101 protein-coding genes (2 of these 101 cut by a window edge) are annotated in these 115,343 nt (G+C 41.2%); 36 read left to right on the top strand and 65 right to left on the bottom strand.

Features of this window, described 5'->3' with window-relative positions; genetic code table 11:
• The 8 genes from B2746_RS02640 to B2746_RS02670 all read left to right on the top strand — a co-directional run.
• On the top strand, window positions 1-1,187 hold the 3' portion of the coding sequence (locus B2746_RS02640; protein WP_349680598.1) for a sigma-54 dependent transcriptional regulator. 127 nt of this gene lie to the left of the window's left edge; only the last 1,187 of its 1,314 coding nucleotides appear in the window; the start codon falls outside the window, past its left edge; it ends in the stop codon at window positions 1,185-1,187.
• 160 nt (window positions 1,188-1,347) lie between these two features.
• Complete coding sequence (kdpF, locus tag B2746_RS22790) at window positions 1,348-1,425, top strand: K(+)-transporting ATPase subunit F (protein ID WP_414655276.1); 78 nt, start codon at window positions 1,348-1,350, stop codon at window positions 1,423-1,425.
• 12 nt (window positions 1,426-1,437) lie between these two features.
• Window positions 1,438-3,150, top strand: a complete 1,713-nt coding sequence (gene kdpA / locus B2746_RS02645) for a potassium-transporting ATPase subunit KdpA (RefSeq protein ID WP_290790731.1) — start codon at window positions 1,438-1,440, stop codon at window positions 3,148-3,150.
• 20 nt (window positions 3,151-3,170) lie between these two features.
• The gene (gene kdpB / locus B2746_RS02650; RefSeq protein ID WP_290790733.1) at window positions 3,171-5,228 is read left to right on the top strand and encodes a potassium-transporting ATPase subunit KdpB; all 2,058 of its coding nucleotides are present in this window, start codon (window positions 3,171-3,173) and stop codon (window positions 5,226-5,228) included.
• Window positions 5,229-5,245: 17 nt separating this feature from the next.
• The gene (locus B2746_RS02655; RefSeq protein ID WP_290790734.1) at window positions 5,246-5,800 is read left to right on the top strand and encodes a potassium-transporting ATPase subunit C; all 555 of its coding nucleotides are present in this window, start codon (window positions 5,246-5,248) and stop codon (window positions 5,798-5,800) included.
• A gap of 11 nt (window positions 5,801-5,811) precedes the next feature.
• Window positions 5,812-6,900 (top strand): porin, encoded by a 1,089-nt coding sequence (locus B2746_RS02660; RefSeq protein WP_290790736.1) that lies wholly within the window; start codon window positions 5,812-5,814, stop codon window positions 6,898-6,900.
• A 12-nt stretch (window positions 6,901-6,912) separates the two neighbouring features.
• Window positions 6,913-8,046, top strand: coding sequence for a sensor protein KdpD (locus B2746_RS02665; protein WP_290790738.1), 1,134 nt, complete (start codon window positions 6,913-6,915; stop codon window positions 8,044-8,046).
• Window positions 8,046-9,740 carry an ATP-binding protein gene (locus tag B2746_RS02670; protein ID WP_290790740.1) on the top strand — a complete coding sequence of 565 codons (1,695 nt, stop codon included), beginning with the start codon at window positions 8,046-8,048 and terminating at the stop codon, window positions 9,738-9,740. Before B2746_RS02665 ends, B2746_RS02670 begins: the two co-directional genes overlap by 1 nt.
• A 427-nt stretch (window positions 9,741-10,167) precedes the next feature.
• Here the strand turns inward: B2746_RS02670 and B2746_RS02675 are convergent, their stop codons facing one another.
• From B2746_RS02675 to B2746_RS02685, 3 genes are all read right to left on the bottom strand, one after another.
• Window positions 10,168-11,061, bottom strand: coding sequence for an NAD(P)/FAD-dependent oxidoreductase (locus tag B2746_RS02675; protein WP_290790742.1), 894 nt, complete (start codon window positions 11,059-11,061; stop codon window positions 10,168-10,170).
• Window positions 11,062-11,122: 61 nt separating this feature from the next.
• Window positions 11,123-11,686, bottom strand: coding sequence for a GTP-binding protein (locus B2746_RS02680; RefSeq protein ID WP_349680602.1), 564 nt, complete (start codon window positions 11,684-11,686; stop codon window positions 11,123-11,125).
• Window positions 11,687-12,083: 397 nt separating this feature from the next.
• On the bottom strand, window positions 12,084-12,377 hold the full coding sequence (locus B2746_RS02685) for a hypothetical protein (protein WP_290790744.1): 294 nt from the start codon (window positions 12,375-12,377) through the stop codon (window positions 12,084-12,086).
• An 88-nt stretch (window positions 12,378-12,465) separates the two neighbouring features.
• Here B2746_RS02685 and B2746_RS02690 point away from each other — a divergent pair, with 88 nt between their 5' ends.
• From B2746_RS02690 to B2746_RS02700, 3 genes are read left to right on the top strand one after another with little or no spacing between them, the layout of a single operon-like run.
• A complete protein-coding gene (locus tag B2746_RS02690; RefSeq protein WP_290790746.1) occupies window positions 12,466-13,647 on the top strand; it encodes an MFS transporter in 1,182 nt (393 codons plus the stop codon).
• 44 nt (window positions 13,648-13,691) lie between these two features.
• The gene (locus B2746_RS02695; protein WP_290790748.1) at window positions 13,692-13,853 is read left to right on the top strand and encodes a hypothetical protein; all 162 of its coding nucleotides are present in this window, start codon (window positions 13,692-13,694) and stop codon (window positions 13,851-13,853) included.
• A gap of 38 nt (window positions 13,854-13,891) precedes the next feature.
• A complete protein-coding gene (locus tag B2746_RS02700; RefSeq protein WP_290790750.1) occupies window positions 13,892-14,089 on the top strand; it encodes an HAD hydrolase-like protein in 198 nt (65 codons plus the stop codon).
• A 6-nt stretch (window positions 14,090-14,095) separates the two neighbouring features.
• Here the strand turns inward: B2746_RS02700 and B2746_RS02705 are convergent, their stop codons facing one another.
• Window positions 14,096-15,118 (bottom strand): LacI family DNA-binding transcriptional regulator, encoded by a 1,023-nt coding sequence (locus B2746_RS02705; RefSeq protein WP_290790752.1) that lies wholly within the window; start codon window positions 15,116-15,118, stop codon window positions 14,096-14,098.
• Between the two features lie 79 nt (window positions 15,119-15,197).
• Between B2746_RS02705 and B2746_RS02710 the strand changes: the two genes are divergently transcribed.
• Window positions 15,198-16,064, top strand: coding sequence for an alpha/beta fold hydrolase (locus B2746_RS02710; RefSeq protein WP_290790754.1), 867 nt, complete (start codon window positions 15,198-15,200; stop codon window positions 16,062-16,064).
• Here B2746_RS02710 and B2746_RS02715 read toward each other — a convergent pair.
• From B2746_RS02715 to B2746_RS02725, 3 genes are read right to left on the bottom strand one after another with little or no spacing between them, the layout of a single operon-like run.
• Complete coding sequence (locus tag B2746_RS02715; protein WP_290790756.1) at window positions 16,033-16,653, bottom strand: response regulator; 621 nt, start codon at window positions 16,651-16,653, stop codon at window positions 16,033-16,035. The genes B2746_RS02710 and B2746_RS02715 overlap by 32 nt on opposite strands.
• The gene (locus B2746_RS02720) at window positions 16,650-18,671 is read right to left on the bottom strand and encodes a tetratricopeptide repeat-containing sensor histidine kinase (RefSeq protein WP_290790758.1); all 2,022 of its coding nucleotides are present in this window, start codon (window positions 18,669-18,671) and stop codon (window positions 16,650-16,652) included. The genes B2746_RS02715 and B2746_RS02720 overlap by 4 nt, the downstream gene beginning before the upstream one ends.
• 46 nt (window positions 18,672-18,717) lie before the next feature.
• The gene (locus B2746_RS02725; RefSeq protein ID WP_290790760.1) at window positions 18,718-20,331 is read right to left on the bottom strand and encodes a Na+/H+ antiporter; all 1,614 of its coding nucleotides are present in this window, start codon (window positions 20,329-20,331) and stop codon (window positions 18,718-18,720) included.
• 162 nt (window positions 20,332-20,493) lie between these two features.
• On the opposite strand from B2746_RS02725, the gene B2746_RS02730 reads away from it, so the two are divergent.
• Window positions 20,494-20,910, top strand: coding sequence for a hypothetical protein (locus tag B2746_RS02730; RefSeq protein WP_290790762.1), 417 nt, complete (start codon window positions 20,494-20,496; stop codon window positions 20,908-20,910).
• A 28-nt stretch (window positions 20,911-20,938) separates the two neighbouring features.
• Window positions 20,939-21,946 carry a bestrophin family protein gene (locus tag B2746_RS02735; protein ID WP_290790764.1) on the top strand — a complete coding sequence of 336 codons (1,008 nt, stop codon included), beginning with the start codon at window positions 20,939-20,941 and terminating at the stop codon, window positions 21,944-21,946.
• A gap of 110 nt (window positions 21,947-22,056) precedes the next feature.
• Here B2746_RS02735 and B2746_RS02740 read toward each other — a convergent pair whose 3' ends face one another.
• The 8 genes from B2746_RS02740 to B2746_RS02775 form a co-directional block, all read right to left on the bottom strand.
• A complete protein-coding gene (locus tag B2746_RS02740; RefSeq protein WP_290790766.1) occupies window positions 22,057-23,145 on the bottom strand; it encodes an MBL fold metallo-hydrolase in 1,089 nt (362 codons plus the stop codon).
• 91 nt (window positions 23,146-23,236) lie between these two features.
• Window positions 23,237-23,794: a TetR/AcrR family transcriptional regulator gene (locus B2746_RS02745; RefSeq protein ID WP_290790768.1), complete on the bottom strand. Its 558-nt coding sequence runs from the start codon at window positions 23,792-23,794 to the stop codon at window positions 23,237-23,239.
• Between the two features lie 37 nt (window positions 23,795-23,831).
• Window positions 23,832-25,454 carry a glycoside hydrolase family 16 protein gene (locus tag B2746_RS02750; protein ID WP_290790770.1) on the bottom strand — a complete coding sequence of 541 codons (1,623 nt, stop codon included), beginning with the start codon at window positions 25,452-25,454 and terminating at the stop codon, window positions 23,832-23,834.
• 92 nt (window positions 25,455-25,546) lie between these two features.
• Window positions 25,547-26,782 (bottom strand): hypothetical protein, encoded by a 1,236-nt coding sequence (locus B2746_RS02755; RefSeq protein ID WP_290790772.1) that lies wholly within the window; start codon window positions 26,780-26,782, stop codon window positions 25,547-25,549.
• A gap of 141 nt (window positions 26,783-26,923) precedes the next feature.
• On the bottom strand, window positions 26,924-28,483 hold the full coding sequence (locus tag B2746_RS02760) for a SusD/RagB family nutrient-binding outer membrane lipoprotein (RefSeq protein WP_290790774.1): 1,560 nt from the start codon (window positions 28,481-28,483) through the stop codon (window positions 26,924-26,926).
• 21 nt (window positions 28,484-28,504) lie between these two features.
• On the bottom strand, window positions 28,505-31,873 hold the full coding sequence (locus B2746_RS02765) for a SusC/RagA family TonB-linked outer membrane protein (protein WP_290790776.1): 3,369 nt from the start codon (window positions 31,871-31,873) through the stop codon (window positions 28,505-28,507).
• 117 nt (window positions 31,874-31,990) lie between these two features.
• Window positions 31,991-33,136, bottom strand: coding sequence for a FecR family protein (locus B2746_RS02770; RefSeq protein WP_290790778.1), 1,146 nt, complete (start codon window positions 33,134-33,136; stop codon window positions 31,991-31,993).
• 62 nt (window positions 33,137-33,198) lie between these two features.
• Entirely contained in the window at window positions 33,199-33,759 is a 561-nt protein-coding gene (locus B2746_RS02775) for an RNA polymerase sigma factor (protein WP_290790780.1), read from the bottom strand.
• Window positions 33,760-33,932: 173 nt separating this feature from the next.
• Here B2746_RS02775 and B2746_RS02780 point away from each other — a divergent pair, with 173 nt between their 5' ends.
• Entirely contained in the window at window positions 33,933-34,436 is a 504-nt protein-coding gene (locus B2746_RS02780) for a hypothetical protein (protein WP_290790782.1), read from the top strand.
• On the opposite strand, the gene B2746_RS02785 is transcribed toward B2746_RS02780, so the two are convergent.
• Window positions 34,380-34,883 carry a hypothetical protein gene (locus B2746_RS02785; protein ID WP_290790784.1) on the bottom strand — a complete coding sequence of 168 codons (504 nt, stop codon included), beginning with the start codon at window positions 34,881-34,883 and terminating at the stop codon, window positions 34,380-34,382. The two genes, B2746_RS02780 and B2746_RS02785, sit on opposite strands and share 57 nt — an antisense overlap.
• Before the next feature lie 24 nt (window positions 34,884-34,907).
• Window positions 34,908-35,582 (bottom strand): cupin domain-containing protein, encoded by a 675-nt coding sequence (locus B2746_RS02790; RefSeq protein WP_290790786.1) that lies wholly within the window; start codon window positions 35,580-35,582, stop codon window positions 34,908-34,910.
• A 214-nt stretch (window positions 35,583-35,796) separates the two neighbouring features.
• Here B2746_RS02790 and B2746_RS02795 point away from each other — a divergent pair, with 214 nt between their 5' ends.
• Genes B2746_RS02795 through B2746_RS02805 form a run of 3 tightly spaced genes read left to right on the top strand, consistent with a single transcriptional unit; the run spans window position 35,797 to window position 38,403 of the window.
• On the top strand, window positions 35,797-36,561 hold the full coding sequence (locus B2746_RS02795; RefSeq protein WP_290790788.1) for a carboxypeptidase-like regulatory domain-containing protein: 765 nt from the start codon (window positions 35,797-35,799) through the stop codon (window positions 36,559-36,561).
• 38 nt (window positions 36,562-36,599) lie between these two features.
• Entirely contained in the window at window positions 36,600-37,628 is a 1,029-nt protein-coding gene (locus B2746_RS02800; RefSeq protein WP_290790790.1) for a sensor histidine kinase, read from the top strand.
• Window positions 37,629-37,638: 10 nt separating this feature from the next.
• Complete coding sequence (locus tag B2746_RS02805) at window positions 37,639-38,403, top strand: LytR/AlgR family response regulator transcription factor (RefSeq protein ID WP_290790792.1); 765 nt, start codon at window positions 37,639-37,641, stop codon at window positions 38,401-38,403.
• A gap of 1 nt (window position 38,404) precedes the next feature.
• On the opposite strand, the gene B2746_RS02810 is transcribed toward B2746_RS02805, so the two are convergent.
• Window positions 38,405-39,922 carry a S41 family peptidase gene (locus B2746_RS02810; protein ID WP_290790794.1) on the bottom strand — a complete coding sequence of 506 codons (1,518 nt, stop codon included), beginning with the start codon at window positions 39,920-39,922 and terminating at the stop codon, window positions 38,405-38,407.
• A gap of 65 nt (window positions 39,923-39,987) precedes the next feature.
• Between B2746_RS02810 and B2746_RS02815 the strand changes: the two genes are divergently transcribed.
• On the top strand, window positions 39,988-40,446 hold the full coding sequence (locus tag B2746_RS02815; RefSeq protein ID WP_290790795.1) for a GNAT family N-acetyltransferase: 459 nt from the start codon (window positions 39,988-39,990) through the stop codon (window positions 40,444-40,446).
• Window positions 40,447-40,459: 13 nt separating this feature from the next.
• Here the strand turns inward: B2746_RS02815 and B2746_RS02820 are convergent, their stop codons facing one another.
• Genes B2746_RS02820 through B2746_RS02845 form a run of 6 tightly spaced genes read right to left on the bottom strand, consistent with a single transcriptional unit; the run spans window position 40,460 to window position 50,829 of the window.
• The gene (locus B2746_RS02820) at window positions 40,460-41,239 is read right to left on the bottom strand and encodes a Ku protein (protein ID WP_290790796.1); all 780 of its coding nucleotides are present in this window, start codon (window positions 41,237-41,239) and stop codon (window positions 40,460-40,462) included.
• Between the two features lie 17 nt (window positions 41,240-41,256).
• Entirely contained in the window at window positions 41,257-43,671 is a 2,415-nt protein-coding gene (gene ligD, locus B2746_RS02825) for a DNA ligase D (protein WP_290790797.1), read from the bottom strand.
• Window positions 43,672-43,682: 11 nt separating this feature from the next.
• Entirely contained in the window at window positions 43,683-44,963 is a 1,281-nt protein-coding gene (locus tag B2746_RS02830; protein ID WP_290790799.1) for a PQQ-dependent sugar dehydrogenase, read from the bottom strand.
• Between the two features lie 25 nt (window positions 44,964-44,988).
• Entirely contained in the window at window positions 44,989-46,215 is a 1,227-nt protein-coding gene (locus B2746_RS02835; protein ID WP_290790801.1) for an alkaline phosphatase family protein, read from the bottom strand.
• Window position 46,216: 1 nt separating this feature from the next.
• Window positions 46,217-47,698: a SusD/RagB family nutrient-binding outer membrane lipoprotein gene (locus B2746_RS02840; protein ID WP_290790803.1), complete on the bottom strand. Its 1,482-nt coding sequence runs from the start codon at window positions 47,696-47,698 to the stop codon at window positions 46,217-46,219.
• Window positions 47,699-47,727: 29 nt separating this feature from the next.
• Window positions 47,728-50,829: a SusC/RagA family TonB-linked outer membrane protein gene (locus B2746_RS02845; RefSeq protein ID WP_290790805.1), complete on the bottom strand. Its 3,102-nt coding sequence runs from the start codon at window positions 50,827-50,829 to the stop codon at window positions 47,728-47,730.
• A gap of 225 nt (window positions 50,830-51,054) precedes the next feature.
• Between B2746_RS02845 and B2746_RS02850 the strand changes: the two genes are divergently transcribed.
• A complete protein-coding gene (locus B2746_RS02850) occupies window positions 51,055-51,666 on the top strand; it encodes a TetR family transcriptional regulator C-terminal domain-containing protein (RefSeq protein WP_290790807.1) in 612 nt (203 codons plus the stop codon).
• Here the strand turns inward: B2746_RS02850 and B2746_RS02855 are convergent.
• From B2746_RS02855 to B2746_RS02875, 5 genes are read right to left on the bottom strand one after another with little or no spacing between them, the layout of a single operon-like run.
• Window positions 51,638-51,904, bottom strand: coding sequence for a CBU_0592 family membrane protein (locus B2746_RS02855; protein ID WP_290790809.1), 267 nt, complete (start codon window positions 51,902-51,904; stop codon window positions 51,638-51,640). The two genes, B2746_RS02850 and B2746_RS02855, sit on opposite strands and share 29 nt — an antisense overlap.
• A 42-nt stretch (window positions 51,905-51,946) precedes the next feature.
• Complete coding sequence (locus B2746_RS02860; protein WP_290790811.1) at window positions 51,947-52,570, bottom strand: hypothetical protein; 624 nt, start codon at window positions 52,568-52,570, stop codon at window positions 51,947-51,949.
• Window positions 52,571-52,579: 9 nt separating this feature from the next.
• The gene (locus B2746_RS02865) at window positions 52,580-53,365 is read right to left on the bottom strand and encodes a hypothetical protein (RefSeq protein ID WP_290790813.1); all 786 of its coding nucleotides are present in this window, start codon (window positions 53,363-53,365) and stop codon (window positions 52,580-52,582) included.
• A 10-nt stretch (window positions 53,366-53,375) separates the two neighbouring features.
• Window positions 53,376-54,155 carry a hypothetical protein gene (locus B2746_RS02870; RefSeq protein WP_290790815.1) on the bottom strand — a complete coding sequence of 260 codons (780 nt, stop codon included), beginning with the start codon at window positions 54,153-54,155 and terminating at the stop codon, window positions 53,376-53,378.
• Window positions 54,156-54,166: 11 nt separating this feature from the next.
• The gene (locus B2746_RS02875; protein WP_290790816.1) at window positions 54,167-55,387 is read right to left on the bottom strand and encodes a hypothetical protein; all 1,221 of its coding nucleotides are present in this window, start codon (window positions 55,385-55,387) and stop codon (window positions 54,167-54,169) included.
• Window positions 55,388-55,573: 186 nt separating this feature from the next.
• On the opposite strand from B2746_RS02875, the gene B2746_RS02880 reads away from it, so the two are divergent.
• The 3 genes from B2746_RS02880 to B2746_RS02890 all read left to right on the top strand — a co-directional run bounded on the left by B2746_RS02880 (window position 55,574) and on the right by B2746_RS02890 (window position 58,035).
• Complete coding sequence (locus B2746_RS02880; protein ID WP_290790818.1) at window positions 55,574-56,626, top strand: sensor histidine kinase; 1,053 nt, start codon at window positions 55,574-55,576, stop codon at window positions 56,624-56,626.
• Entirely contained in the window at window positions 56,613-57,335 is a 723-nt protein-coding gene (locus tag B2746_RS02885) for a LytR/AlgR family response regulator transcription factor (protein WP_290790820.1), read from the top strand. Before B2746_RS02880 ends, B2746_RS02885 begins: the two co-directional genes overlap by 14 nt.
• Window positions 57,336-57,423: 88 nt before the next feature.
• Window positions 57,424-58,035, top strand: coding sequence for a DUF7151 family protein (locus B2746_RS02890; RefSeq protein WP_290790824.1), 612 nt, complete (start codon window positions 57,424-57,426; stop codon window positions 58,033-58,035).
• Window positions 58,036-58,067: 32 nt separating this feature from the next.
• Here B2746_RS02890 and B2746_RS02895 read toward each other — a convergent pair whose 3' ends face one another.
• Window positions 58,068-58,646: a hypothetical protein gene (locus B2746_RS02895; RefSeq protein ID WP_290790826.1), complete on the bottom strand. Its 579-nt coding sequence runs from the start codon at window positions 58,644-58,646 to the stop codon at window positions 58,068-58,070.
• Window positions 58,647-58,789: 143 nt separating this feature from the next.
• Between B2746_RS02895 and B2746_RS02900 the strand changes: the two genes are divergently transcribed.
• The 8 genes from B2746_RS02900 to B2746_RS22795 all read left to right on the top strand — a co-directional run bounded on the left by B2746_RS02900 (window position 58,790) and on the right by B2746_RS22795 (window position 62,400).
• Window positions 58,790-58,948, top strand: coding sequence for a hypothetical protein (locus B2746_RS02900; RefSeq protein ID WP_290791053.1), 159 nt, complete (start codon window positions 58,790-58,792; stop codon window positions 58,946-58,948).
• Complete coding sequence (locus B2746_RS02905) at window positions 58,915-59,208, top strand: class I SAM-dependent methyltransferase (protein ID WP_290791047.1); 294 nt, start codon at window positions 58,915-58,917, stop codon at window positions 59,206-59,208. Before B2746_RS02900 ends, B2746_RS02905 begins: the two co-directional genes overlap by 34 nt.
• A 28-nt stretch (window positions 59,209-59,236) precedes the next feature.
• Entirely contained in the window at window positions 59,237-59,386 is a 150-nt protein-coding gene (locus B2746_RS02910; protein WP_290790828.1) for a hypothetical protein, read from the top strand.
• A gap of 122 nt (window positions 59,387-59,508) precedes the next feature.
• Window positions 59,509-60,075 carry a Crp/Fnr family transcriptional regulator gene (locus B2746_RS02915; protein WP_290790830.1) on the top strand — a complete coding sequence of 189 codons (567 nt, stop codon included), beginning with the start codon at window positions 59,509-59,511 and terminating at the stop codon, window positions 60,073-60,075.
• A 60-nt stretch (window positions 60,076-60,135) separates the two neighbouring features.
• Window positions 60,136-61,275 (top strand): glycosyltransferase, encoded by a 1,140-nt coding sequence (locus B2746_RS02920; RefSeq protein ID WP_290790832.1) that lies wholly within the window; start codon window positions 60,136-60,138, stop codon window positions 61,273-61,275.
• 64 nt (window positions 61,276-61,339) lie between these two features.
• Complete coding sequence (locus B2746_RS02925; RefSeq protein WP_290790834.1) at window positions 61,340-61,591, top strand: ATP-binding protein; 252 nt, start codon at window positions 61,340-61,342, stop codon at window positions 61,589-61,591.
• Window positions 61,592-61,805: 214 nt separating this feature from the next.
• A complete protein-coding gene (locus B2746_RS02930) occupies window positions 61,806-62,153 on the top strand; it encodes a hypothetical protein (RefSeq protein ID WP_290790836.1) in 348 nt (115 codons plus the stop codon).
• A gap of 94 nt (window positions 62,154-62,247) precedes the next feature.
• Window positions 62,248-62,400, top strand: coding sequence for a helix-turn-helix domain-containing protein (locus B2746_RS22795; protein WP_414655277.1), 153 nt, complete (start codon window positions 62,248-62,250; stop codon window positions 62,398-62,400).
• A gap of 111 nt (window positions 62,401-62,511) precedes the next feature.
• Here the strand turns inward: B2746_RS22795 and B2746_RS02935 are convergent, their stop codons facing one another.
• From B2746_RS02935 to B2746_RS02975, 9 genes are all read right to left on the bottom strand, one after another.
• On the bottom strand, window positions 62,512-62,871 hold the full coding sequence (locus B2746_RS02935; RefSeq protein WP_290790838.1) for a nuclear transport factor 2 family protein: 360 nt from the start codon (window positions 62,869-62,871) through the stop codon (window positions 62,512-62,514).
• A gap of 40 nt (window positions 62,872-62,911) precedes the next feature.
• Window positions 62,912-63,589 (bottom strand): hypothetical protein, encoded by a 678-nt coding sequence (locus B2746_RS02940; protein WP_290790840.1) that lies wholly within the window; start codon window positions 63,587-63,589, stop codon window positions 62,912-62,914.
• A 49-nt stretch (window positions 63,590-63,638) separates the two neighbouring features.
• The gene (locus B2746_RS02945) at window positions 63,639-64,550 is read right to left on the bottom strand and encodes an alpha/beta fold hydrolase (protein ID WP_290790842.1); all 912 of its coding nucleotides are present in this window, start codon (window positions 64,548-64,550) and stop codon (window positions 63,639-63,641) included.
• A gap of 66 nt (window positions 64,551-64,616) precedes the next feature.
• Window positions 64,617-65,069: a YybH family protein gene (locus tag B2746_RS02950; protein ID WP_290790844.1), complete on the bottom strand. Its 453-nt coding sequence runs from the start codon at window positions 65,067-65,069 to the stop codon at window positions 64,617-64,619.
• Between the two features lie 72 nt (window positions 65,070-65,141).
• Window positions 65,142-65,789, bottom strand: a complete 648-nt coding sequence (locus B2746_RS02955; RefSeq protein WP_290790846.1) for an NADPH-dependent F420 reductase — start codon at window positions 65,787-65,789, stop codon at window positions 65,142-65,144.
• 104 nt (window positions 65,790-65,893) lie between these two features.
• The gene (locus B2746_RS02960; RefSeq protein ID WP_290790848.1) at window positions 65,894-66,532 is read right to left on the bottom strand and encodes a Crp/Fnr family transcriptional regulator; all 639 of its coding nucleotides are present in this window, start codon (window positions 66,530-66,532) and stop codon (window positions 65,894-65,896) included.
• Between the two features lie 258 nt (window positions 66,533-66,790).
• Window positions 66,791-67,708 carry a helix-turn-helix domain-containing protein gene (locus B2746_RS02965; RefSeq protein WP_290790850.1) on the bottom strand — a complete coding sequence of 306 codons (918 nt, stop codon included), beginning with the start codon at window positions 67,706-67,708 and terminating at the stop codon, window positions 66,791-66,793.
• A gap of 21 nt (window positions 67,709-67,729) precedes the next feature.
• Window positions 67,730-68,494, bottom strand: a complete 765-nt coding sequence (locus B2746_RS02970; RefSeq protein ID WP_290790852.1) for an SDR family NAD(P)-dependent oxidoreductase — start codon at window positions 68,492-68,494, stop codon at window positions 67,730-67,732.
• 112 nt (window positions 68,495-68,606) lie between these two features.
• On the bottom strand, window positions 68,607-69,140 hold the full coding sequence (locus B2746_RS02975; RefSeq protein WP_290790854.1) for a hypothetical protein: 534 nt from the start codon (window positions 69,138-69,140) through the stop codon (window positions 68,607-68,609).
• Between the two features lie 143 nt (window positions 69,141-69,283).
• Between B2746_RS02975 and B2746_RS02980 the strand changes: the two genes are divergently transcribed.
• The gene (locus tag B2746_RS02980) at window positions 69,284-71,653 is read left to right on the top strand and encodes a TonB-dependent receptor (protein ID WP_290790856.1); all 2,370 of its coding nucleotides are present in this window, start codon (window positions 69,284-69,286) and stop codon (window positions 71,651-71,653) included.
• Window positions 71,654-71,673: 20 nt separating this feature from the next.
• A complete protein-coding gene (locus B2746_RS02985; RefSeq protein WP_290790858.1) occupies window positions 71,674-72,789 on the top strand; it encodes a PepSY-associated TM helix domain-containing protein in 1,116 nt (371 codons plus the stop codon).
• Window positions 72,790-72,811: 22 nt separating this feature from the next.
• Here B2746_RS02985 and B2746_RS02990 read toward each other — a convergent pair whose 3' ends face one another.
• From B2746_RS02990 to B2746_RS03095, 22 genes are all read right to left on the bottom strand, one after another.
• The gene (locus tag B2746_RS02990; RefSeq protein ID WP_290790860.1) at window positions 72,812-74,851 is read right to left on the bottom strand and encodes a copper-translocating P-type ATPase; all 2,040 of its coding nucleotides are present in this window, start codon (window positions 74,849-74,851) and stop codon (window positions 72,812-72,814) included.
• 6 nt (window positions 74,852-74,857) lie between these two features.
• Complete coding sequence (locus B2746_RS02995; protein WP_290790862.1) at window positions 74,858-75,424, bottom strand: DUF2911 domain-containing protein; 567 nt, start codon at window positions 75,422-75,424, stop codon at window positions 74,858-74,860.
• Between the two features lie 6 nt (window positions 75,425-75,430).
• Window positions 75,431-75,970: a DUF3347 domain-containing protein gene (locus B2746_RS03000; RefSeq protein WP_290790864.1), complete on the bottom strand. Its 540-nt coding sequence runs from the start codon at window positions 75,968-75,970 to the stop codon at window positions 75,431-75,433.
• An 8-nt stretch (window positions 75,971-75,978) separates the two neighbouring features.
• Complete coding sequence (locus tag B2746_RS03005; protein ID WP_290790866.1) at window positions 75,979-77,184, bottom strand: efflux RND transporter periplasmic adaptor subunit; 1,206 nt, start codon at window positions 77,182-77,184, stop codon at window positions 75,979-75,981.
• Window positions 77,184-78,395, bottom strand: a complete 1,212-nt coding sequence (locus tag B2746_RS03010) for an efflux RND transporter periplasmic adaptor subunit (RefSeq protein WP_290790867.1) — start codon at window positions 78,393-78,395, stop codon at window positions 77,184-77,186. Before B2746_RS03010 ends, B2746_RS03005 begins: the two co-directional genes overlap by 1 nt.
• The gene (locus tag B2746_RS03015) at window positions 78,373-79,629 is read right to left on the bottom strand and encodes a TolC family protein (RefSeq protein WP_290790868.1); all 1,257 of its coding nucleotides are present in this window, start codon (window positions 79,627-79,629) and stop codon (window positions 78,373-78,375) included. The genes B2746_RS03010 and B2746_RS03015 overlap by 23 nt, the downstream gene beginning before the upstream one ends.
• On the bottom strand, window positions 79,613-81,547 hold the full coding sequence (locus B2746_RS03020) for an efflux RND transporter permease subunit (protein ID WP_290790870.1): 1,935 nt from the start codon (window positions 81,545-81,547) through the stop codon (window positions 79,613-79,615). The genes B2746_RS03015 and B2746_RS03020 overlap by 17 nt, the downstream gene beginning before the upstream one ends.
• Window positions 81,544-82,839: an efflux RND transporter permease subunit gene (locus B2746_RS03025; protein ID WP_290790872.1), complete on the bottom strand. Its 1,296-nt coding sequence runs from the start codon at window positions 82,837-82,839 to the stop codon at window positions 81,544-81,546. The genes B2746_RS03020 and B2746_RS03025 overlap by 4 nt, the downstream gene beginning before the upstream one ends.
• Window positions 82,840-82,846: 7 nt before the next feature.
• A complete protein-coding gene (locus B2746_RS03030; RefSeq protein WP_290790874.1) occupies window positions 82,847-83,419 on the bottom strand; it encodes a DUF3347 domain-containing protein in 573 nt (190 codons plus the stop codon).
• Between the two features lie 96 nt (window positions 83,420-83,515).
• The gene (locus tag B2746_RS03035; protein ID WP_290790876.1) at window positions 83,516-83,917 is read right to left on the bottom strand and encodes an HYC_CC_PP family protein; all 402 of its coding nucleotides are present in this window, start codon (window positions 83,915-83,917) and stop codon (window positions 83,516-83,518) included.
• A 90-nt stretch (window positions 83,918-84,007) separates the two neighbouring features.
• Window positions 84,008-85,423, bottom strand: coding sequence for an MFS transporter (locus B2746_RS03040; RefSeq protein WP_290790878.1), 1,416 nt, complete (start codon window positions 85,421-85,423; stop codon window positions 84,008-84,010).
• Window positions 85,424-85,450: 27 nt separating this feature from the next.
• Entirely contained in the window at window positions 85,451-86,698 is a 1,248-nt protein-coding gene (locus B2746_RS03045; protein WP_290790880.1) for a TolC family protein, read from the bottom strand.
• Between the two features lie 94 nt (window positions 86,699-86,792).
• Window positions 86,793-89,903 (bottom strand): efflux RND transporter permease subunit, encoded by a 3,111-nt coding sequence (locus B2746_RS03050; protein WP_290790882.1) that lies wholly within the window; start codon window positions 89,901-89,903, stop codon window positions 86,793-86,795.
• A 22-nt stretch (window positions 89,904-89,925) separates the two neighbouring features.
• Window positions 89,926-90,987: an efflux RND transporter periplasmic adaptor subunit gene (locus tag B2746_RS03055; RefSeq protein WP_290790884.1), complete on the bottom strand. Its 1,062-nt coding sequence runs from the start codon at window positions 90,985-90,987 to the stop codon at window positions 89,926-89,928.
• 189 nt (window positions 90,988-91,176) lie between these two features.
• Window positions 91,177-91,740: a helix-turn-helix domain-containing protein gene (locus B2746_RS03060; protein WP_290790886.1), complete on the bottom strand. Its 564-nt coding sequence runs from the start codon at window positions 91,738-91,740 to the stop codon at window positions 91,177-91,179.
• 408 nt (window positions 91,741-92,148) lie between these two features.
• The gene (locus tag B2746_RS03065) at window positions 92,149-93,270 is read right to left on the bottom strand and encodes a glycoside hydrolase family protein (RefSeq protein WP_290790888.1); all 1,122 of its coding nucleotides are present in this window, start codon (window positions 93,268-93,270) and stop codon (window positions 92,149-92,151) included.
• A gap of 23 nt (window positions 93,271-93,293) precedes the next feature.
• The gene (locus B2746_RS03070; RefSeq protein ID WP_290790890.1) at window positions 93,294-95,237 is read right to left on the bottom strand and encodes a cellulase N-terminal Ig-like domain-containing protein; all 1,944 of its coding nucleotides are present in this window, start codon (window positions 95,235-95,237) and stop codon (window positions 93,294-93,296) included.
• Window positions 95,238-95,257: 20 nt separating this feature from the next.
• Window positions 95,258-99,100, bottom strand: a complete 3,843-nt coding sequence (locus B2746_RS03075; protein ID WP_290790892.1) for a sodium:solute symporter family transporter — start codon at window positions 99,098-99,100, stop codon at window positions 95,258-95,260.
• Between the two features lie 22 nt (window positions 99,101-99,122).
• Window positions 99,123-101,405, bottom strand: coding sequence for an FAD-dependent oxidoreductase (locus B2746_RS03080; RefSeq protein WP_290790894.1), 2,283 nt, complete (start codon window positions 101,403-101,405; stop codon window positions 99,123-99,125).
• A gap of 52 nt (window positions 101,406-101,457) precedes the next feature.
• A complete protein-coding gene (locus tag B2746_RS03085) occupies window positions 101,458-102,978 on the bottom strand; it encodes a RagB/SusD family nutrient uptake outer membrane protein (protein WP_290790896.1) in 1,521 nt (506 codons plus the stop codon).
• 47 nt (window positions 102,979-103,025) lie between these two features.
• Window positions 103,026-106,094: a SusC/RagA family TonB-linked outer membrane protein gene (locus B2746_RS03090; protein ID WP_290790898.1), complete on the bottom strand. Its 3,069-nt coding sequence runs from the start codon at window positions 106,092-106,094 to the stop codon at window positions 103,026-103,028.
• A gap of 183 nt (window positions 106,095-106,277) precedes the next feature.
• The gene (locus B2746_RS03095; RefSeq protein WP_349680603.1) at window positions 106,278-107,333 is read right to left on the bottom strand and encodes a LacI family DNA-binding transcriptional regulator; all 1,056 of its coding nucleotides are present in this window, start codon (window positions 107,331-107,333) and stop codon (window positions 106,278-106,280) included.
• Window positions 107,334-107,459: 126 nt separating this feature from the next.
• On the opposite strand from B2746_RS03095, the gene B2746_RS03100 reads away from it, so the two are divergent.
• A complete protein-coding gene (locus tag B2746_RS03100) occupies window positions 107,460-108,371 on the top strand; it encodes a GNAT family N-acetyltransferase (protein WP_290790899.1) in 912 nt (303 codons plus the stop codon).
• Window positions 108,372-108,638: 267 nt separating this feature from the next.
• Window positions 108,639-109,010 (top strand): hypothetical protein, encoded by a 372-nt coding sequence (locus B2746_RS03105; RefSeq protein WP_290790901.1) that lies wholly within the window; start codon window positions 108,639-108,641, stop codon window positions 109,008-109,010.
• A gap of 113 nt (window positions 109,011-109,123) precedes the next feature.
• Here B2746_RS03105 and B2746_RS03110 read toward each other — a convergent pair whose 3' ends face one another.
• The 4 genes from B2746_RS03110 to B2746_RS03125 form a co-directional block, all read right to left on the bottom strand.
• Window positions 109,124-112,342, bottom strand: a complete 3,219-nt coding sequence (locus B2746_RS03110; RefSeq protein WP_290790903.1) for a M1 family aminopeptidase — start codon at window positions 112,340-112,342, stop codon at window positions 109,124-109,126.
• Window positions 112,343-112,344: 2 nt separating this feature from the next.
• The gene (locus B2746_RS03115; protein ID WP_290790904.1) at window positions 112,345-113,220 is read right to left on the bottom strand and encodes an ABC transporter ATP-binding protein; all 876 of its coding nucleotides are present in this window, start codon (window positions 113,218-113,220) and stop codon (window positions 112,345-112,347) included.
• A gap of 280 nt (window positions 113,221-113,500) precedes the next feature.
• Complete coding sequence (locus tag B2746_RS03120) at window positions 113,501-113,941, bottom strand: hypothetical protein (RefSeq protein WP_290790906.1); 441 nt, start codon at window positions 113,939-113,941, stop codon at window positions 113,501-113,503.
• Window positions 113,916-114,086: a hypothetical protein gene (locus B2746_RS03125; RefSeq protein ID WP_290790908.1), complete on the bottom strand. Its 171-nt coding sequence runs from the start codon at window positions 114,084-114,086 to the stop codon at window positions 113,916-113,918. The genes B2746_RS03120 and B2746_RS03125 overlap by 26 nt, the downstream gene beginning before the upstream one ends.
• Before the next feature lie 144 nt (window positions 114,087-114,230).
• On the opposite strand from B2746_RS03125, the gene B2746_RS03130 reads away from it, so the two are divergent.
• On the top strand, window positions 114,231-115,343 hold the 5' portion of the coding sequence (locus B2746_RS03130) for a Fic family protein (protein WP_290790910.1). 351 nt of this gene lie beyond the right edge of the window; only the first 1,113 of its 1,464 coding nucleotides appear in the window; its start codon is at window positions 114,231-114,233; its stop codon lies off the right edge, out of view.

A 115,343-nucleotide genomic window follows, 5' to 3' on the forward strand; every position in this document is an offset into this window, starting at 1 on the left:
AAGAAAGCTTTGGTGTTATTTTATGTGATGTTAAGTTGCCGGACGGAAATGGAGTAGAATTTACTGCCTGGTTGAAAAAGCAATTTCCAGTAACAGAAATAATTGTTCTAACCGCCTATGGAAATATTACAGATGGTATACAGGCCATGAAAAACGGCGCCTTTGATTATATAACAAAAGGCGAGGATAATAATAAAATAATTCCTCTTTTACAAAGGGCATTTGAAAAAAACAACCTGCAGACCAAAGTCAATGAATTACTTGCAAAAGTTAACAAGCAATATTCCTTTGAATCCATTCTTGGTTCATCTCAACGTATCAAATTTGCTATAGCAGCAGCCCGACGGGTAGCTCCAACTGATACCACCGTTTTGCTAACCGGTGAAACCGGTACCGGCAAAGAAGTATTTGCTCAGGCCATTCATGCTGATAGTCCCAGAAAGCAAAAACCCTTTGTTGCCATCAACTGTTCTGCCTTTTCAAAAGATTTATTGGAAAATGAATTATTCGGACATAAAGCCGGGGCCTTTACAGGAGCATTAAAAGATGGCAAAGGCTTATTGGAAGAAGCTGACAAAGGTACCTTGTTCCTGGATGAAATGGGTGAAATGCCCATTGATTTACAGGCCAAGCTACTGCGGGTATTGGAAACCGGAGAATTCTACCGGCTGGGCGATAATCAGGTTCGAAAAGTTACTATCCGGCTGATTGCTGCCACCAATAGGGATCTTCAAAAGGAAATGGAAGCCGGACGATTCAGAGAAGATCTGTATTACCGCTTATCTGTCTTTCAAATTGAATTACCTCCTTTGAGAGAACGTGCAGAGGACATACCTGCTCTCGCAAAGCATTTCATGTTGCAGTTTGCTGCTAAAACAAATACAAAAATCAGTGCCCTATCCGAAGCTTATCTCCAACAATTAAGCCGGATGAAATGGAAGGGAAATATCCGGGAATTAAAAAACTGCATAGAACGAAGTGTCATCCTTACAGACGGTACAGAATTGGAACCATCTACCCTTCCCATTTTTTCTGAGACAGCAGGATTCGACCTCGCCAGTGTGGAAAAAGCACATATACTGAAAGTACTTCAACTCACCGGACAGAATAAAGCAGAAGCATCGAGACTGCTGGGTATTGGCTTAACTACACTTTATAGAAAGCTCGAAGAATACGGTATTCATTAAATGTTTTTCAAAATGAAAAGTCATTTTTCATTTTGAAATAGTCCTGCACCAAAAAACTTTCCACAACATCTTATAAGATACTGATTTTCAGCACGATACCACCTAAGCAGCGAACCGGCATTCATTTGGCAACAGGATAAACAAATTCATTTGAGATATGATGACTGCACTATTCTCTCTTTCCGTCCTGGTGTTTATCTACCTCTGTTATGTATTGATAAAACCTGAAAAATTTTAAAGTCCCTCCGTCATGAACAAAGAAATTTTAGGTGTTCTTCTAACTTTTGGGTTTTCCCTGCTCATTGCTATTCCATTGGGAAAGACCATTGCGCGCTGGCTGAATGGTGAAAAAACCATTTGGAATTTTATGGCCCCCCTGGAGCGTTTCATTTATAAAGTCTGCGGTATCAATCCGGCTGAGGAAATGACCTGGCAGCAGCATATGAAAGCCCTGTTAACCATTAACCTTATTTGGTTTGTGTATGCTTTTGTGCTACTGATTTCGCAGGGCTCTTTGTTATTAAACCCGGATGGGAACCCCTCGCAATCCCCTGACCTGGCATTTAATACGGCTATTTCATTTCTGGTGAATTGTAACCTGCAACATTATAGTGGCGAGAGCGGTCTTACTTATCTTACCCAGGTATTTGTTATAGCTTTCCTGCAATTTGTTTCCGCTGCAACAGGCATTGCGGCTGTATTTGTATTATTCAAGGCACTTCGAGATAAAGTAACAGATCATCTGGGTAATTATTGGGTATTCTTCACACAATCCATCACCCGTATTCTCTTACCCATTAGTTTGGTTATTGCAACCCTGCTCGCGTTCAATGGAACGCCCACATCATTTGAAGGAAAGGACAGTTATCTGTCTTTACAGGGTGATACGGTGCAGGTAGCAAGAGGTCCGGCAGCAGGAATGATTGCCATTAAACACCTCGGCACAAATGGAGGTGGTTGGTTTGGTGTAAACTCTGCTCATCCATTGGAAAACCCCAATTACTTTACCAATACCGTTGAATTGATTGCACAGGTTATAGTACCAATTGCTTTGGTATTTGCGTTTGGTTTTTATCTGAAACGCAGAAAACTCTCCACCGTAATTTTTGCGGTAATGACGCTGGGTTTTTTAAGTCTGTTGTTACCAGCCATGGTTTCAGAACTTGGTGGCAACCCGGCTATTGAAAAATTGGGAATTGCCCAGACAACGGGAGCAATGGAAGGGAAAGAACAACGTTTCGGTCCGGCAATTTCGTCTTACTGGAGTATTGTAACAACAATAATTTCTACCGGATCCGTAAACAGTATGCACGACAGCTCCATGCCGCTTTCCGGAGCTATGCTGCTATTAGGAATGATGACCAATGCATTTTATGGTGGATGTGGGGTAGGCATTCTCAACTTTTTCATCTACCTTATTATTGCTGTATTTATATCCGGACTAATGGTGGGCAGAACGCCGGAGTTTCTGGGCAGAAAGATCGAAGCAAGAGAAATGAAAATCGCGTCCATGATTGCTATACTTCATCCCTTACTTATTCTTGCCGGAACAGCCCTTTCCTCCTGGGTGCTGGTCCATCATCCGGAAGCTGATTGGGCCGTAAAACCAGGCAACTGGCTCAACAACCCCGGCGCGCATGGCTTTAGTGAAATGCTGTATGAATACACATCCGCTGCAGCTAATAATGGAAGCGGATTTGAAGGATTGGGCGACAACAATCTCTTCTGGAATATAAGTACCGGATTTGTATTGATTCTGAGCAGATTCCTGCCCATCATCGGACCAATTGCAATAGCCGGACTTCTCGCCAAAAAGAAATACATTCCTGAATCTGCCGGTACACTGAGAAGTGACAGTTACACTTTTGGACTTATGATATTTGCCGTCATTGTCATCCTTGCTGCCCTTGCATTTTTCCCCGCATTAACACTGGGACCGCTTGCTGAATACTTTTCCATTTAATAAAAAGAGAAACCATCTTTATGTCAAAACATAGAAAAAAATCATATAGCCTGTTTGATCCTGCACTGGTTAACACCGCACTCAGACAATCCTTTGTAAAACTGAATCCGCAACTGATGGTCAAAAATCCCGTCATGTTTACTGTAGAAATCGGATGTTTTGTAATGTTGCTGGTAGTGCTTTATACAGCATTTACAGGAGATCGGTCACAGGGTTCACTCGGATACAACCTGGCCGTTTTTATCATACTATTGCTCACCTTATTATTTGCCAATTTTGCCGAAGCAATTGCAGAAGCAAGAGGAAAAGCGCAGGCGGATAGCTTGCGGAAAACAAGGCAGGATACACCGGCAAAATTATTGACAATGTTAGATGGAAGAATAGAGAATCAGATAGAACTGGTCTCTTCTTCCCGGCTTCAACTGAACGATCGTTTTGTTTGTGAGGCTGGTGATACCATCCCGATGGACGGTGAAATTATGGAAGGTATAGCCACGATAGACGAAAGTGCTATTACTGGAGAATCTGCCCCCGTAATTCGTGAAGCAGGAGGCGATAAGTCATCCGTTACCGGTGGTACCAAAGTATTATCGGACCGAATAATAGTTCGGGTTACAACGCAACCCGGTGAAACCTTTCTTGACAAAATGATTTCCCTGGTAGAAGGAGCCAATCGGCAGAAAACACCCAATGAAATTGCACTGACCATTTTACTGGCATCTTTTACCATTGTATTTATCATTGTTTGCGTAACACTTAAACCTTTTGCTGATTATGCACAAACGCCTGTCACAATAGCTGCTTTCATATCACTTTTTGTTTGCCTGATACCAACAACCATTGGAGGATTATTATCCGCTATTGGAATTGCTGGCATGGATCGGGCACTGAGGGCAAACGTGATTGCAAAAAGCGGGAAAGCGGTGGAAACAGCTGGCGATGTAGATACCCTGCTGTTGGATAAAACCGGCACCATAACCATCGGCAACAGAAAAGCTACCAATTTTTATGCGATGGATGGAGTGGATGAAAAAACATTCATCAAAATTGCTGCGCTCAGTTCATTGGCAGATGATACTCCTGAAGGTAAATCTATAATCGAACTGGCCGGACAGATAGGTGTGAACATGCGCCGTGAAGCAGAGATGGAGTTTATAGGTTTTACAGCGGAAACAAGAAGCAGTGGAGTTAATTTATCAGATGGCACCCAAATCCGCAAAGGCGCAGAGGACAGCATCCGTTCCAAAGTGGAGAGAGCAGGAAATCAGTTTCCGAAAAGCGTACAGAATAGAGTAAAATCCATTGCGGAAAACGGAGGCACCCCACTGGTTGTAGCAGCAAACAATACAATTAAGGGTGTTATTGAACTGCAGGATATCATCAAGCCAGGCATGCAGGATCGATTCGAACGCCTTCGGAAAATGGGCGTGAAAACAGTGATGGTTACAGGTGATAATCCTTTAACTGCCAAATACATTGCAAACAAAGCCGGTGTGGATGATTTCATTGCTGAAGCGAAGCCGGAAGATAAGATGAATTATATCAGACAGGAACAGAACAAAGGGAAACTGGTTGCTATGATGGGCGATGGCACCAACGATGCACCAGCCCTCGCACAGGCGGATGTTGGTGTTGCAATGAACAGCGGCACCCAGGCTGCTAAAGAAGCAGGCAATATGGTTGATCTGGACAATGATCCAACCAAGCTGATTGAAGTGGTGGAAATTGGGAAACAGTTACTAATTACAAGAGGAACTCTGACGACTTTCTCCATTGCCAACGATGTGGCCAAATATTTTGCTATTGTTCCGGCCTTATTCATAGCCTCCATTCCCTCGTTGCAGGGTTTAAATATTATGAATCTGAAAAGTCCGGAGAGTGCCATACTTTCAGCCATCATCTTTAATGCGATCATCATCCCGATATTAATTCCTTTGGCCCTGCGCGGAGTTGCCTATAAACCCATCGGTGCATCGGCATTGCTTCGCAGGAATTTATTGATTTATGGCATGGGAGGTATTATTGTTCCTTTTATAGGAATCAAACTGATTGATTTGCTAATAGGACTATTTATTTAAAACATGAATTTTTTGCAATGAAAAAATATATTCAACCTTCTATAAAACTATCTCTGGTAATGCTCATTTTATGTTGTGTTATTTATTTCGGGCTTGTTGCCCTGATTGGCAAAGCAAGCAGGGGTGGTGGCAATGGTGAAACCATTCTAGTCAATAACAAAGTGGTTGGGTACGAACGTATCGGTCAGAAATTTACTGAAGATCGCTATTTCTGGAGCCGGCCATCTGCAGTGGATTACAATGCGGCTGGTTCAGCAGGCAGTAATAAAGGCCCTTCCAATCCCGATTATTTAAAAATTGTACAGGAACGTATAGATACTTTTCTTGTGCATCATCCAGGTGTTGGTAAAGAACAAATTCCGGCTGATATGGTTACGGCATCCGCAAGTGGACTCGATCCAAACATTTCGCCTGCCGCCGCTCGCTTACAGGTAGGAAGAGTTGCCAAATTCAGAGGACTGGAAGAGGCATCCGTAAATGCACTGGTTGAACAGCATATAGAAAAAAATCCGATCGGCCCTGATGTGGTACATGTTTTAAAACTGAATATCGCGCTTGACGCGTTGAAATAATTACAATCAATATGAAAATATCATTTTTAGCTGCAGCCATTTTTATGACATTTGCTGCAACTGCACAGGACTCCGTACAAACAATCAACTCAACAAACCCACTTACTATCAGTGGATATGTGGAAGGCTATTACAGTTATGATTTCAATCAACCCTCAAATAATAACCGTCCGGATTTTTTATACAATTTCAACCGGCACAATGAGTTTACCATTAATCTGGGATTTATTAAGGCTGCCTATGTAACAGAGCGAACCAGGGCTAATCTGGCAGCGGGTGTTGGCACCTACATGAATGCTAATTATGCTGCTGAACCGGGGGTATTAAAATATATTCTTGAAGCGAATGCCGGTTACAAGCTTAGTTCAAAAAACAATCTCTGGTTTGACATTGGTATCCTGCCTTCGCATATTGGTTTTGAATCCGCCATCGGCAAAGATAACTGGACCCTTACCCGGAGCCTTGTAGCAGAAAATACGCCGTATTTTGAAAGTGGTGCAAAACTGACCTACACAACAAAAGATGGGAAATTATTGGTATCAGCAATGGCATTAAATGGCTGGCAGCGCATTTCCAGGGTGGATGGCAATTCGCTTATGAGCTGGGGTACACAGGTAACCTACAAACCAACTGACAAATTCACCTTCAATTACAGTACATTTATTGGAACAGATAAGCCGGATACTGCGCGATTGTGGAGGTATCACAACAACCTGTACGGGATCTTCCAAATAACAGACAAAGTTGGATTGATTGCCAATCTGGATTATGGCCTGGAACAAAATTCGCCGAACAGCAACAAACTGAATCAGTGGTACACCCCTGTGGCAATCCTGCGTATAACACCCAATTCAAACTGGGCAATTGCCATACGAGGAGAATATTTCAGTGATCAAAACGGAGTAATAATTGGGACCGGTACAGCAAACGGATTCAAAACCTTTAGTGGTTCAGTAAACCTGGATTACCGGCCTCTGCCAGCCATTTTACTTCGCATTGAAGGACGGCACATGAACAGCAAAGATGCGATCTTTACAAAAGAAAATATGGCAAGGAATAATAATTCAGCAATCAGTTTTTCAACATCCATCGCATTCTAATGAATCATCTATATGAACGACAATCAGCATACTCCTGAAGAATGGCTGCAAAAAATAGGTGGCCAAAAAAGCGAAAAAGGTAAGCTGAAAATTTATATTGGCATGAGTGCCGGGGTAGGCAAAACCTATCGGATGCTGCAGGAAGCCCATCAGCTTAAGAAAGATGGAGTAGATGTACGAATCGGATATATAGAAACACATAATCGTAAAGAAACAGCCGCCTTAGCAGAGCATCTGCCCATCATACCGCGCAGGGTAGTTTTTTACAAAGGCAAACGGCTGGAAGAACTTGACGTGTCTGCCATTTTGTTAATCCATCCGGATATGGTGTTGATTGATGAACTGGCGCATACCAATATTCCTGGAAGTAAAAATGAAAAACGTTGGCAGGATGTGCTGGATGTTTTAAATGCCGGTATCAACGTAATTTCAGCGTTGAATATCCAGCACATTGAAAGCATCAACGAAGATGTAAAAGGAATTACAGGGATAGAAGTGAAGGAACGGGTACCCGACAAAATATTGCAGATAGCCGATGAGGTGGTAAACATTGACCTGCCGGCAGATGAACTGATTCGCCGGTTGAGGGAAGGAAAAATTTATGAGCAGAGTAAGGTACAGCAGGCGCTTACCAATTTCTTTCAGCCGGATAAAATTTTGCAACTGAGGGAGCTTGCACTTAAGGAGGTAGCCGGACAGGTTGAGCGGAAAGTGGATTACTCCATTGAATACAAGAAAAATCCCTTTCGACATGAGCGTTTTTTAGCCTGCGTGTCGAGCAATCATCAGATTGCTCAAAGGATCATTCGGAAAACGGCCAGGCTTGCCTCCTACTATAACAGTCAATGGTATGTAGTGTACGTTCAAACGTCCAGGGAAGCACCTGATAAAATACCACTGGACAAGCAAAGACACCTGATCAATAATTTTAAAAATGCCACGGAATTGGGAGGAGAGATTTTTCAGATAAATGAAGAGAATATTTCCCGGGCGATTATACAAATTATTGAAGAAAGGAAAATAACAACCGTATGCATAGGCAAACCACACCTGAACCTGTGGCAGATTATTCTGAAAACCAATGTTTTTAATCAGCTTTTGAAAACAATTTCTAAAAATGATGTTGACATCGTTATTTTATCCTAATGGCTACCAGCGTAAAAAATAAAATCCGGTGGGGAACTGTCTTTCTCTTTTTTCTGGTGATGAGTTCCGGAGGCGTGGGTATTTATTACCTCGTGAAACTTCGGCTTCAGACCAAAAATATCCTCACCGCGAATTATGAATCTCTGCAATACGCACACGGAATGCAGATTGCCTTAGACAGCGTACTAAGCGGCGAGGAGCATTTTATTGATACCATCGGACATTACCTCAAATTGCAGGAATCCAACATAACGGAAAAAGGAGAAGCGGAAGCTACCAAAAATTTAGGTATTGCATTAGTGGAATTTAAAAAAGGAGATAGTAAACAGGAAGGCAACCTGCGGAAGCAGCTTCAAACCATCCTTTTCCTGAATATGCAGGCTATTCAAACCAAGTCGGAAAACTCGGAAGCTGCATCGGAACAGGCTGTCACCATTATCATCACCAGTGTTGCCATCATTCTCCTGATTGGCTTTACGTTTGCGGTCAATTTTCCTTCCATCTTAACTGATCCAATTAATAAATTGACCGAAGCAATCAGGGAAATTAGTCAGAAGAACTATCACCATCGTATTCATATTCAATCAAAAGATGAATTTGGACAATTGGCTAAGTCGTTTAATGAAATGGCAGAGCGATTGGAATATTTTGAAAACAGTAATCTGGCCAAACTGATTTTTGAAAAATCAAGAGCAGAAGCAGTTATTAATAGTCTGAAAGATGCAAGTATAGGTATTGATAAAACAGATACGGTCTTGTTTGCCAATGAGCAGGCATTGCAACTATTAGGATTATCAGTGAAAGATATTGTTGGCGAAAAAGTGGAGCTTGTAGCAAAACGCAATGATTTATTCCGGTTTTTACTGGAAGAAAAAACTACGAACCCGTTTAAAGTGGTAGTGGAGAATCGGGAAAACTACTTTATCAAAGAAGTGATGGGAATGGGGCAGGGCAGTACAAATGGAAAGGTTTTAGTGCTTAAAAATATTACATCGTTTAAAGAACTGGATGTGGCAAAAACAAATTTTATTGCTACCATTTCCCACGAATTGAAAACACCTTTGGCATCCTCTGATTTTAGTATAAAACTCCTTAAAGATGAACGCATTGGAACCCTTACAGATGAGCAAAAGGAATTGGTAAACAGCATCAACGCAGATAATCAGCGGATGCTTCTCATTTTGAGTGAACTACTGAATCTTTCACAAGTAGAAGCCGGTAAAATTCAGTTGAATATCCAACCCGTTAATATTTACCGGGTAGTAGAAAATTCCGTTCAAACCGTTGCTGCACCGGCAAAAGAGAAAGCCATAAGAATTGAAGAGCAATTGGAAGCCGGACTTCCAGAAATACAGGGTGATCCGGATAAAATTGGATGGGTTCTCAATAATTTCCTTACAAATGCCATTAAAAATGCTCCTGATAAAAGCCATGTAGTGGTTGAAGTAACTCAAACAGCAACAGCAGTCAACTTCTCGGTAAAAGATCAGGGACAGGGAATTGAAGCAGTCTATTTAACCAGGATTTTTGAGCGATACTACCAGATACCGGGAAGATCAGACATAAAGGGTTCAGGAATCGGCTTAGCCATCTGCAAAGAAATGGTGGAAGCCATGGGAGGAACAATTTGGGTTAAAAGCAACATCGGGCAGGGAAGCACATTCGGATTTACCTTTAGTCAGTTTCCAAAATGAAAATAAATCTTTCCATTTTGAAAAGGATTTGTCGCCAACAAATCAGTTTTAAATTTCATGATTTAAGATCAACCTGCGCTATATCAATTAGTTAGACAAACCAAGATCAGTTCATACCATCCGGTATTGCTTTTGGTATTTATTACCAAATAAATACATCATGAAACCAGGTTTTCGCCTGATGAAACGAAGGCTGCGGCCCATTCATCTATTGTATGCATTATATACACTACTTATCCTGTTAACCCTTCTGATAAGATCTATCTTAAACTGATTCCAATGAAAAAGCAGTATAACAAATATAAACCTCCAACACTTAAAGATTTTCTTTGGGTAATACTTGTATTTGGTCTGATTATCGCAATTTCCTGGCTTGCCTATTTCAAATTTGGTTGGCATTGAACATTCACTATTCACTATTCAACATTCACCACTCCAACAGAAATGAATTGATTGCCGCACCTGCCATAGTCCCCTGCGCAACTGCCGTTGAAATGGTTCTCATAGGGGTGGTACAATCACCTGCTGCAAAAACTCCTGGCACGGAGCTTTCCTGAAAGGCATTAACCGCAATAAATCCCTGTTCACTGACCTGTAGTCCCAGTTGGATAACAAGCGGGCTCTGATGCATGGGTGCTCGTGCAAAAACAGCTTTAAGAGAAATCAGCGAATTATCTACCAACTGAATATGCTGCAGATATCCCTCCTGATGAAGGATGGATTGGATGGGAGTTGATACAATCGGAATACCGGCTTTTTTCAGGATTTCAAGTTGTTCTTCTTTCAAAGCTGGTTCGCCATTGGTTAATAATTGAACATTAGGCGTCCATTGTCGGATCAGTTTAACAAATTCAAATCCTATTTCTCCATTCGCCAATACAGCCAGATTTTCATTCCGTACTTCATAACCATGGCAATAAGGACAATGTAAAACAGATTTGCCCCAGCATTCAGCAAATCCGAAAATAGGCAACATTTCATCCACCACCCCTGTTGCCAACAATACTTTCTTTGCCTCAATTTGGAAACCTCCCGTCGTATGGAGACTAAATCCCGATTCATTCAGCTTCACCTCATTCACGGTATCCTGCATCCATTTTATAGTTGGATAGGCCAGAACCTGTTCTTTGGCAACAGTGGATAAAAATTCGGGGGTTACGCCATCCCTTGAGAGAAAGTTGTGGGAATGAGGTGTCTGGCGATTACAGGGCCGTCCATTATCAATCACCAAAACTTTGCGCAATGCCCTACCCAATGCCATTGCTGCAGATAATCCTGCATTACTGCCCCCAATGATCACAACCTCAAATTTTGAATTCATTTGGTAGCTGTTTTTTTCAGTTAAAAAGGCAAAGATAGTATTTTTTGCATCTTTGTTGCATTTATAGTGGAAAACGATCTTTAAATCGCTGACCATTTTGCATGGCGGTTATTTCATATAGGGTACAGAGACAGCTCATCAATTGAGCTTCCACTTCTTGCTGGTTCAGGTGCTGCCCGATCAATACCAGCTCATTAAACCGATCACCAAAAGCCTTATCCCACCGCTTTTCAATTTCAGCCTGATTATCCACAAAAGCAGCATACCGGATACGCTCTCCATAGGGCAGGGAACACCACCAGACGCCTGCTTTATCCACCCGTAAACTGCCACCTGCCTGGTTCCAGTTAATCACATCATCAGGGCGACTGGCAATCCAGCATACACCTTTGCTGCGGATGATATTAATTGGCCACTGATCATTTAGAAAAGTCCAGAAGCGCTCGGGATGAAAGGGTTGTTTAGCCCTGAATACGAAGGAGGAAATACCATATTCTTTAGTTTCAGGTGTATGGATAGTTTCTCTTTCTAGTTTCCAGGTTTCTGTCTGACTGGACTTTTCAAAATCAAATAAACCGGTATTTAATATTTCCGAGGGTGATACATTCCCAAAACTGGATTCAATTACCCTGGCAGCCGGATTAAGCTGCTTAAGAACAGATCGAAGAGTGCAGAGAAGAAGTCGTTTGAATCCAGTTTATTTTGTTCAGCTTATTTAAAAAGCAGTGTTCATCTGTATAGTCTGCGTATTGATGATCGCAAATAAAGCATGTATCTGATGATCCTGAAAATTCTCCGGAATTCAGTAACAATTCATTGTTTCCTTCAGCACTGCAATGTGTATGATTTGCATGTGTATGCCAAACCTGAATTGGTAGCATTAGAAAAAAATAGAGCACCAAAAGTATGGAGGAAATAATGGCATTCATTTTTTGCAACATTATTGCAAATATAGAATATGACTCCATACGGGCAAATCTTTTTTCACAATTTCAAACCATGTATTCCAATCCTGATTTTGATTAAAGTACGCGTACCGGCTTTCCAGATTGTAATGCGCGTCCAATTACCGGTTGTTCATCTCCCATTGGCGGGACAATAACCACCAGTCCAATTTCAGGGTCCTCCAGTAAACTATTTAGATCATACACCAGTTCAGCTTCCGGAAATGCCTGACGGATACTTTCAGCGAGTTTAGGTTCGCCTGTCCAGATTTTGCGTATGCTGTACTCATTATTCTGTTGTAAATCAAGCTTCCAGCTCGTGCCGGCAGGTGATTCACTGATTATTATTCCACCGATTAACAAATTTTTCATAACCTAATGTGTACTTTATACACTAAGTTATGTAATTTTGTTGAAACGTTTCAACTTTAATAGCTTTGCAGCTGCAATTGGAGAAAAAATGAACAAATATATATTTCCGTTAACACTGGGTGGATTGGGAATTGGCACAACCGAATTCGTGATTATGGGGCTGCTGCCTGATGTGGCAGCTTCCTTTGCTGTAAGCATTCCAAAAGCAGGATATCTGATCTCTGCTTATGCATTGGGTGTTGTGGTAGGTGCGCCTTTACTGGTTGGGATCTCTACCAAATACAATCCAAAAAAAACACTGCTGGCATTGATGGCCATCTTTACCTTGTTTAATGCGCTATCCGGACTGGCACCTAATTTTAATTCATTGATGGTATTGCGTTTTCTGTCTGGATTACCCCATGGAGCATTTTTTGGAATAGGGGCTGTGGTGGCTTCACAGCTTGCCAGAGAAGGTAAACAGGCACAATCCATTTCCATGATGTTTCTTGGATTAACTGTAGCCAATCTGGCCATGGTTCCGCTCGTAACATTAATTGGCCAGGCCATGAGCTGGAGGTTCGCATTTGGTATTGTTGGAATAATTGGTGCTATTACCATGTTCTTTATTCATAAATGGTTGCCTGATCAGCAGGTAAGTGAAAACAGTTCCGTAAAAGAAGAGTTGCAATTTTTTAAAAGCGGAAAAGCCTGGTTGATTCTCCTGATTACGGCTGTTGGATTTGGCGGACTCTTTGCCTGGTTCAGTTATGTTGCACCATTATCCATTCATGTTTCGCGCTTCTCTCCTTCTTTTGTACCCTATATTATGTTATTGGCCGGATTTGGAATGGTGGTTGGTAATATACTGGGAGGGATCATGGCAGATAAAATACGGCCCGATAAAGCGGCTATTTTATTGTTCCTATTGCAGGTAATTATTTTATTGGCTGTATTCTTCTTCTCCGATAACCAGTATTTTTCATTGGTATTAACCTTCTTATGCGGATTATTGGCGATGGCCGTCTCCTCTCCCATCAATATGCTGATGATCAGCACAGCAAAAGACTCCGCGCGAATGGGTGCAGCATTTATGCAGGCAGCCTTTAACGTTGCTAATTCACTGGGTGCATATTTTGGCGGATTACCACTGGCGCATGGATTAGGATTTAATTATCCATCACTTGCAGGCGCCCTGATGGCATTGGGTGGATTAGGATTAAGTGTATTTTTTATGCTGAAATATAAATCAGCAGATGAGGCATCACCCGTGCGAATGGTCCTACATTAAACAATTATTTAAAGAACCCGAATAAGCAGCCTATACCAGGTGCATTGGATTTCATTGATTTCCTGAAAGCAGAAGGTATCCCCTTTTTCTTTTTAACAAATAACAGTCAGCGTACCAACCGCGATGTATGTTATAAACTACAACGCATTGGATTTGATGTGCAGGATGATGATATTTTTACCTGCGCGGTGGCAAGAAAAAACTAGACCTGTCTACCGATGAAACCATCATGATCGGAGATACCATGTCAACTGATATATTAGGAGCAGACACCATGGGCTTTACCACGGTACTCACTTTATCAGTTATAACCAAACGGGTAGACCTAGAACAATTCAGTTATGCTCCGGATTTTGTAATTGATTCAATTAAAGATTTGCTGGAACCGGGTTTCTTTCAGGATGTAATCCGTAAGAAAAATAGGTATAACAGTTTTGAATAACCGATCTTATATATGCCGGACAGGATGTTTCAATATCAATTCAGCCTGCAGTTCAAGAAATGCCGTCTTTGAGATTCCGTTCAGTTTAGCCAATAATTGCTGAATGGCAAGTGATCCCATTTCACGGATTGGCTGGCGTATATAAGCATAGGGAGAATCAAAAAGTTCAAAATCATCCATGCTGTCGAAACCAACCAGAGCAATGGTTTCCGGTACTTTTAGCTGCATGGCATGAATAAATTGAAGGCTGTAACCAGACATAAGGTTGGAGGCACAGAAAACACTGTCAATCGGTTTGGGCAATTTCAACAATTCTTCCAAGGCGGCTTTGATTTCCGCATAACTTACCGTGGTTCCCAATTCTTTCAACCAGGTTTTATCCGGACGGATACCGGCATTTTTAAGTGCGTCCTGATAAGCTCTGGTTCTCTCCTGCAGGGTATGAAGCGGAGTACTGAATCCAATCATACCAATTCGTTTCTTTTGCTGGGATAACAAATGGTTTACGGCAGTATATGCAGCATCGTAATTGTTGAGACCAACATAATCAGATTTGACGGAGGGGAAATAGCGGTCAATTAAAATAAAAGGAACCCTGGTTTTCTTCAATGATCGTATAGCTGACTCACTACCGGCCGGTGCAGCTATCAGGAGTCCGTCTACCTGACGGGTAGCCATAAAATCCAGCATTCGTTTGAATTTAGCAGGGTCTTCATCCGAACTGGCGAAAATAAGTGCATATCCCTGACGATCTGCTTCATCTTCAATACACCTGGCGAGTTGCGAAAAAAAAGGATTGGCAATATCCGAAACGATTAAACCAATACTTTGGGTTTTGCTGGTTTTTAAACTACGAGCTACAATGTTCTTCTGGTAATTCAGCGACTTAGCAACTTTTCGGATTTTATCCGCTGTTTCCTTCTTAATCCGGTTTTCGTGTTGATTATTCAATACATAAGAAACCAGAGTAACAGAAACTCCGGCTTTTTCAGCAATATCCTTTAGCGAAGCAGTTGGCATAGTAATCATGTAATTCGTTCAATATAATAAAATTCACTCTTTTACGGTAGATAATTTCTGCTTGTCGATGGTAGTTTCAATCCCCAATATGCAACAGTATACTATTATTACAGAAGATGGTCTGCAGCTTTCGGCACTTTATGGATGTCCGATTGATGGCGCCATTGGAACAGTACTGCTCAGTGCTGCAACCGGCATTAAAAAAGAATACTATCTGCCCTTCTCATATTACCTCATTCAACAGGGATATAATGTTCTGTTGTATGATTACAGGGGAATAGGTGGCTCTGCCGACCCGGATCTTCGTCACTCAAAAGCCAGGTTGCATGAATGGGGTGTCTACGATATGAATGCCGCATTAAATTTTCTGGTAAAGGAAAAAGGTCTTACTGAAATCACCTGGCTGGGCCATAGCATGGGAGCTCAGCTGGTAGGATTTATTCACGAACCGCATCATTTAAAGAAAGTTATTGCCTTAAATGCCGCACTTGGATATTATGGATATTTCCCAATGAAAAAAAGAATGAAAATCTGGTTCTTATGGTATGTAGTGGCTCCCATCCTTACAACAATGTATGGATATGCACCCATGAAAAAAATAGGATGGGGAGAGAATTTACCAACCGGAATTCTGATGGAATGGAGGAGCTGGTGTACCAATAAATATTATTTCCGTATTTTACTCAGAAAAAGATTGCAAACGGATTCATTTGAAAATTTTAAAGTGCCGATCAATGTTGTTTATTGTGCGGATGATTATATTGCCAATGATTTTACTGCCACGGCTTTTATGCAGTTTTATCCGGCTGCTCCAAAACTCATTCAAAAATTGATGACAAGGGAATTTACGCAGGAAGAAGTTGGACATACTGGTATTTTCCGGAAGAAATTCAGTCATTGTTTATGGGATATTTTATTGAATATTATAGAAGCCCCAGTTCCATCGCACGTCTGATGAGTTGCGCGGTATTACTTACCTGTAATTTTGCATAGAGATTCTTTCGGTGTGTATCCACCGTATCAATACTTATATAAAATTGTACTGCAGTTTGTGCGTTGGTATTACCCTCACTGATACTTTTTAAAATGTCCTTTTCTCTTCGGGTCAGAATCGGAAACTGCTGTCCCTGCCGGGTAGCAGCTTTCATTAACTGAGCAACTTCAAAGCTGAGATAAGTCATCCCATTTGCCACTTCCCGTATGGCAGCAACTATTTCAGCTTTACCGGAATTTTTCAAAAGGTATCCGCTTGCCCCGGTTTCCATCATTTTTTTTACATAGGTAGTTTGTCCATATGTTGTGAGTGCAAGAATTTTAAGTTCCGGTTGTGACGTCAGCAATTGTTGGCATAAATCAAGTCCGTTGATATCTGGAAGATTGATATCAAGTAAAACAATATCTGCTTTTTCTGAAGAAAAATAATGCAAACAATTGTAACCTGTGCTGGCATAACCAACCACATCAATATCAGGTTCCTGTTGAAGCAGTGCGTAAATGCCTTCCACCAAAACGGCATGGTCATCAACAATAAATACTTTTATCATACTGGCAATTCAAATTCAAGTGTTACGGAAGTCCCCTCCCCTGCACCAGTTATAATATCACATTTTCCACCCAGCAATTCTGTCCTGTATCGGATATTATTTAAACCATTCCCCTCTATTTTTTCCATCTTTTCCAGCTCATATCCTATGCCATCATCTTCAACGTTTATCGACAACCAATTTTCAACAACCGTCATTTGCACCATAAGATTTTCTGCTTTTGCATGTTTTATCACATTATTTACCAGCTCCTGGATGATTCGGTACAGATAAACAGATTCGGTATCTTTCCATTTTCGGACTTCCCCTGTATATTGAAAACGAACCCTGAGATTAGTGGAGGTCTGTATCTGATCACATAAATCTTCCACAGCTTCCGTTAATCCGAATTTCAACAATGCATCCGGCATCAGGTTGTAAGCAATCCGACGAAGGTCAAAAATTGAGTTATCCAGCATACTCAGACTGCGGTCAAACTGAACAGTCTGTTCGGTTGGAATACTAAGTTTTTCCTTAATATTGGCGAAGGACATTTTAATACCGGAAAGAAGGCTTCCGATCCCATCATGCAGATCTCTCGCAATTCTGGATCGTTCTTCTTCCTGTCCGCGTAACATGGCAGTCATATGCAACAATTGATTATCTTTCTCGAGATCAATAATTTTTTGCCGTTGGATTTCAACCTGTTGTTGCTGATTTTTCTGTTTGGCAACATAATACCTGTAAATAAGGAAAAGGAATAAAGCGAGCAGGAAGATGGATGCGATATATACCTTGTTTTTAAACGCTTGTCGTTCCAATGCAAGTACCCGTACTTCATTTTCTTTTTCCAATACCTGAATAGTATGTTCTTTCTGGGCGGACTCATATAAAACCGATAAGTTGTTCAGCGTTGTCTGGTTGTTTTGAAGGGAGAACTGGTCTTTCAATGCGGTGCTTTTTTTCAGGAACTCATAGGCTTTTGCCGGATTTTCGGTGGCCGCTTCATAATCAGCCAGATTAGCATAGGCATTGATCAGATGAATGGTTTTGCCCGTTTTTTTGGCTTCTTCCAAACCCTGCAAAACATAGTTCCGGCTCTCTTTCAATTTCCCAAGTTTAAGACTATTCTTAAAAAGATAATTCAATGCACCATAAGTATTGATTTTATGATTTCCCGAGCTTGCTATCTGGTAGCCTTTTTCATAATAATGAAAAGATGAATCGAATTGCTGCTTTTTGAAAAAGTAATGGCCCATATCGAGAAAATGATTGGAACTTAATGCCTGTTCCAGGGTATCGGGCATAAAGGGAGCAACACGTTGCAAATAGGGATAAGCCTGATCGGATTTTTCCTGTTTTAGTAAGACGGATGCCAGTGTTGCATAAGCCTGTAACTGTAGTATTTTTGGCATTGGTCGGGTATCTGCCAGGAGGGCACCTTTCTCCGCATAAAGCGCTGCCTGATCCTGGTTATTCAGTTGCAGGTAAGAGCTGCTGATATTCTGCAGCAAATACATAATTTGTATATCCTGCACGGTATCATAGTACCGGAGCGATTCAAAATAATGTTTTAAAGCTGCATGATAATTTTCCTGTTCCTGATACTGCAGGCCTTTCATACGATGAGCGTTTGCCCAGTTGGATCGCAAATCAGGAAATGACTGGCTGGCCTTAATGGAGGAATCCATATAATGATGAAAGCCATCCAGGTTTTTATCGCCCCGGTAGTAATAGGCCTTCCATAAATATGCTGAGGCCAGGCCTTTCGGATAATTAAGTTGTTTGCTGAGTTGCAGACATTCCTCCCAATAGGCTATCAAATCGCGCCTTTGTTTATGAAAATAGGCCGTATTGATCAGTTTGATAAGCCGGTTAATTCGGGCGGTATCTTTTGCTTGATAAACATCCAGTGAGTCAATAGCAGCTGCTTTTCGTTTTTCAAATCCTTCCGTCCATTCATTGATATTACTGCCTGGAACCTGGGCCTGGCAAAAGCATGTCAGTAGTACTAAACCAGGGATCCAGGAGCTGCGCATGAATTGATTATATTAAGCGAAGCTAGGCACTTGTTTTTGAATCTTCCTACCGTAAAAGGGTGAGACCGTTTTCCCTGATCCGGTATTCTTCGAGGTCCAGTAAGGTAAAATATTTCCGGATAAGTTCTTCATCAAATTCCTGTTTCCGGTTCATATGGGTAAGGAGATTTCGTTGCGTTTCCAACAGGTCCAATTGTATATGATAAAATCTAATCAGGGTATCGGATTGAAATTCCGGGTTTCCGTTTGGATGATGGCCAAAGATATGGAGATCGGTTTCCAGTCGGTTCAGCAGATTGGAAACATAGGAGTTCTCTGTTGTCTCTTTTTCGTAACGGGTGTTAAGATGTTCTTTGCTTATGAGAGCCAGTTTCTTTCGGATAAAGCGGTGTTGTTCTTCTTCATCAATGGTGCTGTACTTATCGGTGATGTTGATTTTTTTGATCAGCCAGGGAAGGGTAAGTCCCTGGAAAACCAGGGTCATCAGGATGACAACAAATGTGATGAAAAGGATAAGGTTTCTCAGAGGGAATGATTCTCCACCGGGAAGTGCAATCGGTATTGAAAGTGCTGCTGCCAGAGAAACCACACCACGCATTCCGGCCCATCCGGCGATCAGGGGCATTTTCCAACCGGGATTGGGATCGGCAACTGTAATAAATCGGCTGACGATTTTTGTGAATCCGGCAGCGCCGAAGGAGGAAGCAAGTCGGGTTAAAATAAGTACTGCTGAAATAGCGATTCCATATCCGATTGCGGATTTCAGGCTGATGGTGCCAAGATCAGTTGTAATAGCGGGCAGTTGTAATCCGATTAAAAGAAAGATGAAACCATTAAAAACGAAGACCAGGTTTCCCCAGACATTTACTCCCTGCAGGCGGCTTTGGTAACTAAGCATTTTTTGGCGCTGACTGGATAGCAACAAGCCTCCGCTCACTACTGCCAGGACGCCTGAATAATGATAATGTTCTGCTGCGTAATACATAGCGTAGGGGGTGATCAGGGTGAGTACTGTTTCTATACTTGGTGTAAGGGGTAAAAAACGATGCAGCAGGTAGATGAGTAGCCCGATTAATAATCCGATCAGCAGGCCCATTAGGATAACGAGTACAAAACTCAGGGTTGCTTCTTTTAGGTCAAATTGTCCGGTTAATACGGCGGCTAATGCGAAGCGGAAAACAATGAGGGAGGAGGCATCGTTCAGCAGGCTTTCGCCTTCGATGATACTAACCAGATATTTGGGTGCATTGACCTGGCGCATGATGGTGGTAGCTGAAACGGCGTCGGGGGGAGAGATGATTCCGCCGAGTAAAAAACCGAGTGCAAGTGTAAATCCGGGTATATAGGAACTGGAGAAAATAGCGATGATGATGGATGTGATGATGACAACCGGGAAGGCAAAACTGGTGATAACTCGGCGCCATTTCCAGAATTCTTTCCAGGAGGTTTGCCAGGCTGCTTCGTAGAGCAGGGGTGGTAGGAAAATAAGAAATACGATTTCGGGGTTGATACCTACATGGGAGAATTCTGCGAGGAAGCTAAGCAGCAAGCCTCCAATTACGAGGATAATTGGATAGGCGATTTTTACCTTATTGGCGAGCACTACGAGTGCCAGGATTATCAATACCATGTACAGGTATTCAATCAGAATAGGTTGCATAGGGTAAAGTTAGGAGATAGGTGTCAGACAGGTGTTAGAACGCTGTTAGAGAGGTGTCAGATACATGTTAGAACTATCTTAGACATGTATCTGACACCCGACTGCAACGGAAACTAATTTTTGGCTGTCAAAAAAGTATTACCTGTCATTAAAATCTTGCATATGAGAAGAGTCGTTCCATTTTTGAGTGCTTTATTTTTCCTGTTAAGTGCGTGTCAGAAAGTGAATAATCAACAGGAAGAACTTACCGGTGAAGCCATTGTAACTGTGAAGTTAATAGATGCCATGTGTTCTTCCGTCATTCTACAAATACAGGAGGATTCTCTTAAAAAATTCGGAGAGCAGCAATTTCATTACAAAGGAAAGACCTATGATGGTATCTTTTCCTCCAGCATGAACTGCCCCATATATAGTCAGCCAGCCGTTCTGGCAGTCAGCGGTAGTATAAACGAAGCAACTTCTTTTAAGGTCCTCATTTCCAAAACAGCACCAGCTTCTTCGAGCTGTGAAATGGTAACCTGCCAGGCTGTACTAAGTAATATGCCTGGTACTTTTTACCATGTATACCCAATACGTTAGGTGGGAAGGGAAACTGTATTTTTGCAGCATGCATACCGGAACTCGATATACTCCGCTGGAGTTTTATAAATGGACAAGAAGGGATACCTATTGGATGATTTTGTTAGCCGCCATTCCTACCCTATCTTATGCTTTCGGTGGGCGGTTTATAGCGTTGCCCTGGCAACCCATCGCAATTCTTGGAACTGCGGTAGCATTTATAGTGGGATTTAAAAACAATGCCAGTTATAACCGAATCTGGGAAGCTCGTCAGATTTATGGTGCCATCATTAATGATAGTAGGAGTTTTGCCTATACCCTAAGGGATGCACTTGGGGGAAAGTCTTCTCCATTAGTTCAACGCATGTTTTATCGGCATTTCGCCTGGCTAACAGCCCTCCGTTATCAGCTAAGAGAACCTCGACCATGGGAAAATATGCAGCGGGAAAATAACCGTGAATTTCAGGGAGATCATTATCAGATTCCGGAAAAACAGCAATCCCTGGAGCAATCATTGCAACCCTTTCTGAATGAATCGGAATGGAACTATATTCTTTCCAAGAAAAACAAAGCGACTCAATTGAGTGCTATGCAATCCGAGGAATTGGCGCAATTACGGACTACCAATTCCATCAATGATTTTCAATGGACCCAATTGCAACAGCGCCTAACTTTATTAACCGACCATCAGGGCAAGGCGGAGCGAATAAAAAATTTTCCTTATCCAAGGAATTTCGCCTCCATTGCCACATATTTACTGATGATTTTTGTGGTCCTGGTTCCATTTGGGGCGCTTCGTGATTTTGATTCACTTGGCAAAGGTACCATTCTGGAAGGGTATACGATCTGGCTGAATATCCCTTTTTCTGTTTTAGTAACTTGGGCATTCCATACGCTCGATACTGTCGGAGAAAGTTCAGTTAATCCATTCGAAGGAAGTGCCAATGATGTTCCGATTACCCAAATCAGCCGTGTCATCGAAATCGATATGAGAGATATGCTGGATGAAACCAATTTGCCCGATCCCATCCAGCCTCAAAACAATATTCTTCTTTAGGTGTCAGACAGGTGTTAGAACGCTGTTAGAGAGGTGTCAGATATATGTTAGAACGCTCTCAGACATGTGTCTGATACCTGTCTCACTGGTGTCTGACACCTTTCCGTTGTTCACTTCCACCATTCAGCGTAAAGCTGGTCCTCGCGATTGATATACACCAGTTCGCCGATTTTCGGTGTCAGCAAACTAATGCCGTAGTTTTCATTCAGGCGACTGATCTCTTTCAGCGGCTCATCCCAACTGTGTGGCGCCAGGGAAAACTTGGCAGAGTGGACTGGAATTACCTGCTTTGCATTTAAATCTTTTGCCGCTTTCAACACCTCCTCCGGCAAACAATGGATCGCCTGCCAGGCAAGGTTATACTGACCATTTTCAAGTATCGCCAGATCTATCGAACCAAATCGTTTCCCGATTTCAGCAAAATGAGTATCATACCCGCTGTCGCCGCCGAGGAAAATCTTCTTCGATCCGGTTTCAAGCAAAAAGGATAACCAGAGTGTTGTATTGCGACTAAAGGTTCGTCCACTGAAATGCCTTGCAGGAAGCGCATGCAACCGAAGACCTTTCTCCAACTCAATCGATTCTTCCCAATCCAGTTCAATCAATTGATTCGGATCATAACCCCAATGCTCAAAATGTGCACCAACCCCCAAACCCATTACCGCTTTTTTCACTTTAGCTTGCAAGGATTTAATCGTGCTAAAATCCAGGTGATCGTAATGATCGTGACTGATCAATAAATAATCCAACTCCGGAATATCACCCACCTGATACCCATTCGAACCTGCAAAAGCTTTGGTTGTACCCGGAATCGGAGATGCATTTCCACTGAATACCGGATCCACTAATATCTTCAATCCATCTACCTGGAGATAATAAGAAGAATGTCCAAACCAAACCAATAAATTGCTGTCAGCCGGCAACGTATGTAAATCCGTTTTGACCGATGGCATGGTAAGTGTCGGAATCTTATTCGGAACTTTTTTAAACACAAAATCATATAATACTCCACTCATTGAATAGCCTTCCGTTAATGTAGGAGTGAAACTGAGGTTCTGAAATTTACCATCCCGGTAATTTCTGGACGACTTCATTCTTTCCAGCCGTTTACCATTGGGAGATTTCCCAAAAACAGGCTGCTGCAGATAGATCAACGTAATCACCACCAACACAGCCATAACTGAAAATAATAGTATCATGGTTCTTTTTAATATACGCAATAGTTTACTAATAAAAGATCGTCAAAGCGGATTGGACTGAATATTCATTCCAATTTTTTATTAAATTTTTTTATTCCTTGATGGCATCCCAAACCATGCGTAATTGAAGTTTCATCAAATCTTCCCGCTTGTTCTTCGGCTGGGATTGCAGCCATCGCACATAAGTTGTAATAGTTCCAGATAAAAACTGCAACAGTGATTCCAATTCCATTTCTTTAATAATTCCGTCTTTCTGTCCCTGCATCAGTAAATTTATCACCGGAAGAAAATTAGCCTTACCCATCTCCCGGGTTTCCTCTGTTATGATTGGTGAACTATGGAATTGATCCATAAATGCGAAGCTGTAAGGATATTTCAGATAAAAATCAACAAAAACAGCATAGAACTGAAAAAACCGGCTCTTAAGCGATTTGCTTTCATCTGGCGCAGTACCAAGTAAATGAAATTCAGATCCCTTTATGTGCAAATAAATCGCATTGATCAAGGCTTCTTTTGTTGGAAAATAATTGTAGATCGTACCCATGCCCGTGTTGGCCGCTTTGGCAATAGCCGACATCGGCGTAGCCTGCACCCCCTTTTCAGTGAGCAGTTTCATTGCGGCAAGTATGATCTGTTCTTTTTTATCCACGAAGCAAAAATAAAGAAATTGGAATAATCATTCCAATTTAATTTTCCCGCTTTATTGTTAAATCATCCAGATAAACTGGCTCAGCTCCGGTATTGGCCAATTTCACTTGTACTATTTTTGTGTTGATCCCTTGATCAGGTCCGGTTTTAAATCGCAAACCACCCTGTTTGAACACAATTGAATTTACCACCCCGGTTTCCAAAAACTGATCCCCCACTTCACCAACCACCGGTTTTCTAGTCGAAATTTCAAGTTCCAGCTTCCCCTTTCCTTTTGCCCAATACCCAAACTCATATGCAGTTGAATGCAACAGATAGATATACTGATACATTTCCTGTCCAGGCTCCAGTACAAATCCATTTTTACCCGATCTGCCATTCTTCCTAGCAACACCGGCAGTTCCTTCCCAGGGTAATAATTGCTCACTGTACTCTCCTCCTCCATTTGGTAATTCATTACCAACTTCCAACGGCCATCCATAGGCCCGGATATAATCCACTTCCATCGATACCGATCCACCTCCACCATAACTCCCCAATAAAACATTCATGAAATGATTGGGTGCATAATTCTTAGCAGTGTCATCATAGGTTTTGATCAACTGCCCATTTATATAATGTTTCAATGAAGTGGGGGTCCACAACATACCATGCACGACCCATTGATCCACATGCTGAAACCCCTTTGCTATATGTGTAGCCAGATTATGTTGAAATTTTCCTGCCGCATCTACTTTACCATGTAAGACAAACTGCGCATTCAAATATTCAAACACATCAATTTTAAATACCTGTCCAGCCGGACGTATACCCTGTACACCATGCATCGCCGTTCCCTGCTCCAGATAATACCGAAGATCAGGTCCGGGTGAATCAAACCAGAATGCCGTATTCAATCCCCTTGGCTTACCGGTACTGCTTCTTTTTACCCGAACTTCAAAATACCCGCCTCTGCTATTGTCCAGCAGGTTTTCACCGGTAACCCAATCATAGGTTTGAATGGAAGAGATTTTTTTATCATTTTTTCGGTCATAGGTTGCTGCCGGTAAAGAATCATTGGTGAATAAAGTAATGGTTGAACCATTCAACTTATATGCCGGTTGAGCCAAGGTGTTGCTTTTTAATTCAGCAAGATTCACCTGATACAAATAATCAATTGTTGAGTAATAATTGGTTGACCATTTGTTCCTGTTCAGTAACGCATCATTAAACTCATCCTGCCAGAAGATTTTCATTCCAGGCGGAACGGCAGTAGAACTTAACACATCATTTGAAGAAGTTTCCCTGGTATCCAATCGCCATTTCAAATCCGTTTTAATATTCCCTTTAAGAACTTCCGGCTGTCCACTCCCTCTTTTACTTTCCAACCAAATAAAATAATTAGCAGAAGGCTTAACTCCCTCAATATAGAATCGTTTTTTAGAACTGCTCACTTTTGCCTGCGGCTGAGCGGGTTGTACCCCATCTGCTGACCAATAAATTTTCAGTTCTATATCATTTTCAAAGCAATTTCCCCATTCAACTCTGATCCAGCTTCGGGTTCCTAATAAATCCAGTTCACAGGAAATTGAATTTGCATCAACTGTCTTCGCAAAAACCGAATCCACAAAAAACAATGCAACACAAAAAATTATTAATTTATAAATGCAGGCAAAATTCATTCAAAATCGATTAATCTGTAAGCAGATAAATTCTTCTTCATGGAAATGTACCAAAGAATTCATCCTTCCCTTAGATCAATCGATTGTGTGTTTTAAAAGAAAATCGGAAACAGAAATGTCACAATAATTGTCCAGATAAAATAAACCGGTAAATAAAGTGCGATGGCATTACTTACACTGGTAAAATCTGCTTTTTTCCGAACAACCCCAAAGAGCTGGATCGTAACAATTACCAGATTCAGCAGGATCAACATATTACCTCCCAGTACAGCCGCACGATTCGGTGTTATTCCCCATTCTGCAATCCGAAAAAGAATTGCCGATAACGCAATACCATTAACAATAACAGTGATGGCTGCCAACAAAAACAACATCCATGTTTCAATCACCGATTTTTTGGACCTGGAATTTTCCGCAACAGAAAAAAACAGAATAGCCATCACGCCTATCAGCAATCCATTAAACATCAGCAGGAATTCCCGATCATTATAAGGATCCTTTCCAGAATATAAAATCGCACCCAGGTAAATTATCAGCATCACCAATACCAATGGACTAAATAAACGCGCAATAACGGGAGATACCCTGCCCACCAATTGCGGATTGGTTTGTATCAGCCAGGTCGCCAGTATAGGAGCAGCCGGAAGACAACTCACCACAATATGCTTAAAATAAAATTCTTCAATATTAAATCCGATCAGCGAAAACAAGCCGATTGTTACACCAGTAAGTATCCCACCCGCTATGAGAATAAGTGTAGTCATTACAACCAGATCGCCATTGTAGCGAAGGAATTCCAGCCGGTTTTCTGCAGGTCCCATTTTCCCGCCAATAAACGTAAATCCGAGCAGGGACCAGAGAAACAAAATCATATGTATGGAAGACAATACCACTGTATCTGTGGAACTGTTGCCCGGCAACCAATTAATAAATACAAGTGACGTAATTATTGAAATGGATAATCCAGCAATGGAACGTATCGATAACTGCCTCTTCCAGCCGAAAAACAAGATCAGTGCCGGAAAGAGTATAAACCCCAGATTGCGGGAATAATAAAACTCTTCTTCTATTGAAAAGATATCCGGAATCCTTGCCAGCAATCCGGCCAATACAGCCAGCAACAGGATCCGGATCAAGTCCTTACTATTCACCCAATCCCCCTCTTCTTTATTAAACGATAAACGGGCATTCCAGAATGAAGCCAGGTTTCGGTCCATCTGGTTCAAATCCAGCTCGCCAAAAGCTTTCCTAAAGCCGGATTTATTATTCCGGTACATTTTCTCCAGTTGTTCAGGCTGATTGATATTAGCCAGGATCTCAGTTTTCATATAAAATACTGTTTTAAAAGCACTTTGTAATTCAAAGTTAACTTAAGAATTTGATATTTGCAAGTCCCTCCAAAAAAAAAGCCTGCAAACCGGAATTGGCCGGTTTGCAGGCAGCTGTTTTAATCAATTCAATCGGTTGAATCAGTCTTTAAGAATCCACATTACCTCATTCACATTATCATTTCCACCATACTGAGACTGGATAGCCGCATCCAGGTTCTTATTATTGTAACTCAACTCATTGGATGGATACAGCCAACGAACCGGGAATTTATCTGAAGGAATATTCAGGTTAGTACCGGGATTCAGCACAAAATCAGGATAGCCTGTTCTACGGTGTTCATACCAGGCCAGATTATTGGAACCCTGTAAAAAGCCGGCGATGTATTTCTGCAAAATAATCTGCTTCAATTGCTCTTCCATAGTACCTTCCAAGGCAACTCCTGCACTTGTTGGATATGCCGTAATATAGGCATCATCCATCTTCATATTGTGATGATAATCTGCAATATCAGGGGTGAAATTGGCCGTAAACTTCATCGCATCCTTAATACCTGCAGCATAGTATTCCTGTGCAGTACCGGTATTGATCCACCCTCTCAAACTTGCCTCCGCCAGTATGAATTGCAATTCTGCAAAACTGAACATACTAACCGGCTCAGCATTTACCAGATTGGTATAACGGTTATTGAAATCAGAATAATCTTTGGAATTCCGCATAATCTGCAAGGAAGAAAAGGTATTAGAAGGTTCTGCACCGATATAAGCATCCCAATCGCTTGCCGTTTTACCTGCTGTCAATTGAACTGGTGATGGTTTGGCATAATAGAACAGGCGACGATCACCCAGTGCCTTCAATGGATTCAGCAGCGTGGCGCTCAACATGGTATAATTGGAACGAACATTGGGATTAGACCCCGCAGGCACATCTGACCAGGGATAATTTTGTCCGGCTGTTGCATTATAAGCCAGGGCAAAATTATCGGAGAAACTACGCATTAAGGGACGGTTCTGCACAATGTCTTTAAAGCGATTAATAACATTCAATTCAGCATCAGCAGTTTTACGATGTAACTGCATCAGCACATGTAACTGAAAACTATTTACCAGCCTTCTCCAGTTATCCGTTTTACCGGCATAAATCGGATCTCCGGAAAAATTGGTACCCTGAGCCAATAACTGATCCGCCTGATCCAATTCATTCAGGATACCGATAAACACTTCCCGCTGCGAATCATACGCAGGCTGAATAATACTTTCCGATTCACCCTTGATGGCCTGCAGGTATGGAATATCACCAACCTGCATGGTTGTGTAGAAAAATTGCCAGGCCCGAATAAAATACCCCAGTCCTTCATAGGATTTACGCACTGCTTCATCCGGAGCAGCAGTTACCATCGGAGTAACATTCCGAAGCAGTGGCAGTCTGTTAAAATTGGTGCGCCCAAATTTATTAAACTGATTGTTCTCCTGTCCCTCGCCCCAGGTCAGGTATTTTCCCAATAGATAAGGCTGCATGAATGCCTTGGTTGTATTGATATCCACTCTTGTAATATTCAGGATCATATTGGTTGCCAGCATGGCTGAACTTACCTGCGTTGCCTGATTGGGATTCGTATTTATTTCATCAAATTTGGAGCAGCCTGCCAAACTGAATGCAGCTGCCAGATATACCATGGATTTTTTTATAGTAGTTGTCATACCGGTAAATTTTTGTGATGATCAGAATCCGAATTTGAAATTGATACCGATCATTCTTTGTGATGGAGAGTTCAGGTTTTCTGTATCCACATCGGGATCAGAAAATTTGAAATTGGAAAACAGGAATACGTTCTGTGCAGTTATGGCAACAGAAGCTGATTTAATTCCGGATTTTCCCAATACTCTTGATGGAATCCGATATCCTGCAGAAATCTCCCTTAGTTTAACAAATGATTTTTTCTGAATACCAAAATCTCCACCTCTGAACTGTTGCGCATATGCCTGATACGAAACTTCTTTATCATTTGGACCATATTTCCTGCTATCACTGATAATATTGCCAAAATTATCATACACCACTTCACCACTAATTACCTGTACGCCCTGGCCAACATAATTGGTTAGTCCATTCACCACTTCATCATAACGGTATTGATTATCCGATTCCGGATTGGTACCGGTATCCCACATTTTATCATATACATAATTATACATGAGTCCGCCAATTCTTCCATCCACATTCAAACCAAATTGAAAATTCTTCCAACGCACGGTATTGATCCAGCCGAAGCTGAAAGCCGGATCAGAAAACCCGTATTTCTTCACATAATCACTTTCTCTGGGGTATCCATTGTTGTGAATTACATTACCTGCATTATCGCGGAGCCAGTAATAATCGAGATAGGTATCCAGGCGTTCTCCCTTTTTAACCCAGGGATTTTTGGAGGAATAAACAGAATCCAGGTTTACATAAAAACGATGCTGGTTCGACCAGTTAATGGTGGTATTCCATTCCAGGTCCTTTGTCTTAACCACACTTGCACCAACAGTAATTTCCAAACCTTTCCGAACATAGGTTTCATCGGTATTAACCAGCGTTGTATTAAAGCCGGATGAACCGGGAATATTTACCGATACCTGCCGGTTATAATAATACTTGTTGAAATAGGCAACATCTATATGCAAACGCTTTCCAAACAGATAAGCTGCTGTACCAATTTCCCAGGTTCTGTGCGAGCTTGGCATCAAATCCGGACTACCCAATAAATTACCGGGATAAGATCCGGAGTTCATGGTATTCCAGGCAGAATTGGTGGTGCTGTACAACCGATTGATGGCATACACATCTGCAGGCGTTTTAAAGGTAGCCCAGGATGCCCGCAGTTTCAGCATATTGATCTGACGTGGCATCTGAATTAACTCAGACAATACCACACTGGATCCGATTGAAGGATAAAAATAGTCGCGGTTTGATTTTGGCTGAGCAGAATTCCAGTCATTTCTTCCGGTAAAATCCAGGAAAACCGCATCCTTCCAGCCAACAGATGCTTTCCCATACAAACTATTCACCTGACGGCGAAAGAATCGTGGACTAATAGTTGGAGGCTCCACTGATCCGTTCAGAGAAAAATACGTGGGGGATGTCAATCCGTTTCTTGTGCTTGCATCCAGACTTTCATCTTCCCAATAATAGATGGTTCCGCCAGCGAGCAGATCAATATTCCATTTGCCTTTCTTTTTTGTGTAACTCAGCATCAGGTCATCGTTGGTACTCCAGCCCCAGTCTTTACTGATGCTATAGCGGCCACGTGCATTCCATCCACCTCTGGTTGAATAAATATTGGCAGTAGGATTGGTCCAGGTTTCTTTGTTGCTAAACACATCATAGCCCACGCGAAGAATCAGTTTGAGATCATTCGTGATTTTATAATTTGCTGTCAGACTACCATTGATGGTATTCTGCAGAATACCCTGGAGTTTTTCATTCGCAATCAAATATGGATTATCATACCAGGCAGTGTACATCCAGTTCTGGGTTTGATTGGGTGTTTTCCAATAATCCTTATACTCACGGATATCATACTCGGGTCCGGTCCACATCATCAACTGATAGAGATACCCCTGGTTGCCATAACCACTTCCCCAGATCTGTGGAGAATTTCTGCGACTGATACCCATATGGCTTTCAAGCGTAAAGCGTTCTCCTGCTTTTACTTCTCCACCAAGGGTAATATTGAACATATTGGTTTTGGCATTCGGGAATTGACCTTTGTTATAAATATGATTGATGGATGCCCGGAAGCTGCCATTCTCCCCTCTCTGTGAAATGCTCAGGTTATTATTGGTAATCAAACCAAGCTGCATGAAATTTTTCAGATTGTCCTTGCCTTTTGAAAGCAGCGGACGATCATCCTCAAACTGTTTGGTTACCGGATTCCAGTCGCGGGCCGTATTACCGGCATTCAGACGAGGTCCCCATACATAATCATTTCCCAAACTGCCATTGTCTCCACGTCCATAATTGCCCTGAACTTCCGGAATGGCAAGGAAACCGGTTTGCAACATGGTATTGCTATTGATATCTACCGAAAGTCCTTTATTGGCGGCACCTTTTTTGGTGGTAATCAGTAAAACACCACCAGAGGCTCTAGAACCATAAAGAGCAGAGGCGGTAGGTCCCTTCAATACATCCAGGCTTTCAATATCATCGGTTGGGATATCGCGCAGATTAAGATTACCATATGGAACCCCATCAATAACAAGCAGGGCTTCTTCCCCGCGAAGTTCAATAGTTGGACGCGCAAAAAATTCAGTGGAGTTTTTGATAACAAGGCCGGCTACCTGACCGGTAAGGGAGGTTGCTACATCCACCCCTTTTACAGTCTGCACTTTTTCTCCAGAAACCCGTTGCACCGCATAACCCAGTGCTTTTTCAGAACGTTTGATACCAAGAGCAGTAACCACTACTTCGTTGATTTGGGTTTCAGCCAATTGAAGTGCTATATTGAGGGTTTCAGCCTGACTCACTCTCAGTTCTCTCGTTTGAAAACCAATATAACTAATCAGTAAAACACCTCCACCTTCCGGCATTTGGAGCGAAAAATTTCCATCCGCATCCGTGCTGGTTCCGGCAGTAGAGCCTTTAAGTTTAATGGAAGCACCTGAAAGTGGCGTTCCGTTTTCATCTGTTACTTTCCCCTTTACCTCAATCAAAACCAGCTCTTCTTCCTTTTTTTCAGGAAGGGGTGTGAATTTTTTTGCGGTAACGGTTATGGATTTGTTCCGAACGGTGAAATTCAATGGCTTTTCATTAAAGCAGATTGCCAGCACTTTTTCAAGTGGCGCATCTTTCACTTCAACGTTCACATTTCCATAGCGATCGAGCAGTTCGGTCTCATAAAAAAACTGGTACCCTGTTTGTTTGTGGATCAGTTTAAAGATCCGCTGAAGGGAAGCGTTTTTTTCGGAAAGAGTGATCTTTTGCGCCAGTCCCCTGGCACTCACCTGAAGGCAGGCGGCTAATAATAAGATCGTAGTCAATTTCATCAACAGGAATTTTGTTCTCCATTCGTTGCAATGGCGTTGTTTTGGCAGTGCCCTAAAATGCATACTTTTGATTTTTGGGTTAAGAATATCAGTCTGTCGTTGGATTCTATTCACCAGCCCAAAATTTCGCCGCTCTGATTCGCCGTCGGAGCGGTTTTCTTTTAGCCGGGAAGAAGGTTTTTATTGCATAACATGAATTTTTTTGCCTGAAATCCTGAATTTAATACCGGCCATCTCCATCAGTTTTACCACTTCGGAAAGTTGATTATTCCGGTCAACCATACCGGTGAAATTTTTGGTGCTTTTGGCGCCTTCGTAGGTCACTTCCACATCGTACCATTTTTCCAGCTGGCGCATGATTTCGGGTAAGCTTAGGCGGTTGAAATAAAACCAGCCATTTTTCCAGGCCATTACTTCATCCATATCTACCGATTTGACCAGTTTAATGCCAGCGCTTGACGCTACCACAGCCTGTTGTCCGGGCTTAATCAGCAGTTTCTCATTTGCTGCACGATTAACTTCCACCGAACCTTCCAGCAGGGTTATTTTGCTGGACGTTTCATCTTCGTAGGCATTTACATTGAAATGCGTACCCAATACCCGGATACTCATCTCTCCCTTTTGAACAATAAAGGGACGAGCTGCATTGGAGGCTATTTCGAAATAGGCTTCACCTGTCATTTTTACTTCTCTGGTATTGCCAACAAAATGAGAGGGATAGGTAATGGAAGAGCCAACATTCAGCCAAACCAGGCTGCCATCGGCCAGTTGTAACTGAACCGGTTTGCTGCCTTTTGGAACGCGAAGGGTATTAAAAGAAGGGATGCCGGTTTCATTTTCTAAAGGTGTATAGGCAATTTTATCGTCCGACAGTTTGGTAATTACCGCCTGTCCCTGGGTAGCAAGAGATCCGGAACCTGCGCTGTCGAGTATTATAATTCGTCCGTCTGCCAGTTCCAGAATGGCCCTGCTATCTGTTGGAGGGGCCACATCGTTCTTAGGCGCTGCTGCATGAACAAGGGATTGTGTTGAAGGAGGATTCTTTTGTTGAAAAAGAAACCAGAAGGTACCCAGACAGATAATCAGTGCCGCTGCAATAGAGTAACGAAACAAGGTTTTTTTATAAAGTGAAATGGGCTGGGACGTCTGGCTAAGCTGGTTCCAGGTGCGCAGGTAGAGTTCTTCTTTTATTTGATCAATAGATTCAATTTCTTCTGATTTTTCCTCGATGGAATCATACCATTTATCCACCTGGATTTGCTCCTCAGGAGAAGGTTTACCAGTGAGGTATTTTTTAAGCAGATTAAGTCCTTTTTTTGGTTTCATGCAGCTTTGCTTAAAACCATAATACCCGGGAAGGAGGAAGTATACCGGTCAGAATTAAAAAATCAGAGAAAAAAAGAGGCGGCGGAGAAATCGGACAATTTTTCACGCAGTCGTTTTACCGCGATGGAAAGGGTATTGCGTACGGTTTGTTCGGAGAGATTAAGGCGGGTGGCAATTTCGGCAACCTGGAGATGATCCATCCGGTTGAGACGGTAAATCTGTTGCATCCGGTCGGGCAAGGTGGCAATTTCTTTGGAGAGGGCCCCCTGCAGCTCACGGTAGTGGAGGATATCTTCTTCCGTTATACCGGTATGCTCCAGTTCGGATATCGATAGAGCTACGGTAACTCCTTTTTTAGCTTCCCGATACACTTTCTTGATGATCGCATATTTAACGGCGGTAAGAAGGTAGGGGGCCAGGGTAGGTTCCGGGTTAATACTCTGTCGGTTTCGCCATACTGTTATAAAGATTTCCTGCGTGATATCTTCTGCATCGGACCTATTGCCCAGGCGGCTATAGGCTTTACGATAAAGCAGTTCCCAGTACCGGTTATAGAGTACGCGGAAGGCGGATTCTTCTTTATCCGATAATAATAAATCCTTATCCGACAGGCATGACAACATTCCTAAGCAGCAGTTTGGTGATCGGGCATGAAAGTATAGATTTCATGGTAAATAAAAAAGTTCATTATCCGCCCGCCTTTTCACGCTTATTAATTGGGTGCTAAAACCCATTTATCCAAACCGATTTTTCTTCTTCTTTGCTGTAGATTTTTTAACCGCAAAAAAGCAGAGATATGAAGAGTGAACAGGACAGTATAAAGCGCTTTTCCAAATCGCACCCCATTTTACGCAGAATATCCAATAAACGAAACAAAAACCTGAGGCTTTTATTCCGCGAATTTCAGCCGGATGATTTTCAGAAAGAACTGAACCGATGGCTCACCTATGCGCTGAGCAATAACCAAAGCGCCTACGACGATGGCTGCTTAAGGGAAGAACTCATCGAGTTCGTAATTGACCTCGGAAGGTTAATGGAAGCCTATAGCCTCCAGCTGAATAGCTTTCACCCACCTGCTTCCAGCAGGTTAACCGATATGGAAAATCTATTTCCTGAATTGGTGATTTCCGAATTCCGAACTTCTTATAGTGCTGCTTATGCGCAATCCGAATTGTTTGATTTATTGGATGCCGTCATTACCTATGATGGCATTCAAAAAGTCTACAAAGGAAATCTGGTTATCTTATACCATCACTTCCTGTTTATGCTGCAGCTTACTTACCGATCCGGACCTGGTTAAACCAAGAAAGGCAGTAATTGCCAACAATACCAACACCGCTAATCGTACCAAACTCAGGGTTTCCCATGTTTTTGCACTGGATGTTAATAGTGCATCTGCTGTTTCATTATACGGAGTACCAGTAATGGCAATCAGGGTGGGAACAAAATATAAAAACGTAATAATAAGTATCAATACATAACCTGCTATTGTAAAGAGCAAATAATTACGCCTTTCCGTTTTCCAAAACAATGCCAGACTAATCACCAGCAATAACAAGGTTACAGGATGAATATTCTTCCAAAAAGGGGCAGGATTCAAGCCATAAGGACCCTGAAACATACTAAGCGATACCGGCGGAGCAGCTGTCCATCGCGGCACAACCGCAATATGTTCATAAACAGCCCCGCCAATTACAATGGAGAAAGCTAAACAGGCAAATGCGTACAAAACATTTCTAATTTCCATAATGATTTGATTTATTGATTGATTTTATTTGTTTGTATCAAAGGGATCATTCTGTGAATAATACGTTTTGTATCCCGCCAGTCGTAATGCAGGCGTAAGCAAAAAAGCCATCAATTTCTGGATTCCAACAGGTGGACCGTCCACCATATACGCATCAAATCCACTCTGCTGAAAAAGGAACATCTGAAAAACGAGATCAGCCGATGGCGACAAATCTGGCCGTTTATCCATATCCGCATATACCTGTACCAGATTGAAGGCAAATTTTTCAGGAAAAGCAATCGCTCCTTTGATCCGGATCGTATCCACTGTTTCATTATAAGGTTTATGCGGTGTTCCTTTTGGAATAGTTAACAACTCGCCGGCACGAATCTTTTTAATAGTACCATCTACCCATACCGATAATTCCCCATTCTCCACCTGGAAAACCTCATCAAATTCAGTATGCACATGCTTTGGAGGTCCTCCTGCAAAGGGCTCTATCTCTGTGTGGCAAAACACATAGCCCCGCTCCTGTTTCAAAACGGTCTGACGAAATCCCTCCGCTTTACTGTAGAATTCCTGTCCGGGTTTAAACCAGTCTGCGACTGCCGGTTTTTTCTCCGGGAAAATGACCAAATGAAAGAAATAGCCGATTGCCAGATAGCCGCCTATGAGACTAACCAGTACCATAGCTGTTCTTTTAATTATTGTGCTCATATAAAATGTTCAAAAAAGAGTTGATTAAAATTTCACTGCAAATTAATCTGGTGAATGCCCGAAGACAATTGCAGATGTAATCAAACGGAGAAAATCGGGTACGAAATGGCAGGCCAATAATTCATACATCATTTCCTCCGTTTCATGACATACCAGCTTCCCACCGCTCTGCCCTTGCTTGATATTTGCTCTTCAATTAAACCATTCTATATAAATGAAAGCAGTTAAGATCAAAAAAGCGCTGGCAATCATATTAATTGCGCAAACAATATGGGCAGGCGCCTGCACCAAAACGGAGGAGCAGGAACCTGCACCCGGCATTCCACCCAACGCTTCCGTAGAAAAAGGGATCATGAAAGGGCGGGTAACCGATGCCAATGGCAATGCCATCCCCAACGTTAATCTGGTGGCAGAGCATACGGTATATTTTGGCACCTATATTTTTGCCACATCCAACCAGCAGGGTTATTACAAAACCACTGTGCCCAATGGCGGCTGGCAGGTAACTTCTCAGATTGAACGCAGCCTGGCCGGACAAACCTATAGATTTGACCTGCATCCCGATAATGAAACCCCATTTACTGGCGCTACAGGGGCTATAAGAAATTTCACCTGGAAACTGAGTGGCGCCAAACCCGGTGGCGGATTCTATGGCAGCAGTGTAGCTGTTTATCCCGAACCTGGTTCACCGATACAATTGGAAAATATCGAACTTATAATAAAGCCAGATGGTCAATTGACAGATGGCAGTACAGGATCCATCATCACCAAGTCATTGACCGATATCGGAGGTGGAGAGGATGGAATCAATGATATTCCCATTGGGAAATATACCATCAAAGCAAGAAACAAAATAAACAGCGAGGCGCTGCAGCTTCGGATACGGAATACCGGTTCCTATTCAGATTCCGTTACCGGAATATTTAAAGCAGGATATACTGGAAGTACGCAGTATCAGATTATTGTTCAGGTGAAATAATCACTGCAAAAAATGTATTTTTCGCTAACATTCAAAAAATGAGAAAAAATGCACCGGATAAAACAGACTTTCTGCTTATGGCAGTATTGCTTCCTATAACGCTGGTTGTTCTGAATTTTTCCATGTTAGGTGAAATTTATTTTTCAAATCTGGTGAATTTTTCAAAGGCTAGCAGCCTTACTTTATTGATCCTTTTCGGAATCTGGATAGCGCAGGGAATACTGGCAAAAAAACTAATGGATATCTATCCATCACACCGAGATACACTTAAGAGGGTTTTATCTTTCACCAGTATCAACGTTCTGATAGTTGCTTTCACAGTTACCATCTGCTGCTGGATCTTTGATTGGCTCAGTATCCTGGATTATTCGTTAAGTTATCAGAGCTGGTCGCGCTGCCTCATTGCCTCCCTGATTTGTACCATTGTAAACCAGGCAGTATATGAGACGCAAGCCTCTTTCAGAAGAATCCGGGATTCTCAACTGGAAGCCGAACAACTCAAGAAAGCGCAACTGCAAACACAGTTTGATTCATTAAAAGAGCAGGTGAACCCGCATTTTTTATTCAACAGCCTGAATTCCTTATCCTCCCTGATTGCAACCGATCCGGAAAAAGCAGAAGAGTTTGTGGAAGAGATGAGCAGGGTGTATCGTTACCTGCTGCGTAGCAATGAAGATCATCTTACTACTTTACAAAAAGAAGTCGAATTCATAGAATCCTATAACCTGCTGTTGAAAACCCGATTTGGAGACGGGTTTCAACCCGAAATAACTATTGATCCGGTAAAAAAGGATCACCTGCTGCCACCAATGACGCTGCAATTACTTATAGAAAATGCGGTAAAACATAATATTGTGGATCCGGATAGGCCCCTGTATCTAAAACTATATACAGAAGCAGATAAGCTGGTTGTGAGCAATAACCTGCAAAAGAAAAACAAATCGTTGGCATCCAATAAAATCGGTCTTAGTAATATTTTCTCAAAATACAACCTGCTGAATTTTCCAGATGTGGAAATAATTGAAACAGCAGATGAATTTATTGTGCGACTACCACTTATAAAATAGTTATCAAATTATGGAAGTACTGATTATAGAAGATGAACAACTGGGTGCCGAAAAACTTGGAAGACTGCTTCAGTCTATCGATCCGGCTATAGAAATAGTTGGTAATACCCGAAGTATTCAATCATCGGTTGAATGGTTGTTGCAAAACAAACATCCAGATATAATTCTGATGGATATTGAACTCACAGACGGACAAAGTTTCGAAATCTTCAATCTGGTTTCCATCAAAAGCATGGTGATCTTCACCACCTCCTATGATGAATATGCGTTGCAGGCGTTTAAGGTAAACAGTGTAGACTATCTGCTAAAACCCATCAAAAAGGAGGAACTTAAAAATGCCCTTGATAAATACCAGGGATGGCGCGATAAATTCTCCTTTTCTTCCCTGAATATTGAGCAACTCATCAATGGACTGAAACAACAGCAGCCGAAATCATGGCGGGCTCGATTTCTGGTGAAGCAGGGCCAAAAACTGGTGAGTGTTGAAACCAGTGAGATCGCTTATCTCTATGCCGAAGGTCGCCTTAGTTATTTTATTACCTGGGATAAACAGAAATATGTATTGGATTATACCATTGAAGAATTGGAACAGATGCTCGACCCCCGGCAGTTTTACCGGGCCAATCGAGCTTTTATCATCCAAATCAAATCTGTTTCGCAAATCCATTCTTATTTCAATGGTAAACTCAAATTAGACCTACAGCCTGCAATTGACAAAGAGGTTTTAATCAGCCGTGAAAAAGCAGGAGAATTTAAAGACTGGATGGGAAAATGAACTAATTCTTTTCTATGAGTTGAAGTACCTGTTCCAATTGGGTATCGCGCTGCTTCAAAAAATCATCCAGCCTTGGCCATACTTCAATATGTGGAAGCACACCTCTTCCCTTCGGCTGATCCGGTAATTTAGGAGCATCCTGAACTACATATACAACTGAAAATTTAGTTTTAATGCCAGAATTGGGCAATTCATATACCATTGAAATATGACCATTGTGAACATAGTACCCTCCTACTGTCTCCACTCCCACAATCGTAAGATTTTTGGCATATGCTTTCACCAGGGAAGCAAAATGGGAAGCCGCAGAAGCCACATTCTCATTAATGAGCAGGTATAATGTTCCCTTAAAGGAAGGTGATTTTGGATGATAAACGGGATTGTATTTTTCGTTCTGACGACTACTACCGTTCTTAAATTCAATAAAATAATCTTTAATGAATTCTTTTCCGGCAGCCATGGCAGCACTGTCCATTCGTTCCGCTGTAGTAACTCCCCAAAAATAATTTTCAAAGGGAATATTGGCCGGGTCAAAAATGATTTTCGTTTCAATATTCTCTTTAAAGGTTTTATCTGTCAGGTACATAACCGGCTGTTCGAAAACAGGATCACTTCCACCGGGGTTATTTCGCACATCAATAATCAGGTTAGGAATTTTCTTTTGATCCAGCAGGTTAAACACACTGTCAATAAAATTGACATAGGGCTTGAAAGCAGGATCACCCGAACCACCTGCAAAGCCAAACCACCTCAGATTCAGCAAGCCTGCATCCGGACGAATCATTTCAAAGCTATAAGGAGGCTGTAGTTTATAATTCAATTTATCCGCTACAGGGGCACTGTACCTGTTCTTTTTATTCGCTTCCTGTTCGGCAAAATCAACCGCAGGAATTTTGATCGTTCTTTGCTTATCTGATTGTGGTGAGAGGTATTCAACATGATATTGCTTTGTACTTCCGAACTCCATAAAATACCTCCAGCCTGTCAAATGCTCAACACTTGCTGATAATTTTTCTGTAGTGGTAAAACCATCTGCCGGAAAATATTTATACAGTGCATGCATCAGCTCTTTGTCTTTTACACCATTCATGCTTAAAATTTTCGAACCTGCAGGAATCTCCGAATGGAATCCATCAAAGATGATGCTCCCATTCAGATAAGTTAATGGATAAGGAAAAAATGTTTTTTGCTCTTTCAGGAAGCTCATAAATTCTGATGACGGCTCGGTATAATTATGCACACTTCCCTCAAAGTCGGTTAATTGCAGAATGATTTTAAAGAATTCAGTGATCGGCATGGGTTTACTCACAGCCTTATTTGCCCAACTATAAATGCTATCAATTTGCTCTTTTGTACGGTATGTATACAAACCTGAATTTACTTCCTTCCGTATTTTATAAAATACCTCCAGATCTTCCTTCATGTCCTGTGGTGAAATTAATTTGGATTGGGCAAAAGATGTACATACCAACATCAAATGCAGCAAACAGGTAATTTTAGTGATTTTGATGACTTTCATACGAATGGTTTATCAGGCTAAAAAAAAGCAATTTTAAGGTTTAACTTTGAAAATAAAACCATTCTATGCACTTAAACCCTTCTATTCGAAAACTTGAAGCTGGGGAACTGGAAGAATTTATTCAACTGATCCGTCTGTTTGAGGAAGTGTTCGGAATGAAAAACTTTTCTCTTCCTTCGATTCATCATCTGCAGGATTTGCTAAAAAAAGATGGATTTTATGCTTTCGTTGCATTTGATGAAAAGGGTCAGGTAATCGGCGGATTAACAGCCTATCAACTATTGCAGTATTATTCCACAAAGCCGCTGATCTATATTTATGATTTAGCTGTAAAAGATACGCTACAAAGACAAGGTATTGGGTCTGCACTGATACAGACCATAAATTCCTATTGTAAATCAATCGGTGCTGAAGAAGTATTTGTTCAGGCAGACCGGGTTGATGATTATGCACTGAAGTTTTACCGAAAAACCGGTGGAACTGAAGAGGATGTGGTTCATTTCTATTACCCTTTACAGAACTAAATAAATCTGCCGTTTATTTTTTCCGTGCACTCTTCTTTGCAGGCTTTGCTAAACTCTGTTGCAATTGCTCAATCAAATCATTGGCAGGTTTAGTGGAAATAGCTTTTGGTGCAGGCAATTTTTTTCCGGTTGCTTTTGACCGGATCAATTTCATCAACTTAGCTGTATACGTATCCTTATAGTCAGCAATATTGAATTTGCCACTCATGCTTTTGATCAGGCTGTTGGCCATGGAAAGCTCATTTCTTTTGGGGGCTATTTTCTTAACGGAAAATTCGGATGGATCCCGGATCTCATTTAAAAAACGAAGTGTGTGCAAAATCAGAATGCCCTTTGCAGAACGAAGCAGTACCGGCTTCTCCTTATTCCTTAAAACAAAACTACCAACCCCTGCCTTACCACTTTTATCAAGCGCCGTTTCCAGTAAACTAAACGCCCTTTCTCCCCCTTTGGCAGGTGCCAGATAATAGGCACTGTCAAACAAAATCACATCCACTTCAGAAGCATTCACAAATGCTTCCATATTGATTGTTTTTGTTTTCTCCGGACTTGCAGTTTCAAAATCCTCATCGGTAAGTACCACATATTTCCCATTCAGATCATAGCCTTTAACAATATTCTCCCAAACCACTTCCTTACCGGTTCGTTCACTAACCCGTTTGAATTTAATGGCACTGTGGTCTTTTTTATCCAGCATATCAAAATCCAGCGTTCGTTCATTAACAGCTGAGAAAACCTTTACCGGAATATTTACCAGTCCGAATGCAATACTGCCTGTCCAGATTGATCTCATAATTAGAATGTTTAAAATTAAAGTTGCTGCAACCGTTTAAGCGCCGCTTTCATATCAATCCCTTTGCCTAATACCGGTCTAAACAAATCACCCCGCTCTTCCAATAAAGCAGGAACATTTTTCAACGTAAAATCCTTCATTTTTAATCCCTGTTTAAGTTCTTCCCAGTGCAGTGGCATTGAAACCGTTGCACCTGGTTTGGGTCGTACGGAATAAGGTGCAGCAAGTGTTGCCTGCGGCCGGTTCTGCAAAAAATCCAAATACAATTTGCCATTTCTCGCATTAACGGTTCGCTCTATTGTTGTATATCGGATGGCATCCCGCTGTACCATCGTTACCAATACTCTGGCAAATTCCTTTGATTGTTCATACGTATATTTTTTTCCAAGCGGAATATAAATATGTATACCGGTTGAGCCGGATGTTTTTGGGAATGATGGAACATCAATCTCATTCAACAGGTCATGCAATAAATTGGCTGCATCAATTACTTTATTGAAACTGGTTTTTTCACCCGGATCCAGATCCAGCAGACACCAGTCGGGATGATCCGGTTTTTTTACCGTACTGCTCCAGGGATTAATTTCAATACAACCAAAATTAACCATATACAATAAACTCGCTTCATCTTTCGCAACCAGAAAGTGTTTGTCTGTTTTATCCCCTTCTGCATGATAGGCATAGGTGGCTGCCCAATCCGGAACTTTACCAGTTACATCTTTCTGGTAAAAACTTTTCCCTTTATAGCCATCCGGAAAACGATAGAGGGACTGCGGCCTGTCTTTAATGTATGGCAATATATAAGGAGCCACCTGATGATAATAATTCAGCAAATCTCTTTTGGTAATTTTTTCTTCTTTCCAGAAGAGTTTGTCAAGGTTCGTAAACTTCAGTTCATGCCGGTTGATTTTTATTACCTGCGTTTTTTCAGAGGCATTTAACAGGGCAGGTTGTTGTTCCTTCTCCTGAATAACTTTCTTTGCTGGTTTATCCTCCCGCATTCCCTTAAAAGAAGGGTGACGAAATACGCCTTGTTCCGTAATCTCTGTAAAACTAATCTCACCAACCAATTCAGGCTTTAGCCAGGTAGCCTTTGCAGGTGGTGGATCAGGACGGAATCTGGTCGCTTTATTGTAATCGGGAATTTCCTGCAAGGGACTTCTCTTTACAATCAACGGCTTGAATTGAACCATCATTTCTTTCTGCATGGAATCTGTAAACCCAGTTCCAACCTTACCGGCATAGAATAATTTTCCATTATTATAAACTCCCAATAATAAGGAACTGAATAGTTTTGGAGAACCCTCCTTTCTGGTAAATCCAACTATAATTACTTCCTGTCTTTTCTGCGCCTTTATTTTTAACCAGTCTTTTGAACGTTCACCCATACGATAGGTACTACTCAACCTTTTAGCGATGATTCCTTCCAGCCCCATTTTTTGTACACTGGCAAAAAAATCCTTGCCTCTTCCGGTTACGGAAAAGCCTATTTTGATTGTTTCATTATCAGGTGGAATGATTGATTTCAATACTTTCATTCGTTCCGAAAGGGGCAAATCCATCAGATCTTTGCCCTTATGCCAGAGAATATCAAAAACATAAAACAATAATTGTCCATCTGCTTCGCTGCGCCAGTTCTGCAACTTATCAAAACGGGCAACTCCTTTTTCATCCACTACAACAATTTCACCATCAACCACCAGGTCTTCCTTCCACGCTTTTAATGCCTCCACCACAGGATAAAATTTTTCGGCAAATGATTTTCCATTACGGGAAAGCAACTGTGCTGTTCTTCCTTTTCTAAATGCCAGGGCGCGATAGCCATCCCATTTTATTTCAAATTCCCATGCTTCATCATCAAATGGCTCGTCCACCAGGGTAGCAAGCATGGGAGAAAGTTTTTTAGGGAATGTATAAGATGTTTCCACTGAAGCAGCCTTATCCTTGTGTTTGATCAGCAACCAGGCATTTTCACCCATGCCTTTTGTTTTAACCAGCGCGAATTCACCCTTTAGTTTTTTACCCTGTAAGCTGAACTTTAAGGACCCTTCTTTGAGTTGTTTCAGCAACGATTTTTCCTGTGCCGGTTTTCCTTTGCTCCCATCAATTGGTGTGTAGGTGCCTGTATCCCATATTTTCACTTCTCCTGCTCCATAATTTCCTTTGGGGATGGTACCTTCAAAATCTTTATAATCATAAGGATGATCTTCTACCATTATGGCCAGCCGCTTATCCCTGGGATTCATAGATGGCTCCTTTGGAACTGCCCAGCTCTTCAGCACTCCTTCCATTTCCAGACGAAGATCATAATGCAGGCGGGAAGCTTTATGTTTTTGAATAACAAATATCAGTTTGGAATTCCTGCTCTTCCCCGATTGAGGTTCAGGAGTTTTATCAAATGTCCTTTTTTGTTTGTACAACGATAAACTCATGTGTTGAGATTTTAGTCTGCTTCCATATTCGCAGCTATTCTCCAAATGGTATCACTGGTATCATCTGTTAATAACATGGATCCGTCTTTTAGTATCACCAATCCTGTCGGTCGTCCTCTTACTTCATCTTTAGCAGGATCAATTATAAAACCGGTCAGAAAATCTTCGGGGGGGCCGGATGGCTGTCCGCTCCTGAAAGGTACAAATACAATCCGGTAGCCCGACAGCCTGGATTTATTCCAGGATCCATGCTGTGCAACAAAGGCGCCGCCTCGGTACTTAGCCGGAAATTTTGTTTGATTGTAAAATACGAGCCCTAATGAGGCAGTATGCGCACCAAGCGCTACATCCGGCACAATTGCCTTTTTAACCAGTGCGCTATCCTGCTCCTCTTCTTTTATTCTGGGATCATAATGTTGTCCGAAATAACTGAAGGGCCAGCCATAAAAGCCGCCTTCTTTCACAGAAGTCAGATAATCAGGAACCAGCTCATCGCCCAGTTTATCCCGTTCATTTACGGTAACCCAAAGTTGCTGTGTTTCCGGTTCCCAATCCATTCCAACCGGATTTCTTAAACCTGATGCATATACTTTTAAACCCGTTCCATCGGGATTAATTTCCCAGATTCGTGCTTTATCTTTTTCTACTTCCAGTCCTTTATCGGCAATATTTGTTCCCGATCCAATCGCAATGTAAATTTTCGTCTGCTCTTTATTGGTGAGGATATTTCTGGTCCAGTGCTGGTTTACTTTACCAGCGGGTAAATCAATGATTTTTTTTCCGATGGAGTTAATCTTCGTTTGTCCCTCCGTATAATCATAGGTCATCAGCGCGTCTGTATTGGCAACATAGAGTTTGTCTTTGATCAGCAGCAGACCAAATGGCAGGTTCAACCCTTCAAGAAAGACAGTACGAAGATCCGGAATGCCATCCCCGGTAGAATCCCTTAGGAGGGTTACCCGGTTGGCACTGTTACGCATATCATTGGATTTATTGGCACCAATAATTGCCGCTCCAATTTTCTCTAAAAATCCATGCGGAGTATTGGATTCCACAACCAGTACATCCCCATTTGGGAGTTCATACATCCAGCGTGGATTCTGAAATTTATCCGCATACTTTGTTACCGTAAACCCGGTGGGCGCCAGGGGCGTTTCTCCTTCATTCCAGCCAATTACATTACTGAAATTCATGGCTGATTTGGTGGCATGAGGGGGCGGCAACTGAGCAACGATACCGGTGGTAAACAATAAACCTGCTAAAAGTCCATAAATTGCTTTACTGGGTAACATACCCCCTGTACTAAAAAATCATGCCTCAGTTTACCATCCAGGTATTCAGGAAATTATGTGGAGTTTCCAGTACAATTTTGATTGTTCCCGATTCACCCGCCGGGTGATCAATAACTGCTTTTCCATCCGCAACCGAAACTGTTTTTACCCGGTTATAGGTATCAGCTCCTCCGGTTTTGAACTGATTGGTGGTACTGATCCAGATTTTCGCTTTGCCTTTTTTATCGATTACATTCCAGCTTAGGATAATCTTTCCCTCAGCTTTTGTTGCCTTTAACTGACTTGCGGAAAGCAGACCGGTAATGGAGATGCCATCAATTTCCAGCGCATTTGCACGCGGTATCTGAATATTCAGGAATCTTGCAATTGAAGGCATAATATCTACTACGCCTGCTTTTCCAGATTTAAAATAACTGTTCAGGCCAGGCGCACTTGTAACGATCCAGGTACTTCTTTCACGGTCTGATTGTCCGCCATGGTGTTTGCCTGTTTTGGCATCCCTTCCATGATCTGTAGTGATATAAATCGCCCACTCTTCTTTGAAGTTTTTCTCCCGGTATTGAATGGCTTCCCAAAGCTTACCCATCTGCTGGTCCATATAACCGATTGCTTTGTAAAACTCCTCACTGTCGCCATACATATGTCCCATATCATCGGTATATTCCAGATAAACCCAGGATAAATCCGGTGCCTGCTCACGAATGGATGCACTCGCCTTTTGCACCACCTCTTCATCTATCTGATGCATATAAGCTCGTTGTTTATCATGCGGAAAACGAACCGTGTCGAGCTCCAATCCATCTACATGATAATCGATTTTCAGGTGGCCGGTTTCAGGCATACCATCACCAGCCAGCTTGGTTCTGTTATCTAACCAGCTGGAATAAATGGCCGTCTTTTTCTCCGGATATTGTTCTTTAAAAAACCGAAAAATCGTATGGTAATTATAATTCGGTGCGGCAATATCATTGTCCCAAACATTGTGTTTGTTCACCCAGGTTCCGGTTAGCAAACTATTATACCCAACAGCAGAAATCGTGGGCGTTTGGGAGTAGCCTCCTTTTTCGCCGCCTACATATGCACGGGCATAGCCACCCTCTTTGGCAATTTTATCCAAATTAGGTGTCGGTTGTTTTTCTATTACATCAGCCGCAATTCCATCTACAATAACAAAAACGGCTTTTTTTGTTTTTTGTGCAATCGCACTGATGCATAACACCAGTGCGATTAAGGTTCCACTTAGTATTCTCATATTATTGCAATATCCACATTATACCATTAATATCATCGCCGCCGGGGTACTGGCTTTTAATAGCGTTCTCCACATTTACGCGATTGTTTGTAAACTCATCATTGGGATACATCCATCTCTTTGGAATTTGTCCGCCATTGAGAATGCCCGCACCGGATACATCAAATTCAGGAAAGCCGGTTCGGCGTTGTTCATAAAATGGCTGCCAGCCCGTATTCATAAACATACTGATGTATTTCTGTGTAATGATTTGTTCGATTTCTTGTCCGGGTACCAGCGCAACCTCAGCACTGGCCAGGTATGCATCAATCAGATCTGAAGAATAGGTATTGTTATAATTGGAGAAATCCAGGGATGCCTTAATTCCTTTCTTATAATATTCCGATGCATCTCCGGTAATCCATCCTCTTACTACTGCTTCTGACAGAATAAACTGAAGTTCAGCATAGCCCATCAGCAAACTGGGTTCATTGGTTGCGGTATAGGCATAGCGGTCATTGATCTGCGAAGCATTACCTGCACCTCGTTTAGCAGTATTCTCTGCCAATGGTGCACTGCCGGATAATCCATCATAAGCATCAAAATCTGTAGCCGGACCGCCACTGGATGGTGTAGGTTTACCAAACACAAACAAACGGGGATCCTGCAGCTCCTGCAGTATGGAAACAAAGGATACATCCAGGTAATAATCCGTTTTCATGGAATTATTATTGAAATAGGGATACTGGTTGCCGGTAATATCGTAATAGGGTAAACGTCCATTATCACTGTTGGCAGTCATCAAAGGATATTTAGCCGGATTGGAAACGATTTCATTAAACCGTTGTTTGATATTGAGCGATGCCACATTTTCTTTTTTGGACAAACTCATCAACACACGAAGCGTATAGGAATTGATCAGGCGTTTCCATTTTTCGATATTGCCATTGTATACCAGATCACCCCCTATTGCTACTGATGTAGAACTCAGCGAATCACTGGCAATTTTCAGATCATCCAATACGCCGCGATAGATATCTTCCTGTTTATCATACACCGGGCGAATTGCACTGGAATCCGAGTAGTTGCCATACATAATCGACTGCATCATTTGGGAATACGGAATATCTCCAAATGTCTGGGTCATATTCACTACAAAATACGATTTAAAGAATTTACCAATATACCGGTAATTGGGTTTATTGGTTCTGGCTGCCTCCTGCTCCATTTTTACTACCTGGGTAATATTGCCATAACCCATGCTGCCCCGCTGCCAGCCATAATATTGCGAATTGCTGGCACCCTGTGTATAAACCAGGTAACGGGATGCTAATGCAGCATCTGCAGAAATGGTGGAGAAGGCTGTCCGCTCAATGGCCGGGAGCAATAAAGAAGGATCAGCCATCGTTGGGTTATTCGGATTATCCTGAAAATAATCGAATTTTTTACAGGAACCCAATATCAGCAGCCCGAATATAGTTGCGAAAAATATAGTCTTGTTCATCGTTGTAATTTTTGCTGTTCGGTTTTTAATTAGAAGCGAACATTGAAGTTTACACCTATGCTTCTCATTGAAGGCGTTTGCAGTTCGTCTCTTTCTGCATCCGGATCTACATTCGGAATTTTTGATAGTATGAAAAGGTTATTTCCGATAAAGGAAACAGAAGCTCCAGAAAATGCACCCTTCACCCATTTAGACGGCAATTCATAGGTTAGAACCAACTCACGCATTTTCAAATACGTTCCGCTATAGTAGAAATAATTATTCAGCATGGCGCCACTGGTGCTTTGCATAAAACTGATATAATTAACCGGCGTGGTATTGGGTGCAAATTTTCTGGAGTCGGATAGTATATTTCCATAGCTGTCGTACTCCACATTACCGGAAGTTACTACTACACCCGGACCAACATAGGTACTGTTACCGGCATTGGCATCGTCTCTGAATGGCGTAACAGTTCCTTTTGCAGTACCGCCCCACCACATTTTCTGATTGGTGGTAGAATAAATCAAGCCACCTAAACGACCATCCACAGAGAAAGTAAGGCTAAGATTTTTATAGGTGAAGGTATTCTGCCAGCCATAGATCCAATCCGGATCACGGTCACCGAAATATTGACCAAATGGAGTATAAGCCTGCATACCATTCGCATTGTAGATGGCTTGTCCGTCCGGTGTACGGGATTCCGTTATATAAATCCTGTCCATACGCTGGCCTTCTTTGATCTGTCCTAAATAGCCATCTCCATTATCTGTTGCATCTTTCAGCCAGCGATGCACTTTTGAGAAGTTGAAACTTGTTTCCCATTTGAAATTTTTTCCTCTTACAGGATAGCCACTCAGCATAAACTCCCATCCTCTTCGTTGAAAAATATTGGCATTTTTAACCACACTGGAATTTCCACTTGCCTGTGAGAGTGTAACAGGCTGAAAGTTATTGTAATCAAGGTTACTGAAATAGGTTACATCCAGATTAATTCGGTTCTTAAAGAGACCAATTACTGCACCAAATTCAGACGATTCAACAGTTTCCGGAACTAAATTCGGTGAAATATATGAAGTGGGCATAATCAGAGAAGGAACATTATTCCATTTCGGACCAATCTGATACGTATTAATATGAGCATATGGGTTATTACCACTAATAAAGCCGGTATTCACTTTTGCCCAGGATCCGCGTAGTTTCAGGAACGAAATGGCTTCCGGTAATTCTAATTTATCAGATAAAACCGCAGACAAACCAACAGAGGGATAGAAATATCCATTGTTCTCAATTGGAAGTGTGGAGGTTTTATCGTAGCGTCCGGTTAAATTAAGGTATAGAAATCCCAGTGCTTCGGCATCAATCATTCCATACACACTCCCTGTTCTTCTTTCACGTAACAGGTTCGATCCCTTCAGCGGATTGATGGTATTGGTGATAGAATAAAACTCCGGAATGGTCAATCCATCTGTACTTGTATAAACGGATTCAAAACGTCTGTAGGCATTGGCAGCCCCCGCTGTAACATTGATACCAAAATTCTCACCAAAATCTTTTTTATAATTAAGGATCAGATCGGAATTGATATCAAAATAATTGGATTGATCGCTGGAGTAATTTCCCCTTGAAATATAGCTATAGGCTATATAGCTATATGGTTCACGCACATCCGCAATACTGGAATACTGGTTAAATCCATTTCTGAATTTTACCGAAAGATCTTTACTGATTTTATAATCAAAAGTAGCCTGACCGAAACTGTTGTTTCTTTTGTATCCGTTCAACAGTTCGTTCGCTATGAAATGCGGATTATTATACCAGGATAGATTATAATTACGTTGCTGCAACCCTTCTCTGCCCGGCATCCAGTAATTTTCCAGGTCGCGGATATCGATATCCGGACCAATCCATAGAATCAGGTTGTAGAGGTAGTTGGGAGGGCCGTAACCAACTACTGGATAATTGTCAGAATATTCCCGGTTATACGTGAGTTTGGCATCCATACTGAGTTTGGGAGCCAGCTGATAATTGCCTCCAATAGAAAAAGAACTGTTGTTCAAACCAGTATTGGGAACCACACCCTGCTGATACATATGATTCGCAGAAACACGGAAGGATCCTTTTTCTGTACCAACAGATGCAGATACACTATTGGTAGATAGTATCCCGGTTCTGAAGAAGTTTTTAATATTATTTTTTCCTTTTGAAATCCAGGGGGTAGGAATCCGTTGTCCGGTTACGGGATCAATCGGGCTATCGTATTGGGTTGTTTCATAAAAGCCACTTGGTGTGGATGGATCACGCTGATCAAGTTTGGGTCCCCAGATCCAGCCACCACCTTCAGCACCGCCTCCAGAGCCATTTGAATAAGCATACCGGCCCTGATCTCCATTACCATATACGGTTTGCACTTCAGGCACCACCGTATAACTGGTTTGGAACATGGTAGAGGAATTGACTTCAACCTGCAGCTTTCCTTTTCTGCCTTTTTTGGTGGTGTACATGATAGCACCATTTACACCCAGAGCTCCATAAAGGGCACCGGCAGCCGGACCTTTCAACACACTGATACTTTCAATATCATCGGCATTGATTTTATACGGATCGGCATCCGGATCTGGAATTCCATCAATAACAATCAGGGGTGTACGACCTCTTAGTGAAATGCCGGGGTTACGGAACAAATCGGTGGTATTGTTGATATTCAATCCGGCTACTTTTCCGGTCAGCGCTGCCAATGGAGTGGGCGTTTTGGTTTTAGCCATTGTTTCACCACTCACTTCCTGTACTGCATACCCCAGGGTTTTCTGCTGTTTTTTAATACCAAGGGCAGTAGTAACCACCACTTCATCTAGTGCGGTGCCTTCACTCAGGGCAAGTTGAACAGTAAGTTCCCTCCGCCCATTCAATGCAATTTCCTGTTTGGTATAACCAATAAAGGAAAATTCAAGGGTTGCGTTGGTTGCCACCTGAATAGTGAATTTACCTGCCAGGTCGGTATTGGTTCCCTTGCCGGTAGACTTATCTAGAATGGTTACGCCAGCCAGGGGAGTACCCTCCGCTGACCGGACTGTTCCGGTTACCGCCACACCCTGCGTAAATCCGCAGAAGGTCAGCAGCAGTAATAAAAAGCAAATAGCAGTTCTTTTCATAATTAGCTGTTTTGGAAGCAAATAATTGATGTTTCAAAAATGTAGAATAAATCTAATTGAAAAAAATAAATTGAACGAACATTCAATTAATTTAAAATTAAATAATAATAGCTTTACAATAAGATAATGCAGTCAGATCAGGCAATCGATTGCGTAATTTGTTTCCTTATACAAAGTGAATTGGGAATACTATATTTGTCAGTAACCAAAATTATCTGGCACTACATGGGCAGAAAGAGTTTAAAGGAATCCCGGCAACCGGAGATCGTAAAAGCATTTTATAAACTGGCAAAAAAAGAAGGGCTGGAGAATGCGTCTATTGCCAAAACGGCGGCCATGATCAATATAAATCCAAGTCTGATTATCCATTATTTTCAGACAAGGGAGCAATTGGTTTCTGCCTTAATCGAATTTATTCTGGAGCGGTATCTGCAGATCTTTAAAACTCCTTCTGTTTCCGAAGAAGACCCCAAAAAAAGATTACTAACGGTTATAGACAAGCTGTTTTCACAAAAGTGGAATATGCTCTTTGATGACAGTGTGGCCTATAGTTGTTACTCCATGGTGTTCCGCGATAAAAAGGTAAAATCTAAATTTAAAGAGGTACTTGATCAATTAAGACATAACCTGGAAGAGCTGATTAGAAACGCAAATGAAGCAGGGGACATAGAAGTAGCTGATCCTGCCCGCGCAGCAGATATGGTATTTGTAATTGTTGATGGGGCGTATTATTACCTGAGTCTGGAAACAAATAAGGCGGAATATGGTAAACGGCTTGATTATTACAAAATTCAGGCCTTACAGCAACTCAACCTGAGTGCTTTCGAAGCAGCATGATAATGGCAACCAGTGCAATTATACCCCAAACCAGGTTGACGACTATATTGGGCAAATCAGTATAATATACCGCATTAGCCGTGAGTCCAATAGAGCCGATTATATTCAGTACATGATAACTTACCTGATTGGATTTTAGTTTATTGGTAGTCAGCAAAAAATAGCCCAGCAGGTAGGCGATGGTGCCAACCCATCCAATAATAGGGTAAACGATATCAGCGATTAATAAAAGTATCACAGCTCAATTTCAGAGCGAAAGATACTAAAACAGCTCATTCCATCACAACCAGCCCTCAAATCTGTCAACCGTAAACGCCTCAGTGGTGAACGATTGTTCATACTCCTCCACTTCTGAGGGGAATAGTTCCAAGGCCTGCTGCCCGCTTAAATATCGCCCGCTTTGAGGGTCATAAATAACACCATCGGTTAACTCTGCCAGTATAGCAGCAAAGTATAAACTGATTCTCAACTCCGTTTTATTCCAGGACATCCATTTCAGAAGTATATATTTCCTGCAATTCATTAAACGCTCGATATGTTCCATCCCGGCAAAAGAATCATCCTCCGCAGTAGATTTTTTTTTGCTGCCTCCAAAAAGCCGTGAAATGAAGGAGCGGCTCGCCGTAAGTTGAGCCTGTTGTTGAATACCTTTTACTTCCTCCTCAAAATTGTAGTCGCTGAATATAAGTTCAAAACCAGTCAATATTTCATAGTCAATATGGTCATAGCGGGCTATACTGCCCGGTTGGATTTTTAATTTTATTGGTAAAAACCCCTGATCGGTTTGTTCATTAAATCTAAAAGAAGGATGAAACTCAATATCCATCTTATAATCCGCAAACCTGTTTTTGATTTGCTGAATCAACCCCGCCGAAAACCCCTTGGTATAAATGCTGATATTCATTTAATCTGTTTAAATACTAAATCCCAGTTTAATCTTATATCGGTAAAACCGCCCGTTTATTTCCTGTTCCAACTTGAGTACTTCTTTTGTCTTTTTACTTATCCAAAATATTTCCTTATTCCCCTTACTGGTATGCTCCAACAACCAGCAATTTATTTTTTGGTTATCATAACCGGTTAACTGCGCAGAACCTGTAACCGTATATAGGACTTCTTCAAAAGGAGCACTTGTACCCGGATCATAAAAAGGGACTATAAAAGTTCTTCCATTCTTAAAGGGCAGCGTGGGGAAAACTTCCATATCTATGTGCCAGTTAAGAAAATAAGTACTGTTAACCGATTTAAATGCAGACCAGATTGCCTTTGCATATCGGGAAGTATCCTGATCACTTAGAAAAGCTCCATTTAAAGACACTGTGCCACCATTTACAAAATTTACAGCACCAGTCCCTCTTTTTTTCCACCAAAACTCATGCGTAATGGGCTGTAATGTTACTCCGTCACAAACGGATGTAACAGTGTGTAGAACGGTGTCCATAAATTCCCACTCCTGCGTTACAATTAATACTGATTTATTATTTTGTGTTGTCCGCACGATATTTCTGGTCCAGAATTGCGTTTGAGATCTGCTGGAATCCCTGCCCATTTTAAAATATACAAGGTAACGATGGGTACCCTCCTTTAAAACCGCAGAATTGATCTCCTTTGCACTGATCCGCAATGTATCCTGCTTTTGTGCCATTCCATGCATTGAACCAAACAGTGAAATGGTTAATAGTATGAATAGATCCTTCATAGTTGTGTTGTTATTGTTGCTTGTCCCAATTATTTATAAATTCTACATCCGGCTCAAGTGTTCCGGTAATGCTGCCATCTGAATACGTTAGTCGCATAAAATGATAGATTCGCATACCCCGTTCAATCTGAACAGAGGCAATAGGATTGCCCTTTGTATCTAATTTGTAATAAAATTTCCTGTTATTGAGGGTCAATAGTCTGCCATCCGCATCATACGTATATTTAACTGGCAGAAAGCCCTTCGAATGTATAACCATACGCTTTAAACCATCCTCATATACAGAGGTATATTTTACTATCTGATCATCCCCATAAAAGGTTGAAGTTATCTGGTAAGTACCAACCTGCTTATACTTGCTATAAGTATCAATTCTTCCAATCTTCCCACTTAAACTTCCAGTTTGAATAGCTTTAGCCAGCAAACCGTCCTTATTATATTCATAAATAGTATAATTGTTAAATTGAGTAAAGGAAGGATCCCAACAACTGTCTTTTATTAATTTTCCCTGATCGTTATAAAAATAGTTTTTTTCGGTCCATAAGGATTTTCTGGCTGTAAAAGATCTTTCACTTTCTGGAAGTCCATTTTTATAAACATATTCCCATTTGGTAAAAAAATCCAGCTGCTTTCCTGGAAATTTTGGATGGTAAATATCCTGTTCAAGCTTAACAACATCAGCACTTACTTTAAGATAGTTTCTATCCTCCACAATTATAGGTTGCGCAAATGCCTGCTCCACATGAAAAACAACTGAAAAAATTACTACAGCGAAACAATTAGCAATCATACATTAAATTATTAAAAATCATAAACCACCACTTTCCCACTCATATCTCCATTCTCATCATTATGAGGAAAACCAATTGCAAGTGTATTTCCAGTGGAAGAAATAGCAATAGACCAGCCAGTTGAATTATTGGGAGAAGAGGTTGTTTCCACACCGTCTCTATCAATAATACTTGCCAATTCTACCCACCCGGAATCAGCCACACGATAAACTTTTACATAACCTGGTTTTCCAAATCCCAGGTAAGGAGTACTCAGCGCCAATAAGGATCCATCTCCGGAGAGAGCTATGGCATGTCCGAAATACGAATTAGGTTTAGCAGGTCTTATTGCCGGTGATTTTCTTTTCCATGCTGAACCAGAGAATTCGTATGTTTCTACAAATCCGGTATTTCGATGAAATAAATCAAGGCTGTTGGAAGATACTACGATTCTAGTACCCAAATCCGAAAGGACAACACCATTACCCAGGTTTGTATCCTGTGCTTCTCCCATTATCCTGCCCTTTTGTTGAATCCATTGGTCTCCCTCTTTCTTATAAAATAGAACCTCACCTGCATTTCTCATCCGCATCGTATCTTTTGAATAATTTCCAATTGCAAGCAGATTACCTTCCTTTGATAGTGAAAGGGATAAACCGTAGATCTTCTGTAATGGAGCCGGAATAATATCATTACCCTCCTGAATCCACTGCTCCTCCTTCTGCTTAAAAATTCGTATACAACATCTTTTGTATGCAGAACTCTCAAACGCGACAGCAATATGCTGCATATCAGAACTCATGGTGATAGCCTGCAACATGTCATTCTCCTTTTCAAGCTGAATCGACTTCACCGATTTTACCCAGGAGTCGTTAGAAAATGTATAGATATTAACAGATTGGAATGGAGCACCTACAACTAAAATTCTGCCATCTTTCGATAGCTCCATATGCTCACCATAATTAAAATCACCGGGACCGGCCAAAATCTCCTTCCCCATCCGGCTCCAATTGTTTCCATCAAATTTATAAACCTCAATTCGTCCTAATTTATCACCATATTCACTGTTAAACGGTGCTGCAACAGCCAGAACCGTACCGTCAGCAGACAGCTTAATATTGCGGCCAAATTGTTCACCCGGCACCTTGCCTAAAAGCACCAATCCTTTTTGAATCTGGGCTTCTATACTCAATGAAAGCAGCAACAGCAGCGGAAGGAATCCCATTTGATTAACAATCCTCTTTATAAGCATTCCCATTTTTAGTTTTGATTTTTCAAAATTGCAAAACAATCCGTATCAAATGGCTGATTTAAACTGAAAAGAAAGGGCCCCCTCCTGCATTGGTTGACGCTTATCCTATTTTGGTAGATTTAATTATTTGAACGGTGCCCTATTTGGCAGCTTATCAATAATTTACAGCTTCATGTAACCTACAGAATGAACCTTTTTAAATCTGGTTTTGCTGAAAGTATTATAATAGGACTATCGCTCATAATCCTATGGGCACCGGCAGTGTATATAATAGAGGGAATGGATCTCCAAAAATTCATGGTTTCCTATACATACCGAACCTGGATGAATATTTTTGGGCTGTTAACCAGCTTGTTTATTTTCCATGTAATACCCGTATTGATTCCAAAAAACAGCTTTCGATATATTGGCATTTCACTGGGCGTGCTAATCGTTCTGTTCTTACTAACAATTGGCTATATCAACTGGTTAAAGCTGGGCATGTTCTTAAACACCTACCCAAAGGAAGAGGCCACCATGATCAATGCAGGCTATTGGATCAGAACTGTCATCTACCAACTTTATGGAATCGCCTATTTTGCTTCCTTTAAATTATCACTTCGATATCTGAAACTAAAAGACAGAAACCATCAGTTACTTATTGAGAAAAAGACATCTGAACTTAATTTTCTGAAATCTCAAACCAATCCACATTTCTTATTTAATACATTAAACGGAATTTACGCTCTGGCAAGGGAAAAATCGGATATAACAGCAGATAGTATCCTCCGGTTATCGGATATCTTACGCTTTATGATCTATGAATCCCAATCAGAATTAATTTCAATCAGCAAAGAAATTGAAATAATTGAAGACTATATTGAACTGGAGAAAATGCGATATGATGAATCCTTAAAAATAGTTTTTGAGAAAGATATAGATGATGTTGAACAGAAAATTCCGCCACTGCTACTGATCCACCTCGTAGAAAATGCCTTTAAACATGGACTTTCAGAAACCATACATGCACCATTTATTTCAATAAATCTTTCCATAAAAAATAATAAACTGGTGTTTGATATTACTAATTCATTTATAAACCGTGATCAAACCGAGCAGCAAAAAGAGAATATCGGACTTACCAACCTGCGGCGTCAATTAGGCCTATTATTTAAGGAACATACGTTAACAATTACCAAATTCCAGCAATCCTTCTTAGTTCATCTGGAGATTAACCTTAACAGTTATGCAAAAGATTAAATGCATTATTATTGAAGATGAGCCATTGGCGGTTAAGATACTCAAAGATTATATTCAGCAATCTACCCATCTTGAATTGATGGAGGTTTTCAGGGATGCAATTAGTGCAGGCATCTATCTGAAACAGGAAAAGGTTGATTTAATGTTTCTGGATATTCATTTGCCGATTCTGAAGGGATTGGAATTTTTAAGAACACTCACCCACCCTCCTATTGTAATTATTACAACCGCCTACCCGGAATATGCATTGGAGGGCTACGAATTAAATGTGGCGGATTTTTTAATGAAACCCATATCATACAAACGATTTACAGCAGCCATCCATAAAGCTGAAAAACTTATCAAAGCTGACAACTATGAAGCGCTTATTGGATCTGCCGGAACAAATGCCATTTACCTGAATGTTAATAGAAGAAAGGTTCGAATTTTACTTAACGAAATTTTGTACGTTGAAAGCAAAAGAGAGTATGTGCAAATTATCACAAGAACCAACGAATTCATTTCCAAAATTGGTACGGCTGAATTGGAAGGCTTATTGCCACCGGATAAATTCAGGCGAATTCATCGTTCGTTTATCATATCAATAGACAAAATTAATACGTATACAAAAGAGAATGTTGAAATTCAGGGCCAGTTAATTCCAATTGGAAAACATTTTAGAAAAGATTTTCTGGCCTATATAGCTGGTTTCTCCACTGGTTCCAAATAGCAGAGGAGGAATAATGGATAGATCAGGCAAAATTTACGTACAGCCATTACTGTTGGATTATTATCTTTACCTCAAATCCTAAACATACATGCGGTACAGTTTTTTAATCCTGGTATTGATTGTTGGTTTTTATTCCTGTAAAAAAGAAGGAAAAATTGGTCTTCAAAGCTTAATTAAAGTAGAAGAGTTGCCGGCCAGCGCCACTTGTCCGGCAGGTGGAATAACCCTCAGCACCGGTATTGATAAAAACCGAAACGGAGTTTTAGACGAGGTTGAAATAAACAGTTCTTACCCTGTGTGTAATGGTCAGAGTTCGATGGGTGACAAACAGATTGTGTTACCGCTGAATTTTGCCGCTAATACTACTAATACGCAACCTGTAATGGGAGGGGATCTTATTAAGTTCAATAAAAATTATTATCCTGGTGTTGATTCCATTACATTAATTGGCAATCCGTATGTTGGACAAACTACCAATACATCCAGAATTGAACTGTATAACCTTACGGATGGAGTGGCTATTGCCAATAGTTTGATTGAAACGAGTAAGCTCTATAACGAACGCAGTTTTTTAGAAACCGGCAATTTATTCGACTTCCTGCCTGATAAAGAAATTCAATTAGGTATTCGCTTACAATCCGCAATAAATGGACAGTTTGCAGCTTCCGGCACCTGTTTTTTGGTATTATACAGACATTAACTATTGCGTTTCCTTCAGGAAAGAAGACGGGGTTAGATGAAATCATACTGCTCCAGTTTCAGGTTGAAGCAGAAATTATCTTCCATAACACGCTGCAAAGAAAGATGCTGCGGCTCATGCAATAAGGAACAGAAATAGGAAAGGATTTCTGCATTAGCCGGATTATCGGCAATGGTAAGAATCAATTCCTTAAGAAAAAATCCGGTTAATGCAGCACTCTTTTCCAGAATCATAACCGGTTCTACTATTTGCCGGGAGCTATTTAATGGCTTTGATTTTGTTTTCAGCGTATCACAAATAAACTTATCCGGTATAAAAAACAGCACAACACAAAACCCTTTATCGAGAAAGTTTTCAAAGATCCAGGCACCTTTGCGTACAAAAACACAGGTTTCATTTCCAATCGTATAGGATTTTTGCGCTGTATGCCAGATCTTGGTTCCTTCAATCACATAAAACAAATAGTTATACTGACTCCAGGCACCTGAAAACTTCGACTTCATGAGCCGGGCTTCCAATGGGCAATTAAAAATGGTAACCAGGGAATCGCTGCAGGTGAACTGGCGATAATACCCCTGGTGCTGAAGAACGCTTTCGTAAAAGTTAATCATACAAGTCCTGCCCTATCAATTTACTGAAATTAGCAGGAAATGCGACTTTTTTTGACCCGTACAGGCATTATTTTGAACGGATAAGTAAAAACCTCTTAGCTGTAACCAGCTAGCTTTATTCCATCATCCTAAAATCAACTTATATGGAACCAGGCATCGACACAAAAACTCCGATTAACCCAAATAAACAATTATGGGAAAAAGGCGATTTTACCCAAATTGCTGCAACCATGCACGAAAGTGGAGAAGCACTGGTAATTGTTCCTTCCTGGAAGGGGATGCCAGCAGGCTGTCTGACCTGAACGATGCCTCTTTCGATCTGGTGGTTAGCATTTTCGGGGCAATGTTTGCCCCAAGGCCACAGGATGTTGCCCATGAAATGGTACGGGTAACAAAGCCCGGAGGTAAAATTGTAATGGGCAACTGGATTCCTGGAGACCCCACCCTGGTGGCACAGATTCTGAAAATCAGTTCATCCTATACGCCTCCCCCTCCGGAGGGATTTATCAGTCCCATGCTCTGGGGAGTAGAAAGCACCATTCCCCCCATCCCGACTTGTTGATCGGTTTAAGACCTATTTTGGTCCAACCATGGATGCTTTTGAAGCAGCAGAAAAAAACGAAAAAGCCGCATCCCTGCTACAGGAACTGGAAGAATTATTTAGCAGTCAGAATCAAGGTTCTTCAGCAACCAGTACTTTTATTCCTGCTATCTTTTTATTAGTGACGGTGAAGGTTTAAGAAGTTGCTGCTATTAATACATTACATCATTTTATACCTCAAAGGGTATAAAAGAACTAAATATTAGGCCATTGTACCCAAAAGGGTATAATTCAGAAGTCTGTAGGTTTTATCTTTCCCTTATGAAAGAGAAATTCTTCGCGGCACTTAATTCTATCTTTCCCCTCAGTAAAGAAACAATGGCCGAAATAGATGCATGCATTGCAGCAGCACATTATCCGGCTCACTCCATCCTGGTAAGAGAGGGACAGTTATCCGACCGGTTATATTTCATTCTTAATGGTGCACTAAGGGCCTATTATATCCATGAGAACAAGGAATATACAGACTGGTTTATGTTCGAAAATATGTTTGCCTGCTCTCTTTCTGCTTTCTTTGGTGGTATTGCAAGTCCGCAATGTGTGGAAACCCTGGAACCAACAGATACCCTCATCCTTACCCGCAGTCACCTGGAAGACATTTGCAAAAAACACCATGATATGAGTCTGCTGAATGGCAGAGTTCTTTCGCAGAGCCTTGTTATACTGCAAACTGGTTTTATTGACCAGCGCTTTAAAACGGCACCCGAACGCTATGCCCTGCTGCTCGAACAATATCCCGAAGTAATAAGGAGGGTACCATTGAAATACATCGCTTCCTACCTGGGAGTAAGTCAGGAAACACTGAGCCGGATAAGAGCAAAAAAATAAGATCCCATTATTTGAGCTTAGATCAAATTCAAAACCAACAACCCAATCTAGATTTGCAGCATGATACTACTGATATATGCCATTTTACTGCTGGTTTTATGGATTGGGATAACCATATTACTCCTCATTAATACAAGGAAAATCCTTTTCCTGAAAGATCTATCGCCCAAGCTCTCTGTAGCGCCATCTGTTGCAATTATAATAGCTGTAAAAGACGAGGAGAAGGAACTGGAAGATGCGCTGCAAACTGTGTGCAGCTTATCTTACCCAAACTACCGGATAATTGTTGTTAATGATCGTTCAACAGATGGTACAGCGGCAATTCTGCAACGCATGGCAGCAAGGCACCCTTTAATCACCACAATTACAATAGACGAATTGCCGCTCGGATGGATGGGAAAAAATCATGCCTTGTATAAAGGCTATTGCGCCAGTAGCGAAGACTGGCTCCTTTTTACAGATGCAGATGTAAAGTTTGCACCGCAGGCCTTAGAAAAAGCAATGCATTATATTAAACAGAAACAACTTGACCATCTTACTGCATTGGCTGAAATCACTTCCCCTTCCTCTTTGTTTGTGTCGGTGATGAATGTATTCGCCATCATGCTGGATATCAAACTAAAACCCTGGACAATTTCAGATCCGGCATCTCCTTCCTCCATGGGGGTGGGTGCATTTAATCTGGTAAAACGATCTGCCTATGAAAAAGCAGGCACCCATCTTATGATCTCTTTGCGTCCGGATGATGACCTGAAACTGGGCGAACGCATCAAACGGGCCGGAGGTAAACAGGATATATTGTATGGAGAAAAAGAAATCAGTCTAGCCTGGTACAGCAGTCTGCCTGCCTTTGTAAACGGACTGATGAAAAATATGTATTCCGTATACAATTACAGGTTCCTGGAGGCAATGAGTACAGCCATTCTTAGCTTTCTGATTCTTGCCTTGCCGGTACCTTTATTTTTAAGTTCGGGAGCTCCTTATCACTGGATCGGATTGGCAATTATCGCCTCTCAGGTGGTTCTGCTTTATGGCAAAAAAGGAATACATGCAAAATGGTGGCATGCATTGATGATTCCTTTTGCCGGATTGATCATGGTATATATCATCATCCAGTCAACACTTTTAACTGAGCATCTCAGGGGTATCAATTGGCGCAATAGTTTTTATCCATTGTCTGAATTGAGGAAACAGTTGTAAAGCGCTTATCCGATATCAAACGCTTTGGTGGCGCAGGCAAAAGCAACGCAGGAGCAGATTCAATTTGAGTACCATTTACCGGAGGAGCCACCGGCAACTACGCGAATTACGGATAACCGATACCGGCCGGGGTTTACAAACCTGCGGACTGGAACCTGGCAGCGAACAGGCCTTCTTCACCCCCTTTTACAGCACCAAAAAAGACGGACAGGGCATTGGGCTTACCCTGGTAAAAGAAGTGCTGGTGAGCCATGGTTTCCGGTTTTCACTGAATTCGCTTCAGCCGGGAGAAACGGTGTTTAGTATCAGGTTTTGAAGCTTAGGTAACGATTTGTTTATACCCCACTAATGCAAGTACTAAGCAATAGTCATCTTAGGGTTTTCATAGGGTTTTTTTAGGGTATTTGTAGGGTTTATCTAGGGTATAAAACCAATAATAAGCCATTAAATACTCATTAAAATATATATTAAGTATTTGACATTAAGCTTTCATTACTTATCTTATGACGATACACCAAACCTTTACACCTATGGCCAGTAGTACAACCTCCATCCTGAAGGATTTCAGCGGCAAACTGGGCGATCAGTTTGTATTAAAGCGATACGGCAACAAATCCGTGATCTGTATGCTCCCGCAAAGGGATAAGCGAAAAAAGCGAACGGAGAAACAATTGCAGAATAACCAGCTGATGGCTACGGCAAATAAGTTGGCACAAGATATTATTGATGATCCGGCAAAAAGAGATGCCGCCCAACTCTTCCTGAATGTTACACGCAACAAATTATACACGAGCCTGGTGCGGCTCTACTTTCAGCAGGTTAAAGAGGCAAAAGAAAAAGGGGAGGAAATTCCAAATCGCATAACAATAGGTTTATGAAAATCACAACTAACAAACAATACCACACTGCACTGGCAGAGATTGAAGGGTTAATCGAAAAAGGCTTTGGAAACCTGACAGAAAAGGAAACAAACTGAACCGCGCACAGCTATCCGAACTCTTAGAAGTTCCAAATTCAACTGTCAGCGAAATCATCAATGGTAAAAAGAAACTTAATCTGGCAATTGTTAAAAAGCTCCACGAGAAGCTAAAAATAGATGGGAATTTCCTTCTTGAGACAGCATAATTTTGTTTCTAACTTAATAGGTCTGCCACAATTTGATCTTTACCCCTGGTGCTTTTCCTGTTTCCGCCACTTGCGCTGGAGAAATGTAATCCTGAGCTTTTGCAGTTTAGCTTATAGTTTCCTTATCCGATAATCAGCTACTGTATGAAATCTGATTTTCTCGCCCTCCAGAAAAAAGGTGTCTGTTCCGATTGGTATTTTTGTATCAGCAGATTCACTGGTCCATGCCACGTAGGCAACGTTGTGCGTCACTATCAGTTGTTTCATTTCAAATGCGGAGCCGGTAGGGATTACAATGAAATAATCAGCAAAGAAATTACGAATGGCGGCCAGCCCTTTTAATGGACCGTCCGGTGTTAGTACCTCAGACTCACTCATATAGTCTTTCATGATTTCGTCTAAATCATTATCGCCAAAGGCCGTTAAATGATGAATTAATACATCCTTTGTTGTTTTATCGTTCGTTAGCATTTGATAGTTTTATTTCATTAAGACAATAACAAGATGTTGTCTACTCTTGCTTTTTTATGGTCAGGTCGGTGAAATACCCCTCTGTTCCCACGTCCACCCATAAGCCAATGGCACCGGAAGCATTTGCTCCATGCTTTAAGTCATTCACAACCAGAGAAGGCTGACTACTTCCATTGAGAAATAATTTAACCATTGCGTCTTTTACTTCAAGCCTTATCGTAATCCATTTATTCATTTCCAGATCCGAATAGGACTCGTACTTCTCCGGCGATTCTCTTCGAAGCCGGTCAAATTTATAATCAGGATAGGAGTAGTACTGAATAGAATGGTTTCGTCGAACCTGATCATCTGCTCTTGCATTGGTTGGACGAACATAAATACTCTCAAACCTTGTATTGCTGTCATTAATACGGAAGGCAACACCAATAAAACCTCTTGCAAATTCAGGAGCATTCTTCAACAATCGACTCAGTATTTTTACTTCAATTATTCCATTTCTAAAATCGATGTCATTAATTCGGATGAAAGTTGGTTCGTCAAATTGTTTTACCGATGAATCTTTCACAACTTTCAACGATTCCTTTCCCATCAATTTAACTTTTGAAGAGTAAACACTGACGGGAGTAACCTCAAAATTTTCAAACTGAAGAGTTTGTGCTTTCAGATCAAGGGAGCTGCTGAGCAAAAGCAGGCTTATTGTAAAAATTGTATATCTCATGGCATTTATTCTTAATGAACTTATGGCAGAATAGTTAGGGCTCAAATTCTTATTGCTTCAGGAAAGGTGTGACGCTTGTCCACACAGCCGGAAAGTTAATCAAAAACACAGGATGAGGTGCGTCAGGTATAATGCTTAGCTGTGCTTGTGGGAGCATCTCGTAAGCAGCAATGACAGTCTTTAGCGGTGCATTCTCGTCTCGTTCGCCAGCCATTACCAGAACCGGGCACTGAATTTTACCGAGCGTTTCTTTGCCGATGCTAATCGAGTTATAATAATCATTTAAACCACTGAGCCAATCGTCAAATCGTTTTGGCTCCGGTCGTAATTTGAGTTGCTGACTGAAGTAAAGACTATCCGCACCGAAGAGTGCAGTTCTTGCATTATTGAAAGTTCGAAAACCGCTATTCCATTCGCCTGCTCCTATAGCAATTAACTTCTTTACTTTTTCGGGATATAACGCGGCCAGAAAATAGCCCGTATAGGCACCGTCACTAAATCCCAACACGGTCACGCTGTCTTTGGTAACAGCACTAATAACGGCAACTACATCATCGGCCTTTTTCTCATAGGTAGGTGTACCTGATCCCATTTCTGATTTGCCATGCCCCCGAGTGGAAATAGTAATTACCAGGTTCCGTTTGGAAAGGCTGTCAATGAATTGGCCCATTTCGTAAGGGGAACCAACGATGCCACCATGTAAAACCACGAAAGGCTTTCCTTTGCCGTACACTTCATAGTAGATTCTTGCATCATCAGACCTTACATATCTACCAGCAGTAGAATTATTACCATATGAAATTGTACTGGCTGGCATACCTGGAGACTGCATGAAGTACCTCAACTTTTCAATAGTTCCTTGCTGGCTAAACGTAGCCTGACCGAGGGATACTTTTGATGCGCCGAGTAATAAATGCAAGAAAACCATCGAAGCAATAATATAATTTTCGTATTTCATCATTGGGACTGTTTGAGTTTTGATCCAATAGTAATTTGAATGGTTAGTACCAAATTTTTACTCCTTGCCTTACTTTGCTTTGTTATACATATAACGTGCAATTTTCCATTCTCCTTTTACCTTTTCCAAAACGAACAGTTCTCTATTTTCGTCGGGCATTGTTTGACCACTTGCGTTGATGACAAAAGAACCCTTGGAAGTAGATCTAGCAAACGCATAGTTACCATTCACAACAATCTCACCAATCGTAAAATCAAGATTGTACTTAAAGTTGTCAAAAACATATTGGTAGGTTCCTATTACCGCTGCTGCACCTTCAGCGGTTGGGGCTGCATTAGCAAGTAAAACACCCTCCGTTGTATATAGTGCGATCACTTTACTTGCATCTGAGGCATTCAGTGCATCACGGTAAGCAAAAAGTAGGTTTTCAATTTCTGCCTTTTGGTTAGACTGAGCATTGGCAGTCTGGCTTATTAAAAATGTGGAAACGATTAGCGTAAATGCGAACAGTAATTTTTTCATGTTGATTGTTTTTGATTGAGTGTTTAATACAGGATTGGACCGTAAGAAAACCTGGTATTTGATAGTTGCTAATTAGATTTTCTCTTTCGCTTCAGAAAGTGTAACTACTTTTCCCAGAGCACCGAACTCGTGCAAGTCACCAAAGACCTCGATACGTACGGATTGGTCTAAGCCACCGATACGAAGAGGCTCAAAGCCACTATCACGAATCAGATCTTCAATCTCTGCGTTGATGCTGGCATCATCAGTTGCATAGAACAATACATTCGCTGGCGACTGATGAGCAGCGCTACCAAGTGTAGCGGCGCCCAGCGTACCTAATCCTTTCGCCAGTTTGGCATCTTTTGGAAGTTGTGTTGAGAGAATTTGACCTGAGGACTCTTTTTCGCCTATGATCTTTTTAAACCCACCACCTTCTGCAGGAGCAATGGGGTTAGAAGGATCAACGATGATCTTTCCTTCAAGTTCTGTTGCATACTGCTTCAGGAATTCTTGAATAGGATTAAAATAGATGGTCAGAACGATAATGTCCGCCTCTTTGATTGCAGCAGGGATTTCGGCTGGCTGTGCCATGCTGCCCAAAGCCTTCGCTAAAGCTTCGGCTTTTGCATAGGTACGGTCTGCAAGGATAACTGAACGACTTCCTTTTACCAGGTTTGCTGCTAAGGCTCCGCCGATATTGCCAAGACCGATTACGGCTACTTTAGATTTTGAACTCATGACTATTTCTTTTTTATTTGTTACTAATTGTTTGTAAGTGCAAATCTCACTCAATTAGTACCCCTGCTCCAATGAACTGGTTTAAGAAATAGTCTTAATGTAGATTAAGGTTTTTGCTTGCTACGCTTATTGCGCAGTTTACTTAGGAACTCAGGTGTAATCCCTAAAAAGGAAGCCATTTGAACCTGTGAAAGGCGGTTAATTAAATGCGGATAATTAGCGAGAAAAGATTGGTAGCGATCATCGGCTGTTGAGCTTATATTCTGTAACAGCCTTTCCTGAAGCTGAATAAAGCCATTTTCGATAAGGACCCGAAATATACGGTCAAACTTCGGCGCGGCCATATATAGAGAGATTAAGTCAGCATGGCTAATTTGTAAGACAACCGTGTCTTCCAAAGCGTCAATATTAAGTGTTGAGGGTTTTATTTGATGAAAGCTCCCAAGGTCATTGATCCAGTTATTTTCCGGAGCAAACTGTAGAATGTGAGTGGCTCCTTTGTCGTCTATCTTATACATGCGAAGGCATCCACGAACAATGAAATAAAACTGAGTACACACATCCCCCTCCTGTAGCACATACTGCTTTTTACGATACAGACGTGGGCGGAATTTTTCTCCTACTAACCCTTTTTCTTTTTCGTTTAAAGGGATTAAGCCGTCAAAATAATGCAGCAGGGGTTCAATCGTATTTAATAAACTATTTTCAGTCATTGTGTTGTTGAAAGCGTATGGAGTACTCAAACGGAAAAGTTTGACCTGAATGAGTTTTGTGAAACAATGTACCTTTAGAAGACCAAAAGTAAGTAAGATACGCAAAATCACCGCTTATTTATGGGTTGCTCAACCATCTTTCCAACTCTTTCCATATATTTAAAAGATGCGGCAACAAATTTTACACCAGCCTGGTGCGGCTCTACTTTCAGCAGGTTAAAGAGGCAAAAGAAAAAGGGGAGGAAATACCTAAGCGGATTACAATTGGTACGCCAGGTGAATGAGCTTTTAATTAAATCCGGCTCTAAACGCAACCGGACTTTGCCCAACCTTATTCTTAAACAGTTTGCTGAAGGACTGGCTATGCTCAAAGCCCAACGCATACGCAATCTCACTTACTGTCAGGTTGGTAGTGGACAATTTTTCTTTTGCTTTAGCAATTAATTTTTCGTGGATATGCTGTTGCATGCTTAACCCTGTTAAAGATTTGAGCAGATTACTTACATACACCGGCGACAGGTTGAGCTCCGCTGCTATGATTTGAACGGTTGGTAATCCTATACTTATCAGCGTATCATCATCAAAATACCTATCCAAACTTTGTTCAAGCCTGGTCAATATTTCATGACTTTGCTTTTTATGTGTTATGAACTGTCTTTCATAAAACCGTTCAGAATAGTTAAGCAGGGTTTCAATTTGCGATATAATGATACCCTGGCTAAATTTATCCAGGTTCGTATGGTATTCCTGCTCTATATTTTCCACCAGGATTCTTAAGATATCTTCTTCCTTTGGGTTTAGATACAAGGCTTCGTTCACCGCATAATCAAAAAATTCATACCGGTTAATACTTTTAGCCAGGGAACTGTTCCATAAAAAATCAGGGTGTATCATCAGCACCCAGCCACTCTTGGGTGAAGCAAGTTCCTGAATGGGTTCTATTCCAAACACCTGATTGGGAGCAATAAAAAACATGACTCCGTCACCAACTTCATATTGTCCCTGGCCATATTTGTAGTTGGTGCCCTTAGATCTCTTGCAGGAAATATGATAGAAATCAAAAATAAAATTCTTGTGATTTATTTCTTTGGAGCATTCAATTTTACTATAATCAAAAAAACTGATATGCGGATGGAGTGGTGCAGGCAGGCCCTTCATTTTATGAAAGTCTGCAATGGATTTTATCCGATGAATTTTAGTACTCATGCTACAACAAAGTTACATCTATTAAACAGCCATACCACCTGAAAGTTCAATGCGCTGCCCATTCAGCCAACCGGCTTCTGGTGTGCATAAAAAAGCAACCACTCCGCCGATATCTTCCGGTACGCCAACACGCCCCAGCGCTGTTAAGCCCGCAATTGCAGTTCGTTTGTTTTCATCTGTTTTGTTGGAGCCGCCTCCAAAATCAGTGGCAATAGCACCCGGTGCCACTACATTGGCGCGTATTTTTCTGCTTCCCAATTCTTTTGCCAGGCATTTCGTATAGATCTCCACAGCTCCCTTCATACTTGCATAGGCTGATACATTGGGGAAACTAACCCTGGTGAGACCGGATGATATATTAACAATACCGCCTCCCTCATTCATAAATGGCAATAGGTTTTGCGTTAAAAAATAGACCCCCTTAAAATGGATATTCATCATGTTATCAAAGGCTTTTTCCGTTGTATCAAACACAGACCCATATATGCCTGTGCCGGCATTGTTGATTAAATAATCAAAATTGGGAGCTCCAAGCTGTTCACTTAAGTGCGTGGTAACTTCATTTACAAACGCTTCGATACTGCTCATTTTACTGATATCCAGTTGAAATGCTGTTGCTTTGGAGCCGGCTGCCGCTGCTTCTTCCACCACGCTGTCGGCTTCTGATTTATTACTGTTGTAGGTGAAAATAACCTCATTCCCCTTTTTGGCAAGGTTCAGCACCATGTCTTTCCCCAATCCCCTGCTGCCACCGGTTACCAGAGCGATTTTAGTTTTTGTACTCATTGTGTTGTAAACTTTAGGGTACAAAATTGAAACGATTCAAGCTGCGGTTTGTATCCAAATCACAGGTTCTTGAAGTCATTTTTGTATGTCAGAGCAGGGGAATAGTAAAAAATTACAATCCTAGAATTTTAGCATCCACTCGAAATATAGATTGTATTAGTATAGTGATATCCTGATTTAAGATCTTATCTGTTTTTACTTCCAGCCGTAGTTTATATTTGTCTTGAATCAGATAATCTTTTAATTCTTCAGTAGTGCAATCCAGGGTCAATTCATTGCCAATGGTATCAGGAATAGCGTCTTTCGAGGCGATTAGAAGTTCTGGTTTCCCATTGGTTGAAATATAAATCTTAATACTGTTTAGAAAATCGAAGGTTCTTCCGGAATCTTCTTTAATTTTCAAAACCAGGTTTCGAATTACAATCGATTGAATCAGATTTTTATTGGTCTTCCGACCCTCATATTCAGTCTCGGAAGCCGTTGTAATTTCCGGAGTAAACACATCAAAAGGGAGATTGGATGCAGGACCTGCATGAATAGTTGTTTCTGTGTTGTAATTGAGGTTGAATTGAGTTAATTCAGCCAGTTTTTTACAAGATGGAATAACCAGTAATATACCAATTAAAAAATATAGCGCAGTTTTCATTCTCAGGGATTTAAATAAATATAACGGTATTTTATTTTGATTAGTATCTCCTAATTTTTCCCGAATTCGTAAATACATTTCCTGATTATATAACAATGGTCTGTTTTCCAGCGCTAGCTTCGCAAGCCAAAATTCAACTGAAAATGTACGTATTCCGGCAATTTTTAATTTGTACTCTTTTTATATTCACATCCATTTATTTATTTGCTCAAAGTGAATTAACCGGTGCTATAGAAGGTTTGGTGAAGGACGCTGAAGGCAAACCGATTCCAGGCATTACCGTTCGTCTGGAAAAAGCTAAAAAAGTCGGCCTGACTGATTCCAACGGAAAATTCAGCTGGACAGGATTACCCGCTGGCGAAGAAGTTGTATTGATTGAAGGAGTCAATATCATTACAATACGTCAGGTAATCACCGTAAACGCAGGATCAACATTGCAATTGCAAGTTGAAGCAAAGCAACAGAATGCGGAGTTAAAAGAAGTTATCGTTTCTGCAGGAAGAACACCTGAAACGCTGGATGAGGTCCCATCTGCCATTAGCATAATAAACAGAAAGGAGTTGGAAAAAAACATCGGCATTTCAACTAATCTGGGTATGATCCTGGGGAATAAGGTAACCGGGCTCGCACCAGATAATGAGCTCAGCAGCAATTCTGGTCAGACTCTTAGAGGAAGGGTCATGTTGATTATGGTGGATGGCGTCCCACAATCCACCCCTCTAAGAAACGGTGGTATGGATTTGCGTGCACTGGATCCATCCGTTATCGAACGTGTGGAAGTAGTTAAAGGAGCTACCGCTATTTATGGAAATGGAGCCGCCGGCGGATTAATCAATTATATCACCAGAAAAGCAATATCTGATAAACCATTTAACAGCCAGACATCCATCGGCCTTACCGGATCGCTGGTTAAACTACCTAATAGTATGGGTGGAAGGATTAGCCAATTGTTTTATGGATCAAAAGGAAAATTCGATTACACCATTAGCGGAGTTTTTGAACAGACCGGTGAATTAAAAGATGCGGAAGGGGATGTATTGCCTCCGGTTTACGGTCTTGGCGAAACAGATTCTTATAACGCATTTTTAAAACTCGGGTACCAGATCAAACCAACTCACCGGGTTCAATTCAGTTATAACTATTTCAAAAGTCTGCAGTCAACCAATTATATCACTGAAAACGGGAACTATTCTCAGGGTATAAAAACCAGTGCAGTTCCAGGTGAAGGAAGTGGTGTATCACAGGGAGTTCGCGGAAATCATAATGCCAGTCTTCAGTTTACCGGTACTACCGGTATGCTTAACACCAGCTATGATGTGGATCTCTATTACCAATCTGTTGATAATGTTTTCTTTTATTCCGAGACTTTTGTGGATGGGGGTGTTTCGAGAATTCTCTCCAGGAAAAAAGGCCTGCGCTTTGTATTTAATACACCCATCCCCCTGAATTCAATGGATGCCAGCCTCACCTATGGTTTGGATATTCAAAATGATATTACATCCCAGCCATTGGTAGATGGAAGAATCTGGGTGCCTGAAATGGACATGATGAATCTTGCGCCATTTGTACAGGCAAAACTTAATCTGTTGGACCGCCTGGTAGTAAAAGGTGGTGTTCGCCTTGAAAAGGTCAGCATTGGTGTAGATGATTATGCTACCCTACCAGTAAAAAACAGGGAAACAGGCGAAGTAACCCCCAGTAAAAACGTGGAAGGTGGCGAGCTCAATTATAATGCCTATACTTTTAATGCAGGATTGCGTTATAACCTGTCTCCCTATTTCTCTCCATTTATCAGTTTTTCGCAAGGCTTCAGTGTAGCCGATATTGGGCTGGCATTGAGAGCAGCCAGAGCAGATAAAATTTCACAGATCAATACCGAAGCTGTCATCATTAATAATTATGAAGCGGGCTTTGTAAGCAAATGGAATACACTCCGTTTTGAAGCCAATGCATATATCAGTACATCAGAACTGGGGGCAAGCAGTGTGTATCGGAATGGTGAATTCGTGGTTCAAAGAACACCGGAAAGAATTTACGGATTTGAACTGGCTGCCAATGCGAAAATTAATTCCCGTTGGAACGCCGGACTTTCTTACAGTTATGTAGAAGGAAAAACTGATATTAATGATAATGGAAACTACGATGATGCAGAAGACAGTTACCTTGGCGGACAGCGAATTGCTGCTCCAAAAATAAGTGGTGAAGTGGACTTCGACATTATTCCCGGAAAATTCAATACCCTTTTGCAATATATTGGTGTAATGAGACGAGATAAATTTGAATTGAACAATACTGGAAACTATAATCCCTATCAGGGCCCGGTTAAGCCGTACAATATTGTTAACCTTCGAATGAATTATGTATTGAATCCTTCCACTGCACTTGTACTTGGCATTGAAAATCTGTTAAATGAAAATTATTATACGGCAAGATCACAATACGGCGTTTTTAATGATAGTTTTACTAAAGGAAAAGGAGCAAGTTTCCGACTTACCCTGAATATCAAATGGTAAATGCCACAGTTTGGAAAATAGTGAAAACGATACATTTGTGTCTGGGACTTATCACAGGCACAATTGTTTTTTTAATTGCGCTCAGTGGTGCGTTGTATTGCTTTGCACCGGAATTTGAAACTTTAACTCAACCCTACCGGAAAACTACAGCAGATTCCGGGTTGGCACTACCTCCGTCCGTCATTCTGAAATACTGTGTAGAACGCATTCCTGACAGAAAACCCGGAAGGATTTATTATCATGAAACAGGCAAAGCTATTGAGGTTGTGTACTATCATGAAAAACGCGCAGATCGGGCACTCTTTCTGAATCCGGTGGATGGTAGCATTTTAAAAGATAAGAACCTTGGGATCGATCCGGTTCAACAATTATTTTATTTTCACCGAACACTTTTTCTTCCCAACGGTGAACTAATTACGGGCAGTGCTACCCTCCTCTTTCTTTTTCTGATCATTAGCGGGATATGGCTTTGGTGGCCAAGAAACAATGCTGCGAAGAAACAGCGGTTCCGGATTAAATGGACTGCTTCGCCCCGAAGACTATGTTATGACCTGCATAGTACGGTTGGATTTTATAGCAGCTGGATCGGGATACTATTTGTTATTACGGGTCTCAATTTCAGCTTCCCCTGGTTTGCCCGACTCGTCTATTCAGTAACCGGAGCTGCCGGTTCCGTAATAGCTGAAAAAGCGCCAACTGGTTCCAATGATCATCTCCTTTCGGGAAAAACTTCCGGTTTCCATGCTGCTATTGATAAGGTTTGGCAAAATGCGCAACAAAACAGATCCGCATACAAACGCTTTATCCTGGTAGTGCCACCCGATTCAAACGGTCCCATTTTATTAAGAGGCAATCCGGACCTTCATCAGATATATCGCTCCGATTTCCGGTATTTCAATCAAGCAACTGGCGAAGAAATCGAAGGAGATTATATTTGGGGCAATTATAAAAATGCGGCTGTTCCTGCTGATTATGTAAGAAGGATGAACTATGACATTCATACGGGCGCTATTCTGGGATTACCAGGGAGAATCATTGCTTTTTTCTCATCCCTTCTAATTTCCAGCCTGCCAATCACGGGTTTTCTGCTTTGGAAGCGACGCAAAAAGCAGGTTATACAAACTTTTCATCCGTAAACTGGAACAATACGGCCATACTTTAATTTTTTCTTATACTCGAATTGCGGTTCAATAACTGTGCGTTGAACGCAACAATTATTGTGCTGGCACTCATCAGTACAGCACCAATAGCCGGACTTAGAACAAATTTTGGATGCAATATACCGGCAGCCAATGGAATAGCGATGATATTATATCCAACCGCCCATGCCAGATTCTGGATCATTTTATGATACGTTGCTTTTCCGAATTGAATTAAACTTACTACATCACGCGGATCACTGTTTACAAGTATGATATCAGCTGTTTCTGCAGCTACATCCGTACCTGAACCAACTGCAATACCAACATCCGCCTGTGCTAATGCAGGCGCATCATTAACTCCATCACCAGTCATGCCAACCAATTCTCCATTTTTTTGGAAGGACTTAATTTTTTCCTGCTTCTCATGAGGCAGTACATTAGCCAAATAACCATCCATCTTCAATTTCTTAGCAACGGATGCTGCTACATTATCATTATCTCCTGTGAGTAAAAAGGTCCGGATTCCCATTTCATGCAGTGCTTCAACAGCCTGAACAGAACCTGTTCGCAACTGATCTCCAAGAGTAATCATACCAGCCAATTCATCATCAATTAGTAAAAAAGTAACCGTTTCCATCGCCTGATCTACTGAGTCGGGAATGGCTGGAGTTCCCAGTTTATTTTCCCTGAAATAATTTGGCCCAACCGAAAAAACTTTTTTGCCATCAACAATAGCTGAAACACCAATTCCCTGCCTGTATTGAAATTCTTTTGATGGTTTCAATGGAAGATTTTTCTTTTTTAATGCGCTTACCATGCCACGGGCTATATGATGTTCAGAATTTTGCTGCACTGCGGCCGCATATATCAATAAATCATCTGCTGAAAAGCGGGAACCGGCAGGAATTAATTGAGCCACTTCATGTGAACCTTCGGTTACTGTTCCCGTTTTGTCAAAAATAATGGTTGACAAACGACGTGTATTCTCAAAAGCTGTCCTGTTACGGATCAGTAATCCCTGACGGGCAGCCATGGAGGTACTGATGGCAACCACAAGAGGGATAGCTACTCCTAATGCATGCGGACATGCAGTAACCATTACCGTTACCATTCTTTCCAAAGCAAAGGAAAGGGTAGCTCCTGAACCAAACCAGAAGAAGAAGGTACCAATTCCTACAGCCAGCGAAATTAGGGTCAGCCATTTAGCCACCCGGTGAGCAAGATGTTGTGTTTTTGATTTGGATTGTTGCGCCGAACCAACCAGGCGAATCACTTTATTTAAATAACTATCTTCTCCTGTTCCTGTAACTTTTACCCTCAATACGCCATCTCCATTTATGGATCCACCAATCACTTCCATTTCAGCTTCCTTCACCACCGGAACACTTTCACCAGTAAGCATGCTTTCATTAACAGCTGAATAGCCTTCTACCACCATTCCATCGGCCGGCACTTTTTCACCGGGTTTGATCACCATCAGATCATTCTTTTTCAATTCAGATAAGGGTATATCAATTACCTGTTCATCTTTTACCAGGTGAACCTCTGAAGGAAGCAATTTTACCAGTGATTCCAGCGCCCGGGATGCTGCCATTTGCGATTTCATTTCCAGCCAATGTCCCAGCAACATGATATCAATAAGTGTTGCCAATTCCCAGAAAAAATCCATGCCTTCCAAGCCCAATACCACCGCTACGCTGTATAAAAAAGCAGTGGTAATAGCCACACCTACAAGGGTCATCATTCCCGGATCTTTTGCCTTTAGCTCCCTCACCAATCCTTTGAGAAAAGGGGCGCCTCCATAGAAATACAAAACAGACCCCAACACCAGTACAATAATCTGATCCCCCTGGAATCTCCAGTCGAATTTCAACCAATGTTGAATCATTGGCGACAAGAGTAAAATCGGTACTGTCAACACCAGGCAAATCCAGAATCGTTTCAGGAAATCTTCCGTGTGATGCCCTGCATGTTCATCCACCTGAACCGTTTTTTGCTGCTTATCTGGTTCCTGTTGGTGGTCGTCATGGTGATGATGATGGTTGGAATGGTCCATGGTATTTTATTTTAGTGTAAATGGAATTTCCCAGGCGAGTTTTTCCCAGGCCCAGCTGATGGTTCCTTTGCCTCCTTGCTCCTGGTATTGCAGGGTGTATTGTAGCCGCTCAGTTAAACCCTGCTTTTTCGGTTTAACTTTAATACGCACAATGTCATCCGCCTGATCATATTCAGAAGCCAGGTGCTGCTGCCAGTTTTTATTGATTATGATGATCCACTCCTTTTTGCCAGGAATGGAAAAGATGGCATACTTGCCCGGAGCCAGCACCTTACCACTTAGTTCAATTGCTTTTGGAATTTCCAGCAGGGTAGCATCGTGTGCACCAGTTACCCATACTTCTTCATAAGGCACCAGTCCGCCCCAGATCACTCGCTTGCGCACTCCCGGAGAATGGTAGGTGATTGAAAGGCTATCCGACCCGATCATTGCCACCGTTTTGGATTTAATACTTTTTTTAGTAGTGTCTTTTATCAGGTTGGGATTGTAACAAACTTCTCCCTCTTTGGAAGACTGGGCCACTACATTTTGAAGACCTGCAAAAACCAGGCAACATAAAAGGATTTTTTTCATTTGTATTTATTGTATAGTTTTTTCAATTGATCCACAGTTTAACATAGATACCCCAAAATAGGGATTGATGATTTCTTTTTCTGGAGTGAGCCAGTAGGCTCCTTTATCATCCATTGCCATGGGACAAAATGCCACATAAGCTGCTCCTTCCTGAATACCAGTTGACTCCACCAGTTTAATTAACGCCTGGCTAAGGAGGGAAAAATGGTAACGCTGTTTTTCCAGATCCGCTTCCAGCAAAATGGCTGCAGCATTCTCTTCAATGGCTGGCATGTTTTTAACTTGTTGGGCAGCTTCTACCAATAATAAGGCGGCTTTTCGTGCACCAAATGCATTGCTCTCAACCAAAGCAGCCTGCAATAGCCAATAAGGTTCGAGCAGGATTTCATCGGTCCGATTCTTTAGTTGCAATGGTATTGAAGCTGCCTTTTTTACAACAATTATTGTATCCGTTTTCGCGTGTGCCAAATCTGTTTGTTCGTTGGTTGTCGATTGCTTGCAGCTGGCCAGCACAACCAGTAGCAAAAGCATTTTTAAATAGTTCATAACTATCATTAACTGTGTAAGGGATGTTTGCCTTTTTTCAAAATGTATTCACTATACAGGAGATAAGCCCCGGATATCACCACTTTTTCCCCTTCGTCCAACCCTTCCAATACAACTATAGTATCCGTATTCTCCATTCCGATTTTCACTTCCCGGGGTTCAAATTTTTCAGCAGCAGCCTGTACCCATACATGGGCGGATTGGCCATCGCGAATCACAGCTGCCAGCGGAAGCTGTAGCAGTTCGGATGCACTGCCCCTATTCAGTACTACCTGAACAGGCATGCCCGGTTGAAATTGCCGGTTGGTATTTTTTATGGTTCCACGCACGGTCAGCAGTTGCGTTCCTGCTTGCAGTACCGGTTCCAGAAATTCCACTTTCATAGAATATTTCTCAGCTTCATTTCCAGCGATGACAACCTGTACTGTCTGGCCCTTACTGATTGTTGAAGCTTCACCCGGATAGAGATCCGCTTCTACCCAAAGCTTTCCATAATCTTCCAGTTTTAAAATCGGACTGCCTTCTACCACATACTGCCCTTCGGATACTGTCAACTCTGCCACCACTCCAGCTGCAGGAGCATAATAATAAACATAAGGATTATCCTGCTCCGTGTTGATTACTTGCGCAACCTGTGCAGGTGTTTGTCCGTATAACAATAATTTTTGTCTGGCTGCTCCTTCAATTTCCTGGAAGCGCCGGTCTGCAGGAAACTGTTTGGCCTGTGCCACTGCCAGGCGATATTCTTTTTGCAGGGCCAGTAGTTGCTCAGCATAAATCCGGTACAGGACTTGCCCTTTTTGCACAAGTGCTCCGGTTTCCTTCACTGACAAACTTTCTATTCTTCCTGCAACCCTGCTGCTCACATAGACTGTATTCGATGGATTCACCACCAAACGGCCATTCAATCGGGTGCTGTTTTCCATACTGCCTGCTCCAATTACAACGGTGGTTATATTGGCCAGCAATTGCTGTTCTTTACTGAGTGTAAGGGCAGCTTCTTTATTGTTCTTATCAAATACTACCAAATCCATTCCGCAAACGGGACAGGTACCCATTTTGGTCTGAACAATTTGCGGGTGCATGGGACAGGTATAAGTAGTTACTGCGACTGCTGTAGCAGCTTTATCACCTTTTTCTTTGCAGGATTCTAAAACTGCCAGTGGCGATAACACCGCCAACCCTGTCCATTTGATAAAATTTTTCCGTTTCATCAGTTGTTCAATTTTGTGTCAGGAATAAAACTCTCGCTATCCACCAGGTAATATGCATTGGAGGCCAACAGCCAATCTGAAATATTTTCCAGTACCTGTACATGACCGTTAGCCCGGATACCAGTTTGCACTGTGACAGGTTTATAAAGTCCCTGTTCTTTGCGAAATACTACGGATCTGTTTCCCAAATCGAGCACGGCTTCCCTGGGTAGCCACCAGCCTTCTGTACTTGCAACGGCCAGTTCAGCCCGGAGTAGTTGTCCCACACGATATTCATTTACAGGTATATTCATTCGGGTGAGTGTGAAATTTTGTCCGGCTTTAAAAACCGGTTGGATCAACCGAATGGTGCCAGTTTTTGCATTGGCTGAATCGCCCACCGGATAAAACAGCAGCTTCTTTCCAACCACCGGAACTTTGCTAATCGCAGGAGCAAAAGCAAATTCAGCTACAAGTTCGGTGTTTTGATAGATCGTAAACACTGATTGTCCGCTTTTCAGGTATTGTCCTTCCCGAACCAGCAGGGAGCTTGTTGCTGGTGCTGTAGTAGCTGTAGTTTCAGTTGACCCGCCAGCAGTTTCACCGCCCATCCCGGCCATACCAGCTGCTCCACCTCCAATGCTACTGCTGCTTAGGGTAAGAGCAGAAGGTACTGCTGAGCTCTGAACATCCAGTATATAGCCGGTAGCCGGACTATACACCGGAATCCGGTACATGGGTTCGCCTTTAGCCAGCACCTTTTGAATCGCAGCAAGAGACATGCCCAATAATTGTAATTTTCTTTTTGCCGCTTCAAATAAAGCAGGCTCCGTGCCTGTACGTTGTAAGAGTAATAATTCGCGCTGACCAGCCACCAGGTCCGGTGAATAGAGTTCCCATAACAATTGTCCCTTTTGTACGGGTTGATTGTTATAGTGCACATATAAACGCTCAATTCTTCCTGCTACCCTTGCTGCTATGGAAACCTGTTTCCGGGTATCGTAGGTGATGAGTCCGGGTACCGAAACCATATACAATTTTGTTCCCCGTTCAGCTTTGATACTGCGCATATCAGACAATACCCGTTCATTCACCGGCTTCGCAAGCGCCACTAATCCGGTGTCAGGAGAAACAGTCGTTTGATGCCTGCTGTATTCCTGTTTAGGCTCTTTGCAGGCCACCAGGAACAGTAATCCGGTCAACAACGCATTATTTATAGAGCTCTTTTTCATAATCAACGATCATTTTATACAAACGGGATTTTTCATCCACCAGGTTCATCTTCATCATCACCAGGGCTTCCCAATCGGCAATCACAATTGCGAGTTGTTGTTTATTTTCCTGGTAAAGTTGAAAATCTGCATCCAGGCTTCTTTCCAAAGCCGGTATCACTTTGGTTCCAAAGTTTTCTATCCTTTTTTGCATCACAAGGATTTCAGACTGCATCCCATACAACATACCCTGTGTTTCCTGCAACATGGCTTCGCGTTCTTTCTGCATCGCCTGTACATTCAGTTCCATTGCCCTGATTTCATTTTTATACATGCGTTTACTCCAGGGAGCGATGGGGATGCTTACCATACCCATTGCACTGAAGGCATTGGGCATCATGCTGCTGATGGGGGTCATATGATCAAAGCGAATACGGAAATCAGGTTTCTTTTCCTGGCGCATGGAGTGAATGCCCAATTGCATGCTGTTGATGTCGGCATTCATACGGGCGATGTCTTTTCTACTGGCAGCCAGTTGAAGGGTATCGAAAACCAATTGCGGCGTAAAACGCGTGGCCAGCGCTGTGTCAATAAGGAAAAACTCCGTCCCCTTTCGGTTCATCAATGCATTTAACCATGCCCGGGCTTTTAGAATTTCCCCCTCATACATACGTTTCATGTTCCGGTTTTCTTCCACCCGGGATTCCGCTTTAAACACACCACTCAGGGTCGATTGATTGTAGGGATAACGAATCTCTTCAATTTTCTTCATCATCTCCATCAGCACAATCGCCTCGTCCAATACCCGGATTCTTTCCAAAGCCATCAGCCAGCTGTAGTATTGTGTTTTCGCTTGTGCCCTGAGTTCATTCAGGCTTACACCACGTTCTGCGAGGAGGCCATCTGCCTGGGATGCGATATAGGCTTTTTTTGTTCGGAGTTTAGCGGCATTCGGAATATCCTGCTCCAGTTGCAGCATGATATTTCCTTTGTCGCGGTCTTCCATAATTTTCTGAAAAGGATATGGGGTCATAAAAGTTCCCAATCCCACCATCGGCGCCATCCAGGCTGTAGCAGCTTCTGCACTGTATTTAAACCCTTCGGCTTTTAAGCCATAGGATTGCAGCAGCGGATGTGATTGTTCAATTCTTGCCAGGATGGTATCCAGCCGCAGTACTGCAGTATCCTGGGCAACAACCGACACTGATGCAAAAGCCAGTGAAGTGAACAGTATATGTTTAATGCGATGCATCATAAATTTCCAGTTTACCGTATTTGCGTAATTCATACTCTTTGGTTAGCAAAAAGATCAGGGGAGTCACCAACAGGATATGTGTAGAGGAAGTAATCACACCACCAATCATGGGTAGTACAATTGGCTTCATCACATCGGTACCTACGCCGGTTGCCCACATCACCGGAATGAGTCCAAACAAGGATACACAAACCGTCATAAGTTTGGGACGTAAACGTTTGGCGGCACCCATGATCACATATTGCCGGAGATCTTCGCGTGTGATGGTTTCGCTGCTATTGCCTTTTGCTTTCACCAGTTGTTGCATGGCATCATTGAGGTAGATCACCATTACAATACCTGTTTCTACAGCAATCCCAAAGAGTGCAATAAAACCAACAGCTACGGCAACAGAGAGATGCACGCCATAGAAATAGATGGCATACGCACCACCAATTAACGCGAAGGGAACGGTGATCAGGCTAAGAAATGCTTCCCGCATAGAATGAAAAGCGAAATAGAGGGAGAAGAAAATAATAACTAAAACAATTGGTGCAATCCACAACAATGTTTGTTGGCCGCGTAGCAGGTTTTCATATTGTCCGCTCCATTCGAGGAAATAACCTTCGGGTAGGATACCCCGGGCAGCATTCATTTTGGCAATGGCTTCCTGGACAGTGCTACCCAGATCACGATCCCGCACATTAAACAGTACTGCTCCACGCAGGAGTGCATTTTCAGAACTGATCATAGGCGGACCTTCTTCCAGTTTCACCTCTGCCACAGCACTCAGGGGCAATTCACCAAATGTTACACTTTGTAAGGGAATACGCCTGATGCGATCCAGGCTGTTGCGATACTCCTGTGCTAATCGTACATTGATACTAAATCGCTGCCGACCTTCAATCGTTTGTCCGACTGCAGCCCCACCAATAGCAAACTCTACCACCTGGTTTACATCGGCTACATTCAGTCCATACCGATTGAGTGCCTCCCGATTTATCTGGATGGATAAATACTTACCCCCGGTGATAGGCTCAACATATAAATCCTGCACCCCAGGGGTGCCTTCCAGTGCTGATTTCACGCGTTCACTGGCAGCGGCTATGGAATCCAGATTGGGGCCATAGATTTTAATACCTACATCTGTCCGAATGCCGGTTGCGAGCATGTTGATCCGGTTGATGATGGGTTGTGTCCAGCCATTTACCACGCCTGGTATTTGAAGTTTTGTATCCAGTTCTTTGATGATATCATTTTTGGTAATGCCTACACGCCATTCCGATTTTGGTTTCAGCATGATGATGGTTTCGATCATCGAGATAGGAGAATTATCCGTAGCCGTATTGGCTCTACCGGCCTTACCTAATACTTTATCAACTTCGGGTACTGATTTGATGATTTTATCCTGAACCTGCAAAATGCGCTTGGCTTCTCCATTGCTGATATCCGGCAGGGTAACCGGCATAAAAAGAATACTCTGTTCATCCAGTGGAGGCATGAATTCAGTGCCCACCGATTTGAGCAGGGGAATGGTAATTACCAGGGCAATGATGTTGATTGCGATGGTGGTCTTTCGCCAGTTGAGAACACCTTTAATTATAGGCGTATAGATTTTCTCCAGGAAGCGGTTAACGGGGTTGGCATTATCAGGACGAAATTTTCCTTTCATAAAAAAGGAGATCAGAACCGGCGCCAGTGTAATCACCAATAAAGCATCCATGATCATGATGAATGTTTTGGTGAAAGCAAGGGGATGAAAGAGTTTTCCCTCCTGTCCGGTGAGCATGAATACCGGTAAAAAGGAAGTGATGATAATGATGGTGGCGAAAAACACACCACGACTCACCTGCTTGCTGCTTTTTTCAATCACCTGCATGCGCTCTTCTTCAGTTATCCAGTCGGGTGATTTTTTAAATAGATTTTTTAGTCTTTTCATGATGCATCTGATTGATGGGTTCTTTGCCAGTCGGCATATCGTTCTGCCAGGTGTTTGTAGGCATTTTCACTCATGATGATGCCATTATCTACAATTACGCCGATAGCAAGTGCAATTCCTGTGAGCGACATGATATTGGAAGAAATACCAAACGCATTAAGCAGGATAAAACTGGCAGCAATGGTGATCGGAATCTGAATAATAATACTGAGAGCGCTTCGCCAGTGAAACAGAAAGATGATAACCACCAGTGACACTACGATCATTTCTTCTATCAGGGTATGTTGGATACTGTCGATAGATTCCCGGATGAGTTCTCCCCGATCGTACACAATATCAAAACTCATTCCTTCGGGCAGGCCTTTGGCCACTTCCTGCATCTTGGCTTTCACTGCATCAATAACCGCTGCAGCATTTTCACCGTATCGCATTACCACAATACCGCCAACCCGTTCCCCTTCACCATCCTGATCAAAGATGCCCAGCCTGCTTTCTCCGGTCATTTGAACAGTGGCAATATCAGAAATGCGGACCGGCATTCCGCCCTGATTGGCAATAGCAATAGCACCCAGTTCATCCATGGATTTCAGGTAGCCAACGGTTTTGATGATATAGCCGATATCACTCATTTCAAATTTGCGACCGCCGCTTTCATTGTTATTGGCACGAATTGCCGCGATAACAGTGGAGAGCGGGATTTTATAATACAGGAGTTTATTCGGATCGATGGTAACCTGGTATTGTTTCTGAAAGCCGCCGAATGATGCGATTTCGCTTACTCCCGGTACATTCTGCAGGGCATATTTTACATACCAGTCCTGGATGGCGCGCTGTTCACCAAGGTCCATATCTGGCGCATCTAGAGTGTACCAGAGAATATGGCCTACACCGGTACCATCCGGACCCAGTTGAGGAACTACGCCTTCCGGCAGGGTTCGGCTGATGGTACTCAATCTTTCCAGCACACGTTCCCTGGCCCAATAGACATCCACCTCGTCTTCAAAAATCACGTAGATAAAACTCATGCCGAACATCGAAGAGCCACGAACGTATTTGATGCGTGGCAATCCCTGCAAGTTGGTGACGAGGGGATAGGTAATCTGATCTTCAATCAATTGTGGTGCTCGACCCATCCATTCTGTAAACACAATCACCTGGTTTTCGGAGAGGTCGGGAATTGCATCAATGGGATTTTTCTTAACGGAGATAAGTCCCCAGATAAACAGGCCGGTAGCCAAAACCAGTACGATGTAGCGGTTTCGGAGCGACCATTCAATGATTCGATGAACCATAAATAACTTATTTTATTTCTTCCTGGATCTCGCCGCAGGTAAGCATTTTTTCACCGAAATAGGGGTTGTTGATCTCCTTGCTGGTACTGATCCAGCTGGCTCCTTTGTTATCGAAGGCCATCGGGCAGTAGGCTTTATACAAGGGCTTATCAGACCTAAAGGCCTTCATCAGGGGATACAGACTTTCTCCCAATTTTTCATAGTGCTTGCGCTGCTCATCAATACCTGCATTCACAATAGCGGCTGCCTGTTCCTGCAGCGCCGCTTCATGAGCTGCAAGTACCTGTTGCTGTTCAGCGTTCATACCAGACTTGTCCACTTCCGCGATAGCAACCTGCAAAGCTTTGGCACCGTTGCTGGCTTCCACTGCATCATCTTTGGCCAGTGCGAAGCTGATGTGATGATAATGCGCATACACGTCAGTTAACGGTGTGGAAATCGGCTCAAGTGTAGAACTGGCAGGCTGATTAGTGGGAGGTTCAGTAGTTGTTGCCTTATCTGATTGTTGATCGGTATTGTTATTACAGGCGGATACCAATAATAGAATGACTGCAAATGCAGTTAATGAAACTGATTTCATGCGTTGAATAATTAAATTGGAAAGATGGAAGAATTTAAACGGCAGGAAATGCCTTTAGCCTGATTGGGATCAGGCTCTATCAAATAGATAAATATATCAAATACGAAGATTTCGGTAAAACAGATAATGCGGGACAATTACCTGTTGTGGTGGGGCATTGGAAAAAGGGAGTTGAAATACTGGAGTCACAGATATACTTTCTGCTGAAACAACTGAAAAAAGTTGATCCTGATCAGCGTTCATCAGCTTTTGCTTGGCGGCAGCAAGCTCCGCAAGCTTCTTATCCTGATCAACCTTAAGGACCTTATGTTCGTCTTTGCAGCAACCATCCGCTGAAGGATCATCTTTTTCCATTCCGCATCCACCACAGGTTGATTCATCGGAATGTGAAAGATTTGATTCCACCAGTTCACCCATGCAATAATGTAAATGAACGGTAAACCCGGAAGATACCGCCATATACAATAGAAGGAGCAGAGAAATAGTGAAGCGTTTCATTCAGCAATAAAGGTAGGAATTTCTAAGAAATTGAGTTAATAAAAAATACCGCTGAATAGCGGGGTTACAATAGACTAATAATAATACAAATTATCCTGGTTGCTTAATTCTGGCTGCTGCAATCAATACGCCCAAACCACTCAGTAATGCAGCACAAATAAATGCAAATTTAAAGCCGGCATTCAGCGCAACAGTTTCCTGTGCACCACTGACAACGGATGATTTTGTTACAGCCGCAGCAATTACAGCTATAATCGCTAATCCCAATGCCGACCCAACCTGGTAACTCGTATTGACAATACCGGATGCCAAACCGGTTTCATCAGGTTTAGCACCAGACATTGATGCAATGGTGGCAGGAATATAAGCTAACGACATACCTAATGCACCCAATATAGAAGCCGGTAATACACTCATTAAGTAAGTACCATTTACAGAAACCGTACTAAATACAATCAATGAAATGGTTAGAAAAATCAATCCCGCCAACAGATTAGCTTTAAAACCATATTTAGCAACAAACTTACCGGTAAACCCTACCATCACAATCATAATAGTAATTGTCATAGGTAATAAAGCCAGCCCACTATTAAAAGCATTCAGCTTTAATACTTGTTGCAGGTAGAGATTGAGGAAAAACCATAGCGGAATCCAAGCTGCTGCCAATAAACCGGTTACAATATTACCTGCTGACAAATTGGGCACTTTAAAAATGTGCAAGGGTAATAATGGATTGGTAACTTTTTTCTGTGTAGAAATAAATATATAGAAGAATAACAGAGAGCCAGCTAATAAACCTAAAGTTTGAACAGAAGCCCAACCAGCACTTTCAACCGACACGATAGCATACACCAGTATGCTTAATGCACTGGTTGCCAGTATAGCTCCCGTCCAATCTACTTTACCAGTGTTCTTTCTACCGGCTAAAAGGTAAGTTTTACAAAATGATAAAACAAGTATCCCAATTGGTATATTGATGTAAAATATCCAACGCCAGTCTAACCATTCAGTAATAACACCACCCAAAAAAACACCAGCAGATCCTCCAGCCGCTGCGGATGCACCCCAAAAACCAAAAGCCTTTCCCAATTCTTTTGGATCGGTAAAAGTAGTCATTAGTAATGTCATTGCAGCTGGGGCAATTAATGCTGATCCTAAACCTTGTATGGCTCTCCCGGTATTTAAAGATTCGGGAGACCATGCGATTCCCGCTAATAATGAAGCTGCAGTAAGAATTAGAAAACCCCACATAAATATTTTACGGGCACCGAAAAGATCCGAAAGTTTTCCGCCTAATAAAAGTATGCCACCAAACAATACAACATAGGCATTAAAGATCCATTGCAGTCCGCCTTGTGAATAACCCAGCTCTGCTTTAATTGCAGGTAAAGCTACCCCAATAATAGAAGTGTCCATGATTACCATAAACTGAGCCGTGCATAAAAGCGCCAGGGCTATCCACCTTTTTTCGTAAGCTGTTTGTGAAGCTAAGGATGATGTTTGCATTGATTATTTTTTTAACTGCTTTAGATCTTAATTTAATTGTAATATGCCCATTGCTCTTTTTAATTGTAATTCAATCAGCCGAATGGAGAATGCAGCTTGTAACTGGTCCAGTTTCGCTTTCGTTAATGCCAGTTCAGCATCCGTAAGCTCAAGCCGGTTACCCAAACCATTACAGTACCGGTCATTCATCATTGTATAATTAATCTGGGCAGCTTCTACGCTTTGTTGCAGTATGTTCCATTGGTCGTATGCTTCTATAAGGTTTGCATTTAATGATACCAATTCTGTCTGGATACTTTTCTTCAAATCTGCCAAAGCAATTTCATTTTGTTTTATATTCAACTTAGATTGCATGGATTTATACTTTAAACGATTTCCATAATAAATCGGTACCGTTAATCGAACACCCGCAAAAGAAGTACGGGGAAAACTATAATTCCCGAACTTCAGATTATCCGACTGGTTTTGTACCTGATATTGTGCTATGGCAAACAATTGAGGTTTAAATCCAGCTTTTGCATTAACCATTAATTCATTTGAATGCTCAATTCTTAAGGATTGGATCCTTAGGTCCTTACGGTTATCCATGGCAACTGAAAGACCAACACCGGTAACCTTAAATGTTTGTTCTGTTAAAGTGATACTGTCTGTAAATTCCAACTGTACACTGTCTTCGAGGCCCATTAGTTGATTTAACTGCACAGACAAAACACCCATATTGTTTTTCAAAGCTGAGATAGCAGCATGAAGATTTTGAACAGAAATATAATTGCTCAGCGTATCAGTTTTTAAACTTTTTCCCTGAAGGAATAAGGATCGGGAATCTTTCAATGCCCTTTGATTACGCAGTAAACTCTGCTCCAGCACTTTTTGCTGCTCTTTATTCATCAAAACGGTAAAGTATAATTGGGCAATATTCAGCGCCAAATTTTCTTCTGTATTATTGATTTCCTGCTTACTGATCTGCTCATTTATACCAGCCATACGGATATTACTTTTGGCAACAGGATTTAAGAGAGAATAACTCCCCACAATACTACCGTCAAAGGCTAGCCGACCTCCAAATTTTACAGCATTTAATTTAGGAGAACTGCTTTCATTCCTTAAATAGATAACAGGTCTTTCACCATATAATGAATAATCCCCATTAGCACTTATCGTAGGCAATAAGAAACTTTTAGCCTCCTTTACTGCTACCCCTGCTTTTTCACTTTCAAGCCATTTAATCTGTAACTGGCGGTTTCCTTTAGCAGCAATCTGAAAAGCCTCTTGCAAACTCAATCTTTTAACTTGAGATTTCAAATTTTCAGCACATATTACTAATGCCGATAGTATCAATAATTTTTGAATATATTGTTTCATAACTTTTTCATTTATGATCAGGTAATTTGTAATGAGTATCACCAATTGGAGTAACTTCCTCCACTTTCATCTTTATTTTGGGGGAAGAGAAATAGGAATACACCGCCGGAATGATAAACAGGGTTAAAATACCGGCAAACAGCAACCCCCCTGCAATTACAATCCCCAGGGATTGCCGACTGTTATTCGTTAAAGCAATAGGTAGCGCACCAAATATCATTGCCAATGAAGTCATTAGGATGGGACGGAAACGTTGTTCCGCCGCCTGAATAGCTGCTTCAAGCTTTGGCATACCAGTTTCCTTTAAATGATTCGCAAACTCTACTATCAGGATTCCATTTTTGGTGATCAAGCCTACCAGCGTAATGATACCAATCTGACTAAATACATTCAGGCTTTGGCCAAACCAATGTAAACTCAGCAATGCACCTGCTACTGCCATAGGTACTGTTAGCATTATGATCAGCGGATCACGAAGGCTTTCAAACTGCGCCGCCAGGATCATATAGATAAGTAACAATGAAAGAAGTAATGTGAAATTGATATTACCCTGGCTTTCCTGGTAATCCCGAGACTGGCCGGCTAATGTTGTTTTGAAATTTTCTCCTAAAACTTCAAGTTTAATTCGCTCCATCTCCTTAATACCATCGGCTAAACTCACTCCTGGAGCCAGACCGGCGGACACGGTTGCAGAAGTATATTGGTCGTACCGGTAGATGGCAGCAGGACTAATACCTTCATCAATGGTAACCAGATTATCCAGGGAGATCATTTGTCCATTGGCAGAACGAACATAAACAGCACGCAGGTCACTAATATCATTCCTGTTTGTTCTTTCAACTTGTCCAATTACTTCGTACTGGCGGTCATTTTGTAAATAATATCCATAACGCTGACCGGAAAACGATAATTGTAATGCCCTTGCCACTTCCTGAATTGATACTCCAATTAAAGCTGCTTTTTTACGGTCAATATTAATTGTTAATTCAGGCTTATTTATTTTAAGATCTGCATCCACAAACATCAATTTCTTACTTTGTCTGGCTGCATTTAAAAACTTAGGCAATATTGAAGAAATGCTATCTAATCCGGGGGCTTGTAATACAAATTGTATTGGCATACCACCACCATAACGGGTACCTATGGTTGGCGGAAGGTAAGGAAACAATAAAATATTCCTGAAATTGCCCGAAGCCATTCCATATTGATTATAGAGCTGCTGAATTGTCGTTTTTCTCTCTTTTGGGTCTTTTAAATAAATAGATTGTACCGCAAAACTTGTTGGAGCCGGAGCAGGTATAAAAGAAATAGCTACCATCGAATAAGTTTGATATAAGCCATCAGTAGAATCATTTACATACTTACCCACCTCCATCATATTTTGTTTCATTTTATCGAATGAAACACCTTCCGGGGCAATTGCTATCAAACTCATATTACTTCTGTCTTCAACTGGCGCTAATTCACTAGGTAAATTTTTTCCAATAAAGTAAATCAAACAGGTAGTTCCAATAAGAAATACAAATGCTAACCAGCGATAACGCATAAAGCCTTTTAACCATGTTGCATATCCGTTATTTAATATGATAAAGAACGGCTCTGTATTACGATACAACCAGTTTGGCTTATCCTGCTTTTTCAAAAGATACGCACTCAGCATGGGCGATAATGTCAACGCTACAAAAGCAGATACCAATACTGAACCAGACACCACAATAGCAAATTCCTTAAACAACTGTCCACTGATACCACCCATAAATATGATGGGCATAAAAACCGCAGCCAAAGTGATAGTTGTAGAGATTACAGCAAAATATATTTCTTTACTGCCTGCAAAAGCTGCCTGTACAGGAGACATGCCCTCTTCCACTTTTTTATAAATATTTTCAAGCACTACGATTGCATCATCCACCACTAAACCAATAGCCAGCACCAATCCCAATAAGGTTAAAACATTAATAGAAAAACCAGCTATGTACATAATAAAGAAAGCAGATAGTATAGAAACCGGGATTGCAATTACCGGAATGATGGTTGATCTCCAGTCACGAAGAAAAAGGAAAATGATGATCACCACCAAACCAAAAGCGATAAGTAAAGTTTCTTCCACTTCTTTGATTGATTCACGAACCGGTTTGGTATAATCAAATCCAACAATTAGGCGATACGCTGAGGGTATTTCTTTTTTCAGAACTTCCAGTCGTTTATAAAACTCATCCACTACTTTAATCGCATTTGCACCTCTTTGGATTTGTATAGCTACGCCCACACCAATTGCATTTTTACCACCTGTTTCGTTGATAATTGCGTTACGTTCATTCATTTCACCCAGCTCTGCATATCCAATTTCTTTTAACCGAATAACAGCGTTAGCAGTTTGTTTAATGATCATTTCATTAAACTCTTCAGGTGTAGTCAGCCTACCCAGGGTACGAACACTAAGTTCATTGCTGCTGCCTTCAATACGTCCGGAGGGGAGATCAATATTCTCTTTCGCCAGTGCTATTCGAATATCTTCAGGTGTTAACTGATAAGACGCTAATTTTACAGGATCGAAACGTAAGCGCATGGCATATTTATGTTCACCAACTATGGCTACACGTTGAATGCCGGGAATAGATTGAATACGATCTTTAATTACAGTTGATGCCAGATGACTCACCTCCTTTATATCTTTTGTATCGCTTTCAACTTCAAGGAAAGCTACCAGGTTATCGGGTGATGTCGCCTTTTCTACAATTGGAGGATCTACATCGGCTGGGATCTGGCTTTTAGATTTAGCTACTTTATCTCTTACATCATTCAAAGCGTCTTCCAAATCCACGTCACGGTTAAACTCCACAGATATCACACTCACCTGTTCCCTTGATTCGGATGAAATTGTTCTAACACCATTGGCCTCGGCAACTGATTCTTCAATGGGCTTGGTAATCTTTGATGCAATTACATCAGGACTTGCTCCTGCATAAAATGTAATAATAGAAATAACGGGAGGTTCAGTCATCGGGAACTCTCTAACACCAAGATAACGCCACCCTACCAGTCCTGCGATAACAATCAGTGCAGAAAATACAGCAGCCAGAACCGGCTTTTTTATACTTATTGACGGTAAACTCATGGTTTAATATTTTGATGGATACTTATTTGATGGATACAACAGATACTGGCATTCCATCACCTGCACGTAACATATTTGATATCATTACAGTATCTCCACTGGCAATACCCGTACTGATTCTTGCGGCCTTTTCGTTCCGATTAACAACAGCTACTTCTGTTATTTTTGCGACACCATTCTTAACCAAAAACACGCTATACCCACTTGCTCCTGGAAGAAGGGCTTCTGTTGGAACAAAAATTCCTTTTTCATTATCTTTTGTTGTTTTGAAAAAAACTTTAGCAGACATGCCAGCTTTTAATTTTCCCAAAGGTTTATTGATAATGGCCTGCACCGTAATATTCCTGGACTGAAGGTCCACACCAGCTTCTGTTGATACAACAGTTGCGAGATCTTGTTCTTTATTCTGCTCAGTTGTAAATGAAATTTTATTACCTGAATTAATCAATGGTAAATATTTTTCTGACACATTAAATTGGATCTTTAATGTTCCCGATTCCTGTAAATTAACCAATGGTAACCCAGGAGAAACCAGTGAACCGGCAAAAACTTTGGATATACCAATAACACCTGAGAAAGGGGCTCTGACAGAAGTCTTAGCTAATTCAACCCGCAAAATCTCTTCTGCTGCCTGCAATGATTGTACTTTAGCCAAAGCAATGTCATATTCCTCCTGTCGAACAGTTTCTGTTTTTAGTAATTCATATAAACGACGTTCAATAATTTGAGCAAGATTTAAATCTGCCTGCAACTGACGGAGTTTAGCACGGATGTCTGAATCATCTAATTTATACAACAATTGTCCCTGGCTTACATAACTTCCATCTTTAAAAGCAACGTATGAAACCTTCCTTGATAACTCACTCATAATATCTACTGTGCGATTAGGCACAATAGAACCAGCTACAATTTCAGTTTGATCTAAAGTTATTTCGCTTGCAATAATTACATCTACCGGTAACGCGGGCGGTATTGTTGTTTTATCTTCAACCTTCCTTGAATCTGATGCTTTGGAAGAGCATGCGGCGGATAATGCCACCACTACTATTGCAGCAATAAAATGATTCCATTTATTTGTTTGCATATATTACTATTTAATTTTGATTGATACACAAAACTAAATGGTGATACATGTGGAAATGTTATACTATAGCCTGTAAGAATTATATTATTTCCAGATGCCAATTAAAAGGATTTCACGTACTAGTTTGAAAAGAATAAATCATCCCGGCGTAGCTGTTCGTACATTTTCATGCAGAACATGAATCTAACTTTATCTTACAAGCTTCTTTCTGCGTATCTCTTTAAAGTAGGTAGGAGTTAAACCAGTTTGCTGTTTAAACTGCCGTGAGAGATGCGCCACACTGCTGAAGTTTAATTTAAAAGCTATATCAGCCAGCGTTTCTTCCGTATATACCAAAAACTCTTTTACTTTTTCGATTCGGTACTCAATAAGGTATTTCTCGATCGTCGTCTTTTCCATTTCAGAAAAGAAAGTACTTATTTTATCGTATTCTGTCCCAAGTCGTTTTCGGACCAGATCAGAAAAGCGAAAAGCCTTTGGAAAATCATAATCACCACCATACACTTCTTTTAATAGTGCTTTTACCATTTGCACCATCTTTCCCCTTTTATCTTCCACCAGGCTAAAGCCATAAGGTTTTAACTTTTCTTCCAATATAGTTGCTTCTTCCGCACCTATTGAACCAGTTAGAGTTACTTCTCCAAGTTGTATTTCAATGGCTTCAAAACCTCCTTCCTCCAATACATTTTCTACCGTTTTTATACATCGCTGACAAACCATGCCTTTTATGATGAACTTGCGGTTGCCGTACATATGCTAAAATTTAGTACATCAAAATAAGAGGAAATAAAAATCGGCATTGTTATATTATTCCATGAAAATTGTATATAATTTTAGTTTAGCGCTGGATCCGGCACTGCTTAAAAAACTAGTGTTGGCGAGAATGCATAAAATAGATGCAAGGACCAAATAAATCAAACCTCATGAGTAATCAGGCGGAAAATTATAAGCGGCGATTATTTATCAATCTGCCAGTTACCAATTTGGAAAATTCCTGTTTATTTTATTTGAAACTGGGATTTAGCCTATAGCCATTATTTACAGGGCAGGATCAAATCTGCATGGCATGGAGTGATAAGATATTGCTCATGCTGCAATCAAGATCATTTACCCCTATCCCCTGCTGCCACCGGTTACCAGGTAGATATTCACGGTGCTGTCTTATTCCTGTTTTAGCGGAACACAAACATTCATGGAATGGGAACGAGAAGGATCCAGCCCCATAGCTCCAAATAAAAAACGGGGAACTCCCTTTTCCAAATATAAGCAGGGCCGCTCCAAATGATCTTTAGCAATTGTACCGTCTTCAAAATAAATTCTACTTCCAATTACTTTTGGGTGTTTAGCTGGTTGCCAATCATAACCGTTTGCAGAGGTCATTAATGCTAAAGCACCTTTATCGCCGGTGAACTTGCCAATTACATCACGCACAATCGCATAATTGGTCCCTTTATAATGCCATATATAAGGATCCTCCGCCACCATCCATTCTTTACCCGCATCCGCAGATCCAAATATTGGTTTGCTATGTTTGATATAGGGGCCAGTAAGGGAGGAAGCAAATGCCACTCCAAATCGCACTTTACCTCCTTTCATGGTGCCATTTTTTTCTACTTGTTTATATAACAGGATAACACGTCCTTTATCATCTACTGTGGGTGCAGGATTTGATACAAGCATAGCATCATATGCTGTACTATCAAGACTAACATTTAAAATGGGCTCATCCCTTCTTTGCCATTCTCCTTCGGGATCATCAGCTACTGCAAGCCCAATACGCTGACTGTTTCTTCTGGCCCACCAGGCTTCTTCACCAAATTGATTAGATAACTTATTAATTTCAGCTGAACCATTGGCGCCCATGTAAAACATATAATATTTCCCCTTGTACTGTATTACTGCCGGATTGTGGGTACAGGCTCCATCCCAATAATTTTCTCCTCTGGCAGAAAAAATTACTTTTATATGTTTATATGGGCCGTTTGGTTTATCTGCCCGTGCTAATGCGATTTCTGAAAAATTAATCCACCCATTGTGGCCGGTATGTTTTGGCCAGCGTGAATAAAGCATATAAAATTTTCCATTTTCTCCTTTTGTAACCGATCCACACCAAATATTATATGAACTGTCTATAAATCTATTGTTCAATGGGATAGGCTGAACCATAGCGGCAATATTTATATCACCCATTGAACTACTATTATTTGTATCAGGCTTCTTTAGTACACTGCATGCAGCTAAAAAAAGGAGAAGTGCTGAAAAACACAGGTTGATTCGGTTCATTATATAAAAATTAGGTAGGAAGATTAGTGTACAATTAATTCTGCTTCTTTTTTAAATCCCCAATATCCATAGGATGCTTTGTACACCATATTCTTTTGAACAGAAATTGTGGTTCTGAATGTATTGCTATTCATGCTTGTTTCCCTAACCTTATATCTAACCGCCTTTCCATTGCCTTCTTTTAATTCTACCCACCCCTCATCAATTTTATCAGGATGTATATTAAGGGGCGCTTTCAACTGTATAAAAACTTTTGAGCCTTTTTTTGCTACTGTTATTTCCTTTCCCGCAGCATTCAGAAAACTGACCTTTGTACTATGTAATGCTGAAAAAGTGATGGTAGCCATCCAACCCCTGTTAGAGATCGCCCAGCCTTCCGTTGCATAGGCATTCTTCCCGATTCTATCAGTAGTGGTATCCACCAAATTTGTAATCGTATCAGTATGCAGGCGGGGGAAGTCTCTATCCAGCGGCGATCCATCCAGGGTACCCCTCACCAGGCCCAGTAATCCATACCCATCAGGATGGGCCTGCGGCCATCCGTGTTCAACTCCTTCCCAATAACCACCAATTTCTATCCTCTCTTTACTTTTATTACTTAAATGGGCACCCAAGGGATTTAAGCCAAAAACAAAATTTACCTGTGACCATGCCTGTTCTCTTACAGCCGGCTTATTCAATATATACGAAGCAGCAAACAAACTGCCGCCCAAAGCCGGTGCACCGCCTAATTCTTTTGTTTTGGGATGTGCCCATTCTGTTTTGCTGTGCACGCGGTACTGCCAGGGATTTTCCGTTTTGGAAAGGATATGCTTCATCCAGTCCTGCAGTTTTTCTTTACTTCCTTTAGGTGCCTTGTCTGGTGCCGTTAGCAGAAAGAAAGCCAGTGCCTGGGGAGTAATATGTTCGGCGTTGCGAATCCACCACATATGGCGGATGTTATTGAAATCCCAGTTTTTAATTATATCATTAGCACTTTCCTGCGCCCATTTTAAAAATTGATCCGGCTTGCCGTCTTTTTCATTAAGCTCTGTCAGGTACATGAAGAGGTTACTGAAAACCGACTGGCCAAATGCATTGCCCATTTCATTAAATTCCTGGTAACCCGAGTCTACCCATTTATTACTGTATGTCCAGTACCGAACCACCTTGTGCCGATCGTATGCGATCCATTTATCCAAACAAACCTGTCTGTATTTTCTATATTTATCTTCCGACAGATAAGGCTTCAGAAAGCTATGGTATGCTGCACAAACAGCCGCCAGCTGATCCAGTGTATTCCAGTAATCATAGGTCATTTTTTCTGTGCCTTCATACCCTACCCATCCATTCCTGTCGCCTATTGGTCCGTTGTACTTTACATGGTGGTAGGCAAACTCTGCATGCCATAGAATAAGCGCAATTAAATCAGGTACTTCTCCATCCCCAAGTTCATTTTTCCAATTATCAAATAAAGCAGGATTGGAAGCATAGAACATGCTTTCAAATACCGTCTCTAATCCCCATGCACCACCATCCCTTGACGGACCTCCGCCATACACATTTGCTTCATTGGAATGAACCGGATTCGTAGAACCCCGCACATCAATAAAAAATCCATACGCTAACCTGGAAGAAAGAAGTTCCAGAAAATAGGGAGCAATTCGAAAAGGAACAGAAGGCGCCAGTCCCTGTACTTTTATCACATACGTTGTTTGGCTGTTTGATGTAGGATTAAAGCGGGAAAAATTTCCGCTATACCCTTTTATCTTTCCTTTATACACTACAAGTCCTGTTTGAACATCCGTGATTTCAAAATCAGTTCCATCAGCAACACCCCAGGCCACAAATCGCTTAGATTCTCCGGTATTATAGCCTGCCTGGTTCACCAATACCGTCCTCAGCGCCTTGGATTGTGCCTGAAGCTGAACCGCCTGTGATAGTAGTATTGCAAAGCATAACACGAACTTAAAAAGACGCACTCTCATTATAGAAATTTTTTAAGCTTTTAAAACAAATTATTGAACTGGTAAGGCTTACCGTTTACCAATTCAATAGTATGCTCCCTGTTGGCATACCGGATACGGTAGGTTCCGCTTTTAGCAGCCTTTAAAATCACCTTTTCCAATTGTCCATTTTTCCAATAAACAGCTACTTCCACATTGCCCCTTGCTTTCAAACCCTTTACAAAACCATTCTTCCAAACCGAAGGCAGGGCAGGCAATAAATGAATGCTCCCTGCATGACTTTGCAGCAACATTTCTGCAACACCAGCTGTGTAGCCAAAATTTCCATCAATCTGAAATGGCGGATGGGTATCGAAAAGATTATGAAGTATGTTTTGCCTGAATAACTGACGGATCAACTCATAAGACCGGTTGCTCTCCTGTAGTCTGGCATATAAATTGATTTTCCAGGCCGTGCTCCAGCCAGTACTTTTATCTCCCCGGGCATTAAGGGATACCAACGCTGCCTTTGCCAATTCAGGTGTCTTAAACGGGCTAATCTGCCTTCCCGGATGTACGGCAAACAAATGAGAATTGTGCCGGTGTTTATCATTGGGATCATCCACATCATCCATCCATTCCTGTAATTGTCCCCATCTGCCTATTTGAGGGCCCAGCAATCGATCACGCATGGATATGATGCGAAGCCGGTGAGCAGAATCTTCTTTCAGCAATTCCGAGGCTTCAATAAAGTTGGTGAACAGGTCATAAACAATTTGTTGGTCATATGAAACGCCCGGGTAGGGAGTTCTGTCACCCTCTTTCATACCAGGACCATGCTCAGGCGACCAGCCATCAGGCGTGATCAAGAATCCTTTCGGACCTTCCACCAGGTGATTCTCCCAATAGGCAACCACATCTTTGAGCATAGGAAAAGCGCTTGTTCTTAAAAAGCTGGTATCTCTGTTAAATGCAAAGTGTTCCCAAAAATGTTGACTCAGCCAGGCACTACCCGGACGATGAATACCCCAGGTGGAAGGCCCCCCCATTAAATTATTGGTACTGTAAGCAATCCAGCCAAAAGGAGTTTTTAACTTAGGATCGGAAGATTTCTTTTGAACTGCCGCCAGGTTTTCTACCCATTTAAATAAAGGGGAATGACACTCTGGTAAGTTGGTTACTTCCGCCGGCCAATAATTCATCTGAATATTGATGTTGGTAGTGTATTGCGAATACCATTCCGGTTTGTAGGAATCATTCCAAATACCCTGCAGGTTGGCGGGCAGACCACCCGGACGGGAAGAGCTGATTAAAAGATACCGGCCATATTGAAACAATAAAACCTCCAGTGCCGGATCCGAAACGCCCTTGTTATACTCCAATAATCTATCAGTGGTTGATTTGCGGGGCGTGTTACCCAAATTCAATTCCACCCGATTGAAATGTTTTCTGAAATCAGTTACATGGGTGCGTTTGAGTTGTTTGTAGGTTTTCTTTGAAAGGGTAGCCATTCGATTCACCAGCTTTCTATGAGGGTGTTCACCCTGGAAATTCTGCCTGTGATCATTCACAAAAGAAGTGCCTGCCACCAAATACAAGGTCAACCTGCTGGCACCAATCACTGAAATACCTGATGTATCTGATTTTAGTTCACCTCCGCCAATTTGAAGTTTTAATCGGGACTCATAGGCCATATTGTTTTCCAGCCTACCAGAAGCACTAATTTCATTTCCTTCCACAATAATAGTGCCCTGATGAGCATCCTTTAACCTAACCTTACCCGTTATCTGGCCAGGTTTGCTGGCCCAAATCCGCATTACCATTACCTGATCCGGATAACTGATGAAATATTCCCGGGTAAATTGAACATCACCCACCTGATAGGTTATTTTATGTATGGCATCATTGAGCAGTAATTCTCTTTTATAATTGGAAAAATCTGAGACAGAGAAATCCAAATACAGATCTCCAAAAGGCTGATACCAGCCCATACTGGAAGTGGTACCTGTGCATAGGGAAAGTTCATTGAATTGAATATGCTCCTGCGCTACTCCGCCATACACCATTGCTCCAATAAAACCATTACCCATTGGCAAGGCCTGAAGCCACTCTTCGGAAGGTTTGTTATACCAAAGCCGTTGTGTCTTTTCCTGTTGTGCCTTTGCATAAAACTGCGACGATAAAAAAAGGCATAGTAGAAGCACTGTTTTTTTTATGAACATGACGTTCATCCGGCTTCTCTGATGGGCAGCCTTCCATACAAAGGCAGCTATAATCAAAATTAAACTACCAACAGAAATCACTACCCAGGAAAAGTCATTAGCCAGCAATCCTAAAATTATAATACCGACTCCAACAACCAGCATTGAAAGAGATATAACACGAATACCAAATATGTTTTGTTTTTCAGCTTCTCTATGTGCATCTTCCGTTCTGTTGCTCTTATTAGTATCCGAACCGTTGTCGCTAACTATGTAACCGGAAGTATGCGTTCTTCCTTTACATGCATAATAGAGTTCAAAAAATAAAAGGATAAGTAAGGGTAACCCAACACCCAGGCCGGTTTCTACTGCACGGTTAAGTTTAATCCCAAACAAAGAGGGGCTGAGTGTCTTAAAAAACAGGTTGATGAGTAATGTTGCAGTTGAGGTGGTAACAAGAGAAATACCTGTTTGCCGTTTAGAAAACAGCGACCAAATAATGGGCGCAAATAAAGCACCACCTGCAATTGAAGCAAGACTCAAAACGAACTCAACAATACCGCCAATCAGAGGTATCAGTAAGGCAAGAATTATTGTACAGATACCAAACAACAGCGTAAAGATTCGTGCAACAAAAATAAGTTCTTTTTCAGCCGCTTTCGGTCTAATCAGGTTTTTATACAGATCAGTAGCAAACACCGTAGCTGCCAGGTTAATAGTTGTATTAGCCTTACTGGAAGTTGCTGAGATCATACCGGCAAGCACTAAACCAATTAAACCGGCAGGAAGAATTTTCTGACACAACATCATGTAGGCACCTTCTGATTCCAATCCTTTCAAATCAGGACTCATAATACGGAAAATCATAGGCGGGATCATCCATAAAAAAGGGCTGATAAAATATAATATTGTAAACAAATAGGCAACCTTTCGCGAATTCTTTTCTGTTGCAACACTTGTATATCGCTGAACATAGGACCAGTTTCCACCAATATAAAGGGTTTGATAAACAATAAAAGCTAACATAAACCCCAACGTGTAGTCTTCGTTAAATGGTTGGAAGAAGTTTTCGGGTGCCTGATTCAATAAATTTCCTGCGCCCCCAATTTCGTTGAACGCAATTGGAATAACAATTAGGACAGAAGCAGTAAGAATTACAAACTGCACCACATCGGTAACCAGCACGGCCCATAAGCCACCCGCTGCTGTATACAAAACAATAATCAAACCAATAGTAATGATACAGGCCTCTAAGGAAAAAGGAGTAGCTACATAAACCATCTTACCAACAGGATATAAAACAGATGCCGTGCTAAATAGGCTTAACACTAATATCAGGTAGGTGTAAAATTGTTGTGCTTTCAGACCAAATCTTTTTCCCAGGTATTCAGCAGCAGTTTTTGCACCGGTTCTCTTCCATCTTGCAGCAATAAACAAGGCTACAATCAATCCGCTGATTGCCATGGTTAATTGTATGGCATTGGCCACTAAGCCATGCTTGTAGGCAATTGAACCCCACACCACAAAAGTACCTGCAGAGAAATAGCTGATAAATAAAGAAAGACCATTGATCCACCAGGGAGTTTCTCCGCCTGCTTCAAAAAAGGCCTGCCCGCTTTTGCTTCCCTTCCTGGTAAAAACTAAACCAATGCAAAATATTAATAAAGCAAATATGACCATTACGATAAAATCTAAATTCTTCATATTGCTGATTTATTTATACTACTCAATAGCTATAACATCGAACTGAAAAAACTGCAGCAGGGATTTTATCTGATGGATGTTCTACAGTAAGGATAAGTTTCTGCGTTCGCACAGGTTGTTCAAATTCTATTGAATTCAGCGTTTGGTAATTATCCTTCTTATAATGTAATACATTTCCCATTTCATCCTGCAGTTTAAAATTTCTTACGCAGAATGGCATAACGGCTTCCGGGTGAGTCATCAACACACTTTCCATGGGATGATCATAATCTGTATCGAATAAAACAACCACTCGCTTAATTTCCTGCGGTTCTTTCCATTCAAAAAAAAGTTGAGGGTTGGGATCCGACCAATCCGCCACCCATGCATTCGGTTGTAAAGTGGGTCGGTCAATTCCATTTTTCACGTTGTTTGCAGAAAAGACTTCCACGGCCGGAGAAAACCTCATAGCAATATTATGACCTTGCGGTCGGCGTTGCGGACACCAAAACTCAAAAGAATCAACACCAATGTCAGCTGGAGGTGTTTGCTTCCCATAGTTGGAAACGGCATGATTGATTAAATTAAAAACTGACAGTATACCGGTTACTCTTTTTTCTGAATAATTAACTCTAATAAGAGGATTTTTTAAAAGAAGGATAAACGCATAACAATCTTCCTCCATCCTGCGCTCAAACTGCAACTCAATAGAATTTCTTCCCGGATGAATTTCTAACTGTTTTTTTTCAAGGATAAGATCCGGTGTATAATTTCCATTTTTGCTGCTGATCCTTAATTCCACATCCAACCGGGTATTTACCTCTGCATACGCATGAAGCTCAAGTGCAGGAATTGAACCCGCTTTAATTGGAATGAGCTGACCCGCCGATATATCCAGCGGTTTCCATAAACTGCTTTCCCCCAGTTCCTTCAAAGAAAGGGTACTGGTAGACCTTATTGTTGCCTTTTTTACCAGATCTGCATTATCAACAAGTTGTAATCCGGGAATATAATGGCCTGTTTTCAATAAGGCATTTTGTAATTCTTTCATTAAATCTACCCTATTTAAATCTCTTGGATTTGCTTTATTGTTTGTAGCAATTGCCGCCGCCATACCTACAGCCTGACCCGTGTATGCAGAAGTTGCCATAACTCTTGTAGAACCAAAAGCAACATGGGTGGCACTGATAATGCGACCGGCAAAAAACAAATTATAGATATTTCTGCTATAAAGCGATCGATAGGGGATTTGATAGACGCCCTTTGGATGCCATTGATTGCAACCGGGTTTTTCACTAAATACACCATCAGCCGGATGAAGATCGATTGACCAGCCGCCGTAGGCTACTGCATCAGGATGAATTTTCTGTTGAATAATGTCCTGCTGGCGTAAAATATAGTCACCTTCAAATCGCCGGCTCTCTCTTTTGCCCGGAATTGTACCCATCCATTCCAGGGTAAGGGTATCCGCCTCAGGAAACTCGCCGGAATTTTTAATATAATCCCAAACACTGTAGACCACCTTCCATAACTCCCATTTAATTTCTTCTGTATCTCTGACTGTATGTAATCTGCCGCCATATTCAATCCACCATAGTTTACAACCAAAGTCTTTGGTATTAAAACTTTTAAATTTGGGGATCTTGGTTATATCACGAAGCGCGAATGAAGGGGGCGTAAAAGTTACCGGCTTTCCGGTATCCTTGCTGTAAAAATATATGGAATGCCCCAGCAGCTCCCCGTATTCCTCAGAAGGTGCAAACAATTCGCCAAACTCTTCTTTGCTTTCAGCACCCATTCTAAAGGCTGCTCCGGAAAGAAAACCAACAATTCCATCACCGGAAGCATCACAGAATAAAGGAGCAGCTACTTTGTATTCAGTTTGATTCTGACTACAGAACGCACTTACAGAACTGATTATTCCGGCATTTTCCTTGTCAACCCTATAAATGGCCGTGTTGAGTAAGAGCGTAATGTTTTTCTCCTGAAAAACTTTATCAAGTAAGATAGCGTCAAATATGATTGGATTGCCTTCCGCGTTCCGAAAGGTATTTTCAACCAGTAACTCGTCAATTAATCCACCTTCCCTGGCCCATCTGTTATTATTTCCCATGTGAGAAGTAGCTCCCAATATCCATAAACGAACTTCACTGGACGAATTACCACCCAATACAGGCCGGTCCTGAATAAGAATTACTTTTAAACCCTGCCTTGCAGCAATAATAGCGCAACAAACTCCCGACAATCCACCACCAGCCACTACCAAATCACCTGTCATTGAAACCTGGTATAAACTTCTATTATAAACGGAAGTTTCTCTTATCATAAGTTAGCTTTTAAATTTTATCCCAGGCAGCAATACGATCGAATTCAATTAATCAATAATCTTTATTCTGCTCTAATTGAGGATTTCTCTCTAATTCGCTTTGCGGGAAGGGGAGCACATTATTTTTTTCTCCGAACGACAAGCTTAAAGGAACATAGGGAGGCGGATTGAAAACTGCTTTCAGCTTTTCATCCATAATATTCCATCTTTTTAAATCAAAATAACGCAATCCTTCGCAAGCAAACTCCACTCTTCTTTCGTGCCTGATATACTCTCTGAGTGCATCCTGCGAATTATAGATGGTCTCATCAACAGGTGGCAAATTTACCTGTAACCGCTGCCTTACTTTATTAATAGCATCATAAACGGTAGCATCCGGTCCAGTGGCTTCATTTTTAGCCTCCGCATACATCAATAATACATCTGCATACCGGATATGGATGATGTTTACATCTGTTTTAACTGCTGATATATCACGAGAGAATGGCAGATGAGTAAGGTCTAAATATTTTTGCATTACAAATGGAGTTTGTTGCTCCGGATAAGTTTGCTCGCTACCATTCGGATTAATAAATTTTTCCCCTGGTAATTTTAAGGTAATATCCATTCTCGGATCCCTGTTTATATAGGGGTCATCAGGATTGAACAAGGGCGAAGAAGAAATCGGTTTACCATCGATACATTCGTATTCATCTGCCAGTGTTTGGTATAACGTTACGGCACCATACCAGCCAACTTCAGTTTCCAACCCTTCACCAGAACCGCTATGTGTTGAATTGGGCGCCAGGTACATGGTTGAAAACATAATTTCCGGATTGTTGCGTTGCGTGGCGGTAATAAATAAATCACTGTAACTCGAATTTATACTGAATTTACCACCATTTATAACCTGTTGAAGAATATTAGCAGATTCATTCCATTTCTGTTCAAATAAGAGCACTTTTCCTTTGAGTGCCATGGCAGAACCCTTTACAGCATGACCCGTATAGGCAATATCAGGTAAATTGCTGATGGCAAAATCAAGATCTTCGTGAACGAAGGCAAGCACATCCGCTTTAGGGCTTGCTGCAATTTTTGCTTCTTCAACTGTATTAGGTTCAACTTTATAAAGGGGCACACCACCATAAGCCTGAACAAGATCAAAGTAAAATAGTGCACGTAGAAAACGCACTTCTCCTTTAACCTTATTTTTCAAATCAGTACTTACCGGTGCATTGTCTATATTTTCTAAAAAATAATTGCAGCTGGCAATCCCATTGTATGGACCTGTAAAAAAAGCAGATGGAACATTCGTTGAATTAACGACTCCCTTGCTCATATCGAGAAAGCTGGTGATAAGGCGGGTATACCCATTATCTGAATACCCTTCCAAAAATACTTTTGTGTAGCTATAATAGCCGCCTCTTAATCTGGAATAGACACCGGATAATCCCTTTTGTACATCCTCTTCTGTTTTCCAAAATGTACCACTCGAGATAACATCACCTGGATTCTTCTCCAAAAATTTATTGCATGAAGTGGTAATCATCAATACCACTGCAATAAGAAAAAATGATTTTATTATATTTTTCATCAGTTTATACGTTTTATCTTTAAAATCCGACTGTCTTCTTCCAGCTCTTAGAATTTAATATTTGCCCCCGCTGTTAGAATTTTCACCTGCGGAAATGTTGCAAATCGGGTGTTGTCTATACCTCTTTCAGGATCTGCTCCTTCAAAATTGGTAAAAGTGATCAGGTTGTCTCCTGATACATATAGGGTGAGGCCTTTGGAACTTATTCTATCTGCTATCTTCTTAGGAATTGTATAACTCAGATAAAGATTCTTCAATCGTAGATAGGACAGATCATTCATGTAATAGGTGCTGGGATATCCTGCAACACCGGCATAATCCCAGCTATAATACACTGCGGGAACTTTATTGGTGGGATTGCTTGGCGACCAGGCATTCAGGAATTTAGCAGGTGGTGGAGAATTCTGGATAAAAGGATCAACACCCCATCCTTTCAGGAACATATTCTGACCTTCCACACCCTGAAAAAATGCTGATAATGCAAAGCCCTTCCAGGCTGCGTTAAACCCAAAAGAATAGGTAAATTTTGGAAAGGGGCTTATTGTCATCCTGTCCTCCGGTCCCACAGTTCCATTACCATTTCGATCGGCTATTTTTAGGTCACCTGGTTTTAAAACGCCTGAATTTGGTTGTTTCGCCCAATTGTCAATTTCTGCCTGATTTTGAAAAACACCCACCCATTCGTATAAGTAAAAGGATTGGAAAGGAAGTCCTATTTCAGTAAGAAGATCAGGGCCACCCGCACTTCCTCCCAAATTTCCCACGGATCTGGCCAGAACATTCGTTACCTTATTTTTGTAGGCAGACAATCTTGCATTTACACCATAACTGAATTTACCGATCCTGTTTTGATGTCCCAATTCAAATTCCCACCCGTAATTTTCCATTGAACCAATATTACTTATCGGTGCAGAAAGCCCCATACTAGCAGGCACATCAAAACGTTGCGTAATAATTCCGCTTGTTTTCTTGGTGTACCAATCAACTGATGCTGAAAACAATCCACGCTGGATCACCAAATCCAATCCTAAATTGCTAATTTTTGTGTCTTCCCATCTAAGATTGGGATCTACTAAACGGGTTTTTATAGCACCGGGCGTTAATGAACCGGCAAATGGATAGGTAGTAGTTGATAGAATATCCTGAAAGGCATAGTTATTTCCTATCTCCTGGTTACCTAATGTACCTACTGACGCACGAAGCTTCAGATCGCTCAGAAATGGCAACGTATTTTGTACAAATTCTTCTTCACTTAAGCGCCAACCGGCAGATATACCATTGTAAAGATTCCAGCGATTGGCAGGCGCAATGCGAGATGATCCGTCATACCGTAAATTCGCTTCTAACAGATATTTTTCTTTATAATCATAATTGACACGTCCAAAAAAAGATTGCAGTGCCCATTCCTGTGTATTTCCAGCCGTTGATTGATTTACCGGTAAACCAGCATTTATTTCAGAGAGTGCTGAATTAGGAAATCCGGTTCGCATACCTGATAAAAAAGGACTACGATTATCTATTTGCTCGTAACCTGCCAATGCTTTTATATTATGATCATCCGCAACAGTTGTATTATAGGTAAGTGTGGAATACAATGTTTTTGTCACTGATTGCGACATCTGCTGCTGCAGCCCTAAGAAATTAGAGCCTGAATTATCAAAAAATTCGTATTCACCATTGGCATTCGGCTGATATAAATATTGAGGTACCTCAAACTGACGGTTCCTATATTCCCTGTTATAAAATGCTATAGCTCCTTTCGTTTGCCATTGCAAACCTTTCACCAAATCAACATTTACAAAAGCCTGGGCATTAACTGTATAATCTTTATAGGTTTGACCACCATTATTTATTACAGAAGTAAAACTTCGCTGGCCTGATTCGGGGCGGTATGCTCCTACTGCAATTCTGCCGCTTCCGTCTGGAAGATATGCACCATAAGTTGGACCACCATGATAGATTAACAATACTAAATCCTGGTTGGACAACCATGGTTGTATAATATCTTCATAAGACATATTTACGGTTCCTCCAACAGTTACTCTTTTATTTACTTTTGTTGAAAGGTTCAGTAATACGTTATATCGTTTATAATCATTTTTTGGTAAAATCCCATCCTGCGTTAAATAATTAAACGAGAGGTTATAGGTTGTTTTTTCTGTTCCGCCGGAAAAACCGAGTCGGTGGTTCATGATTGTTGAATTCTTGAATGCAAAGTCTAACCAATTAAAATTGGGATATTGTATATTGTCCGTTGCATTTCTGTACGCTTCAATCTGCGGCTGGGTATAAATGGCACCCAACCCTCTTCGGGCTCTGGCATCATTCAACATCTGCATATAAGTTGCAGAGTGATAAACCAAATCTGGTAACACGGTGGCACTGCTGGTTCCTATACTGGTGCTATATTCCATTACCGATTTACCTTTTACACCCTGTTTTGTGCTAACAAGTATAACACCATTTGCAGCCCGGGATCCATAAATAGAAGCGGAAGCCGCGTCTTTCAATACAGTTACATCCGCAATATCTTCAGGGGCAAGATTATTAAGTGAGGTTACGGCTACACCATCCACCAATATTAGTGGCGCTGATGAACCGGTGAAAGTGCCACGGCCTCTAACCAATATATCACTTGATCCTAATCCTGGCTGTCCACTATTTTGGCGGATATCCAGCCCTGCTACTCTTCCCTGTAAAAGATTGGTAACATTTGGTGCGGGTCGTTTAACCAGCTCTTTTCCTGATACAGTTGCCACCGCACCCGTAAGATTAATCTTCTTTTGTGTACCATATCCAACCAGTATAACCTCACCAAGCGTATTGATTTCTTCTTCAAGTTGGATCGTTATCGCCTGGCCTGCCGTGGCTACTATTTCAATCGATTTATACCCAACAAATGAAATAGCAATTCGAGCTGTATCCTTGTCTGCTGCTAAATTAAATCTGCCTTTTGAGTCAGTGGTAGTAGACAGCCCGGAAGAAATTAGTACAATGGAAGCTCCGGTTAATGCCTCATTTTCGGCATTCGTAACAATGCCAGCTATTGTTTTCTTTTGAGCATGGACATGGGTTAGTGCCAAAGAAAAAAAGAAAAGTAAGAATGTAAATTTCATATGCAGTCAGTTTAGGGTTTTTGATAAAATCCTATTCCGAAATTATAATCACATATCATCGATTCAATCATCGAACTGGCAAAAAACCCATTGGGAACATTCCCATTTTGTGGGATCGTTCCCAAAAAACGGGCAATAGATTTGGTAAAATAATTCGATGGATTGTGAAGCTGAGAACTAATTTCAGCTTCTATTATTCGTGGTTGCCGGCCTGGTAGAATCCCTGATGATCAATTCAGTTTTCAATACTTTAATTATGGGCTTCCATTGATTTCTAGGGCGGTTGATCTGGTCTACTAATAATTCAACAGCAGTAGCACCAATTTTTTCGGCAGGTTGGGAAATAGTTGTGAGTGAAGGTTCAATAAGTGCAGAAATACTATCGTTCGTAAAGCCTGCTACCGCAATGTCTCGGGGTATTTTAAACCCGGCTTTTTTTATAACCTGAATTGCTTCAATTGCCGTGGGGTCATTAATAGCAAAAAGTGCATCAGGCCTTTTTTTAAGTTGCAATAAATGATTGACGTATATCTTAACTTTATCCATATCAAGATCATATGGAATTATCAATTCATCACTGACCTGAATTTTATATTTTTTTAATGCTGCCAGATAGCCGTTTAATCGTCGGCTACTCATAGAAAGTGTACTGGGTCCCGCCAAATGAGCAATCCTTTTCTTGCCGGTTTTGATCAGGTGCTCCACTATGCGAAAAGCAGCATCATAATCATCAACAATTACTCTGGGTGTTTCCAATTCTTCACAAATACGATTATAAAAAACAACGGGTATACCTTTTCTGCCAAAAACAGAAAAGTGATCGAAATTTCTGGTTTCTTTTGTCATGGAAATCATCACACCATCTACCTGATTGGCCAGCATCACTTTAGTATTCTCCACTTCAGTTGCATAACTTTCATTGCTTTGGCTTATAATCAAATTATATCCAGCCATTGCCGCCGCTTCCTGAGCACCGATAATAACCTTAGGAAAGTAACCTGTGATAAATTCCGGCACTATTATCCCCAACGTGTTACTCTTTCGGGTAATTAAACTAAGTGCATGCATATTCCGCTGGTAATCCAGCTTCTGAGCCAATTCTAATACAGCTTCCTTGGTTTCCTTTTTTATACTGGGGTGCCCTGTAAGCGCTCTGGAAACCGTAGATTTTGAAATATTCAGGAGTTTCGCTATATCAACTATTGTTGTCTGATGCCCTTTCATTAGTAAATAGATAATATTTAACTTCTGCCACTTGTAACAAAAAAAGGGATAAAGGCTTCAATGTCCATCTAAAGTAAACGATTCCGGGTTATAAATGGATATTTGAGTTGCATTTACTTTTTGAACACAAAAACTTACCATATGATTAATCAGGGGGAAAATTATAAGCGTCAACTATTTATCAATCTGCCAGTTTCCAATTTGGAAAATTCCTGTTTATTTTATTTGAAACTGGGATTTACCTTATATCCATTGTTTACGGAACAGGATCAAATCTGCCTGGCATGGAGCGATAGGGTATTCCTAATGCTGCAATCAAACTCATTTTTCAATGCAGGTAATGGCAAATCAATTACTGATACAAAAAGATATCTCTCCGCAAGTTTCACTATTCCTGTAGAGAGTGTGGAACAGCTGAACAAAATAATCGAAACTGCGTTGCAGGCAGGAGGTAAAGAAGTAATTCCGGCAATAGAAGAAGTTTTTATGCAGGTCAGAACAATAGAAGATCTGGATGGCCATACCTGGGGAATCCTCTATTTGGACAGGGATAAATTCAGCAAACAAAAAGCACACCGACCAGAAAATGTAACACTACAGAAGACCCGTGCCGAAGACCTGGATACCTTGTTTAGTTTTCAGTCAGATCCGATTGGTGCTTATCTCGCAGCGTTTATGGCCAAAGACTATCTGGAACATACAGCGTATATTCAAAAGTATACCAGGTTACTGCAGGATCCCACTATTAATAATCAAACTATATGGTATAATGATTCAATCATAGGCAGCATTGCAAAATTTGTGCTGCAGGGAGATAATGAGATCACTTATTGGATTGACAGAGCTTATTGGGGAAAAGGTATTGCGACAAAAGCATTGGAAATTTTTCTCGGCATTGAAAGAACAAGACCCCTGATAGCCCGTGTTGCATTCGATAATTATGGATCTCAACAGGTGTTGGAAAAATGTGGTTTTATTAGAACAGGTAAAGAAAGGGGCTATGCAGTTGCACGCCAGGAAGAAATTGAAGAGATAATTTATCAGCTCAATTAAAACCACGCATTTAATGTAATCCACTCCAAGGAAGGCCAAAATCATACTTCCTAAATCTAAAATCTTACTTCTTATTTCTCACTTCCTCTGGTGGTCCCGACAGGAATATGCAAGTAGTTGATAATGTGGCGAATAAATAATTATTGTAAACGGTTTTGCTTTAACACTATTTTTAAGCAAATGCAGTTTTGAGGGATTTAAAAAAGTTCGTGATAGAGCGGGATTCGAACTTAGTATTCGAATTATTTGAAAACCAAAATATTTTCAGTGGAGTGGAAGCTTGTTTTGAAAAATCTTGTTACAGACGCTACCGAAACAGTACCGCAAAGCAGCGTAAAACTGAACAATGGCAAATGGAAAAACGAACTGTTGGAATACAACTTTCCCAATGATGGTAATTTATATGAGCTCACCGCAGAGGCTGAAACGGTGGATATGATGGGAAATCGCTCGGCAAAAAAGCAGGTGTTCAATTATTACAGCCAAAAAATAATTTTTACGAATGATGCGGCGCAGATCGCTGGCTGGGCGAAGTCGGCCTCACTGAACGAAAAAGCGCAGGTTAGCCTGCAGCAAAAAGCCAGAGACCTTCAAAGCAAATCGTATACGCCGATAGGCCTCTTGCAATTTGTAAAGTAAAATAAATGGTTGGTTTTGGTTCACATGTATTCAGAAAATTTGTCATCCAACTGTCCTGGAGTATAGGGAATTATGTGTATTAGTGGAGAATTATGGACATTATTTATAAAAAACTATTGTCTGAAAGAACTTTCCGTTGTTAATGGCAATTGCAGACTTAGTGGCTCGATTCTTTTAAACAATGTATCAATTTTAGAATGTAGAGATGGGTTCGTTAACCGGTATAGTTCTTCTAACAAATCTGTTGAAACAGGTTTAAGATTCGGATATTTATGTTTCTCAAAAAAACTTTTAAGTATTTCATTTACCTTTTGCTCACCTATTAATTCACTTAATAGATACATCACTACAGATCCTTTTGAATATGAAATATGGGTTTCTCCTGCCTGAACCTTATACAATGGTTGTTCACTTGAAAAGCCTTTGCTGAAGGAATAAATATGGAGGTGCATTTTTATTCGATCCAACATTTTTTCCTTACCATGCATTTTTTTGAGCAACATCATTTCGGTGTACATGGCCAATGTTTCTGTAAGCATGGCCGATCCATCTCTGTCGTCAGGATTTATTTGATTATTTCCCCACCACATATGAGCTAGTTCATGCCCGGCTAATTCATTGATCACATCCTGTTGCTTATCTGCTTTAATATTAGCGTGAAAAATCATGTTTTCAGTCATATAAATGGTAGTAGGATAAGCCGTAGCTGCAAAGCCCCTGGTAAAGCCGGATACTTCTGCAAAGCGGATTGTTTTAAAAGGATAGTTCCCATAATTAGTTTCGCAATAGTCCATGGTTAATCTTGCGTTGTATAGGAGATGATCTACATTCTCTGCATGTGTCGGGTGATAATAGATCTCAAAACTCTTGCCTTTATAGTTTTCTTTTTTTACTGCATATTGAGCAGAAGATATAGCAAACCGAAACGGAATTGGATCATTGCTTTTGTACTGAAAATAATTCCTGTTTTGTTGTTTCCAGTTTTTGGTTAACTCTCCAACGCCAAGGGCTGTTTGGTTGGCTGATGTAGAGATCGTCATATCAAGTGTAATGAAATCATCATTTATAGTCTTCGGTGCGTCAAATCTTGTGTTGACCGATTTGTCACCCATTTTGTATTTTTTCCTGATTACTTCATCTTCAATTTCATTTTCCATTATATATCCAAAATGAGGATAGTATCGGCTAATACGCATAAAGGAACCATTTTCAACAATAGCATTAAATGATTGATGACCATTAACCACCTTCCACTGGTAGGAAATATTGAAATGAAAAGTTGCTTTTTGATTTGGCATTAAAGCTTTCTGAAGTGCAAGAACCTGATACTGATCTTTGACTGCTATTATTTCATCACCAATTTGAAGGGTTGCACTTTTTATTTTAAAATCATTCGCAAAATTAACCAGGATGGTGTCGATGTTTGAATTAGTTTTGTTTGCAAGTATATAGGTGCCTTTTATATAGTAAGCGTTCTCTTCCGGAAACAAATCTACAGTTGTAACGATATTTGTAACGGTTGGTTGTGGACGGTTGTTGTATTTACGATACTGCCTTTCATAATTTGCCTGTGCTGTTAAAACAGCTGTTTCGCTTTTAGGTTTATATCCATCCAATAATTTTATTCCGGTATAAAAAGATATAGTAACAGCCCCAATTAACAGCATCCACACCTGCCAGCTTCTATTGGCTTTCTTTGCCAGGTTGTAGATACTGAGTAATGCTATCAAGCAACAAAGCCCAAAGAATATTCCTTTTAAATATGCAGAACCATACAAGCCAAATCCATTCATATCACTGTAGTTTGTCTGAATGACGCGGAATATTTTCACCAGGGGATGCGTGATAAAACTTTTACCAATGGATGTTGCCATTATAAAAACGAATAGTATAGCAACGCTCAATCCAATATACTTCCTGTTGATTATTTTTTTTATCAATAATAGAAATCCGCTCATTAAAGTCAACGGTAGTGTGATAAAAATAAAAAGGCTGCCATACACTTTCCATTCAATAGCCGGATAATTATATAATAATTGAAATACAATTCCTTCAATAATTAAAACAACGGTAAAAATTAATGCTACCACCATCAATGAGATCCACTTTGCAAAATAAGCAGTTGAGGTATTGGCGGTACTGTTTTCAATCAGGCTAAAACGAACAGTGTTGCTTCGCCAATAAATATCAAATGAGTAATACAATAGTATGATCAAACCTAATTCATAAAAATGCTGAATAATTGTAGTGGTCATTAATCCTGAGCTAACATATTGTTGAGGAATTCTGAGGCCCTTTTCAATTGCTGCATACATTTCCATTCCTATCGTAAAAAGTACATACAATAATGCCAATATAAACGGAATGCTTTTTACAATATAAGTTAAATATATTTTATAAAATGAAAGCAACGATTTTGCCTGAGCCTGGGTATTATGCTGTGTAGGTATTCGTTTATAGCTGAAGTCCAAATTATTCTCGTGTGCGCTTTCTTTTGATTTGGATGTGTGCTTTGATTGTTTTTTTGAAAAACTAAATTTTATAACACTTATATAAAACAGCAATAAAGAGACGAGTACGACAATAATTCTATTTAAGGCAAATAATCCATTTTTGGAAATCAATTGTGTGTTTCTCTGTTCAACTGTCCAGGTTGATGTTTGATAAAAGTATGCAGACATCCCAAACGGATCAGCAATAGCACTGATAAACCTTGCTTGTTCTGATTGGGGCAATGAGCCTGCCATTAAAGGTGAACCCGAATAGATGAGGGTGACCATATATATCATGTACAACGATAGTCCGCTAACATAAATGATCAGTTTGTTTTTTGAGATCCATCCTGCAAAACTTAACACAGCTATTATAAAAAGCGTATTGATGAATGTGAACAAGAGAACAGGTTGTATATAATAGAGCAATGAAACAGACTCATTTTTTAGGGTGGATGCCGCTAATTGATGGCCGAATAAAAAGCTTCCTGTAAATAAAATGGTTGGTAAAAAGCTGATTATTAATAAGGATGCAAATCTTGCTGTAACAAATTGACTTTTCCTGATTAGAGTGCTGAAAAATATCTGCTGAAAATTATGGTCCAGCTCTATGTTTGCATACCGGGCTGTAAAAATGGTTGAAAATAATATAGCTGATAAACTGAAGAGTGCGGTGATATAAGAAATTTGGTAAGGTGAATTTTGATATACACTTTCGCTTATTGTAAAATGTGCATCTTTTCCTATCACTACGCCCAATGCAACAATCAATATAAGCAATACATAGGTGCTCCATCTTTTGAAGAATCGTTTTATATCAAATAAGAATAAGGCAGTCATGATTAATTTGAATGCTGGTTAAGTATAGAGAAATACACATCTTCCAGAGTTGGGTCTATGAGCTGGAACCCATCAGGCATTCTATCGGCCATGATATGAATATTCAGATTGCCGGTTATGAATTGTGAGGATATAACCCGGTGATCACTTTTATAGCTGTCAAGCTCCTGCTTTTTTATTTGCTTTCGTCCGATGCGTCCCTGAAGGCCTGAAATCAAATCATTGGGACTGCCTTGTTGTAAAACAGATCCTTTATTGATAATGGCCATCTGCGAACACATATTGCGAACATCTTCCACGAGATGTGTGGAAAGAATGATGACGATATCTTCTCCCAATTCACTGAGCAGGCTGTTAAACCTGTTGCGTTCTTCCGGGTCGAGTCCTGCCGTGGGCTCATCTACAATAATAATCTTCGGATTGCCCAATAATGCCTGGGCAACGCCAAATCTTTGTTTCATGCCACCTGAAAAAGTATATACTTCTTTTTTCCGATGAGCATATAGATTCACTTTTTGTAGAAGTGATAATATTTGTTCCTTTCTTTCATGGGCGTCGGTAACTCCTTTCAAAATAGCCAGGTGGTTCAACAGGTCATATGCAGCAATTTTGGGATACACTCCGAATTCCTGGGGTAAAAAACCCAATTGTTTTTTAAGGAAGAAAGGATCATCCTCAACATTTACATTGTTGAAAATGATTTCGCCACTATCAGCAGCTTGAAGACCTACGATTGTGCGCATGAGCGATGATTTTCCGGCGCCGTTTGGTCCAAGCAATCCAAACAAACCATTACTTATTTCTAATGAAATGTTGTTGATGGCTTTCACTCCATTGGAGTAGGTCTTGTTCAGATTTTTGATCAGGAGTTTATTCATGGCAAAACGTTTAAGTAAAAGAATTCCAGGCAATACGGTCGTCCTGCATAACACAAAGGCAAATGCATCGACCTCCACTTTGATACTTAACTATTCGAAGAGAGTTTACACCAGGGTTTTTCTTTTTGTTAGGTAATGACAATTTTTGCCATTAATAATCTAACTCTTCCAACAGGGAGTTTTCCTTTTTTCTGCTATTGGCCTATTATCCATTCATGTGCATAACAAAGATATAGTTTAAATACTGTATATGGCAATACATAATACCTTGTTTGGCTTATTAAACTGTTGAATGGTCAATTTTATGGTATAATCGGTCATTGACCCGCAGCAGCCTGTTTAACTGGTCATATTGATAGGAGTTCCCTACTGTTTCACCATTGTTCAGGAGTCCAATGGCATAGGTTGCCTGGCTGATATTATCACGACCCGGATTCAGGTGCTGGCTGTTTACTCCTTTCAGCCAACCCTGCAGGGTATAGGCATAATCAATGCCCTGTACATTTTGCTGACCAAGTATGGTTCTGGCAAATGGTCCATGCAGGTAGTATTGGTACCTGGCCTCCTTGTTCCACTGCGATCTATTATACGGGACGCCAAAAAAACACCCGTCCTCACCGGACTGGAACAGTCCGTAAAAGAAGTCAATCTCATGAGTTATAAGATCATCGCCATGCCCACATTTAAAAAATAGATCAAGCGGCTGGCGAAAAAATATCATTCCCGCGCATAATCCTTTTCTGTGCATTCTTAGGCTGATCGTTCAAATCTTTCACCCACTCCTGAACAGCAACTATATCGCCTTTAGCCGGGATACGTAATGCAGGATTCAGTACATTTAGGCCAAAAAATATCCATTCTACCATAATTTGGAATAAATTATTTCCAACTTTGGCATATATGGTAGTATTATATTTATATTTGGGTTATAATATTTCTAATTATACTATTTATGGGTTAAAATATTTCCAAATTATAATAGATAGGGGGATTAGGAGGAAAAAATCACCATGAACAGGCTACAAGAAATAATTATCGGATCCAAGGAACGGTCCAAAGAAATCGGAAAATTGGAGAAACTGGGGCTGTTGCGAAAAATAGCCCCCAGGGTATATACCTCCAGTCTAGAAGAGCCTCCTGAAAAGATCATTCGCCGTAATTGGTACCGGCTGGTCTCTGACCTGTTTCCAGATGCCTTTCTAAGTCACCGGAGCGCATTAGAAAGAATGCCGACACCGGAAGGGCATCTTTACCTGACCCGTAGCTATAAAGGATTGGTAGAATTGCCGGGGCTAATGCTCCATTTTTCAAAAGGTCCGGACCCTCTCGAAGATGATATTCTCTTTTTTGGCAATCTTAAAGCATCCGGCCTTTCGCGAGCCTACCTGGAAAATCTTCAGCGATCAAAAAGAGTGGGGGGAGAATCGAAAACATTAAACAGGGAACAATTAGAAGAAAAAATTGAAGGATTTCTGCGCGTAAAAGGAGAACAGGCATTGAACGAGGTGCGGGACCGCGCCAAAGCAATTGCACCTGCACTTGGAATGGAAAAGGAGCTGGCCGACCTTAAGCAACTCATCACTGATCTTCTCGGTACAGGACTATCAAAGCGACTTATCAGTCCCATTGCAAGAGCACGCGTACTGGGTGAACCGGTAGATCCTGACCGCATCCAACTTTTTGAATCCGTTTATGAAGAGTTGACAAAAAAAGAATACCCGGATTATCCAGACCCCAATAAGACGATCGGATCTTACCAGAATTTTGCATTTTTTGAAAGCTATTTTTCCAATTATATAGAAGGAACTGAATTTACTGTTAATGAGGCCAGGCAAATCATTACAACATCAACTCCCCTGCCATCAAGGGACGAAGATTCTCATGATGTTCTTGGCACGTACCAGATCGTCTCCAACCGCAAGGCAATGTCCATCGTGCCGGCTACGCCTGATGATCTGTTACGATTATTAAAAGAACGTCATGCCATCCTGCTTCATGCCAGAAAAACAAAAAACCCCGGCGAGTTCAAGGATAAAAATAATCGTGCGGGAAGCACTGAGTTCGTAGATAAGGAACTGGTACCCGGTACGCTTAAAAAAGGATTTGACTGGTACTCACTAATA

Source organism: Flavihumibacter sp. UBA7668, assembly GCF_002483205.1.
GTDB lineage: Bacteria > Bacteroidota > Bacteroidia > Chitinophagales > Chitinophagaceae > Flavihumibacter.

What these genes read in the sequence shown, in the direction of transcription:
- kdpF (WP_414655276.1), top strand. Translation starts at nt 1,348, where the DNA reads ATGACTGCACTATTCTCTCTTTCCGTCCTGGTGTTTATCTACCTCTGT.
- kdpA (WP_290790731.1), top strand. Translation starts at nt 1,438, where the DNA reads ATGAACAAAGAAATTTTAGGTGTTCTTCTAACTTTTGGGTTTTCCCTG.
- kdpB (WP_290790733.1), top strand. Translation starts at nt 3,171, where the DNA reads ATGTCAAAACATAGAAAAAAATCATATAGCCTGTTTGATCCTGCACTG.
- B2746_RS02655 (WP_290790734.1), top strand. Translation starts at nt 5,246, where the DNA reads ATGAAAAAATATATTCAACCTTCTATAAAACTATCTCTGGTAATGCTC.
- B2746_RS02660 (WP_290790736.1), top strand. Translation starts at nt 5,812, where the DNA reads ATGAAAATATCATTTTTAGCTGCAGCCATTTTTATGACATTTGCTGCA.
- B2746_RS02665 (WP_290790738.1), top strand. Translation starts at nt 6,913, where the DNA reads ATGAACGACAATCAGCATACTCCTGAAGAATGGCTGCAAAAAATAGGT.
- B2746_RS02670 (WP_290790740.1), top strand. Translation starts at nt 8,046, where the DNA reads ATGGCTACCAGCGTAAAAAATAAAATCCGGTGGGGAACTGTCTTTCTC.
- B2746_RS02675 (WP_290790742.1), bottom strand. Translation starts at nt 11,061, where the DNA reads ATGAATTCAAAATTTGAGGTTGTGATCATTGGGGGCAGTAATGCAGGA.
- B2746_RS02685 (WP_290790744.1), bottom strand. Translation starts at nt 12,377, where the DNA reads ATGAAAAATTTGTTAATCGGTGGAATAATAATCAGTGAATCACCTGCC.
- B2746_RS02690 (WP_290790746.1), top strand. Translation starts at nt 12,466, where the DNA reads ATGAACAAATATATATTTCCGTTAACACTGGGTGGATTGGGAATTGGC.
- B2746_RS02700 (WP_290790750.1), top strand. Translation starts at nt 13,892, where the DNA reads ATGTCAACTGATATATTAGGAGCAGACACCATGGGCTTTACCACGGTA.
- B2746_RS02705 (WP_290790752.1), bottom strand. Translation starts at nt 15,118, where the DNA reads ATGATTACTATGCCAACTGCTTCGCTAAAGGATATTGCTGAAAAAGCC.
- B2746_RS02710 (WP_290790754.1), top strand. Translation starts at nt 15,198, where the DNA reads ATGCAACAGTATACTATTATTACAGAAGATGGTCTGCAGCTTTCGGCA.
- B2746_RS02715 (WP_290790756.1), bottom strand. Translation starts at nt 16,653, where the DNA reads ATGATAAAAGTATTTATTGTTGATGACCATGCCGTTTTGGTGGAAGGC.
- B2746_RS02720 (WP_290790758.1), bottom strand. Translation starts at nt 18,671, where the DNA reads ATGCGCAGCTCCTGGATCCCTGGTTTAGTACTACTGACATGCTTTTGC.
- B2746_RS02725 (WP_290790760.1), bottom strand. Translation starts at nt 20,331, where the DNA reads ATGCAACCTATTCTGATTGAATACCTGTACATGGTATTGATAATCCTG.
- B2746_RS02730 (WP_290790762.1), top strand. Translation starts at nt 20,494, where the DNA reads ATGAGAAGAGTCGTTCCATTTTTGAGTGCTTTATTTTTCCTGTTAAGT.
- B2746_RS02735 (WP_290790764.1), top strand. Translation starts at nt 20,939, where the DNA reads ATGCATACCGGAACTCGATATACTCCGCTGGAGTTTTATAAATGGACA.
- B2746_RS02740 (WP_290790766.1), bottom strand. Translation starts at nt 23,145, where the DNA reads ATGATACTATTATTTTCAGTTATGGCTGTGTTGGTGGTGATTACGTTG.
- B2746_RS02750 (WP_290790770.1), bottom strand. Translation starts at nt 25,454, where the DNA reads ATGAATTTTGCCTGCATTTATAAATTAATAATTTTTTGTGTTGCATTG.
- B2746_RS02755 (WP_290790772.1), bottom strand. Translation starts at nt 26,782, where the DNA reads ATGAAAACTGAGATCCTGGCTAATATCAATCAGCCTGAACAACTGGAG.
- B2746_RS02760 (WP_290790774.1), bottom strand. Translation starts at nt 28,483, where the DNA reads ATGACAACTACTATAAAAAAATCCATGGTATATCTGGCAGCTGCATTC.
- B2746_RS02765 (WP_290790776.1), bottom strand. Translation starts at nt 31,873, where the DNA reads ATGCATTTTAGGGCACTGCCAAAACAACGCCATTGCAACGAATGGAGA.
- B2746_RS02770 (WP_290790778.1), bottom strand. Translation starts at nt 33,136, where the DNA reads ATGAAACCAAAAAAAGGACTTAATCTGCTTAAAAAATACCTCACTGGT.
- B2746_RS02775 (WP_290790780.1), bottom strand. Translation starts at nt 33,759, where the DNA reads ATGTTGTCATGCCTGTCGGATAAGGATTTATTATTATCGGATAAAGAA.
- B2746_RS02780 (WP_290790782.1), top strand. Translation starts at nt 33,933, where the DNA reads ATGAAGAGTGAACAGGACAGTATAAAGCGCTTTTCCAAATCGCACCCC.
- B2746_RS02785 (WP_290790784.1), bottom strand. Translation starts at nt 34,883, where the DNA reads ATGGAAATTAGAAATGTTTTGTACGCATTTGCCTGTTTAGCTTTCTCC.
- B2746_RS02790 (WP_290790786.1), bottom strand. Translation starts at nt 35,582, where the DNA reads ATGAGCACAATAATTAAAAGAACAGCTATGGTACTGGTTAGTCTCATA.
- B2746_RS02795 (WP_290790788.1), top strand. Translation starts at nt 35,797, where the DNA reads ATGAAAGCAGTTAAGATCAAAAAAGCGCTGGCAATCATATTAATTGCG.
- B2746_RS02800 (WP_290790790.1), top strand. Translation starts at nt 36,600, where the DNA reads ATGAGAAAAAATGCACCGGATAAAACAGACTTTCTGCTTATGGCAGTA.
- B2746_RS02805 (WP_290790792.1), top strand. Translation starts at nt 37,639, where the DNA reads ATGGAAGTACTGATTATAGAAGATGAACAACTGGGTGCCGAAAAACTT.
- B2746_RS02810 (WP_290790794.1), bottom strand. Translation starts at nt 39,922, where the DNA reads ATGAAAGTCATCAAAATCACTAAAATTACCTGTTTGCTGCATTTGATG.
- B2746_RS02815 (WP_290790795.1), top strand. Translation starts at nt 39,988, where the DNA reads ATGCACTTAAACCCTTCTATTCGAAAACTTGAAGCTGGGGAACTGGAA.
- B2746_RS02820 (WP_290790796.1), bottom strand. Translation starts at nt 41,239, where the DNA reads ATGAGATCAATCTGGACAGGCAGTATTGCATTCGGACTGGTAAATATT.
- ligD (WP_290790797.1), bottom strand. Translation starts at nt 43,671, where the DNA reads ATGAGTTTATCGTTGTACAAACAAAAAAGGACATTTGATAAAACTCCT.
- B2746_RS02830 (WP_290790799.1), bottom strand. Translation starts at nt 44,963, where the DNA reads ATGTTACCCAGTAAAGCAATTTATGGACTTTTAGCAGGTTTATTGTTT.
- B2746_RS02835 (WP_290790801.1), bottom strand. Translation starts at nt 46,215, where the DNA reads ATGAGAATACTAAGTGGAACCTTAATCGCACTGGTGTTATGCATCAGT.
- B2746_RS02840 (WP_290790803.1), bottom strand. Translation starts at nt 47,698, where the DNA reads ATGAACAAGACTATATTTTTCGCAACTATATTCGGGCTGCTGATATTG.
- B2746_RS02845 (WP_290790805.1), bottom strand. Translation starts at nt 50,829, where the DNA reads ATGAAAAGAACTGCTATTTGCTTTTTATTACTGCTGCTGACCTTCTGC.
- B2746_RS02850 (WP_290790807.1), top strand. Translation starts at nt 51,055, where the DNA reads ATGGGCAGAAAGAGTTTAAAGGAATCCCGGCAACCGGAGATCGTAAAA.
- B2746_RS02860 (WP_290790811.1), bottom strand. Translation starts at nt 52,570, where the DNA reads ATGAATATCAGCATTTATACCAAGGGGTTTTCGGCGGGGTTGATTCAG.
- B2746_RS02865 (WP_290790813.1), bottom strand. Translation starts at nt 53,365, where the DNA reads ATGAAGGATCTATTCATACTATTAACCATTTCACTGTTTGGTTCAATG.
- B2746_RS02870 (WP_290790815.1), bottom strand. Translation starts at nt 54,155, where the DNA reads ATGATTGCTAATTGTTTCGCTGTAGTAATTTTTTCAGTTGTTTTTCAT.
- B2746_RS02875 (WP_290790816.1), bottom strand. Translation starts at nt 55,387, where the DNA reads ATGCTTATAAAGAGGATTGTTAATCAAATGGGATTCCTTCCGCTGCTG.
- B2746_RS02880 (WP_290790818.1), top strand. Translation starts at nt 55,574, where the DNA reads ATGAACCTTTTTAAATCTGGTTTTGCTGAAAGTATTATAATAGGACTA.
- B2746_RS02885 (WP_290790820.1), top strand. Translation starts at nt 56,613, where the DNA reads ATGCAAAAGATTAAATGCATTATTATTGAAGATGAGCCATTGGCGGTT.
- B2746_RS02890 (WP_290790824.1), top strand. Translation starts at nt 57,424, where the DNA reads ATGCGGTACAGTTTTTTAATCCTGGTATTGATTGTTGGTTTTTATTCC.
- B2746_RS02895 (WP_290790826.1), bottom strand. Translation starts at nt 58,646, where the DNA reads ATGATTAACTTTTACGAAAGCGTTCTTCAGCACCAGGGGTATTATCGC.
- B2746_RS02900 (WP_290791053.1), top strand. Translation starts at nt 58,790, where the DNA reads ATGGAACCAGGCATCGACACAAAAACTCCGATTAACCCAAATAAACAA.
- B2746_RS02910 (WP_290790828.1), top strand. Translation starts at nt 59,237, where the DNA reads ATGGATGCTTTTGAAGCAGCAGAAAAAAACGAAAAAGCCGCATCCCTG.
- B2746_RS02915 (WP_290790830.1), top strand. Translation starts at nt 59,509, where the DNA reads ATGAAAGAGAAATTCTTCGCGGCACTTAATTCTATCTTTCCCCTCAGT.
- B2746_RS02920 (WP_290790832.1), top strand. Translation starts at nt 60,136, where the DNA reads ATGATACTACTGATATATGCCATTTTACTGCTGGTTTTATGGATTGGG.
- B2746_RS02930 (WP_290790836.1), top strand. Translation starts at nt 61,806, where the DNA reads ATGGCCAGTAGTACAACCTCCATCCTGAAGGATTTCAGCGGCAAACTG.
- B2746_RS02935 (WP_290790838.1), bottom strand. Translation starts at nt 62,871, where the DNA reads ATGCTAACGAACGATAAAACAACAAAGGATGTATTAATTCATCATTTA.
- B2746_RS02940 (WP_290790840.1), bottom strand. Translation starts at nt 63,589, where the DNA reads ATGAGATATACAATTTTTACAATAAGCCTGCTTTTGCTCAGCAGCTCC.
- B2746_RS02945 (WP_290790842.1), bottom strand. Translation starts at nt 64,550, where the DNA reads ATGATGAAATACGAAAATTATATTATTGCTTCGATGGTTTTCTTGCAT.
- B2746_RS02950 (WP_290790844.1), bottom strand. Translation starts at nt 65,069, where the DNA reads ATGAAAAAATTACTGTTCGCATTTACGCTAATCGTTTCCACATTTTTA.
- B2746_RS02955 (WP_290790846.1), bottom strand. Translation starts at nt 65,789, where the DNA reads ATGAGTTCAAAATCTAAAGTAGCCGTAATCGGTCTTGGCAATATCGGC.
- B2746_RS02965 (WP_290790850.1), bottom strand. Translation starts at nt 67,708, where the DNA reads ATGAGTACTAAAATTCATCGGATAAAATCCATTGCAGACTTTCATAAA.
- B2746_RS02970 (WP_290790852.1), bottom strand. Translation starts at nt 68,494, where the DNA reads ATGAGTACAAAAACTAAAATCGCTCTGGTAACCGGTGGCAGCAGGGGA.
- B2746_RS02975 (WP_290790854.1), bottom strand. Translation starts at nt 69,140, where the DNA reads ATGAAAACTGCGCTATATTTTTTAATTGGTATATTACTGGTTATTCCA.
- B2746_RS02980 (WP_290790856.1), top strand. Translation starts at nt 69,284, where the DNA reads ATGTACGTATTCCGGCAATTTTTAATTTGTACTCTTTTTATATTCACA.
- B2746_RS02990 (WP_290790860.1), bottom strand. Translation starts at nt 74,851, where the DNA reads ATGGACCATTCCAACCATCATCATCACCATGACGACCACCAACAGGAA.
- B2746_RS02995 (WP_290790862.1), bottom strand. Translation starts at nt 75,424, where the DNA reads ATGAAAAAAATCCTTTTATGTTGCCTGGTTTTTGCAGGTCTTCAAAAT.
- B2746_RS03000 (WP_290790864.1), bottom strand. Translation starts at nt 75,970, where the DNA reads ATGAACTATTTAAAAATGCTTTTGCTACTGGTTGTGCTGGCCAGCTGC.
- B2746_RS03005 (WP_290790866.1), bottom strand. Translation starts at nt 77,184, where the DNA reads ATGAAACGGAAAAATTTTATCAAATGGACAGGGTTGGCGGTGTTATCG.
- B2746_RS03010 (WP_290790867.1), bottom strand. Translation starts at nt 78,395, where the DNA reads ATGAAAAAGAGCTCTATAAATAATGCGTTGTTGACCGGATTACTGTTC.
- B2746_RS03015 (WP_290790868.1), bottom strand. Translation starts at nt 79,629, where the DNA reads ATGATGCATCGCATTAAACATATACTGTTCACTTCACTGGCTTTTGCA.
- B2746_RS03020 (WP_290790870.1), bottom strand. Translation starts at nt 81,547, where the DNA reads ATGAAAAGACTAAAAAATCTATTTAAAAAATCACCCGACTGGATAACT.
- B2746_RS03025 (WP_290790872.1), bottom strand. Translation starts at nt 82,839, where the DNA reads ATGGTTCATCGAATCATTGAATGGTCGCTCCGAAACCGCTACATCGTA.
- B2746_RS03030 (WP_290790874.1), bottom strand. Translation starts at nt 83,419, where the DNA reads ATGAAATCAGTTTCATTAACTGCATTTGCAGTCATTCTATTATTGGTA.
- B2746_RS03035 (WP_290790876.1), bottom strand. Translation starts at nt 83,917, where the DNA reads ATGAAACGCTTCACTATTTCTCTGCTCCTTCTATTGTATATGGCGGTA.
- B2746_RS03040 (WP_290790878.1), bottom strand. Translation starts at nt 85,423, where the DNA reads ATGCAAACATCATCCTTAGCTTCACAAACAGCTTACGAAAAAAGGTGG.
- B2746_RS03050 (WP_290790882.1), bottom strand. Translation starts at nt 89,903, where the DNA reads ATGAGTTTACCGTCAATAAGTATAAAAAAGCCGGTTCTGGCTGCTGTA.
- B2746_RS03055 (WP_290790884.1), bottom strand. Translation starts at nt 90,987, where the DNA reads ATGCAAACAAATAAATGGAATCATTTTATTGCTGCAATAGTAGTGGTG.
- B2746_RS03060 (WP_290790886.1), bottom strand. Translation starts at nt 91,740, where the DNA reads ATGTACGGCAACCGCAAGTTCATCATAAAAGGCATGGTTTGTCAGCGA.
- B2746_RS03065 (WP_290790888.1), bottom strand. Translation starts at nt 93,270, where the DNA reads ATGAACCGAATCAACCTGTGTTTTTCAGCACTTCTCCTTTTTTTAGCT.
- B2746_RS03070 (WP_290790890.1), bottom strand. Translation starts at nt 95,237, where the DNA reads ATGAGAGTGCGTCTTTTTAAGTTCGTGTTATGCTTTGCAATACTACTA.
- B2746_RS03075 (WP_290790892.1), bottom strand. Translation starts at nt 99,100, where the DNA reads ATGAAGAATTTAGATTTTATCGTAATGGTCATATTTGCTTTATTAATA.
- B2746_RS03080 (WP_290790894.1), bottom strand. Translation starts at nt 101,405, where the DNA reads ATGATAAGAGAAACTTCCGTTTATAATAGAAGTTTATACCAGGTTTCA.
- B2746_RS03085 (WP_290790896.1), bottom strand. Translation starts at nt 102,978, where the DNA reads ATGAAAAATATAATAAAATCATTTTTTCTTATTGCAGTGGTATTGATG.
- B2746_RS03090 (WP_290790898.1), bottom strand. Translation starts at nt 106,094, where the DNA reads ATGAAATTTACATTCTTACTTTTCTTTTTTTCTTTGGCACTAACCCAT.
- B2746_RS03100 (WP_290790899.1), top strand. Translation starts at nt 107,460, where the DNA reads ATGATTAATCAGGGGGAAAATTATAAGCGTCAACTATTTATCAATCTG.
- B2746_RS03110 (WP_290790903.1), bottom strand. Translation starts at nt 112,342, where the DNA reads ATGACTGCCTTATTCTTATTTGATATAAAACGATTCTTCAAAAGATGG.
- B2746_RS03115 (WP_290790904.1), bottom strand. Translation starts at nt 113,220, where the DNA reads ATGAATAAACTCCTGATCAAAAATCTGAACAAGACCTACTCCAATGGA.
- B2746_RS03120 (WP_290790906.1), bottom strand. Translation starts at nt 113,941, where the DNA reads ATGATATTTTTTCGCCAGCCGCTTGATCTATTTTTTAAATGTGGGCAT.
- B2746_RS03125 (WP_290790908.1), bottom strand. Translation starts at nt 114,086, where the DNA reads ATGGTAGAATGGATATTTTTTGGCCTAAATGTACTGAATCCTGCATTA.